Source organism: Labrys methylaminiphilus subsp. lupini (genome assembly GCF_051161885.1).
Taxonomy (GTDB): domain Bacteria; phylum Pseudomonadota; class Alphaproteobacteria; order Rhizobiales; family Labraceae; genus Labrys.
The window spans coordinates 1,525,134-1,629,791 of the sequence record NZ_JBMDIH010000001.1; the positions used below are offsets into that span (position 1 = coordinate 1,525,134).

A 104,658-nucleotide genomic window follows, 5' to 3' on the forward strand; every position below is an offset into this window, starting at 1 on the left:
GGGACACCATCTCGATGCACTATGATTCCCTGCTCGCCAAGGTGATTGCTGCTGGCACCGACCGCGCCGAAGCTATTGCCCGGCTCGGGGCCGGGCTCGATGCCGTCGAGGTGGTCGGGCCCCATACCAATCGGGATTTCCTCGCCGCCATCATCCGCCACCCAGCCTTTGCCGCAGGCGGGGTCGACACACGTTTCATCGAGCACCACCAGGCCGAGTTGCTGGAACCATCCCCGTATCCGGTGGATGAGGTGATTGCGGCGGCTGCCTTCGTGGCGCTGCAGGCCGCCGAGAGGCAGGCCAAGACGGGCGATCCGGCCGATCCCCATTCGCCCTGGGGCGAGACCGGCGGCTGGCGCCTCTCCGGTTCGGCGCGGCGCAAGCTGGAGCTGGCCTGGGGTGACACGCTGATCGGCGTCGATGCCGCCTGGTTGGCCGGGGGGTATGAGCTGCATCTCGCGGACCAGCGGGTCAATGTCGCGGGTAGCCTCGATGTCGACGGAACGGTGCGGCTGCGGATCGGCGAGACCGTGCTGAAGGCCCGCGCCGTCTTGTTCGGCGAAACGCTGACCTTGTTCGTGGATGGCCGATCCTATGCTTTCGGGTTGCGCGACGCCCGCAAGCCGCGCGGCGTGGAAAGCGAGGGCGCGGGCCGCATCCTGTCGCCGATGCCAGGCCTCGTTCTTTCGGTGAGCGCCATGGCTGGAGTGACGGTCGAGAAGGGGCAGCCTTTGGTGGTGATCGAGGCCATGAAGATGGAACACACCGTCTCGGCGCCTCGAGCCGGTATCGTCAAGGTCGTCGATGTCGCCGTGGGCGATCAGGTCGTCGCCGGCGCCGAGCTGGTGGTGCTGGAGGTCGAGCCGTGAGCCGGGCCAGTACCATCGAGATCTTCGAGGTCGGCCCCCGTGATGGCCTCCAGAACGAGGCGAGGGTGCTGCCGGTCGAAACCCGCATCGCCTTGATCCGCGATCTTGCCGCGGCCGGGCTGCGCAGGGTGGAAGCCGGCAGCTTCGTCTCGCCCAGAAATCTGCCGCAGATGGCTCAGACCGCCGACGTGCTGGCCGGGCTCTCTTCTTTGGCAGGGCAGATCCACCTGCCTGTGCTGGTGCCCAATGCTCGTGGCTTTGCCGACGCGCTTGCGGCCAAGGCGAAGTATATCGCGGTCTTTGCTGCGGCCTCCGAGAGCTTCAGCCGTCGCAATATCAATCGCAGCATCGAAGAGAGCCTCGACGAATACCGCCCGATCGTGGCTGAGGCCCGGGCCAAGGGCCTGAAGGTGCGTGGCTATGTCAGCTGTGTCCTGGGCTGCCCCTATGAAGGGCAGGTGGCTGTCTCCGCCGTGGTCTCGGTGGCGACGGCCTTGGCCGCGATGGGGTGCGAGGAAATCTCACTCGGCGACACCATAGGCGTGGGAACGCCCGATGCGGCGCGCGCGATGACGGCGGCGGTGGCCAGCGAGATCGGTATCCAGCGCACCGCCGTGCATTTCCACGACACCTACGGCCAGGCGCTCGCCAATGTCCTGGCCTGTCTCGATCTCGGCGTCACCGTGGTGGATTCCTCCGTCGCCGGCCTTGGCGGCTGCCCCTATGCACCGGGGGCGAGTGGAAACCTGGCCACCGAGGATCTCGTTTACATGCTCGACGGCCTTGGCGTCGAAACCGGGGTCGATCTCGACAAGGTCGCGGCGGCGGGCAGGGCTGTCTGTGCGGCGCTCGGCTCAGCCCCGCGCTCGCGCACGGGCCAGGCTCTGGCGGCTAAAGTAAAATAATCAGGGAGAGGGCTCATGTATGACGGCGGCCTGAACTTCAATCTCGGCGAAGACATCGAGGAATTGCGCCGCATGGTGCAGCGTTTCGCGGCGGAGAAGGTTGCGCCGCGTGCCGCCGCCATCGATCGCGACAATGCCTTTCCGCGCGACCTGTGGCCCGAACTCGGTGCTCTCGGCCTGCTCGGCGTCACTGCCGAAGCGGAGTACGGCGGCTCGGGCATGGGCTACCTTGCCCATTGCGTCGCCATGGAGGAAATCAGCCGGGCCTCTGGCGCGGTGGGGCTTTCCTATGGCGCTCATTCCAATCTGTGTGTCAACCAGCTCACCCGCCATGCCAATCCCGATCAGAAGCAACGTTATCTGCCCAAGCTGATCTCGGGCGAACATGTCGGCTCGCTGGCGATGTCGGAGGCCGGCTCCGGCTCGGACGTGGTATCGATGAGCCTCAAGGCCGAGGCTCGCGACGGTGGTTTCGTCCTCAACGGCACCAAGATGTGGATCACCAACGGTCCCGATGCCGACGTGCTGGTCGTCTATGCCAAGACTGATCCGGCCGCCGGCCCGAAGGGCATCTCCACCTTCATCGTCGAGCGCGGCTTTGCCGGTTTCCGGACCTCGCCCAAGCTCGACAAGCTCGGCATGCGCGGCTCCAGCACCTGCGAGTTGGTTTTCGAGGATTGCTTCGTGCCGTCAGCCAATCTGCTCGGCAAGGTCGGCGATGGTGTCCGCATCCTGATGTCCGGCCTCGATTTCGAGCGGGTGGTGCTATCGGGTGGGCCGATCGGGTTGATGGCTGCGGCGCTCGACCTCGTCGTGCCCTATGTCCATGAGCGCAAGCAGTTCGGCGAAGCCATCGGCACCTTCCAGCTGATGCAGGGCAAGCTCGCCGACATGTACACCCTCTACAATGCCTCGCGCGCCTATACCTATGCGGTGGCCGCTGCCTGCGACCGCGGCGAGGTTGCCCGCAAGGACGCCGCCGGCTGCATCCTCTATTCGGCCGAGAACGCCACCAGGGTCGCACTTGAGGCCATTCAAGCCCTGGGCGGCAACGGCTACATCAACGATTTTCCGGCCGGACGCCTGCTGCGTGACGCCAAGCTTTACGAAATCGGCGCCGGCACCTCCGAAATCCGACGCATGCTGATCGGCCGCGAGATCTTTCGCGAGACGAGCTGACATCGCAGGACACGCCCGAAACGATACGGCCAGACGCATTCTCACGCCAGCCGGACAGCACGACGGTCACAACAAGACCTCCTGGGAGCGCCCGTTCGATGACCAAGAAGACCACGCTCAGCCTGCACATTCCGGACGCACGCTTCCGGCCGGGCGATACGCCCGATTTCAGCTATCTCAATCTGCCGGGTGCGGGCGAGGCCCAGCGCCCGCCGGTCGGCGCCGTCGCCTCGGAAACCCGCGACCTTGCCTTCGGTCTGGTGCGGGTGCTCGACGACGAGGGCAGGGCGCTCGGCCCCTGGGATCCCAAGCTCGATGCCGATACCCTGCGCAAGGGCCTGCGCGCCATGATGCTGACGCGCTATTTCGACGACCAGATGTTCAAGGCACAGCGCCAGGGCAAGACCTCCTTCTACATGAAATGCACCGGTGAGGAGGCGGTCGCTGTCGGCCAGGCGCTGGCGCTGGAAGCCGGTGACATGTGCTTTCCGACCTACCGCCAGCAAGGCCTGCTGGTGGCGCGTGGCTGGCCGCTGACCGACATGATGTCGCAAATCTATTCCAACGGGCAAGACAGGCTGAAGGGGCGGCAATTGCCGGTGCTCTATTCCGCCAAGGAGGCCGGTTTCTTCTCCATTTCTGGCAATCTCGCCACCCAGGTGCCGCAGGCCGTCGGCTGGGCCATGGCGTCGGCCTACAAGCGTGATCGCCGCATCGCCGCGGCCTGGATCGGCGACGGTTCCTCTGCCGAGGGTGATTTCCACCACGGCATGGTGTTCGCCTCGGTCTATCACGCGCCAGTGCTGATCAATCTCGTCAACAATCAATGGGCGATTTCATCAAGCCAGGGCGTCGCCGGCGGGGAGGAGGCGACCTTCGCCTCGCGCGCCATCGGCTTTGGCATGCCGGGCATCCGGGTCGACGGCAACGATCTGCTCGCCGTCTATGCGGTGACGCGCTGGGCCGCCGAGCGGGCCCGCTCCAACCATGGCCCGACCCTGATCGAGCTGTTCACCTATCGCGTCGCGGCTCACTCTACCAGCGATGATCCCGGCCGCTATCGCCCGGGCGACGAGGAGAAGTACTGGCCTTTCGGCGACCCGGTCGAGCGCCTGAAACGCCATCTCATCGGCCTGGGCGAATGGAACGAGGAGCGCCATCAGGCGCAGGCAAAGGAATTGCAGGCCGAGGTCAAGGCGGCCAATGTCGAGGCCCAGCGCCACGGCATTCTCAGCGACGGGCCGCATCACGGCAATGAGACCATGTTCGAGGACGTCTTCAAGGACATGCCCTGGCATCTCAAGGACCAATTGGCCGAACTCAACCAATTCGAAGCCGCCAATAAGAAGGAGGGCAAATAATGCCCGCCATGAACATGGTGCAGGCCCTCAACTCGGCCATGGATGTCCTGCTCAAGAATGATCCCAACGTGTTGATCTTCGGCGAGGATGTCGGCTTTTTCGGCGGCGTGTTCCGCTGCACTGACGGCCTGCAGCAACGCTACAGCTCGCAACGCGTCTTCGATACCCCGATCGCCGAAGGTGGCTTGATCGCCATTGCCATCGGCATGGGCGCCTATGGGCTGAGGCCCATCGTCGAGTGTCAGTTCGCCGATTACATCTATCCCGGCTTCGACCAGATCGTCTCGGAAGCGGCCCGCCTGCGCTATCGCTCGGGCGGAGAATTCACCTCGCCGATCACCATCCGCTCGCCCTATGGCGGCGGCATTTTCGGCGGTCAGACCCACAGCCAGAGCCCGGAAGGCCTGTTCAGCCATGTCTGCGGCATCAAGACGGTGATCCCGTCCACCCCTTATGATGCCAAGGGCCTGCTGATCAGCGCGGTCGAGGACGACGATCCCGTGCTGTTCCTCGAGCCGAAGCGACTCTACAACGGTCCCTTCGATGGTCATCACGACCGCCCGCTGAAGCCCTGGACCGATCAGGCCGGGGCCGACGTGCCGACGGGGCATTACAAGGTGCCGCTCGGCAAGGCCGCAATCGTGCGGGAGGGCAGGGAACTGACCATTCTGGCCTATGGCACCATGGTGCATGTGGCCGTAGCCGCGACGCAGGAGACCGGTATCGATGCCGAGATCCTCGATCTGAGGACGATTCTGCCCGTCGACATCGAGGCGATCGAGGAATCAGTGAAGAAGACGGGCCGCTGCCTGATCGTGCACGAAGCGACGCGCACCGGCGGCTTCGGTGCCGAATTGTCGGCGCTGGTGCAGGAGCGCTGTTTCCACCATCTGGAAGCACCGATCGAGCGTGTCACGGGTTGGGATACGCCCTATCCGCATACCTTCGAATGGCAGTATTTCCCCGGCCCCAGACGGGTGGGGGAAGGCATGCGCAAAGTGATGGCAGGCTGAGGGGAGACGATCATGAGCAATTTCGTGTTCAAATTGCCGGATGTCGGCGAAGGCATCGCCCAGGCCGAGATCGTCGCCTGGCATGCGGAGATCGGGCAGGAGATCCAGGAGGACGACCCGCTGGTCGATGTGATGACCGACAAGGCGACGGTGGAGATCACCTCGCCCGTGTCGGGCCGCATCCTGGCGCGTCATGCCGAGGTCGGCGTGATGGCTTCGATCGGCAGCGAATTGGTGGTGATCGATACCGGTGGCGAGGCCGAGGCGCCTGCTGTCGAGCCCGTGGCCGCCTCCACCCCGGCGCCGGCGAAACCCGCCAAGGCACCTGCCAAGACCCCGTCAGCCCCGGTGCCGGCTGCTGCGCCTGCTGCCGCGACGCCGCATGCGGTCACTCCGGCAGTCTCGGGCAAAGTCCTGGCGGCACCGGCTGTGCGCTCCCGGTTGGCGGCTCTCGGGCTTGATGGTGCCAAGATACGCGGCAGCGGTCCCGATGGGCGCATCGAGCATGCAGATCTCGACGATCATCTGACCCGCAGCCAACCCCAGGCCCCGGCCTCAGCCCCGGCCGCACGCGCGCCCGTGCCACCGCCCCCCACGGTCGGCGATGACAGCATCGAAGATATCAAGGTGATCGGCCTGCGACGCCAGATTGCCGAGCGCATGCTGGAAGCCAAGCGCAGCGTGCCGCATTTCACCTATGTCGAGGAGATCGACGTCACCGCCCTCGAAGCGGCGCGCGCCGAGATCAATACGGCCGCCGTCGGCTGGCCGAAGCTGACGCTGCTGCCCTTCCTGATCAAGGCGATGGTGCGCGGCATCGCCCAGCACCCCATCGTCAACGCCCGCTACGATGCCGAGGCGGCTGTCATCCATCGTTACAACGCCGTGCATATCGGCGTGGCGACGCAGACGCCCCGCGGCCTGGTGGTGCCGGTAATCCGCCATGCCGAAATGCTGACGCTGCATCAGCTCGCTGCCGAGATCGTCAAGCTCAGCGAGCTCGCCAGAACCGGCAAGGCCAGCCGCGAGGTACTGACGGGCTCGACCATTACGGTCTCCAGCCTCGGGGCGCTCGGCGGCATCGCCGCGACGCCGATCATCAATCCGCCCGAGGTCGCCATCGTCGGCGTCAACAAGATTGTCGAACGGCCGGTGGTGAAGAACGGTCAGATCGCCGTCGCCAAGCTGATGAACCTCTCCTCATCCTTCGATCACCGCATCGTCGATGGCTTCGATGCCGCCGCCTTTATCAAGACGGTAAAGGGCGAGTTGGAGGCACCGGTTCGGCTGATGGTGTAGTGTCTTTCCGGATCGGGATTCGAAGATGCTGCCCCATCCAAACCCCTATCAGAACAGCGATTGCAGCCAGTTCAGCCCCAGGGCACCGGGCGCCAGCACGCCGAAGGCCCAGATCACGGCCGAGGAGGCGTTCACGAGCTGAAACAGGAGTGCCGGCATCTGGCAGATGCCGGCAACCAGCGGTACTGAGGCCCGCAGAGGCCCGAGAAAACGACCGAAGAAGACGCCGAGCGTACCCCACTTCTCAAAGAAGCGATGGCCGCGCGGCAGCAGGTCCGGATAGCGCGAGAGCGGCCAGTAATGGGCAGCGCGATTTTCAAGCTTGAGACCTATCCAATAGGACAGCCAATCGCCCAGAAAGGCCCCCAGCGCCGCCGCAGCCCAGAAGGGCCAAAGCGACATGCCGCCTTCCCCGATGAGAAAACCGATTCCGAGTAGGATGACCGTCGCCGGAACCAGCAGCGAGACGAAGGCGAGCGATTCCCCGAAGGCCAGCAGCAGCACAACGAGGATGCCCCAGCCTTCATGCGCGCGGACAAAGGCGATGACGGTTTGCGTGATATCGGCGAGTGTCATAGGGCGCAGGGACGCGGTTTCATAACGGGGGCAGATGCAATATGCGGGCGGGACATCCGCACGCCACGACGGATTTGAGCGATGGCCCGAGGGGCCAGCATCCGTCGTATTCGGCTCGAATCCGTAACGCGACCGCAGTAAGGGATAGCCGCGCTGCCGTGTCAATTTACGGAGTTGTAAGGGGGCGATCAGGCACGCTCCGCCCAACGCGTCTTTGCGATTCTTACCGCCGCCGGCAAATCACAAAGTACCTCTAGGGGCAAACTTGCCTTTTCAGCTTTCGTACCTTTCTCGCCGGATAGATCCGATGCTCGACGAACCAGGAAATGAGATAGGCAAGCAAGGCCTTGCTGATCCAGCCAGCGGCGTGGAACCCGGATTTGCTTTGGAGGAAGTCCCGCGCGGCGTTCCTGTAGGTCACCACGTTTTCAAGCTTGATGGTGAGCTGCTCGGGCGCTGCCTTGTAATCACGCTCGATGATCCGCTGGTAGAAGGTCGATCGGTTCGACCCGGCGACGCGAGTGCGGTAGAGAGTTTCGAAGAGAACGACGAAATCTCCGCCCCAGGCGAACGGGTAGCAGGGGATCACCTTGTCGAGACGGTCCTGGAGAGTTCGTGTTCTCCACAGGCTGTATAGCCAGCTTGCATGCGCTCGTTTCATCAGGCGAATGCTCGCCGTGCGTCCTGTCGGCAGGCCTTCGAGCGCCGGGGTGACGATTTTTTTCCGGGAGCGATGTTCTCGCAGGGTCTCGACGCGTCCGACGGCAAGTTCCGCATCCGGGTGCGAATCCAGGAGCTCTACCATTTCTTCGAGGTAATTCTCGTCGCTGTGATCGTCATAGGCGCGCCATATGAAGTATTCGCTGTCGCATGCCTTCGCCAATGCGACCAGGTTGGGCCACGCGCCGATATTTTCTTCATTGAGGTGATAGGAGAAGCGAGCGTCCAGGTCGACATATTCCTTGCAGATCGCCGGGGTGTTGTCAGTGGAACGATTGTCGAAGATCACAACCTTGAAATTGATGAAGGTCTGTCTGCGCAGATTTTCAAGGCAGGAACGCAGCAACTCTCCGCCGTTGAAAATCGGAACACCGATGGTGACGCGCTGAACTGGTTTCATGAAAGGGGCTTTCTCGGCAAATGACGCAGTCATGCAGCGGACGCAGGCTGCGCGTCACCTCGGGGCAGGGGCGCTGCCGGTGTGCCTTCGAGACCGATGACCTCGGCGCTGCCGCCGAGTGCGCGAAACATGACATCGACCTCGTCGCGGTAGAGCGGATTGGCGACGATGATCGTCCTGACGCCAGCTTGCACGGCTTCCTGGGCCGAAACGATTCGATGGCCTGTGATCGGTACGAAGCATCCCTGCTTGGCCGGATTGATATCGACCAGCATTTCGATCAGGTCGCTGCCGGGATCTACCAATTGGGTGAAGCCGACACCCTTCGCCGCCGCTCCCCACACTGCAACCGGCCCCTGGCTCTCGGCAACCAATCCACGCCAATAGGCGATGTATTGCTCGCGATACGCGATCAGATTCGGAAGCTCCGGCGGCCTGTAAACCGTGGATGGCCGTGCCGTTGCAAGAAAGTACTGGTCTCCGAAGACCGAGGTCGAAGACACCATGTCGAAGCCGCTCAACCGGCATGCCATGGCAAGACTCGATGGCGTATAGAATGAACAGGTTTCGTAGAATATATCTTGGATGGCTCTATTATTCAGAACCCATGCAGCGTCGGGCGATTCAATGAACAATGTGGTTTCATTGTCATCGATAACTTCGCGTAGCAAAGTCAGGAATTCGACGGGATCTTGCACGTAACCAAGTACATGCCTGAGAATGATTAGGTTTGGTTTTACCGAAAGAATTTTAGAGGAAGACTTGTTGAAATATTGACCATGAATGTTGATATTGTTGCCAAACGCTCCCTTCAATCCTCGATACGCCGGATCGAATCCATCGATCGTTTCGATTCGATTGTCCTTGTCCATTCTGATCAGATGGCAAAGGAATTGTCCTTGTCCGCACCCGATTTCCAGAATTCTAAGTTTTTCTACAAAATTTATGCTTTTAATTGCTTTTGAGGCGACCTCGTCTAGGTACGACCTGTAAGAAGACGAATAGGTTCCATCTTGTTCGTACTCGCCGTCAAAATGTATAGATTCCACTGTGAAGGCATTATTCCATAAAAATCCGCATCTCTTGCATCCGATAACATGTAAGTTTCTTGATGGAAATCTTATTGCATTTGAATGGTTCACCGGAAGGCGATTTGAAAATACAGGTGCATGTCTACGTTCTTCGACAACTTGGACATCGTCGAATCTGCACAAGGGACAATTGATATTTGTGTGGTTCTTAAACAATTTTGGGAGCTCTAAGGATGAACTTTTATTACTCCGCTGAAGTATGTAAGTAAACGTGACTCCGCCGTGAATTTGCCGCAAGAGAGAAACAATTTAGCATTGTAGATGAACGCTGCGGCAAGAACGCAAGGATCCGGCGCTGAATGGGCGTTCATATGGGCAAGAATGCCAGCATGGAACGGTTGCCGGTCGCTAGCTGGGTCGATGTGGCTGAGCCGGGGGGCGTCTAAGGCCTAAGCCGCGCTCCTGTCGGAGGCATTCGACGTGCGCTCGGGTCGAACTGAAGTCGACGGATGGCCATGAAGATGCCAGATGCCGAGCGTCGACACGGTGGGGGTGCTAATCCCGACAATGGCAGCCTCTGATCAGATTTATCGAGACTGGATCTATGAGAAGATTTTTCGGCGGGTATGGAGAGGGCAGCAAAATCAGGCTTTGCGCCTCTGACCAAGTCAATGCTGACTTAGCGGTGTGGCGCGCCCTAGGGGCCACTCACGATCGAGTAAAATCAATTAGTTATGGCCTTCGGACGTCGCACCTTTCAGGGGTGATTTGTTGGGTATTTCGGCGAGGTGTGTCGCACCTTTGGGCTGCAGATTCGGCGCCAGCTCCCGCAACAGAAAAAGCTGGGCGTCTAATTTGATACAGGCCCGCACCACCATAGTCGCCGTTCTTCGCGCGCTGCCGACCCAGACTTCCAAGGTCGAGCCAGGTCTTCCCGAACAAGCTGCATGCCGGCGTTGACCCCTGAAGGGCTACCGATTCGCAGCGCGCCGAGCGTGCGTCCGTACAAGTCCCGGTGCCCGTCACGTTCCACGTAGACAGTCTTGCGTCTGATCAACTGCACCAACCTCGCCTTCGCTTTCAGGCCCTGTTGCAGGCCCTCGCGGCAATCAGGATGGAAGACCTCTGGCGCGTCGATGTCGCGTAGCCTTACTCTCTCGGAGCAACCCCGGGCTGGTTTCTTGCAGGGCAGGGCAACCGTATCGCCGTCGAGAACGATGATGCGATTTCCGTCGACCGGTTCATAGGTGGCGGCCGCAGCCGGCGATACGAGGAGAAGCGTGGTTAGGGCGATACGCAGAACTGGTTTCATTCTTCTCTCTTAGCATCAGGCGCCTACCAGTTTCGATGCCTTGGGCACCCTCAGAATGCGCCATCTTCCAATTCGGTGTAGTATGTCCTCTCATGAGCGCTCCCATCGCCGGCCCTCGGCGAATCAGTGACATCTCCGACCGCCTGCTGGAATGCGAGGAGGCTTTGGAGCGCGCCTTTCAGGACATCGTCGAGCGCGCCGAACGGGCAGGGTGGGATACGATCGAGATCACCGTCGCGCTGCAGAGCCTCGCCGATCACCACATGCTGATGAAGGCAGCAGATGCTGGTACCGAAGGGATGATCGCTTTCGTGAACGAGCGACGGAGGTCGCGTGGATGCGATTAAGCCATATCCACTAAAGCTGGTAGAATCCGAAATCAGTGGCGACAATAAGCCTTCGAGAAATCCACTCCTCGAGTTGTTCCTCTGATATTTCACCAGCAGCCACACCTAAAACGGTGTTGATCGCGTCTTCCGTTTCGACGCGTAGCGCGGCTCCATTGATGGACAGAAACATGTTGCCAATCACCCAAGCCGTTCGCTTGTTGCCATCCGCAAAACCGTGATTGCGAGCCAAGCTGACAATGTAACTGGCTGCCAGCCGAGCCAACGTTGGCGGAGTGTCGGGCGAGCTAAAGTGAAGTATCCATTTTGGATTGGCTAAAGCAGATTGAAGAGAGCCCTCATCCAGAATGCCGCTTGGACCACCGAACTCGCGTAATTGTTCTTCGTGCGTCTCAAGAACATCTTCAAGTTCAATCCAATGGCATTGCATTATTTTGCCAAGGCTCGGAGAATCTCTCTGTCGCGCTGCATAATGACAGCCCGAGCGCGGCGCTTATTTTCAAGCAAACGGTCGCGCAGATATTTCTCTGCCGCCTCAACTACTTCTTCGGGCACAGGTGTCCCTGCGCTGTAGTCTGCGAGTGCTGACTTAGCGTCTTGTACGGGCGAATTTGGCGTTAAGATCGCTGGGCGATCTTTGACCTTCGTTGGCAACTTTTTTCTCCGACGAGCCCTCATTTGTAATCCTCATACGTTATCACTTCAATTGGGCATTTGAGCGGCATTTTGCAGCCTAGCTAGAGTTGGGCACCCACCGGCCGCGCACTTTGCGCAGGCCTTTTCGTGCCATGTAGGCTGCTCGCTCCTCATCGTTCCAGGCCTTGCGGTTGAACCACTCGCCGCCGAATTGAGCCTGAAAGCGCTCGGCGTGCTCTTTCTCGGCGAAGCAGAAGACGAAGTAATGCACGGCATCCCGGCTGACCGAGTGTCCTCTAGAGCAAAGGCTCAGGCCTTCATCGCGGCAAAAGCCATGGACCACGTCATGGTTTCTGCCGCCACAGGTTTCCCAAGGAATGCGGATCTGGTGGGGCCAGCCGTAGTCGATGCCAGAGGCACGCAGCTCGTTTCGTCTCATGTCATTCCCTCGACGGCCGGATCACCATTCCCTCGAAGAAATCGACGCGCTTGGTGTGCCATCCGCCGTTGTCCAATTGGAATGCCAAGCTCCCCGTTGTCGGCCGCGCTCCGCACCGGGCGCACACCGCGCATCCAAAGAGCGCGAAGAGAGAGCCCGGCCGCCTAAGCATGTGCTGCAGGAAGTCGATCTTGCCTTCATGCTTGCAACGCCGACACTCGATCGACAGATGCGTCCAGCCGAACTCGAGCGCTTGATGAATTGTCTGGGGTGGGTTGTCTCTCCCCATGTCAGTCGTCCGGTTTGTAGGGGATCGGAACCTCGGCGCGGGTCAGGAGATCCTCCCAACGCCCTCGCGAATAGCCCCGCGAGATGTCCCGCGCGAGCTGCGCGATCTCTTCGTTTCGTTGTTCAAGCTCGGTCTGGCAATGATCCAGCGCCACCAGCAGGACGCGCACGGCCGCTCTCGCGTCGCCATCACAGGCTACGATTGCATCGTCCACACTGGTTTCGAGATCATTGGTAGCCGGCTCTGGGGCCGGCTGCGTCATCGAGGCGCCCGAAGCGGGTCGCGCCATTCTTCGGCCGGCAGACCTTTCAATTCTCGGATCTCGGCCTGGTGCAGGCGATCGAGCCGCTCTATCCGATCAAGAGATTCTTCGTTCTCCTGATGTGAGATCAGAGCCACGCGATAGAGCCAGAGCAGCGCCGTATTCGCGCTTGCGCACTCTGCGATGACCTTCTGCGACGCATCCTCTTCATCCTGCGTTGCAGCGGCTCGGTTCGGCCTTTCAAGATAGTCCCAGACCTCCATTGGAGCCTCCGTCTGTCGTGTCGAATGGCGTAAAGGCTAGTCCCGTTTTTTCGACGAGTCGAGAATTTTGTTCTCATTTTGTTCACGGCATGGTATCTCCGTCTCACGCATCCATTGATGGCAATCAGCAGGAGTGCCCAATGAACCTGAACGCGAATTTCAAGGGAAATTTACGGCCGGGCGATACCAAAAAGCTCGCCATTTACGTGCCTGGCGCGACCGAGGAAGAGTTGGAGAAAGGGCACAGGGCGGCCCTGGCCTTCTTCGAGGAGAACATGTGCCTTCCCGCCCAGGCTGCTGCTGCGTTCTTCAAGCTCGAAGGCATCGAATTCGACCCCGATGTCGAGATGACCGATCGTGAAGTTCGCATTGCCGATGTGTGGCAGGAGGCGCAAGAGGTTGCGGCAGAGGCCATTTGCGAGGGCTGGCGCGAGCCCGCCAAATCTGCAAGCTTCGCGCTCGGCATAAGCGCCAAGAAACTCGCGGCAGAGTGCGAGGAAAATCGCAAAATGCGAGGAGATAAGACACTCCCGCATCGCTAGGGGGCTGTTGTGTGCAATCTGTTCAACCAGCGAATGAAGCAAGAAGAACTGCGGCTCCTCGGGCCGGTCATTCGAGACACGATCAATTGGCCAGATGCGGTCGACGTCTATCCCGATTATCCGTCGCCGATCATCCGTGACGGTGCAGATGGTGTCCGCGAGCTCGTATTGGCCCGCTGGGGAATGCCGACGCCTCCGAAATTCCTCGAGGGAAAAAAGAGCGATGCCGGCGTCACCAATATCCGCAACGTATCCTCCCCCCATTGGCGCCGTTGGCTCGGGACTGAAAACCGCTGTTTGGTACCGATGACGGCCTTCTCCGAATATTCCGACAGCGAAAAGAACGAGAAGGGCGGCAAGGCGCTGAAGTGGTTCGCCCTCAACGACAATCAGCCGATCGCATTCTTCGCCGGCATCTGGACCAACTGGACTTCGGTCCGGAAGGTGAAAGAGGGCGAGGTCACGGCGGATGTCTTCGGGTTCCTGACGACCGAGCCGAATACAGTCGTGAAACCGCATCACGCCAAGGCCATGCCCGTGATCCTCACGACTGCTGAGGAGCGTGAGACGTGGTTGCGGGCGCCATGGGGTGAGGCCAAGTTCCTGCAGCGCCCGCTGCCAGATGATCAGCTCGTGATCGTTCCGAGGCCGGCGAATGCGAGCTCCACGGAGCGATGAAGCCCTGGCCTGAACTTCGGCGGGGCGCTGTGCTGCTGCTCAAACAAATGCCGTGGCCCAATCATCCGGCCACGATCCTGCCAGGAGAGCCGCCCGAGCTCGTGCCCGGCGAACGGACCGGCCTGGGCGCCTTCATAGTCACCGCGACCTTCACTGCGATCATTGTGCGCGTTGACAACATGAGCTTCAGACTGGAGCCAGAGGGCGGGAAACTCGGCACCAGGTGGGTCATTATCTGGGCTCGAACAGAAACCGAATCTACACCGTTCCGTCGCTGAGTCCGTTGAGAGGTAGAGACGATGGCCGATCCCGCTGAGCTGCTGTTCGATCTACCGTTTGACGGAGAGATATCGATGCGAGCCGCCCTTGCTGTAGCCACATCCTATGCCGGCCCGTTCGCTGATGAGCTGGCCAAGCTCATGAAGACGAACCCGACGGTCGACCCGAAGCGCTGGGAAAGGGCAAAGCTCGATGCCATTGAGTTCCTGGCCGATTGGGGCCATGAGGCCGCCGAACTGGGGTGGACCGCTGAAGACCTTTTCAGCCTGCATGCCGTTGCGCCGCTGACCCGCTATGACGTTATGGGCCTAGTCTGGCTGCTCAACGGCAAGGAAGTCAGCGCGATCGACGAGCGGACAGCGAAGGTGGGGCCTACGACGATCTATCGAAATATGGGTCCGAATGGACGGGTTGCCTGAAGCGAAAGAAGGAGAAGGATTTGGTTCGGGGCCTCAGTCACATGACGTTCATCGTCCGCAATCTTGATCGTATGCAGGAAATTCTCGAAAAAGTATTCGATGCCCGGAAGATATATGACAGCGGCACGGCAACATTCTCTCTCTCGAAGGAGCGTTTCTTCCTCATCGGCGAACGCGATGAATCGATATGGGTCGCGACAATGGAAGGCGAGCCGCTTCCGTCACGGACTTACAATCATGTAGCCTTCAAGATCGCCAACGAAGATTATGAAGACTACTTGCAACGTGTTCGCTCACTTGGCCTTGAGGTCCGGGAAGGTCGTTCGCGAGTGCCGGGAGAAGGGCAGTCAATCTATTTCTATAGTGACGACAATCACATGTTTGAACTGCACACGGGGACTCTAGAGGAACGTCTGAAACGCTATGCGGAAGGCCGCTAACTGCGTTGTCGTGGGAATCCTGACTTTTGAAGCGTCGCAAAAGTCAGCGATTCATGCGGTACAAAACTCGGGGATTTCATGACATAGGATTGCTATGGACAAATCATATGCACTTGCGGTCGTGCGCGCTTATCTTCAAGGTCTTACGGAAGGTATGCAGCAACAAGGCAATCCCCCGCTTGCCGTTGTTGGCGAGTACCGGCTGATGGATCCAGACGGATGGTGCTTCTATTGGAATACCCAAAAAAGCGTCGAAACTGGCCGTGCCGAAGACAGGCTTATAGGTCAAGGACCAACCATCGTTCTCGCAGATGGTCGATTGTTTGCCGGCGGTTCGGCCGATGCGATGTTCGAGGATAGAGGGGTTCCGCGCGTCTTGAAGCGGCACGGCATAGACATTGAACATGTGGTATGGGCAGAGGGATCAGAAGCGCCGGATGCCTTTTACTCGACTGTCCAGCCCTTGTCGCAAACTCCCTGATTTTTGAACCGCATCGCCCGGCGTCGAAATCACTTGGATTTCGCTGTCACACGTTCGGGCCCAAAAGAGAAACTTTAATCGGGATTAAAAAGATGTTGCCGCCTGGGGCGGAGCCGAACTTGCCAATGCGCACGGAACCAAGAATATGCGTGGGATCGATCTGGATAATAAGCTCGGCCTGATATCAACAGATCCTGTTACTAGGGCTGCGGCAGACCGAATTTCAGGGCGCAATCATTGCACCTGCCTCGCTGTCAGAGGCAAGTCCGGTCATCCTGGCATTCCAAGACTTCACATCGAGCGCCAGAATTACAGCGTGCCGGGCTGGGCAGCCACTGTGGCGGTAGTTCGCGAAAAAACGGCGGAGCGATCCGAAATCTTTGAGCCTTCCGCCCATATATTATGGGACGACTGGATGAAGGTAATCACCCTGCCTGCCGAAATAGGCTACTTGAAAGCCGTAAGACAGGTCCGGCTTTACGGTAGTCACCTGCGTTGCATCCCGCCCGAAATCGGGCGGATGGCTTCGCTGGAAAATCTGGATATCTATACGTCCTATTCTCTGCATTGGCTTCCCTATGAGATCACGCGCTGCGATTCGCTTCGCGAAAGCCGTATGAGCACAAGAGCGCTATATGGAAATCGGAAGACAGGACTTCCTTTTCCTAGATTAAATGGCCCAATCGAAAGCCTCATGCCTTCAACGTGCAGCGTGTGTGATCGCTCCTTCGATGGCATTATGCCCAAGCTTCATTGGATCACCTTGCGCGTAGGTACGGATGAAGCCCCTCTTTTGGTTCACAGCTGTTCGAGGGAGTGCACGCTATCTCTGCCGGCACCGCCGCTCGGCCATTATCCTGGCCCGCATCTAGGCGACATATCTCGTTGAAAGAGAAGTGGCGATCGATCGGGTTTGCCGCGTAAACCCCGACTTTTGGAGAGGGCGCTCTGCGTTTGAAAATGCTGGGACCCATTTGTTGCAAAAGTCACGAGCAAAACTCGACATCTGCAAACGATATTTGCGACGTATTTGGACTGGGGCCAGAAACGCAAAAATCGCCCCCAGCCCGAAGGCTAGGGGCGAGTGTGCCGCTGTCGGTGCGGCGGAAATAAAGGCTTTACGTTCGTCGCATCAATTCGCAGTGCGAGGCAATTCAGCGTCGCAGGCAACAGACTTGGCCCGGCGTGTCCGACATCGCCGGGTTTTTTATTTGCCTGCTTACGGCCCCCAGCCGAACAGCTTCTTGGCAAACGACACGACTGCCGAGAAGTTGGTAATCAGCATCCAGAAACCGGTGCCGATGGCTGAGATCGTGATGCCAGCGAGGGTGACGACGCCCATCAGCTTTCCGTCGAACTGCTCGAGCTTCACGATTCTAGCATCGTGCCCGTTCACGGCATCCGGCAGTGGGTTGAGCTTGTTTTCGACCTTATCCAATTTCTGCAGGATCCGGTGGTTCTCTGCGATGGACTGTTTGAGGTCGTTGGTAATGGACTGCATGTCCTCGCGCATCATCTCGACCTTGGCGTCGAGTTCCCCCACGGCGCGGTGCAATTCTGCTTCTCCGTATGATCGTGCCATCATCCCTAACCCCAACATGCGAAGAAGCGGCGCAGTGCCATTGAGCAGCGTGTCCCTCAGGGACCAGGTGAAAGGCCGCGGCATAGCCTGGTCTCGCGATCCAAACGGTCGAGATCCCCGACGACAGGAAAAGCATCGGGATGAGCATCGAGATAGTCGGCAGCACGATTGAGCGATGACGCCGGCAACGGATTGGGGCAGATCGGAGCAAGCTGGCGCTTGATCTCAGCTTGCCGGTTTGCTGCCTTCGCCGGCACCGTTGCCACTGCCTTGGGCGGCGGCGCGTGCGCGCAGCTCGGCAGCCAGATCGCCAGCAGAGCCAGCGGGAGTAAGTTGCGAGCGCGCATCGGCAACTCCGGTGATGACCTGTTGGGTTTCGGTGGCAGCAGATGAGACGGCCGCGTTCCTGATCGCCTCATCTGCCTTCTGCTGGGTCTGCCAAGCCGTCAGCCAATCGGTAGCGGCCTTGCCGAAGGCGTCGAGGAACAGAGCCAGCAGCGCAGACCAGAACGCGCTCATGCGGCTGGCGCAGGGGCAGGGGCGGGCGACGGTGCCGCCGGCGCGCTTCCAGTGATTACCGGCGTGCCATTGATCGAAGAGACGCCGGCCGCCGGATCAAGATTTAGCCTGGCAATGATCTTCTGGGGGATGGCATCGAGGCCGCCCATCCATTCGATCAGCCACTGCGGCGCATGGACCGTGACATAGTTCAAAGCCTGAGCGAGTACAGCGTTGCCGACATTGACGTTCAGCGTTTTGCCCGCCGTGGCGCCCTCGACAGCGTTGATCGCATAGCCGATCGCTTTGGTCAGCATCTGGTCGACTTGGGCAGTGGTGATGATCTGCGCGATCTGTGCCGGGAGCTTCCGGACGATCCAGGCGATCAGAGCGCCGGCAATCGCAAGGACGACGGTGCCAATATCGCTGATCCATTGCCCGATCGGCAGGGACACTGCAGTAGAAGCCGCGTCGGTCGCTGTCTGAGCGAGTGCCGGTGCGACGAGAGCAAACAGTGCCACAACACCGGCCCAGGCATAGGCGGGGAGGAGGGGAGTGACGACGCCGACGGAGAAGACCACCAGGCCGACAATCGGGTGGAAGAAGACAGACGTCACCAGCGCGAGCGCCAGCAGCGCCGCGAGATAGAAGCGGTTCATTGGAGGATCCTGCTGTGAGTAGGGATGCTCGGCAGCCGGCCGGGCGCGGTTACTCGAAGTCGGAGAGAGGGACGGTCTGCCCTGCGAGAGCGTGGGTACAGTCGCTGAGGAACTGGATCAGGCCGTCCCTCACGAAGGAATGGCAAACTAACTTGCGATCCTTCGAAGTGTCGTCGAACTCCTCAGGAACCTCGCTGGGTTCGGACCAAGTCACCAAGACCGACGGTGTGAAAGTTGGACGCTCGTAGTTGCCGTTGAAACCCCAACGAGGCCCGGGCCCACCGCCGACCATGACCTGATGAAGCTCCTTGCAGCCTGGGCACATGAAGCCCAGTCGCCCGCCCTCGAAGGTGCGGAGAACACCTTTTTTCATCGCGGCCTCACTTGATCATGCCGAGCGCTGTCGCCTGGACATGATTGACGCGGTTGGTCCAGCCACGGCCGAAGGTCAGCCATGTTTTGAGGCGGCGCATGAAGCTGAGGCGGCGGGCGCAGAGCTTACGCACCAGTGCTGCCCGATCGTTGACGCCCTGCACAGCCCGCAGCGTGTTGATGCCGATATTGCCGTCGACTTTGGCACCGAGGCAGGCCTGTAGGTCTCTGATGGCCTGGACGGGTCCGGAATTCACGGCTTCGTCGAAGACGACATAATCGATGGGGGACGGCAGTTCCGCGTAACGGATCGGCTGGGCATATTGCTTGTCGAGGATCCGCGTCGCTTCGGCCAGTGTGAGGGCGGCCACTTCCGGTGGCATTGCTTTCCGACCGAGCTTTCGCCAGGCGCCGAGTGTGGCTGCTGTGATCCCATATTTCGTAGCGCCGCCCGGGTCTTTCGGATGGTTCACGTATCCGCCCTCTGATCCGAAGACGAGCTTGATCGATTGGGCGAGAGTGTCGCTCATTGGAAGGGCCTCGATAATTTTCTCGGTTGGATTCGTGGCGCGATTTCAGGCGCTTGCGCGGAGACGAAGTTCGACGGAACCAAGTCCGGCTTTCAACCGTTCTTCGCGCGCGCCGGAAGATGTGGTGTTGCCGGCGAAGTGGCCCGGCGTGGCTTCCCTGCCGGACGAGCGATGCCGGGCCGCGCTTCTTCACGGAACGGATTTTGGTTTTCTCAGTTTGAACGGGCGAGGTTGAGGGCGCCTTGTGTCAGCCACCGACAAGCGACCTCGCAAAGAGTAGTCCGGCGGCCCGGTTTCTCGTCCCGATGGTCCCCTGCGGGTGCGAGATCCGGGCCGCTCAGGTTGCTGAGAACATCAGCAAGCAGATGCCCCAAAGCGCTCCGGTCAGCAGTTCACCGATAGCGATGCCTCCGGCGGGTCTGACCCGCCATCCGAGTTCGTAGGCGGCAACCTGCAGCGGCCCCAGCAGGACCCATTGCCAGCCGAAGCAGAGCGCCATCGGTATCAGGAACAGCGTTGTCCGATAGCCGTAGGCGAGATGGGGGCTGCCGAAGGACCATCGGATGAATAGTGCCTCGTACCAAGACGGCTCCCGATCTGTAGGCCCTGGACCGCGTCCAAGCCCCTGCAGGAAGCCCCATGCCGGCGTCGACCAGGCGAGCCAGCACAATGCAAAGACGAGGCATGCCGCCCAGCTCGGCAGCCTGAAAGCCGACACGCCCGCCGTCCATGCCATCAGCGCGATGAACGGGGCGGCGGTGATGTCACCATTGCCCGGGATCCGCTGAAGGAGAGCGACGAACTTCGAGCCGAACAGGCCGCCGCCACCGCGGATGTGGTTCATGACGGCGAACATCGGGATCAGCAACAGCCTCACCATTTGCGGATTTCCTTCGAGACTGCGCCCCAATACGGCGCGTCGGGCTGGCTGGTGGCGCATGACACCAAGACAAGCGCCATCAGCCCGGCGAGCAGGGTGCGGATCATGGTAAAGGGTCCGATGAGGGGAGAAGGCGGGCGGTTACGGTGAAAAGCACTGATAATTCACAGCAATTGGCCCATTTGCCCTGCTGTAGATCAACTGCGACTGTGAAACGCTAACTATGGTCACCGGTATGGAACCATTGGCGCTCTGCACGATGCACCGGGGAACCATATTCCACTGTGGTGCCGCGAAGTTAATAGTGCAGGTCGCTGGCCCCGCCGTCGGCCCCTGATCGTTGACGGTCCCAGAAGAATTGGACGACCCTGGAGAAAGCGTCGAGCCGGTGCCGCACAATGCGTAGCTAGTCGTCGTTAATCCGCGCTTGAAGATCTCGAAGTCGTAATAGGTATACGCTCGTTCGGTGCTCGAGATTGGGAAACCGCCGGCCGAAATCACCTCAGTGTCATCGTAGGCATTCGACGGCGGGATGAACCGGGCAGCGGGCGTTCTCCACTTGGTGCCATACTCGGTGATGGTATTGGGTCTCATCCAAAACTGATAGTCCAGGGAGGCATTGTGATAGTTGCTCAGGTAGAAGAACGCTTTCGACACTGTGAGGTTGGTGAGGCCGATTTGGTTATCACCGACCGTGACGTCGCTGGTGCGGGAATTGAAGCGAAATACCGAGTTGACCGTACAGCCCGCGCCATCCGAGCAGAAGATGTTGTTGTCCTTGATGCGGATCGAAGTCGTGTCGAGGTCGTTTTGGCCCGAAACACCCACGTCGCCGCCGAACTCGATGAGGTCGCCACCGCCGACCCATGTCGAGCCGGGGCGCGGCTTATAAATCAGGAACAGAGAGTTCTTCACCGTAACCTGCGTGCCGCCACGCATCTGGATAAACTGGCGCGAACTTTCGGCCGACAGGCCGTCAAACTTGAAGAATAGTCCGCCATAGCTGCGATCATCAGAGGTGACGATGATGCAATCCTGATTGTGGCCGCATCCGGAATTTTGGATTGTGAAGTCCTCGAGACCGATGGTACCTGCTGGCTTCCCAGCGACGAGGGACTTCAGAAAATACGCGGTGCGAAAGCCATGGTTCCCGCTGTCGTACACCTTGTTCTCGAAGGCTGCCGTGCCCTCATAATAGAATCCTGTGCCGGTATTGGACCAGGTTCCATTGGTGCCGCCAGGGTCAGGATTGTAGCACTGCACGCGGGTAAGCAGCGTGCCCTGCGGGTCGGTAAACTTCAGGCAGTTGTTGAAGCCGTCCACTCGCACATTGTCCAGACGGGTCCAGTTCGCCTTGCTGTCGACCAGAGCCCAAGCGGTACTTGTGACCGACTGATAGGCAGGGTCCAGATAAAGGAAGACGTTGCGGATTTCCACACGATCAGGCTGGGGAGCCCCGGCGCAGTGCTCGATACCATTGCCACCATGTTTAACCGTGATCTTGGTAGTGGCATTGTAGGACAGCAGACCTGCGCCCTGGATAATTACTGCCTTGCCGCAGAGCTGTAGCGGCCGGGTCAGCACGATAGAGCCTGGTCCGAGGTTGATCGTCAGATCCCCGGTGGCGGCAGCGACCGCGGAAGCGATGGCAGCTTCGTCGATGTTGTCGGTGAGGGCCTTTGCGCCAGGCAAGATTGCCTGCCACTGCGGAAGGGTCCACCCCGCGGTATTCCTACCGTTCAGGATCGTAATCCCGGAGAGAGGTCTGCTTGTTCCATCGCCCACATAGCCGTAGCCACGCAGATCGGTCTCGGTGATCGTACGGGCGTTGCGAAGGCCGGGCGGCAGATTCCAAGCACCTTTTCCGTCGATGCAACCGAATGGAAGTCCTTTATCGGTCGCTGTGGTGTTGTTCGGATCCCACACGTAGACGCAGCGGGTTGCGCCGGACCCATCAATTTGGAATGTCGGCGTATCCTTGGTTTGAGCAACCGCGATCGTGGAGAAAAGGGCTAGAATGAATGCAAGCAGGATGCGACACATAGGAAGCTCCAAAATTTGGTTGGAAGGAATATTCGGTAACCAGCCGTCAACTGGACGTCGGTAGAAGTGCACCATTCCCTTTGTATTGCGTACCGGGAACATCGAAGGCCCAGCTGTAGGGGCAGCCGGGTCTTCTCTATTTCGCGGCGTCGATGCGAACTTTCACCAATCCGGACATGCCGAGACCTTTTGCCGAGGCGGGATTGAGATCTACGATGCGCCCCCGAATGAAGGGCCCGCGATCGTTTACTCGGCAGATGACGGATCGACTTGTCGAGAGCACCGTCACCTTCAGACGCGTACCAAACCGCGCAGTCCGATGCGCGCATGTCGTCTCTGAGGTTGGGAAGCGCTCGCCGTTCGCGGTGCGCCGGCCGCTTTCACGGCCATACCAGGAGGCAACGCCCGTCTCCGCTCCAAATGCCGGATCGATCGCAACCGTTGCCCAGACCAAGCCGACGGCGAGGGCAATGGTTCCCGCGTCGCGGCGATCGACAGGCAAGGTGACTTCTCCAAACAGAAAAGCCGCCCGGTTGGGCGGCTGAAATGTTGCGTCGATTGACGTCGGTTAGGGGCAGGTATCAGCTAGGGAAGGCCTTTTTTTGCGAAATTGGAGCCTTCCCGGTCAACTTACGAGCAATCGACAGGATGTAATCCCGTATGTCCGGAAACACGTCGATCGGTCCGCGGGGGTAATGCCATTTCAACCATTCGATAGTCTTGCGCCATGGTGATCCTGGCACTGAACGCGCATCGGTTCCCCAGCATCGCTTGACCAAACGGGCACGCTTTCTTCGGCTACCACACGTATATTGAATGGTTCGATTGTCGGCAATCAGAAGGCCCTCTTGCTCTGCAAGCCGGAAGGTTTGGCTCTTCGGCCAATCGTCGGGCAGCCAGCGTCCGCCGAAGCGATCGACAATGATTGGCTTTAGACCCCTGGCAACGATTTGTTTAGTCATGCCATTTGGGCCTGCCTCGAAGCCATTGCCGTCTAATAGTGTGACCTGGGAGCCAGCATCCAGAGAATTGAAGAGATCAGTTCTCACCATGAATGCATTAGATCGGATCCCAACATTGGGAAATGGGGTTTCGTCATTGAGACATTCATATCCGCCGCTGGCGCCAACGATTCCGCAGTCGGGTATGCCGTCGAACGCTGAAACGTAGTGGGATAGCCAGTTCGGCGCGAGGATTCGGCTCCAGGAGAGCAGAGGCAAAACAAACTCAGTCGCGCAAGTCGAGGACACCGCACGGATCACTCCCGTCGGAGGCATTTCGTCAGGATAGTGAATGATCCTTACCGAGGAACCGATCTGCGACGATAAGTTGTCTGTGTAGGGAATTGTCTCGCCAGGCGCGTATCCTTTGGCTGCAATAACCAAATCATATGCAACCCCAGCGGTATTTTCTTTAATGCTTCTAAAGAAAGCGCAGGAATATCTCGGGTCGTTAATTTTTCGCCACAAGAATATTACAGTAACTCGCGCCGTCGACATCTGTTCATCCCTGATGTTCCCTGATCATATATCATGGGTGTGCTGGCGCCTATATACCAAGCTGGAGATGAAAAGCAGATGAGCTTGTCTTCAATGTGACGTCACGCTAGCGTCGGCCGTGCTTAAGGGAAGATTTTATGCGGGCGACTAAGCCGGTTGGCAGCCGGGACAGCATCATCAAGGCGGTTAAAGGGGCGGCGTCCTTGGCACACCTATCACGGTACTGCCGGCGGGGACATCGGTGGTCACAACGACGCCAGCCCCTATAGTGGCGTCATCGCTGATTTTGGTGCCGGGTAGGACCGTCGCACCGGCGCCTACAAAGACACCGTTACCTATTTCGACTTGGGCGCATAAAGTGACACCGGGACCTATGTGTGTCCCGTCTCCAATGGTGCAGCTATCATCGACAACTGCTCGGCTGTTGATGATGGAGCAAGTGCCAATTCTGGCGAATTTCGCCACTACGGCCCCGATGAGGATCTGCGATCCAGTTCCGAGAACGACGTCTGATTCGACTGTCGCTGTGGGGTGTACCAATGAGGCCTGGTTCAGGCCAAGAGCGTCAAGGTCCTTGGCAATAGCAAGGCGATCCCGGCCGCGACCTCCGCCAATAGCTACAGCGTATTTTAGACTACCGGCTCCGCCTGGTCGTTGAGCCAACCACGAAGTCAAACCTTCCATCCCGCGAAGAACTTCGACGCCATCAAATGGTGGCTCGATTTCGCGATTGTCGACCACAGCCGCCACCGGAATGCCGAGATGGCCTAGAAGCTCTCGCAGCACACGGGAATGCCCGGTGCCGCCCCAAAGGATGATTCCAGGTGTTGCTTTTGCCTGCTTGGCGCGAACCGCTTTTCGCAAAGATTGAACGAAATACATAACACACCCACCCCACTGGTGAGAAAGATAACTTGTGAAGCCATTGACGTCGAGTTTTTATGACCGATCAGTTGGCTGGAAACGACGGCACTTTGCCAAATCAGCGTGGCCGTGACATCAACGTGACAATATTTCTCGCGCAGGTGCATTGCTTAGTTGGCGAATGGTCGCTGCATTGCTATCTATCATCTATTGTAGTTGTGCAATGGGGGTTGCACTGGTGGTAGACAGTACGAATCACAATTTAATTATATTTGCAGATGGGCCGGTCGGATTTGAAATTGTAAAATTCGCCTTTTCGAATTTTGCAACAAATCTTTCTGGCGTCGTTGTCACAGATAAGGACAACGAAATTGCAGATTTCGTTAGGGCAGGCGGACGACAGGTCGAAGTTATCGAATGGCGAAAGCCAGATACACAGATTTTCCTGTCGAAATTGCGAGAGCTGAGGTCAGATATATTTCTGTTGGCGTGGTGGCCATATATCGTCAAGGACGAATTGGCTTGTGGCCAAGCCGTAACCCTGAACTTCCATCCAAGCCTATTGCCGTATTGCCGCGGGCAAAATCCGAACTTTTGGAGCCTTGTGTCCGGCGAGCCGTACGGCGTTTCCATACATCACGTCGTGCCCGAGATCGATGCCGGGCCAATCGCGTTCCAATGGGAGATTCCCTATAGCTGGTCGGACACCGGTGGCTCACTATATCGGAAGGGGCAAGACGCAATCGTTGAGCTTTTCAAAGCCAACTACCAGCGGATTCTTGCGCTTGATATTCCAGCGGAACCGCAGCATCCCGATCTTGGAAGCTTCCACTGGGCCAGGGAACTCGACCCGAACTCCCATATAGATCTTGATGCCCCGACTACAGCAAGGGACCTATTCAACCGGCTTCGTGCACGAACATTCCGGCCTTACCGCGGTTGCAGGTTTACTGACGGCAACAATACCTATGACGTCCGAATTGAGATTTCCAAAGTTCGATAGGCCTAAGCGACGGATCCAGCCTTTGCCTTCATCCGTCGCAGCTTTCGGGCCGAATAGACCCGACGCTCGACGTACCAGTGCGCAAGATGGTCGTACATCTGGCGCTCTGCCCAGCCGCCGGCGAGTTGCCGCCGCTTTTCATCGAAATAGCGTTCAGCGTCTGCACGGTAGGCTGCCAGCGTCGAGATTTGGTTGCTGAGATAGTCATCCTGGCTCTTATAGTCGCGTTCTATAATCCGCTGGTAGAAGCATGTCTTGTTCGATCCCACGACACGGGCGCGAAACAAGGTATCGAACATCATCATGAAGTCGCCGCCCCACGAATGGGGATAGAACCTCATGACCTCCGTCCACGCCGTCTTGATTGCCTGGGTTCGCCAGAGACCATAGAACCAACTGGCATGCGCTCCATGCACAGACCGGTAGCTCGCCCATAGGCCACAGCGCGGCCTGCTTGGCGCAGCGGTGTGCCTGGTACTTTGCTTACGGCCGGTTCGCAGGCTGGTCACTCGGCCGACAGCGAGGTCGGAACCTGGATTTTTATCCAGCAGTCCAACCAATTCATCAAGAAAATTGGCGTCCGTATAGTCATCATAGGCCCGCCAGATGAAATATTCGCTCTCAGCGGCATCGAGCAGGGCGCCGAAGTTTTTCCAGGAGCCGATGTTTTCCGAATTGAGATGGTACTCAAATCGCGGGTCGTTCTTGGCATACTCCATTGCGATTTGAGGTGTTTCATCTGTCGAAACGTTATCGAAAATGAGCACCTTGAAATCTTGGTAGGTCTGATTACTGAGATTTTCTAAACAATCGCGGAACATGCCGCCGCCATTATAAATCGGCATGCCAACTGTTATTCTTGGTCCGCGCTGCAACGTCGCCTCCTCAACACCGGTCGCCCTTCAATAGCGTGCCGACTCACGAAATTGAAAGGCTCGATGTTGAAGTCATGCGTTGATGGTTGCTGCAAGCTCGAAAAGTTGATCGAGTTGGCTCGAGGTAAGCGGTACTTGTTCGGCCAACGACAAGATTGTCGGGGAATCCCTCCGGAACTCTGCGGCCTTGTTCCATGCGATCTGGATAATGGGATCAGAAGCGCTGGCAACAATCTGTTGGACCTTGGCGAGGAGATCGTAATCGGTGATCCCCTTCGACTGGGCCATCGCCATCGCGGCCTGGGCCTGGAAGGCTGAGACCTTCATTGCGTCGAGGCGGTTCCGCTCTTGCGTGGCCTGCCATGCGCTGATCTCGGCGACGGTCGCTGCTCGATCGCCGGGCAGGCAGTCACCGGAATAGACTCCGTCTTTTTCCGAAAACCACATCAGAATACCCTCGTGACAGTCATGATGTAATTCCAGTTGGCCGACGTGGGCGAAAACGTTCCACCGGTGGTACGGTTCAAGATCTGATTGCTTGGGCCGAGCGTTGTTGAGACAGTGTTTCTGTCTTCCTTCGTCGTCGGATCCGTCCAGAACCATCCTCCTGTCGCCTGCGTGGCAAAGTCGGTGATCTGGCCTGAGGTGTAGTTCGCCTCTGCCGTCAGATTGATAAGCTGAACGCGAGCGACATACTGGTCATTGGGTACGCCCAGATTGTGCGAGAAAGCGGTTCTGACGCTTCCGGACGACGGAAACGCCGTCGTGCCCTTGAAATAGCCTTGGTAGGCGTAGGCAACTGTCGATGTCACGGACGAGGCGCTGGTCACCGCCTCACCAACAAATACAACATTCACCGGATTGGCCACCGTGCCATTGCCGAGATACATCTGCATCCCGACGACATCGAATGTGTATTGTCCGTTCGTTATCGAGATCGGACCACCACGCTGATAGATCGGCAGCAGTGTGGTCGAGACCGGTGTCAGGGCACCAGAACTGATCGTTACGGCGAGATAGTTTGTGGTCGACGCGGTGAGACCGGGCCAGGTCAGGTTGCTCGTCGCTTGGCCGATGACGTTGATGGCGCCGTTAGTGCCATAGCCATTCCCTGCGGTCGCAATAAGTGCGGCCGAGCCAGTCGAGACATTTTGGCTGGTGATGCTGAGACTTGCAGCCGTGCCCGGGAGGAAGTTCGGCAGCCCGCTGGAGGCAGGGCCGGAGAGGACGGTTTGTCTTACCGGAACGGAGATGACGCCGGGAAGATTCGTGATCTGGGAGCCGTCGGCAGCAGGGTAGCGGCCGGAGCCGTCAAGAGCGACGACATTTCCTGCGGCTGTGCCGGTCTTGGTGTCCCTGATCGCGTACCAGTCTCCGCTGCTGACCAATACGGCGGCCGTCGATGCCGGCATTGTATAGGTCGTTCCGCCGGTACCATTGGCCCAAATCCAGTTCGCCGTCGGTGACTGGATCGTCTGGGATACGGAACTGAGGTTGTAGATGTAAAACACCGACGGACTAGCGGTCGGATCAGGCAATGTCGTGACGTATGTGGAGGCACCCTGGATCCTGACAACCGATCCAGTCTGGGCTCCAGACAGCGTGGTGTTCGCGGAGACAGTGACCATGCCCGGGATCGGCGTATTGGCCCAGACTGGCGCGCCGCCTGCAGTAATCAGCGTTTGGCCCGTAGCGCCGATCGGGCGACGCGCCAAGGTTGTGCTGCCAGTGGCATAGATCAAATCGCCAGATACGAACGAATTGATGCCGGTACCACCGTTGGCGGCCGGCAGCGTTCCAGTGACATTCGACCCAAGATTTACCGTCGACAGCGTCGCGATCGAGCCCAACCCGAGATTGGTGCGTGATATGGGGGCGCTCGACAGGTCCGAGAGATTGTTTGACGGCCGGAGAGGGGTGAAACCGAGGTTACCTGCGGCGGCACCTGTCGCCATCTTGGCCGAGTTGACGGCTCCGGCGGCAATCGTGGTTGCCGTGGTCCCGGACGGGGTGGTTACATCGCCGGTCAGGGCGGGCATTTGTGCAGGCGCGAGCGTGCCAGAGTTGATCTGGCCAGCCGAAATGCTCTTGTTGGTGAGCGTCTGGTTATCGGTCGTGCCGACGAAGTCTCCGGCAGGCGCGACCTTCCCCAGATCCTGCAGCGCAGTGCCGGTGTTGTTGCCCCAAAGGACCACATTGCCTGTGGTCGTTGAGGCGGGGCCGTTGATTGTGCCAGCCCCCAGAGGTCCAACGACAGAGCCGTTGATCTGAGTGAAGAGGCCTGAATTGGTAGCCCAGATACTGCCATCGGCCGGGGCGCTTGGCGGGAGACCAGGCGTGACGACGAGGCCGGCGGCACTCCCCGTCGGGGAGAGGGTCTTCAGCGTGCCGAACATGGTGTCGCCGGCGCGGTTCACAGGCGTATAGCCGAGAACGTCCTGCTTGGCGGCGAAGTAGCTGTTCCACTGACCGGGCGTCGGGACCTGGCCATAGGTCAGGTTCGGCGACGTCTGGGCGAGCGCCAGCGCTGGCCAGAGCATGGCCAGTGCGGCAAGGATACGAAACTTCATGTTTGGTCTCTATGCGTTGATGCCGGGGATCGAGATCTGGCCGGGGGCCACGACAGCCGCGGGAAGTGACGTGTCGTTGATGGCGGAGACAATGGCCGCGATCGAGGACTGGAAGCCATCGAGCGCCGCCTTGAGCTGCGCTGGCTTCTTGGCCGAGGCGATCGAGTTTTCGGCCGTCACCAGCGCGATGTTCAGATCGATCGTGGCGCCCTGGAGAGCGACGAGAATCCTGCAGAAAGTATCCTTGGCTCCGTTGCCCTTAATGTAGAGCTTGGCGATGACCTCGAATTTGTCTGCCAATGGGCCAGATGACGGGGCTTGGCCGGCATTACATCCCACGATGGCCGCAGCCGTCTGCATGGCCGCCTGCCGGACTGGGTCAGGATAGATCTGCTGCAGGATCCCTGCGCAGATCGCCTGGACAATGAGAACTGCCTCGTTTGCCAGGGCGGCGAGGTCCGGCTTTGGCGACGAGGCCTGCTCAGGCAACGGGAGAAGCGACCATGAGCCATCGGCGAAGATGCAGGTCTCGGTTTCCGGGTCGAACTCCGGCGGGGGGGCAGTCGTCGCGTTTGCCGGGATGAGGAAGTTTCCTGCCTCAATCGGGCATGGATCGGCCATCCCAGGACCGACGAGCGCGCCGGTACTGGCTTCATAGTTCCAGATCTGCATGTATGCCTCAGATTTTTATGCAGGCGAGCAGGCTGATGTTCTTCGGCCTCGTTTCGGTGCCACCGGTCGCCGTTGTCGTCATGGAAGGGCCATTGGCGACGCCTGCAACGCCTGCGCCGAGCAATCGGCCCGGTACCGTTGGGCCAACGGTGATGTTGCTGACATTCGTGTTCCAGACGTTTCCGCCGCTCTGATCCCAGGAGAAATGGATATGGCTGGAGAACGCGTCGCCCTGCGTGCTTCCGAACGCCCGGCCCGGATCGATACCGGCGGCATCATCGAAGGCACGCAGGAAGTATCCACGAAGATCCGGGATGGTGAAGGTTGTAGACCCGTCGCCGGGGCCAAACTGGCCAACCGTCTTCAGCCCCTGCGAGGCTGCTAGATTGCCGCTGACCTGGGCGAAGGACCAGAGAGCGGCATAGGTTGTGCGGCTAAGCGAAGCGCCGTTGGCCTTGATACGTCCCGTCGGCGGCACAACGCCGGTATAAAACTCGATCGTGCCGGGCTGGACAGTGCTGGGATCGGCCGCCGAGGCGGGATTGAGCAGCAGCAGCGACGACAGCGCCGATAGATAGATCAGGATGCCGTTATGGCTGCCTGGGTATTGGCCGGGGGTGAGCGGGGCGCCGTTCGGCCCAACGATGGGGCGTTGGCCGAGCGACTGGATATTGCCCACCATAGCGCCGTTGTTGGCGGTGCCGATCTTCTGGACGATGTAGATCGCCCCGTTGATGTAGGCGGTGGGCGCCGGGCTTACGTTGGCGGTGAGAACATTGGCGCCGCCGGTGTCGGTGCCTACGCTGATCGATGCCGACTGTGTCGCCAGATTGATCCAGCCAGCCGGACTGACACCCTCCGGATCGGTTAGGTTATCGTCGACCGTGTTGAGCCACACTGTCCCGGACGTGCTGCCAGCGAGCATTGCGCTCATCGGATATCCGCCGATCGCGGCAGCAAAGACCGCGTCGAACCGGGCTTGGCCGCCCGCGGCCTGCCAACGGCTCCACAGCGTGACCTGGTTCAGGATACCGTTCATATCCTGGCCGAACGGCGGGACGCCGCCCGCACCGACAGGCTGGAAGTTCAGGGGCGGAAAGCCATCCGTCAGCGATGCCCGCCCGGGATTGATGGCAATCTGCGAGGGGGTCGGGATCGGGGTGATGAAGCCGCCGCCGGCATTGGCTCCCCACGGAATGGGGAACTTCGCCGGGATCTGATTATACTTCATGGAGGGCTCTCAGTTGGGCACGACGACCGAGGCGAAGACGCCAGTGGGTTTGGGCAGAACGCCGGATTGCTGGACGATCGCAAGCTCGACGGGCGTGAGGTCGAACTCGAAGGTGTAGGTCATCACCATCGTGGGGAGGGCCTGCCCGCCGTAAAACGGCGCCTGGTTGAAACCGTGGGCGTTGCGCGATTCCTCGAAACCGAACCAATCACCGGGTGGGGTTCCGTCGGTGACGTAGCAATTCCCGCGATGGGGGAAGAGCGACATCAGGATCCGGTTGATGGATGGGATCGAACCATCGGTGATGTTCGCCGCTGCCTTGGTCATAATCAGCAGGCGATAGGACTCGTCTGACAGCGAGTAGTTGCTGGTCAGCGGGGTGCCTGAATAGAACGCGGCCTGTCCAAAGGGTTCCGATCCTGGCAGGGCCTCACCGAAGCCGAACCAGTCGCCGGTCTGGACCTGCAGGATGCGGCGGACGCCAACGATGCGACCCCAGACATCAAGCCCGTAGTCCTGGGCCGTTGCCACATTCCAGATATAATCGAAGAAGAGATCGAGGTTTTTCGTTGGGTCGATATAAGCGGCGATGTTCTCGATGAGGCGGGTCAGAATCGGGCTGTTCGCATACTGCGAAATGACAGTCTTCCAGACGTCGAACGACGGAATATCCCCGATGGGGCTGACGCCAATGATGAACTGCCCGATCCCATTGGACCCCGCCGCGGGCGGCCTGGGATAATCAGGTCCAGTGTCTGTCATCGATCAGCTCAATGCCACGTTGATATTGGCCGCCGAGACGACCGGGATTTGGTTGATGTTCACCCCGACCTCGAAATGCGTCGCATCCAGCGCGCTTGTGCCAATCTCGATCGAGACGATCTGGACCCAGGAACCCAAAGCCGCGACTGCCGAATAGAACCGGCTGGCATAGATCTTCGTGCCGATTTTGGCTCTGATGCCGCCATCCTCGCCGCCAAAGGCCGCGATGATTGCATTCTGGACCTGAGTTGCTGCATCCGCAGGGACCTGCGGGCCACTGCTGAGTTTGACGGCGAAGTAGATTGGCAGCGGAGCGGGGATCTGAAACGACACCGGATAGGTCGGATAGGGCGGAACGTAGCCCGTACTGGTATCCTGCACCTGCACTGTCGTGTTGCCGTTATAGGCGCAGCCCGGAGCCTTCTTCGACCAAATGGCCTTGGCGATAGCATTGGAGTCGCCGCCGACCACCGCAACGTAGATCGAGTTCGGATAGAGCGAGACGCCCCCGATCGTCTGCATCGAGTTCGAAACATTTTCGGTCACGTAGGCGTCGATGACATTTGGCACGTTTAGGACCGCGCCAAGAACGGACGGCAGGCTGCCGAGGGAGTTCAGGGCGACGGACTGCGCGCGCCGGGCTTCGAATGCTGAGCGGCTCTCGACATCGTTTCCTAGCACGCCATCAGCCGGATTGGAGATTGAATCCCAACCGGGAATGGCCTGGTAGATCTGGTTCAGAGAACCGGCGGAGCACGGGATCGGCCCAACCGCCAAGCATTCGAACTGCAGAGTGACGTCCCCGGAGAGCGCGATTGTGCCTCCAGCGGTGCAAATATAGCGGTTTCCGTCAGCAGCAAGAGCGAGTGCGCCGGGTGGAATGACAACGTCAGGAAGGCCCGTGCAGAGCGCCTGTACCACGGTCGGCTGCGCTGGGTTTCGCTCAATGAAGTAGATCCGAGCGATAGCATCCTGCATACGCCCTTCAGCAAAGGCCGGATCGACCTGCTGGGTCGTCCGAAGAAACAGCGCATTGGCGTTGTCGATGACTGCTGTTTCTGAGGCGGCAAGCTGCCCCTGCGGCGTCGGGTTCGTCGTGGAACCATCATTGGTGGTGAAGTTGAGGTTCCCACCAAACGCGGCGTTGATGTCGGCCTGGACGCCGGCCAGGATATCGGCGGTCGCGGGCACGATGAACCCTTTGTCGGTCCATTGCGGGACCGGCACATTGGTCTGCACTGTCATGGGTTCAGAATCCTGCGGCGGAGGCGTTGCCGTTCGCATCCCAGACCTGGACCTGTCCGCTGACCTTGCGGTCGGTCCAGTCGGTGATGAAGCTCTGGGCCTTGACCACGCCGGGAACCGACATGGCTTGGCGATTGAAATGGGCCTTCATCAACGAGATCGGCGGCCGCCTGCCGAGAACTTGCTCAAAGTAGGGGATACCCTGCGAGGTGTCGTAATAGAGCTCGTTGAGGAATAGGCGGATTGCGCTGGCGGCATCTTGGGCGAGGGAATAGGGCTCGCTAGCTACGGCGATGTTGCTGGCTGTATCGACCGCGAGATCCCAGGCCTCGGTATCGAGAAGCAAGGTACGAATGACTGCCTCCCTCATGTTCCAGGATCTGGCGGCGGGCTGCCGGCGTGACGATGCTGCTGCAGGGTGACGCTATCACCGCCTCCGGCGCCGGCAGTGATGCCGCCCGGGGTTGAGATGTTGCCGGAACTGTCGATCACGACGCCGTTGAAGTTCCATCCGCCGCCGCTCGAGGAAACCTTGTTGCCGTGCTCGTCCTGCATCGAGATCCCGTCGCCGCTGAGATGGATGAACTTCGTCAGGGCTTGGGCACTGAGGATCGTATGGGTGTAGATCCCGTCGGAGAGGTCATGGGTCCGGAAGGAGCCGGGGTTCGACTGGCTGCCCTTGTTCGACTTCAGCGAGGAGATATCGCGATCGGAGATGGACATGACTCCGACATCACCCACCGAAGGGTCCATGACTATGCCCGCGCTCCCGCTCTGGCTTCGCGTGGTAGGAATGCCATAGATAATGCCGTGATCGGTCTTGTTGCCCTGGCCATCGATCTGGTTGATCAAGGGCTGGACATCGACGGTTGCCGGTGCGCCACTGGTACCGCCACCGTGGACGGCAATGATCTTGACGGGAACCGTTGTCCGGACCTTCAACAGAGCCTGTTGGATCTGGAATTCGGCGGCGTTTACGTCGGATGTGTCCGCCGCGGCGCCCTGCTGGCCGAAGAAACCCTCTGGCTTTCCACTCATGCGACACCTGCAGGTGCATCTCCAGGGAGACATTCAAGGGTCATGAACCAACGCCCTTGAGGGATCATGGATTCGAGCTCGAGGACGTATTTCCTGACCTGCCATTCGCCGCATGCCGAGGTGAGGTCGCTCTGGATCTTGACCTTCGAATAGTGCTTCACCGCCGGATTGAAGAGCGACTTGACGATGACTGCCTGCTGCGAGAAGGCCGGATATCCCACCATGCCGGTTTGCGGCGAGATCAAAACCTCACTGTTCTTTCTGGACTGTCCCGGTTTCACGATCGCGAGCTTTCCGCACTCGACCGTCCAGAAGAACCCGCCGTGCCGCGCCAGTTGTTGCAGCTGTGTCCACGGCGATCCTGCGAAATACGGGTTCGACAGCTTGGCATCGACGCCGGTGTTCTCGAAGCCAAGTCCGAGCTGTCCGGCAATCTGTTTCACCAGGTCAGCGGCATTCGCCGAGCCCTTGACGCTGATCGGCTTGGCCGGCTTTACCGCGTTATAGCCTCCGGGCTGTGCCAGGACCCGAAACGCGACGTCGGGCATACCTTCGGCATCGACGAAGGCGGTGATGATCTGGCCCTCGAAAACGACGGACATGGCATCCTGGCTCTCGCCGGCGAACACCGCGATCTTGTTGTTGAGCCGCTGGGAGAAGTTCTTTCCCACCGTCGAGAGCTGGTTCATCACGCTGAGGGGTAGTCCCCAGATCGATATCGCGGCTTGGCTTTGGCTAAAACCGCCCTGGTATTCGCAGGTGAAGGAGACGCGATGCCCGGTGATCGTCGCGGTGTTGTCGCCATTCTTGCCAAACGATCCCGACGCCAGCTGAAACTGGACGTTGATCAGCTTCTGGCTGAAGGTCATTCGAAGGCCTCGAAAGGAAAATGCTCCACCGAGACCGGTGGGGATGGCAGTTGACTTCCAACAGGTGCGTGAGAGGATGCTGCACGCTTCGGTTAGTCGTTGGGCCGGTCGGAGCGATATTTGAGGATGAAGATGCTTAAGATAGGCTCGTTGGTACTGGCGCTATTGCTTGGGTCGACCCTGGCAGCGTCGGCCGCCCACCCGAAATGCTCGGCCGATTTCGTTGCTGCTTGGAAAAAATGGCGATGGGACGATACCGCCCAGCAAGGGCCGATGCCGCAACCGAAGCAGCCATGCCTGATGAAGACCGGCACCGGGAACTATGTTTGCGACAAGGACGGGTGCGGCCGTACCAACGAGCGATAGTAGCAGCGGTCACACGGCAAGATCGGTCGCTTCCAGATACGCTAAGCTGTATCGGGCACCGAGACCGTCATATCTCGGATCAGAAGTCCCCTGATTGTCGATGAAGCCAAGATCTCCGACAAAGCCGAGATAAGTCGATCGCACGATCCTGTTCAGGTTCTGGCAGGCGACACCACCAACGATCAGGACGTTATCGACATAGAGATCGAGGTAGAGGCCGCCGGCCTTGGTATAGACATTGATCTGGCAGTTCTGGCCACCAAGCAGGATGGAGATCGCCTGGTTCGGCACCGACTGCAATGGGACGATCTGCATCGGCGCCTCAATTATCTCCGCGCGGCGTTTGACCTGCCGCGGTGGGCGAATAGTTCACAAAGCTTGGGGTTGTCGCAGCCTGTGCCGGTGTCGGCGTAGACGGCTGGACCCCACCGCCGTTCACTTGTGAAGAGGCACCAGGATCCTGAGCGTTTTGCGCGTTCATTGTGGCCGTCTGCCTGATTTCGGTCAGCCAGACATCAACGGTTAGCAGGCCGGCGCCCGAATCCGCACTTCGGCGATAGTCGTAGTGATTGATGTTGCAGCTGGTGTAGACCTTCTCCGGCGTTACGACGTCATACAGATTGAGGTCGCCGGCGATGGCTTCGATCGAGGCGAGGAAAGCGGCCCTGTCACCTTCCGAGCCACCAGCCGAAAACCTCACCCTTGCCAGAAATGGGCTGGCAACCTTGTCGTAGCTTTCGAAGCTGCCGCGCTCGACCGGGTAATCTCCGATCGTCCACTCGTTGCGAAATTCAAATGCGACAACATTGTCGGCTAGGACCAGCGGAAAGCCGAAGAAGTAGATCCCCCATTGCGAGAACCCCAGCAGGCCGCCAAAGATCGAGGCGATATCGCTGGTGATCAAGTTGAGCGCGGCGCCGACCGTACCGGCGAACACGACAGAGGGCACTCCCGGCGCGTTTGGAATATTTACCGGGAATGCCATTTTCAGTTCGGTCCGTTGTTTGCGGCTGAGGCCGTTGCGTTGCGCCGGATCGAGTCATGCAGGCTGGCGGCGATGCCGTTGGCATCCTTGGCCTGTGTATGGATCTCGATCTTCCCGATTGTCGTGCTCGAGCTACTCGACGAGGTCGACGTCTTGCGGTTGTCGTTCGTCGTGCTGCCTCCTGCGATAGCCGCGCCCTTGGCCCCCGACAGAACACCGTCCCCACCAGCGAGTCCCAGGTTGGGGCGGGCATACGGAGCATAGGGACCGGGTGCCACCTTGGGATTGTAGGCGAACCGATTGCCCCCGATCACCGGCGAACTGGCATGTTTCCGACCCCAAGGCCCATTGTACCAGCTGGCACGATACTCGTTGGCTCCAGTCGTGACGTCCGGCACTTCTCCAGAGGCGATTGCACGAATGCGATCTCTGATGAAGGCTGCCCGCTCGGCTGTTGCTTTTCGGTATCCAGCATATTGGCCGGGAGCTCGAGCGACTTGCCTCAGGTTTCCGCTGGGGCCATAGGCCCGAGTACCGAGGCGATTGAACATGTTGTTGATGACGGCATCCGTGCTCAGTTTCGACGAGGTGGCCTCGCCGTTGACGACATTGACCACATCGTCGCTGAGATCAGCATCGCCGAGCTTATAGACCGGGCGATATTGCCCCGGTTTTCCAGATGCTGGGCTATAGCCGGCATCACTACTACTGCCGCCGAGCACACCCTTCACAGCCTTGCCGACTGCGCCAAAGAAGCCTCCGCCGCCACTGGTTGCTCCGCTGCCGGCCGACGACCCGCTATTGCCGCCAAACCCCAGCCATTTGCCCAAGGTCTGAAGCCAATTTTCGCCGCCGCCTTGGTTGTTTGCCAAGGTGACCGGCATCGGGTTGCCGCGGTTGATCGGCCGGCCATCGACAGACAGGTTTCCGCCGAGACGGTCATGCGGGATGATCGTGCCGGTTGTGTTCGGGATGAAGGGCTCAGGCCCCCGCTCGCCGACCATGTAGGCCTGCCCGCCGGTGACGGAGCCACCTGTCGCGCGGCCGCCCATGATGTTGCCATAGGCGTAATCGGCGCGATCCCGAAAGAAGGAGCCTTTCTTGTATACGCCCGTGGAATCGCGCCAGTAGCCGCCATCCTGCACAGCGTCACGACTGGTTGCGGCATGAGCTTCGTCGCGACCATCATTGGCGGTACCGTCCTTGGCTGCCGGCGTCTGACCCGTCAGTCTGTTCAGTTCTTCGATTGCCCGGACAGCGAGATCCGCATTCTCGGCAATGGACTTCAGGACTGCCACGAACCCTTTTGCATACTCGACGATCTTATCGCTGAGCATTTCCTTGTTGGCCTGGACCCATTCGGTCATCTTGTTGACGACCGGCGTCAGCGCGGGCTCGATCGCCCTGACGCCCTTCTCGATGAGATTTCTGACCGACTGATAGATGTTGTTCCAGGCTTCCTGAAACTTCTGGGCGTTATCGATGTCCTGGTTTGACGGCGCCAGGTCCTTGCGGAGGCCGATGACCTTCGACAGCTCCTGGCCGTATTTCAGCATGAGCTGATAGGTGCCAGGGTCGATGCTCAGGGCGCGGGCATACATTGCGGCCTTCTGCGGATCGGTCTTTTCGACCTTCTGCAGCGCCGCAGCGAGCTGATCGAGGAAATCGACCATGGAGCCGCGCGGATCGATCTTGCCACCGACCATGGCCCGGAGCTGCCAGAACTCTTGCGGCAGATCGCCGTTGGCGGTCCGGAAGCGGGTCAGGGAATTCGATAGGCCATCGATCGTGCCGGCGGTCGCCTCAGCCGTCCCACCGACTTCACCGACGACCTTGCCGATCGCGCCGACATACTGAGGGGCCATGCCGACTGTGCGGCTGAAGCGACCCAGCGCGGCATCGGCGCTCATGAGATCCGAAACGAATTTCGTGATGCTCTTAGTGCCGGTGAAGATCGCGAACAGTGCCAGGGCTTCGACAGCAATTTTCTTGATGCCGTCGGCGGCCTTGCGACCCGATTCCTCAATCGCCTTGGACGACCGGACGGCCTCATCCTTGGTCTTCAGGAACGATTCCGCTGCCTTTTTCTGGCCCTTCGTGAACTCGCTCGGATCGAGACCGAGTTCGACGACGAGGCTATCGATCAAGGTGGGCACGGGTCATTCCCTTTGCTTTTCCTGGTACCTGGCGATGGCAAGGCGGTTGTGAGCGTCGATGCTCAACACCTCGAGGAGGTCGTAGACGTCCTCGACCGACAGGCGCTCCTGGAGATCGATCAGCGCTGCCGTCTTGTTGGCGGAGTGCGAGAGAAGTCCACCGATGGACGCGGGAAGGTTTGGGTATTCGAGGAGCTCGGGACCGTCGAGGGCGCCGGAGAAGTCGGTTCCGAGGTCCTCCCTTTCGAGAAAAAACTGGTGTGCAGCTCCAAGACCTCCTGGCGCAGCCGCAGCAGCGTCGAGACTTCCTCGATATCCTCGTCGACCATGAGAGGGCGGACGACCTCCGGCCGTTTCGGGTCCGGCTTGACGGCAATACAATCGAGCATCTCGTCAAGCAAAGGCTCGGCATCCGCGAAGTCCATACGCATGATAGCCTGGACTCCGACGATTGCCAGAGACCGCATGCCGCCGGACGCAAAGCCCTCTGGCAGATCAACCCCGGACTTTCCGACAGCGATCAATGCCCGCATCGCCCAGCGCTCCGCCTTGAGCGCCGACATCTCTCGGATCTGGAAGGTCTTGCCCTGATCACGGCCGTCTTCCGTGATGGTCACATCACTCGTCTTGCGCAAAGCTCATCTCCGCTTAGTTCGGGACCGCCCGGATGCCCTGCCAAGTGATGGTGTAGCGCCTGGGCTGGAGCAGCTTCTTCACTGCAGGAATGGAGGGGAACGAGGTCAAGAACCCCTTATTCATGACGTAGGACCGGCCGGTCGACACGATGTTCGATGTCCCGTTGGCGGTATAGGTGTCCAGGGCGGCCTTCTGCTGCGCCGCCCAAGTCTCGAAGATCAGGTTAGATGCCGAGTCCGCCTGCAGTGCGATCGTTTGCTTAACCGGGACATGGACGAAGCCGCCGGACAGGATCCCGTCGACGCCCATGGTCGTTTCCGCGATCTCTTGGGTATCGGCGTCGAAAACATCATCGGCGGCGAAGCCTTGGAGCGTGACGGGGCTGTTGAACAGCCCCGGAATCGCAATCGTGATGATGCAGCTGGCGCCAGTAAGCGTAGCCATTGAAAGGTCTCCGAATTTTCAGGTTGGGGCTTACTGGACGAGGACGCTGTTCAGCACGATCTGCTGCACGGACTGGCCGTCCATGTAGAAGAAGTTGCAGGGCGGCGTTTGGCGGGCCTGTCGGGTCTGAGGGGAGGCGTCCTTGACCTGCAGATACCACCCCTGGGTCGAGAGCAACTCGTCGACCCTCTGGCCGACGGTGTTATTGATCTCCGCGGCCTGGGCCTTGGAGAGCGTGACGCCAGCGCGGATCGCGCCGAAGTTCAGACCCGCATCGACTGGATCCAGGCAGGCGACCTTGATCAGCTCGTAGCCCTGGACGTTGTAGGGCACCGAATTGACGTTCACGAGGAGCTCCATTAGGGCCAGCTGGAGAGCGTTGTTCAACCAGATCTGGTTGATGTAGCTGTCCAGCCATTCGAACCGGCCCGAGATCTGCCCGGGCTGGAGCATCAGGAACTGCTGGTTCGCCGTCGCATAGGCACCGTAGAAGTTGTAGCCGTTGGCGATGAGGTTGCTGGCAACCGTTGCATCGGTGACATCGGCGACAAGTCCATCCTGGCCACGGAAGGCGAAGGTGATCCGGCCGTTCAACGCCTCGAAATCGATCGAGGCAGCGGTGCCGCACACGAAGGCGGCCTTGTTTGGCCCGTCGCTGGGGCTCCAGACCAGGCAGGTGCCGTCCATCTTCGCACCGAACACCAGCGCGCCCAGCGAGCTCGCGGCATTGGCGCTCTCCGTCGGCGTGATGTCGGTATCCCAGGCCACATAGGCCCAGCGCTCGTTCTGTCCATTGGTCCAGGTCGAGAACTTGAGCTTCTGAGCGTTGCCGTTGCCCCCATCAGGATCGAACGTCGTCATGAAGGTCGCCCAGTTCTGAGTGACCTGCGTGAGCTTCGTCATGAAGGGGCCGGGCTCCGCCGCGGCAGCACCCTGCGACGGGTTGGCGCCAGTCGCCTGCGTCAGATAGAGAGAGGCTGCAGCCGTACCGGTGGCGAAAGCGATCGAGGATGCCGCTCCCGTGATGCCCGATGCGATGACGAAGCCGCCTCCGACTGAGTCAAAGCTGACGTCGACAGATGACGGCGCCGCGGTGATCGTGCCGCTGGCAACCGTCTGGGTCTTCTGGACGTAATAGGTGCCGAGAAGGCCTTCGCCGGTGCCGAGGCCGGTGATCAAGGTTCCGGCAGTCACGCCGGTGCCGGACAGCACCTGCCCGACGGACAGGGTACCCGAAGCTACAGCAGTGACCGTTAGGACGCCATAGGTCGCCGTAAACGCGACGTTGTTCACGGCCTGTGATGCTGTAACGGCATAGTCGCCGATGCCCCCAGGCGTGCCACTGATCTGCGAGGTGATCTGGGTGCCGTTGATGACGCCAGTACCGGCGATAACGGCGCCAGGGACGAGGGTGCCAGACGTGACGGCAGTGACGGTGAGGACATTGCCGGCGATCGAGCCGTTGAAGGCGGCCGTAGCAGGAGCGATTGCCCCGGTAACCGATGCGACGTTCGACAGGTTGGCGTTGAGGTCCTGCTCGATCAAGGCGGCTGCAGCGCTGAAGCTGGTAGCGGTGGCGAGATCCACGATCGCGGCCGAGCGGGGATAGCCGTCGACGATCACCTGAAGCGAGCCGCTGATACCCTGCAACTGGGCCAGCGTCAGCTTGTTCGCCGGGCCGCCGCGGAGCAGGGCCGGGACTGCTGCGGAATTGTACTGGGCCAAGAGGATCGATGCGGGCTTCTTCGTGGAACCGTTGAAGCCGCTGAAGTAGGTTGTTGCCAGTGCCGCCTCCTGCGAGGAGAGGCCGAAATAGTTGGCGACAGAGACACCATCGTTCGGGAACGACAGGATCTCGCCGATCGGCACTCGTGGGCTCTGGGTCAGCAGCAGCCCGTTCATGACGAGGGCCGCACCACCCGCGCTGAGCACATTCGGGATGACGCGGACGAGTTGAGAGGCAGGGATCGTGGTCAAGGTGTGATCCTCGGGGTTGAACGACTGTTTTTGGAGTGAAGGCCTAAGCCGCTCAGACCGGGAAATCGGCCTGGACGTTATGGGTGCTGACGCTGACGCTCTCGGCGAACTCGCGCGGGACGGTCAGCGATGCATTGACCTGCAGGACGGCATCAACGATCCAGCGCCATTCCCATTGCTGCTCGCCATTGACGAACGGCATTTGCTTCGGGTCGTCGGCGTGAAGTGGAGCGATGTCGAAACTTGAGGCCGCGAACAAATCGACGCCGACTGGATCCCGCATCAGAGTCGAGATCGTCTGAGCGTTGTCGCCGCTGTTAGGGCCGTGGACGTCGAGTTGGATCGTGACCTGCGTCGGCTGCATGATCTCTTCCGAGCCGCTTGCCAGCGCGCCGGCGGCGACTGTCTGGGCCAGGGAAACCGTATAGGTGCCGACGCCCCCTGACCCGGTGCCGAGGCCGGCGATCGTCGTGCCTGATGTGACGCCCAATCCAAATACGGCCTGGCCGACGTCGATCGAGCCCAGCGTCATTTCCGTGACGGTGAGCGTCGTGCCTGCGATCGAGCCTATGAAGCTGACGTCATGCGGGGTGTGGATATTCGTCGAGAGTCGGTTCCGTAGGATCGGCACCATCAGGACGTAATCTTCACCCTGCGGTTCCGGCACCCGGTTGTCCTGGCCTTGCACGACCTCAACGCCGGCCGGGAGAATGGCCGTCAGGAACGAGCGCAGCGCAACGAAGATGTTGGACTGCGTCGGGGCGGCAATCAGGGACACGGGTCAGCTTCCATTCTGCAGAGTGATGGCGACCTTGCACCAGTCCGGCCACGCCTCGAGCACATGCGCGGCAAGCCAGATATCGCCTTCAGGAAGGGTCCCGGCCGGGAATACGATGAGATCGCCGCCGCGCTCGTCGACACGGACGATGCCCATGACGGCGCCATTGAGGTAAATCGCGCGCCTGACTCCCTGGATGTTCTGGGAATCGAGCCTGCTGATATCGGTATAGGTCAGAGCCTGGACCTGCACCCGCGCCGGAAACTCGGTATATGCCGGCACGCGATTGCCATCCGGCAGGATCATGTATCCGGTCGAACGCCTGACGGTGGCCGCGACGAAGGGGTTCACGATGCCGATCGCGGGGGCGACGATGCCGTGCAGGTTCATGTCTTCACCCGGTAATCAGCGCTTCGCAGCATGTGCCCGGTCTCGACGAGCTGCTTGTCGTTGCCCTTTTTGGCGACCGTGACGGGCGACAGAGGGACCGAGTTGAAATCGACGATCGCATCCTGGAGCTGGCCTTTGATACCTTCTCCCATGCGGCCCAGGGTCTTCGCGGCGTCGTAGTCTGTATCCTTGAGCTGCGTCGCAATCGCTTGCGGCCACTGCGGGCTCTTCTCCTGGATCATGCCGCGGAAGAACGGGCGAGGGGGGATGCCTGCGTTCGGCGCGCCAAATTCCTGAATAGCCGCCACCATCGCGACGGACGTTCCGTCGGGATACGTCGCATCTTCGAGGAAGCCGACATCGACTGCCGCCGCCTTCGTGACGCTCTTGGCGATCTTGGCAAGGGCTGCTTCCAACTTGTCGCCGCCCTTGATCTCGACCATCAGGGCTGCTCCGTCGCCTGCGGCTCGCCAGGATTGGCCTCGGCGGTATCGTCCGCTGCCGTGGGCGCGGAAGTTCCCTCCTGGCCGTCCTGGGCCTCGCCAGCCGGGTTGGTCTCGGTTTTGTCCGCACCGGAATTGGACTGCTCGCCGGCATCCTGCTGCTCGCCGCTGTCGGACTTCTGTCCTTCGGCTTGGCCCTGCTGCTGCTCGCTGTTCTGGGGCTGCTCCGTGGCCTGCGACCGAGATGCCAGGTAGTGCGCCTCGGCCTCCTCGAGCATAGGCGAGAAACGGTCTCTGAAAGCCTGGAGCTCCGCGACTTGGGCGGTCAGCTGTTGATTGGCGATCAGGAGATCGCGAATTCTATATCCCATTGCGTCGATGTCCATCGACTGGGCTCCTCTGTCATCGATAGGGGAAGGGCGTCGGTGCTGGTGCTGGAAAGCTGAAACCGCCGAGCCAATAGGGACGCGCCAGTTGCCAGAACAGCGCACCGTAGGAGGTCTGGACGTACCAGGCCTGATTTTGGGTGGCCTGGAAGTCGAGCTGGACGGAGACGCTGCCCTCGGTGGCGCTGGCGATGCGGCCGACGAGGCCGGTTGCTGGACTGGCGGCCGTGCCGAAATTGAGCTGGCTGAGGTGGGCGACCATCAGCCAGAGGAAATTGATCTGTTCCTGAGGATCGCTGACGCAACCGATGAAACCGGCGATGACCTGCCGTGCAAGGGGCAGGATCCGCGCCGTGATCTGCGGTTCGGTGACGTTGGAAAACTCAGGATAGGCAGCGGCCCAGTCCTGATAGACGAAAGGGACCGGGTCGCTCATGTTTGCCTCGAAGGATCAGGCCAGAACGGCCGTCTCGACGTTCTGCCGCTTGAACTCGGGGATCACGTTCTTCGGATCGTGGGGCTCGAAGCCGACACGCTCCTTCTCACGGCCGGCGGTTTCCCGCTTCGCGTCGTCAACCGAGGCCATGATGATGAGGTTGCCGGAAGTCACTGCTGGGTGCAGCTCGTTCTGTTCCATCCACTTCTTCATGAACTCGGCATTGACCCGCGTGATCGCGAACCCGTTGACGACGAGGGTGGTGGGCGCCCTGTCGACGTGGTGGGCCCAGCCCTTGAGGGTGACCGCCGGTCCAACCTTGTACCAGCGCTTTACCTTATTGTTCGTGCCGCCGATCCCAGGTTCCTGTTCCATGCGCATCTCCTGATGTTGGAGCACCAGGCCATGGGGGAGACGGCAGCCGACGATGACCATTTCTTCCATGCTCAGACCCCCAGCATCTGGGAAATGGCGACCGGGTAGCGGATGACTGCACCCCAGGTGCCGCCGGTCTTCTTCTGGCGCCAAGCCGAGCCAGTCGGGATCAGGGTGTGATCGCGCGACTTCTCGTTGAAGGCGCAGAAGCCGGTGTCGTGGCCGTCGAACTTCTCGGCGATGAGCTGGACGACTTGCCCGGCGCCGGTGGCATAGCGCGGCGAGGTCTTCACCTTGAGGCTGGGGAAGCTTTTCGCCAGCATGTCATAGACCGTGATGCCGAAGGAGTTCGTAGCGGTGAGCGCAACGGCCGCCGCCGGCGAAAGGGCCAGCGTCAGGGCGTCGGTCGCCTCGACACGGCCCTGGGTCTGCTGCGTCAACTTGATGAACATCGCCTGGATGTCGGCGAAGATCTCGTTGGCGGTGCCGTTGATGAAACCGCCGCCCGTGATCCAGGTGACGCCGCCGGCCGCCTTCGTCGACGGGGTCAACGGTGCCGAAAGGGACGGATCGTTCAGCAGGCCGTAGTTCTGCAGGCCGGCCACACCGTTGTGATAGGTGTAGTCCTGGAACTTCGACAGCGTCAGCGCGGCCGACATCTGCTTCTCGGAGACCCAGTTCAGCTTGACCTTGGCCATCCGCTCCTCTTCCAGTTCCCCGTATTCGATATGGGTCTGGAACAGGTAGGACTGCCGCTGCGGGAAGGTCGCGTTGGCGTCGGACATACCGTTGGTATTCTGGTCGCCGTAGCTGGAGACCTCGCCGGAGTTCTCGACCACCAGGAACATGGCGGTCTGGGTCGTCCAGTCGCCTTCCTTGCGCTCGCCGAGGATTTCGGCGCCTTTGTTGGGGGCCTGGAGAACCCGGACGACCTCGGGGTCAACATAGGTTGTGAAGAGAGCCGGGACGGCGCTGGAGCCGGTGCCGACCGCAAGAGCCGGCTGGGCGTCCAAAGCGATGTGGTAATCCCGCTTGTAGGCGTCGGGCAGCCAGTCCTGCGCCATGAGGACAATGCCCCATTCCCGCTGAAGGCGGGGAAAATCTAAGTTCTGCATGTTGGATTTGCCCCTTGGCGTTAGATGGTGTCGGTCATCTTGACCAGTTCACCAGCGGCACCAGCCGTGGCCGCATAGAACTTGGTCTCGACGCTGCCGGCGACGGTGGCGCCCGCCGCGGCGAAGGAGATCGTGCCGTCGGCGGTCTTGGCGAAGGCCTTGAGGCCCACGGTGACAGCAGTGGCGCCGGCGTTCTTCACCCAAAAATCGCCGCCGCTGAAGATGTCGCCGACAGGGAATCCGGCCGGGATCAGGTTGCCTGCTTCACCGAGATAGTTGGTGATGAGGGCCTGTTCGGTACGGGCGATGAAGCCGGTGGGAAGACCGGAGCCGGTATTGTTGAGCAGCCTGGGAACGCTGTTGGCGTCGTTGGCAGCCCAGGCGAAGAGCCCGACGGTCACACCGCTGGCGCCGGCGACGAACCCGCCTTCGACGGTGACAGCGGCATGGCGCGGATTAACCGAGGCGAACTGGCCGGCAATGGCGGGCGCCTGGGTGATATTGACCTGCGTCTGGAAAGGCATCGGCGAGGATCCTTATTTCAGGCGGCCAGCGTTCGGGAAACGCTTGGAGTAAGCGTCCTCGGCGGCGGCATCCATGGCGGGGAGGGCGGGAGCGCTGGTCTTCGGCACGGGGAGGGCCTTGAGCAGCGGGCGAAGGGCCACGGCCGGCACACCGGCGATGTCGACCTTCATCGCCTTCAGGGCGTGACGATAGACGTCCTCGGCGCTGTCGCAGGCCACGGCGATCTCGCCGACATAGGGACGAACCTCCTGCTCAGCGGTCCTGAGATCGCGAGCCTGTTGCCGGACGCGTTCGACGGCATCGGTGGTGGCGGAGCGGATTGCAGCGTCCATGGCGGACTTGCTGACCTTCTCCTCCTTGTCGTCGTCATCTTCGTCCTCGGCACCGTCGTCCTCGTCGCAGGCTTCCTTGTCCTTGGCGCCCTTGTCCTTGGCCGGTTTCTTGGCCTTGTCGTCGTCCTCCTCGGACTCGTCCTCGGCTTTGCCCTTCTTGTCCTTGTCCTCGTCGGGATCCTCATCCTCGCCGCGCGGATCCATGTCGTCCTGGGCGATGTCGAGAGGGATACCGATGTCGTCGAGCTTGGCGTCGGCGGCGAGCTTGCCGGCGGTGGCCTTCTTGACGCCCTCGATGATGGTGCCGCGCTTGTCGGCGAAGTTCTTCGACGTGAGGCCGGCGAGGATCGGCTTCAGATCGATCTTGGCATCCTGCGCCAGTTTCGGGCGCAGGTAGACCATGAGCGCGCTCTGGGCCACGGCCCCTTTGCGCGTCAGCACAGTAGCCTGAGGCATCTGTTTAGTTTCCTTGGGTTCAGGGGATGGTTCGAGTGCGCTGTCATGCACGAGCACGTCCGGGCCAGCGCGACCCTGCTCAACGAGGGCGAGATGGTTGCCCCCGATGTCTCTCATCACGCCGTCAAAGGGTTCCCCCGCAGGCGTCGTTCCAGGCGTCATGTCCGGGCGATAGCGATAGCCGCACGACAACTCGCGCTGCTTCTTGGACTGCACCAGGTCGATCGCTTCGCCTTCCCAGATCGTCAGCGGAGCGGTCAGGTAAGGCGGATCGAAGTTGACCGGGGAGCCGATGGAACCGACGGTGAGTTCCTTCGGGTGCTCATCGGCATTGACGGGCTTGTGCTGGATCAGGAGGGGCTTACCCTCGAAGGTGCCGGCGGCGCGCGCCAATTCGTCGGGATGCCGATAGAGCCGATAGATCCGTTCCGGATCGAGGCCGAGGCGTTCGAAATCAGGGATCTCGCGGCCATAGTAGGGATTCACCACTGCCTTGCTGATCGGCGTCCGCTCGACATGGAGGTGGCCGTCGGCGTCGATCGAACGCACGGATGCGCGATCGAGCGCGATCTCGTCGCTCGATGGGGTCAGCATGTCATTTTCCGGGAGTACTGGTGAGGTAGTTCGATCGCTCTACGTCAATCAGGGCCAGAGCGATGAAGTTCTACGTGGGGCTGGATATTTCGGTTGAAACGACGAGTGTTTGCATAATCGACGATGCAGGCAACGTTGTCCGAGAAGGGACAGTAGAGAGCTCTCCCAAACCTCTTGCGAAGTTCCTTGCTAAAGAAAAACGCCGATGCGCGGCGATGGGACTTGAGGCGGGTCCAATCTCGCAATGGCTGTATCGGGAGCTTCTACAGCGTAAATTCCCGGTGATATGCATCGATTCACGGCACTCAAATGCTGTACTTAAAGCCCAACTCAACAAAACCGATCGCAACGATGCTCGCGGAATCGCCCAAATGATGCGTTTCGGACTGTTCAAGCCAGTACATGTCAAACCTATCGAAGCTCAGCTAGTTAAGACGCTATTGACCGGCCGAAGATTCCTCCAAGCAAAGTTGATCGCAACTGAGCAGTGCATCCGAGCCTTCTTGCACTCTTTCGGGCTAAAAATTGGCCATATCGTTCGTAAAAGATACCGGGAGCATGTTCAAAAACTCATCGAGAAATACCCAGACTTGCGTGAGATCATTCAACCCTTGCTGTCAGCTCGGCAAACTTTGGAAGAAGAATTCACTGCCCTTCACAAACAGGTGCTTGCCGCAGCTCATTCTGACGAGGTTTGTCATCTTTTGATGACGGCGCCGGGAGTTGGTCCGCTCGTCGCGCTTGTTTTTCGGTCTGCGATCGATGAACCCGCTCGTTTCAAGCGATCCAGATCAGTGGGGGCACATTTCGGCCTCACCCCAAGAACTTACCAATCAGGGGTAGTGGACAATCGCGGCAGCATTTCCCTATTTGGCGATTCATACCTGCGACATACCTTGCGGTCCGCTTCCGTCGTAATTCTTCGACCAAATTCGAAATCCTCCCCGCTGAAGGTTTGGGGAACCCAAATTGCGCATCGAAGAGGCAAAAAAATCGCCCGCATTGCCGTCGCCCGTCGTCTGGCTGTCATCCTCCACCGAATATGGCTGGATCGCACTCCCTACCGATGGGAGACTTAGGTTCGAGGGTCCCGTCAGGGGCTGGGGAGTGGCGAGATCGATGGCGGGGCTGAAGTGCTGCTGGCAACTTCGTTAAAAATCCGCGATCCGCCACTCCCTTCACGAAAATCCTCTGATGACCGCCTTGCTCACGCACCGGCAATTGATCAACTCGCCGGGAATGATCTTCCTGCCAACCTCAGGATCGAACCATCCCTCGGCGATCGGAAATCTAGTCTTTTCCCGGCCGGCCTTCTGGTGGCTCTTCCGGGGATGCTTGCCGCCGCCGCTATGAACCCAGACCGCCTCGTCGAGCCCAAGCTCGAGCTGACGGGCCCGGGTCAGCGCCGCGGTGGCCTTGTTGTTCTGATCCCGGGCGATGAAGGCCGCCCGACGTTTCGTGACGCCGAACCGGGCCTCCAGTTCCTTCGATAGGGTGGCGAGATCACGGCCGGTCTGGACCGAGCGCATCACGGCCCCCTCGACCTGGCCGAGATACTGCTGGGGGATCGACTTGATCAGCGAGACATTCTGATTGACCGTTGCGTCCAGAACGTCCCGCATGGCCGGGGTCATCTTGAACTCAACCGAGATCCCGCCGTCCTTCAAGATCTTCTTCAGGGCGGCGCTCGATCGGTTCTGCACGGATTGGCCAAACCATTCAGCGAGCTTGGCAGAGGCCTCGTCGAAGCGTTTGAGCCAGCGAGAAGCCATGTCTCGCATCGCGCGCCGCAGCGCATCGGCTGGTGTCTCGTCGGCGGCGATCCTGGGCTGGTTGGCGCGGTAGGCTGATGAGAGCCAATACAACACGCTGCGATGCATCTCGCCAATCAGGCGATTGAGCCGGCGCTGATACTCGGCCTCAATCCCCGCGTTTGGGTGAACCGGCCTCAGGACCTTTTCGGCGCGCTCCTGCGGCGTCCGGCGATGTCGATTGCTCTGGGGCACAGCCGACCTCAATCTGCATGAATGACAAAGATCTTCTCGGCGCTGTGATAATCGCTCTCGACCTCCGCCTGGGAAATCGGCTCCTGCCTGCCAGGGCCATAGAAGCTAACTACCCGCACCTCCATGCAGTCAGGGAGATTTTCGAGGGCTTTTCGCAGATCGGCGACGTTGAGCTCTTTTGGCTCCTGTCCTCCCGTCATCGCGATCCTCCGCTTGTTTTAGGCCTGGGATCGGCGGCCCCGGGATATCCTTGAAGGCGATGCGCTCGGCATCGTCCTCAAGTGCGGGGTCCGCCGCAGCGAGCATTTCGAGCAGGTTGATGGTGATCAAGCGGCCTTGGTCTTGTCGAACAGAGCGTCGAGATCTTTATCGCCGCTTCCATCTTCTTCGCCAAGCCCTTCGATCATTTTGCCGCCGTGCGGCGCCAGGCCTTCCTCTTCCTCCTCCAGGAGGTCAGGAAGGTCGTTGACGTCGATCGAGGCATAGTCGGACTGAGGATCGCGGGCGACGCGCTCCCTGCTCTCTGCAGGCGACAAGACACCCGTATCAACCAAGATCTGATCCGTTTCGGCCTTGAGCTTCTCGACCTCGGCCTGGGCCTTCTCGTCGAGCGACCAAAGCGGCTCAAACTCGAAGTCGATCCCGTCGTCGGTCTCGCCCCAGATGTTGAGCATGATCATGCCCATGACGGCATGGAGCTTCTCGCGATAGAACTTCTCCTGGAACGAAAGAACCCAGTCGTAGAAGGCGCGCATGATCCCATCGGAATCGGCATTGAGCCCTGCCGGCTGGATGCCGAACAGCTTCACCACCGGGATATGGCTGACAGATGCCATATGCTCCTGAGCCTGGGCCTGGAGACCTTCAAGACCGCCGAGCGGGGCTGAGACGGCTTCGAACTCCTCCGCCGTCTTGTCGATCATGAGAAGGCTGCGATTGGAGCGGGTGTTGTTGAAGAGCTGAGCCCGCTTGATCATGTTGTCGGCCGCGCCGCCGCTCAACACTGCATCCATCTGTGTCTTCAGCACGAACTGCGTGAAGGAGGTGATGATGTCGTTGACCCCCTGGCGCGTCTTCAGCCAGTTCTCGACATATGGATACGCGAGCTGCGACAGTGAGACGCCGCCGAAGCTGTATGCGGGCTTCAGCAGATCGGAGACCTCACGGCCGACGAAGGTGATCAGGCGGCTCTTGTGGAGCGATTTGCCCATCACGTTCCAGGACTGCGGGTCATACCAGCCGTCCTCAAGTGGGTCCGAGGCATTGTAGCCAGTCGGGTACACCCAAACTGGCTCGATCACCTTGAGGGCCTTGATCTTGCCTTCGCCGATCTTGGCTTTGCTGGTGTCATCCCAGCCGGTGCCGATATCCTTTTGCTGCTCTTCCGGGTTTGTTCCGGTGCCGAGGTCGACATAGAGATGCGCCCGGCCGAAATAGCCGTCGTGCTCGGCGACCTTTTGGAACTTGGCGCGGACATTGAGCCGCTTGAACTCGGCCTCGAGCTCGGCAATCCGTTCTGCCTTGTCGTCGCCGTCCTTGGCGGTGAAGCGGATCCAGCGCCGCGTCATCTCCGAGGCGATGGTTTCCGACATCATGCGATATTCGGGGCGCTGCGCCAGTTCGGCCAGCACCGGATAGCCCATGAAGGCCGAGCCCTGGTATCCAGCAGTCGCATAGACGTTGGCTGCCCAACCCGCGATCGCGGACATGCTGCTGTCCATGGCGATCTTCGTGCCGTCCTTGGGACCGGAAGGCATTGGGGGATGGAGAGCAACTGCGAACGGCTCGACCTTGGCCTCGGTAGCCAGAGACACCGCAACCGCCGCTTCACTGACCTTCATACCCGTCGGGGCAGGGGCCGCTGCTTTGGCTTCTGGCGCGGCCGGCTGCGTGATTTCAGCCTTCTTTCTGCGCCAGAATTTGAACATGTCGCCTTCCCGTCTCCACTATGCTGGCATGGCGGTCTGCACCAATGCCTCGTCGCTGATGTTCAGAATGCCGTGCGGCCTCGGTGCAAATGCCATGATGAAGGCGTCGGCCTTGTTGGGGGACGGTACCGAGCCACCTGGGCGGCTGGACTTCGCAAGGTCTTTCTTGCTTTCCACCTTCGACTTGCCGGCGTTGTCGTAGTCCTTGCGCGGCGTGCAAAGCTCGTCGATCAATCCGTCCAGATTGTCGCAATCGCTGTCGATCGAGATAATCTCGTCTTCCTCGAAGCTCTCGCCCTTCGTGATCGCATTGAAGGTATTCCGGAACCGCTTGGCAACGCTCCACCACGCCTGGGCCTTCAGATTGGCGTAGAAATCCTTGTTGGTCGGCGATCGTGGATCCTTCGGGTCGATACGCCGGTCGGGCTGGATCACTGCATCGCCTGCATTGAATTTCTGGTAAGCGATGCGCTCTCCGTATTGCGCGTTGAGCGCCTGGAAGTGGGCGCCGGCGAAGGCACCTATCCCGATGCTGTCATAGTCGATCGATGCGCCTTCGCGGCGGGCAAGGGCATGAACCCGGCCGGCCGACTTCAGTAGCTCATCTTCGGCAGCCTTCCACTCGTCGCATTCCTTGGCGACAAAGCCATGGGCAAGAACGGATGCACATTTGTCCTCGCCGGAATCGGCAACGTCGAACCCGATGCGTTTGGCCCCGGAGGACTTAATCCTGAGCTTCTTGTCGGCATCGATCGCCGCCATAACCCAGGATCGCTTGATGATAGCGGCGTCGTCATCCTGGATCGGCTCGCCCAGATAGATGTGCCGATATTCCTCGTCGTCCTCTTCCTTTTTGGCCGCAATGACCTTGAGGATCGTTTCAGAGAGGAAAGGGTTTTCGTCGTAGTTGATCTTTCGCTTAAGCGTGTCCGGCGGGGTGCGGGTTATGAAGCGCTTATATACAAAATCCGAGATCGATCGTGGGTTGAAGATGATCCAGAACTGCGAACCCTCGCCGCGAAGGGTTGGCTCCAGAATCCGCCACTGTTCTTCCGTGAGGTTGTGCGCCTCTTCGACCCAGCAGATATCGATGCTTTCAAGGGACTTGATCTCGTCGATATGGCGCCAGAGGCCATAGAACATGAATTCCGAGCCGGTCTTTTTGTGCCGGATAGAATTCTCGGTAATCACGAACTGCCCCATGAGGCCAAATCGCGCGATCTGGATCTTCAGGAGCGTATAGACCGACTCCGCGATCTTGTTCTGGAATTGACGGGCGCAGAGGACACGTATCCGACATTGAGTTGCGAGGTAGACCGCAAACCCAGCAGCATCCCAGGATTTTGAGCTGGATCGGCCGCCGTAGAGAACACGGTTACGCGCTGGTGTTAGCCAAAACTCACGTAGAGCCGGGTTCAGCGTTGGGCGCTGACGTTGCTGCAAGCTGGCCATAGAAGTCTGCAAGAGTGATAACCTCTATCGCGCCACCGTCCTTCCCGGTGTGTTGAATCGCCGCCAGCTTCGGATGCAGATACGGGGCTAGCTTCTCAGCCGCTTCCAGCGTGGCCTTATGCTTTGCCATCAGGGCGTCCTCATCCGGCGTCTTCTTGCTGCTCTCTGCCTTCCATCGCCGGTAGCTGTGGTTCATTAGCTCCGTCATGACTTCCAGAGGGGACAGACCGCGGGCGAGCGCCTTGCGCTTCTCGGCTTCCGTCAGGGTGTTGAGGCGCCCCTTCGGCCGACCGCTGCCCGCTCGGCTGCCGCCGTGCTTTTTCTTCGGGGGGACGTCGGTCATGAATTCACTCGGATTTGCGGAGTCGTGCTAAGAACAGTCGATATCGTCCGGAGGCGATCCTGATGTTCCGCGGTGCGCCGCTACAGGTGTTTCTGCAGGCCACCAACTATTGGATCGGCATCTGCTGGATGAAGGCGCTTATTGGCTGGCCCAAATTCTCGTCAAGCTTCTGGGCCGACACACTCGGGATCGCTCTTTGCGCATACCTGTGCGCGGCCCTTATTCTGGCATGGCGCTATTTTCGTCGTGGTGACCGGCCTGCGAAATAGAGCGCTAACGCACCTATTTGTCGGACGTCTTCGCTTTCTGGGCGATCAACTGCCAGTGTTCGATACTGATGCGCTGCGGCTCCGGGCTGAACAGCTCGGAGACGGCCGGCGCAAGCAGATTGGCGAGGGCCGGGTCTGCGATGTTCTCTTTGACCAACCAGTTGGTGACGACCTGGCGCTTTTCCTGCTCGGTCGGCATGGCGATCTCCAATGAAAAACCCCGCGCGGCTGGGCCGGCGGGGAAGGGCAGTTGCGTTCGAATTTGGTGTACTTAATTCCGTAGAGGAACTAATATTTGTATCGAAGTGGAAGTAATAATCTACCTCGATAGAAACGCAGATAAATGCGCTACCGAATCGTCAAAATTGAACTTGAGACCAGCGGCCGCAACATTTCTTCGGTCGAATATTTGACGCGGCGGGAGGCCATTCTTGAAGCTCAGCGGTCTGCCGAGCTTTTTGGAGGCGGTTTCGAGTTCAACGAACACACCGAAGAATGGATTGCGAAGGATCTCAATGGTCGTGAGTACCTGATTTTCATTGTCGAGGCCTAATCGCTGAGACTTGCCGGTCGTCGTCCGTCTGCCTGCTTGAAACATTCCGTCCCCGTCAGTCACAGATAAGGATCCCGGTCGCCCGGACCATCTGCACTCCAGCCGCGCAATGTGCGGCCGGGGATCTTATGCGTTCCGACGAGAGGGCTTAGCCCGCCAACATGTGTGCCCGTGCCCCATGCCACGCCGAAGCGGGATGGCTGGCCGCGCTCCCGCGCTTCCGGCATGTCCGTCACATCCACATCCAGTCGTGACGCCCCTGCGCCTTACGGCGCCTCTCGTCGAGTTCGGTGCCCATTCGGGCGAATTATCGCGCTTGTTCCCTCCTGTTGGAGCGGGGCGCGCGCTGGTTTCTCAATTTCAGCGCAGCGGGGAACCAGAAAGGCCACTACGCTTAGGCTGGGCCGCCCCCAGCCGCTGGGAAGGAGGCTGTCGCTGAGAGCCTCTCGGCTCTCTGGGAGCCTTGCGGCTCAGGGGAGTGCGTCAACCGCAACTCGTGCGACAGTGGCGATTTGATGCCCCTATTCGCAGCGATTGTCACCACCCCAAAAGCGGACTCAAAACGGCGTATCAACGCCCCATGGGACGGTGATATTGGAGAGAAATCTCCTTCATCTAGGTTTTATTTGTTGCTACTTGTTCTGTCTCGGAGGCGCTGTGACACAACCAGACTGGTATCCCGATTGGCTCCATGAAGCGGTTCATGAACTCCAAGCCAAGAACGATCGCCTGGAAGCCGAGTTCACAATCGGGCATTGGGAGAGCTGGTTTTACGATCTTGAGCAAGGAACCATCATCTTCTCCCAGGGGGGCGAGCCGAAGTTCATCGCGCAGATCCAGGTAATTGGCTCGACCAGCAACAAAGCGAAGAACTGGCTCTGGGCGTGGGGCAACAGCAGCATCCCCGAGGCGATGACAGTGGACGCACGACAGGCTCAAGCCTTTGGCGAAGAGCATGGGATCGAGGATTTGACCCATAGCTACGTCAACGATGACGACTTCGAAGCATTGGGATGGGAACTCACTGCTGTGGCGGCTCGGCTCGCCGACGCCCTAGGCGCATATCGTCCGTCTGACGAAAAGGGGGCCATTTACCTGCTCTACAACGACATACGCTGGGTAGATGGTCCCAAGCAGAGCGGTGGGTAATCCGAGGCGTGGGGCACAGCGAGTGTTCCGCTGATCATGCAGGCGCACTACAGGCCGAGGAAGACGGGGCGGCCGAAGAAGAAGGCGATGGCTTATTTACCGAGGAAGTAATTTGGCATCGCCGAATTAACGGCTGTGTCACGAGTTTCAATGCTTCCTGTTCTAGCGGAGCCCTGTCTGGAGAGGTGCAAATGTCAGAATCTGGTAAATATTATATAGACAGGAACTATATTTATGGACCGGAATTGAGCGGTCAGTTTTATATAGATAGAGGTCATATATATGGACCCAAGAACAGTGGGCTCTATTACATCGATCAAGGTCATATTTTCGGCCCTCGAGAGCCCGGGCAATGGTACATAGACAATAACTACATATACGGAACAGGGAGAGGAGCTCCGCCTTTTATCGAGTATGATGATTAGGGTTGCTGAGATAGAGCCTCCGCAATCACCCGTGCCCCCACAAACCGCCACCGATCCAGGCTCGTCCGGCTGATCACCTTATCGGGCGAACACTCTGCGGGCTTCACGATCACGACAGCAGACACGATCCCCTTCTTCGCCAGCTCGCGCTCGAGGCGGATGACGGCATTCGCTCGGATGCGCTCGACACGTTCGCCGTCGGCGGCTGCGAGCTTCAGGTTCGCCCAGGCGGCTACCTCGCCGGCGGTCTGCTTGCGCTCGATGCCACGCCGTTGATTGATCTCGCGCTCGACGACCCGGGCGATCTCAGCGGCTTCCCGGGCCCGGCCCTGTAGCACCCCGTCGATAGACCGCCCCCAGGCCTTGCACATCGCCCACAGGTTCAGCGCGTCGGCCGCTAGAGGCTGATCAGCGAGGATCTGTGAAGGCCAGGCCAGTGCTTCTTCCATCCGAGTGATTTGGGCAAGGGAAGGGGGCAAGCGCCGCGGCTCTTTCCCCGGCTCCCAGTGGATCATGTCGGCCAGGTCGTGAATGACAGCAGGCCATCCGTTTCCAAACGCCTTGGGGCCTACTGAAGCAGGCACACGTCGCAACGTCTCGAACGCTTCGACCATGCGCTCCATTACGAGCTCGGGCGTCCAAGCATCGGCTTGGTCTTCAAAGGGGTAGGGGGCCAGCATCAGGAGAGGGACTCCTCTTCTTGGATTGGTAGGCTGCGGAGTGCTGCTGCAACGTCCAAAACGCCATCATTCCATGCTTGGCTCCGCCGCCGGTATTGGTCGTCCGTGAGCCCAGCTGAGTTGTTGCAGAGGTCGATAGCTCGGCGGCGCATTGAAGATTGACCGGATCGAAATCCGTCAGTTCGCGCCTGATCGATCGCAAGGAGAAGATCTAAAACAGTGCCGGGCTGAAAAGTGGCTTGATGCCCCATGGACTTGCTATCCATTTCGGCTTTGGTGCGAATATTCCGTAAATCATCGTCGGTCAGCGTAGTAGTCAGCTCCAGTGCATGAGCGCGAGAAGGAGGAGGGTGCGGGGTCATTCTTCACGCCCTTCCATCAAAGCGCGGCGCGCGCGGCGTTCCCAGTCGGCCAGATCAGTATCGTACTGCTCTTGAACCCACAGGGCGATGGTGCCGGATCTGGTTGAAATTGGCGCGTCGGGGTTCTTGGCGTTGTGCCGTTCAACATGGCGATCGAATGCGCCCGACGACAACCACTCCTCCGCATCTTTCGAAATTGCGAGCGTATTGTTACGCCGGTCGATAGCATCCATGTTTCGAGCGCGGACACACAGGTCCAGTCCTTCGGACAGCAGGTCACGAATGCTTTGCCTGGAGCTAACCATCTCTCACTCCTCCCCCTTCGGGGCTTCCGGTGGTGATGGAAGGGGGCGGACGAGTTCCGCCTCATCAGCGGCGCCGGCCGCATCGCCGATCAGGCTCTCGACATAGGCCCAGTATCCAGGCTCGCCCAATTCCTCGGCGGCTTCAGCGTCGTACTCCACCCATTGAATGACGGCGGGGCATTGCCATTCGCGCGAGGACGCAAGCCATTGTCGGTTGGGTTCGCGGGTCGCCGCCTCGATAGGCCTCCACGCAGCCCGCTCGGACGCTTCGAGGGCGGCGGTGGCACATTTCCGGTAAAGATTTTTGGTCGCATCTGACTGGCGCTCTAAATCATAGCCTGGCCATTGGACGGCATATAGCGCCCTAGCCCCCGCCTCGATCATCTTTTCCGTAATCATGGGGATTCCTCGACCAGGGCGCGGATACGGGCGGTCACCGCCGTAAGTGCCCGCGCTGAGAGATCTGTTGCGTGGGGATTGGTGAAGAAGGTCTCCGCCACCCTCGCCGCCTCCTCAAGCGCTGCCGCACGAGCCTCGGCGCGGGCTTCGGAGAAGCGGTGTGCCAGTTGGATGCAGTCGCAGAGCACCTCATTAAAATCTGCTTTGCCTGTGTGGCTGGAGGCTCGCTCTACAAGTTCCCTGTCCGTTGATGACATAGCTTGTTCCATTGCGTCTGGCAGCCACATCTCACCCTCCCACCGTCTCGGCATAGGCTCGCAGAAGCGCGGCCAATCTGGCTCTTGGCTCGGTGGGGGCGGCGCCTTCTGCCCTGCGCGCGGGTATCGACGACCAGCGCCCGGCGTAACTGACGCTGCATGTGACATAATCTGTCACAGCTTTCACAGTGATCACGCTCCCCGGCAGCAAGCGTTCGCGCAGCGCTTCGACGGCATCGAGGGAGGAAGAAACGCGGTTAATCATGACATAGAACGATCCGGTGCTATGACTTCCATCCGGATTGCGGCGCCGATACTCGCTGTATATCCGGTCCGGATCGGGGAATGGATGCGGCACTTCCACGAGGCCCGTAGCAAGGGCAACATCACGGTCAAGATTGTCATCGGCGCCACTCCCGGCTTCCACGCGCTCGGCCAGGTCGAGAAGGTCTGTACGGGTCATTGAGTATCCTTCCCAAGGTTGGCAACCAACTCCCGGACATCGACCTGTGGGCGCTTCGATTTCAAAGGGTGGTTGGCGTCGCCAAAATCGACAACCTCGCAATCGCCGGCCGCGATGCGGTCAAGGGCGTCATTGATGACCCCGGCTCGCTCTTCGCGCGTAAGTTCGTGCGCCTTCGGCCCCCAACTGGCATGAAAACTGGTGCAGTCTTTCAGCCGATCAAGCAGGCGCTGCTCTTCTGGTCCACGCTCGGTCATTTGTGTTTCTCCACGAAGGCGCGGGCGGCGCGGGCTGTTCGAAGATGCATGTCGACAGGGATTTGGCCGTCTACGTTTATGCGACCAGTCTCACGAAAGCCCGGAGGTGGCACCAAGTCCGTCAACAGCCTGACCGCCTCCGCTATCCCGGCTTCAGCCTTCTCTCGCGCCTCAAGTTCAAGGTTGTAGGCCAGAGATAACGTTTCAGCCTCGGCTTCAGCCTTGGTGGCGCGGGCTTCGGCAACGGCTAAGCGTTCCTTGAAGGCTTGGCGGTAGACTTCAATCTGTGCTGCGGTATTCTCGATCCTGCTTAGCTCCGCGATGCTTTTCTTGTCACCGATAAGATAAATGCCATTCCATGACATGCCTGAAATCTCTGAGGCGTCGGCATACGGGAACAGTTTGGCCCGCGCCTCGTCCCTCTCCCGTCGCAGCTCTTCTACCTGGGCGAGGAGGGAGCGGATTTCGTGGGCGGCTTCCTGGCGCAGATCGAATGTCGGGTCGTATTCTTCCATGCCGAAGGGCGGGGCAGGCTTCTTTAGGCGCTCCACTAGCCCGGCGTAATATTCCTTCTGGTCTGTCATAGTTGGCTATCCCTTCCGTCTAGACAACGGACTTGGCACGAGTCCCATTCTGTCTCGGCAAATTTGTCTGTGTCTCCGTCCCGTAGAAATGCTTCTTCTGCCGAGCCATTAGGCGCGATGCCCAGCTCTCCAATCCTTGCGTGAAGTTCCACGGTCTTAGGCATGCGACGTAGGAGAAGGCTTAGCTCCACCCACCAAGCATTTTCAGCTCTCGTCATAAGGCGCTCCAGCCTCTCCACGAGCCCGGCAGCTTCCTTTGTGGTGGTCATGCCAGTCTCCCTTCACGCTCGGCCCGAATGGCTTCGATCCTGGCAGCCAGGCGGGGATTTCGCTTCAGAGCCATTTCCCTGAGGGATATCTCGATAGCGCCGCAAGCAACTGCTCTGTCGCGCTTCTCAAGCGACACATCGTAGTGGTCGCCTTGGTACCATCTGCGTTGCACGCCTATCCGATCGGCCATGGCGTGAAGCTCTTCTTCTGTATCTGCAATCATGTGCGACATTTTCATGCGACCGAAGCGCCCCATGGGGAACCGGTACATGTCATCAACATAGACGCTCACATCCCCCTCCTCGGCATCTCAGCCTCGACAAAGAGCATCGCCAGAGCGAAGCACACCAGTGCCACCGCGAAAGGCATGAGAGCCCAGATGACGAGGGTGTCGCGGAAGGTGTTGGGATAGGTGACTTGCCAGCGAGGGGCGGTCATGCTTCACCGCCCAACGGGGAAGCGGCCGTCATTTCCGACGAGCCGGTTCAGCTTGGTGATATTCCAGCCCGCATATTCGCCGCGATCATTGAAAGTCCGGCAACCCAGGACCTCCTGGAGCACCACCGCCCGCACTGCATCGTCGGGGGCGGGTGGGGTGGTGAGCGCCTCATATGCCCTGCGACAGATGTAGGGGAATGTCTCCATATTCCGCATCGGCTTGTCGACGCAGCTTTTTAGCTGTCTCAACAATAGCGATCTATCGGCATCCACCTCCCCCGCCTGCGCGCCTTCCTGGCTGGCGAGGGCGGGAGCGGAAAGGATTTCGATCGCTTCTTCCAAAGCGTCGCCGTCGCTGCTGTCCTGATATGAATAGAAGAGGTCACGCAGCTTTTGGATCAAAGCTTCCCGATCAGACATGACGCTTCTCCAGGGCGGCACGACGCGCACGAATGGCTTGTTCATATTTCGGAAGCTGACCCTCACGATGCCCAAACGCCATTCCTTGCGGGTAGGCGAAGCCGAACAGCTTGTTAGAAAGAACGTCAATTTCGTCCATGGCCCACAGTAACGCCTCGGTCAGCTCCGCAATCCTAGCCTGGTCGGGCTCGTAGGCGTTTACGGCGGTGACGATATGCTCTGCATCGGTGCGCAGCGTGACGGTGGCGACGAGGCCGTAATTCTGTCCGGTACCGCCGACGACAAGGTGATAACCATTCGCGTCGGTGTCGGGCGGAAGGAGCGACCACGGCGTAGGGGTATGCGCGGGAAACGCCCCGCCGGTCTCGGTCTTGGTCATCGTCCGCCCTCCGCTGCCGCGATGGCGCGGTCGAAGGCGGAGAGGCCAATCAGCGTATCGTCGTCGTCGAAATCAAGCTGCCCCTCAAGATAGTGCTCGCCACAGGCGCAAGGGACATAGAGACCATCACCGCTGTCGCAAACGATAAGGATAGTTCCCTGCTCGATGCAGTCGAAGCCGCCATCGGCGACAAGCCTCGATCCGGCTTTGATTTCAGAGAGCTTTGCAAATTTGGTCATATCTCCACCTTCCGCCAAAGCCCGTATCTCTGCGTCTTTCTCAATGTCGGGGTGGGTGAGGTCTGAGGTCATGGCGTCAATCCCTGGCAAAACGCGCCGATACCGAGAGCGGTCAGGTAGCCCATCAGGCAGAGCGTCATGATCGTGAGGAGCGTCGAAGGCGAAGCGGGAGGAGACATCATGCGCCTCTGAAAAAGTTTACACAAATATCCCTAGCGTATATTGTGGGCGCCTTCAAGGATAAAAATATACGTGAGGTTCATCGTGATTGACCTGGGCGCTACCGCCACATACCTTGCGGCCATGATCACCCCGGCCCAAATCCGTGCCGCTCGGGCGCTCGTCGGCTGGAAGCAAATCGAGCTGGCAGAAGCGTCTGGCGTTTCCGAAATCTCGATCAAGAACATCGAGCGCGGCGTCACCGATGCAAAGGCGAGCACCCTGGCTGCGATTCAGGATGCCTTCCGAGCGGCCGGCGTCGTATTCCTTGAACCTGGCGACATGCGCCAGGGCGGGGCAGGGGTGCGCTTCGAGGCGTAGGCCCATCACCCCGCCCCCTTCCGATAAGCCCGCACCGGCATCGCATCACGCCCGAGTGTCCGCTTCGCCACCGTCGCATCCTCACACACGGCCTTGAGCACCCTGGCGACATAGGCGCTCACACTGACCCCTGCGGCCTCAGCCTGCTGCCTGAGCGCCGACTTCAGCCGGAACGGCACATGCGTGCTGACGAGGCCGGTGCCACCCTGACGCCCGAGCGGTATTCCGGCGCCCCTGGCGATGCGGCTGACACGCTGGGCTGAGATCCCCAAACGCCTCCCGATTTCCCTCAAAGTTTGACCCTCGGCGGCCAGGTGAGCGATCAAAACGCGCCTGTCACGAGGCGTCAGATCGCTTGGAGTTTTTTTATCAAGCGTTTGCTTTGAAATTTCATTGGGCTTGGCGGCGGTCATCGTGGCACCTCAGATGGGGATGAGATCGCGGTTGATCGTGGTGAATTCGACTGGATCTCGGACCTTGGCGAAGGCGAGGGCGGCCAGGACGAAGAAGCTCTGGCCCCGGTTCTGTTCGGCCAGGCGCTTGGCCTCTGTTGCCGCCGACTCGTAGCTCGTGTGGCGATGCTGCGGGTTGTGGCCGTTTGGATTCCAGACGAGGTAAAATTCGTCGGTATCGGGGGTCATGCTGCTTCTCCACTGCGAGCTCGGCGTTGACGTTCCGCGCTGACTTCGGCACGGGCTCTTTCGAGGATTTCGGGGGTGATCTTGGTTCCGGGCGCACCCGGTGGCGGCGAATTGAACGGCCAGTCGTTGCCGCGCTCGATGTACTGTCGGGCTTGCTGGACGAGGTGGCGCTCGGTCAGTTCAGGCCTGGGCTGCTCGGCAGGCGGCGCGGCTGCCCTGGGCGGCTCAGCGGCGCCATCGGTGATGATCTTGGCGTAGTAGGTCCAGGTCTTGCCCTTGCGGCCCCCGGCCTTGGCTGAGCGCAGCGCCGGCAGGACGTGGCGATCCAGAGACCACCCGGCTTCGATCAGGTCGGCTATAGGCCCGATGACCAGCAATCCAGGGGAGGGATCGTTTTCAATCCCAGCTGCTTCCCGGCACTTGATTTCGAGATCTTCAAGCAGCGCAGCCTGCGACGCGCGGCCTACAGGCTGCTGCTGATCAGGATTTGGTTCTTCTCCCTTAAGATCCCTTCCATTCCATTCCCTTCCGTCGACTACCGTTCGGGGAGTGTTCGGCGAACGGGGCTTGATAACTGGGGGGGCATTCGTCGAGGGGGCGGGGATTTTCGACGGCTGAGGCTTGTCGATCTTCTGGTGTTTCCAGCCCGTGACTTGGATATATTCAACATTTTCAACGGTGTAGATCAGTACGAGATCGTTCGCCGCTAGTTCGTCGATCATTCGGCGAACGCTCTCCGATGAAAAATCGTCAGAAGGGAAAATCTGTGCCTTGATGCGCTTGGCCGAGTTCGTCATCCGGCCGGCGTCGTCGGCAAAATTCCAGAGGCCGATGAAGAGCAAACGAGCATTCGGCGAACACTCCATGACCTGCTCCGAGGACCAGAATTCGGGCTTGATGGTGCGGATCCTGGCCACGGTCAGTACCTCGTCTTGTCCTCGACCGAATTCAACGAGACGTCGCACCAGAAATGGCGGGTCCCGGTCGGGCCGAGGCGGTTCTTGTCGATGATGAGTTCGAAGTCGTTCTTGATGCGGAGCATCTCGTCGAGCGCGTCCGGATCGTCGGCTTTGTATTTGGGCGTTTTTTCCAGGTAGTAAGCCGGCCGGAAGAGCAGCCCGACGCTGTCGGCATGCTCCTCGATGTTCCCAGATTGGCGGAGGTCGGCCATTGTCGGCCGCTTGTCCTCTCGCCCCTCGACGCCGCGGTTGAGCTGGGCCAGCATGACTACGGCGACGCCAAGCTCCTTGGAGAGGTTCTTGCCGGCGAGGGCGAGCTCGCCTTGCTCGATCGTGGCGTTGCCCTTGTAGCGATCGGCGACCTTGAGAAGACCGAGATAGTCGATGAAGACGACGCGGAGCTCCTTGCCCTGTTTCGCGAGCCGTTCCTTCTGAATCCGGGCCCGGGCCGCGATCTGGGCCATGGAGAGACCACCGGTGCAGTCGAAGCGGAGAGGCCATTCCTGCATGCGCAGCGCGGCCTCCGAGACGCGTTCGTGGTTATAATCGTCAACCTGGCCGGTGAGGATGTCGCGATAGGTCAGCGGGCTCGAGGATCGGGCCAGCTCAGCAGCAATGACGCGGGCCGCGGTCTCTTCGTCGTCGATCTCTAAGCTGAAGAACATGACGCCGTGACCGGCGCGCGCGATGCGTCGCGCTTGCGCTAGGGCCAGAACGGTCTTGCCTTGCCCGGGGCGGCCGGCCTGGACATAGAGGCGGCCAGCGCGGAACCCGCCGCCGATCGCCTTGTCGTATTCGGCGAGCCCGGTACTGACGACGGACTCGGACTTGCCTGCCCTGATCTCCGTAATGCGCTGGGCGACCCTCTGGGCGGCCTCGCCGACGGTAGAGGATTTATCATCGCTCTCCTGGGAATCCTCGCGAAGCTTGTCCAGGCGCTTCCAGGCTTCGTCCAGGGCCTCGCCAGTTGTCTTGGCGTTATCAGGCGCAGCGCGGAGATCTTCGCCGACAGCGGCGATCTGGCGGGCGACGTAGGCCTCGCGGATCAACCGGCCATAGTCGCGAGCCCCGATGACTGTTGTGGCCTCAGCGGCGAGTCGGATCAGATATTGCTGGATGTGGACGCCAGGGGCGATCTCGACGTCCGGGAGCGACTTGCGAAGGGTGAGCGCGTCGACCTTGATCCCGTCGCGGATCTGCCGGCCGATGAGGTCGAAGATCGTGCGATGCAGTGGCTCATAGAAGTCGTCCGGTTTAACGACGTCGGCAACTGCGCCATAGGCCTCGTTGTTCAGCATGATCGCGCCGAGCATTGCCTGTTCGGCTTCGATAGATGCGATCGGGCGGGGCGGGAGAAGGGCCACTGCGTTCATACCGCATCCCTCCGCAACCAGCCCCAGGTCGTTCCGAAGAACGACGCCTGCTTGTCGTAGACGATCCAGACATAGTCAGCCGTGCCACCACCGACCTTGCCGCCGGCAGCGATATACTCCCCAGGCGGGCAGGAGGGCCTGGGCGTGAGCATCCAGATCCTAGCGGGCGGGATCTCGACATAAAGGCCGGCCGCCCTGTCGTCGCCGCCGAGGAAGCGCTTGTCGACGAAGACGCACAGCTTGTGCTGGACGAGCGGGAATGCGGCGCGGATGAAAGCTTCCGTTCCCTTGCCGCTGAAGTAGGGCGGGTTCGAGACGATATTGGGGATGCTCTCGGGCTCTCGGGTCTTGGCGTCCTCGAAGAAGTCCAGGCCTTGCGGATTTGCGCGCTGCCGGCGCTCGACAATGTCGGTGCCGTAGGCTGAAACGCCCGCCTTGTTCAGCATCATCGGAATTGTGCCGGAGCCGCAGCAGGGGTCCCAGACTTGCCCTTCAAAGGATTCAACCCGGGCCAAGGCCGACGAGCACCAGGCCTCTTCCTGATACCAGTCGAGGCTGGATCGTTCCCAGACATGTGCCTGTTTGGCGACTGCTGTCACTCTACAGCCTCCAGATGGGCAAGGCGCTCAGCAAGCATGCCAATCCCTGCGCACAGGGGGGCGTGATGCATGCAATAAGAGCCGTCGAACTTCGGCTCGCCGCAGTAGAATTTCTGGTCGATCGGTTCCTGGCCACTGAACAGCGGATAGCGGCAATGCCTGCGTCCAAGATCCAGAATTGTGCGAGGACCGAATGCCGAGGCCTCCGGGGTAGTCGCCGGGGCGCCGAACCAGATAGCGATTTTGTCAATCGAGGCCCTGTCGAGCTTCAGGGAGCCAGTGATACCTGACGCCAGGGTGATCACCGGCTTCCGGCTCAACGCAGAAGCGGCCACTGCGGCAGCACGGGCCGCCTGAGGAGTGCCGCCTTTGCTCCCTGGCATCTTGCTTCTGATACCTGGATGACTGCGGCCTGGTGCTCGCATCGGCAAATCAAGGCGGCGCACCTTGGACAACACCGCGTTGCGGGAGATGCCAAGGGCCGTACCGATCTTTTCACCGGAGGCGCTCTCCGCCCACATCCGTTTCAGAACGGCGATTTTTTCTTCAGTCCATGCCACGGCCATCAGGCTGCCCTCGCTGCGATGAGGTGGGCCTCGGCCCTGATCCGCTTGAGGTGCCGTTCGACGTCGCTTTCGAAAACAAAGAGGGTGACGGCGATCTCGGCGGTGTTCTTGCCTGTCAGCCACAGCATGGCGGCTTCCTTGATCTGTTCGATGTTCATGCGACGAGCTTCCATTGCAGCTTGGCGATGGCGGCCAAGGCATCGGTGTCGTTGAATTTTGCGAGGTGCAGGACGCCATAGAGCCAGATGCAGTAGGCATCGGCCTCGTTGTCGTCTTTCGGCTCCAGGCCCATGCCGCGAGCCAGCTGCAGCGACTTCGCCTTGGCCTGCTTCGACGGCAGGTTACCGGAACCGAGGATCGCCGACTTCCAGGTGCCGCCATGGATCTCGTAGCAGCGGATCGACCGAAGCTTCGCGGCCCCCTTGATCACGAAGTCGGCGCCCAGAGCGAGGCGCGCTGACGTCTGATCCCGGCTCGCGATCGGGGGCAGGGCTGCCTCAAGGGCGATCAGATCGGGTTTATAGACGGACAGGACTTCCGGCAGCCACTGGATGACAGCTGCCGCAGCTTCATCGAGAGTGGCGCCCTCCCACCTCGCGAAAGACTTCGAAGACAGCGTCGGGCGCTCGCCGGGCCTGCCAAAACAGATCCCAGTTCGCGATTTGCTGAAATCGATCGAGAGAATAGAGGGCGCCGCCATGTCTGACCTCAATGCGCCGTGGCGGGTTCTTCGCCGGCGAGGGCGGAGAGAGCATCAGCCGGCTTGGGCTTCGCTGCGGCCTTGGCGGCAACGGCCTTCTTGGCTTCAGAAACCTCGTGCGCGGCGTCGAATTTCTCCTTCGCCTCCTCGAGCGGCATCGCGTTCTGCATGAAGGGCGGACGGAGATCGGCATCATCTTCTTCGCTGTCGCCTTCCTCCTTCTCGACATCATTTTCGAGCTTGGCGGTCACGCGATCGAACAAGGTGCCCTGGTCGTTCCAGCCCATGAGGTCAAAGCCCATAATGATCTCGTCCATCAGGGACTGGCGCTTCAGGTCGTCGCCGAGTTTTTCCATCTTGGAGATGACGGCGAAGGCGTGGCGGCTGAAACCGGTACGCTCGACGAACGTCTTGACGTGGCGGCCGTGGAAACCGCTATAGCTCGCGGATTGCTCCTTCAGCCGAGAGGCCTCATTGATCGCTGCACGGAACTCCGACGGCTTGATCTTGATGACGCGTTCGACTTTCTCTTTCTTCTTCCTGCCGCGGGCCATGGGGCTCTCCTATCGGTTTGCGGTTGGGGATTTGGACTTGGCGATCAGGGCTTCGGCGACGCTTCGCCAGTGCAGGGCGTCATCGGTGTAGTGACCGGACAGCCGAACGGCGCGCCGATAGCGGCGCAGCGCGAAGGCAATTCCAACCCGGAAGTAGACGGCGCGGACCAGGTTCAACGCAGCGCCTCCCGGCGTTTCAGGAGGGCCTCGAGGTCGGCGTCAATTGCGGCCTTCTCTTCAGCCTGGGCGGCGCGATCGAGCCAGCGCGGCGGCTCGTCCATAATCGAGCAGAGGAAGTCGATGCCGTAGACGAAAACGAGACGGACGATCGCGGGACCGTTCGGCGTGTTCTGGCGAGCGAACCACTTTCTGACCGTATCGACAGGAAGATCGGTTGCTGCGGCGACATGTTCGGCCGGCTTGTTCGGGTAGATCTTCCGCAGATGTGCTGTGACCCGATCCCGCAACTCGGGACCAGAACAAATGCCAAACAAGGAATTGATATTGCCGTGAGAGGAATTTTGGAGGTGGGACATTCCAGACCTATCCAACGATGCTGATTGCATCGAATGACGGCCATCGGGGAGAACAGTGACACCTTGCATGGTCAGCACTCACGGCAGGAAAGGTGCTCAAGCGGCAACTTGGCGGAAGGCGCGAGAGCGAGAGGAAAAGGCCGGGCTCCAATGGAGACCCGGCTAGTGCCGTCGCGGGGAGGGGGATACGCGACGGGAGAAATCATGAGAGCCACCGAGTGGCGAGGCCGATCAGACCGGCGACGACGAGGCAGATGAAGATCATGGCAGCCAGCGCGACCACGCGATTGCCGCCCGTGAGCGGCTCGGCGAGCGTGTCGAAATCAGGATCGATACCGGGATCGTCGGGCTGCATCAGGCGCGCTCCCTCAAAGAGCGGCCGACGGCGATCGCCGTCAGTACGGCGACGGGGAAGTAGAGAATGCAAGCGGCGAAAACGTGCGAGTTCATGCAGCGACCTCGGAAGGCAACGAGGCGGCTGGCCGCATTACATCGGTCGGCCACGGCGCATGATCTGGCCAGTTGTCGGAGAACCACTGGATGGCTCGCTCGACACGCCGAGAACCCATGTCTCCACCTTGGCGGAGGTGCTTCAAGCGGGTGCCATCACCAAAGGCCAGCGTGGACACGCGGGATTCTGAGAGTTTCCGGTGAGCAGCAAAGGCCGAGGCCAGTTTCAAAAGGGTGCTTATCAGGCTCATATCGCAACGATGCGATAAAAATAGCCCTTTCGCAAGGGTAAATTTAGCGCAAGCGGGATATTATTGTGTGCGATAATATTATCTCATGAATGATGACAGCACACTTGCCGGCCGAATTCAGCTTCGGCTCAACGACCTGCACCTGGATCCGACCCCGACGTCGCTCGAGGCCGGCCTGTCCTCCAGTGCCATCCGCAATATCTTGGAGGGCAAGTCAAAGTCGCCACGGAATGACACGCTGGTGCGCCTCGCGCGCGTGCTCAAGACAACGGTCGATTGGCTCGGCGAAAATCGAGGACCAAAGGAGATCGAGGGCATTCCAGGGGAGCCGTCTCTGCCACAAAGACAGGTGCTGCCGCCACCCAATTTATCTCTCTCAACAGTGCCCGCTCCAAGGATGCTGGACGATCACATCAACGTACTTGGGCTGGCAAAAGGGGGTGCAGACGGGCGCTTCCAGTTCAATGGTGATGTTGTCGAAACGATCCCGCGGCCCGATTTTCTGCGCGGTGTAGTGGGTGCGTATGGCCTGTATGTCGAGGGGGATAGCATGCACCCCCGATATAAGGCCGGGGAACTTGTCTGGATACATCCCGGCAAATCGCCAAAACGGGAAGATGATGTAGTCGTGCAGCTTCATCCGGATGTCGAGGGCGATCCACCGGAGGGGTACATTAAGGAGTTTAGAGGATGGTCGCCCAGCAAGCTTCTGTTGTGGCAATGGAATCCGGCCGAAGAGTTTAACATCGACCGTCCGCTGGTGAAGGCCATACATGTAATCGTTGGACGTCGCTAAGCTGCGTAGGCTTGTGCCCCAGCCGGCGGAATGCGACCGAATTCGGCGATTATTTCTGCATCCTGGAATTCTCCCAGGTCTGGGTCTCCCGTTCGCGAAAACGCAATTGCTCCAACGGTGACGCCCATCGTGGCAGCTAGTTTGAGCGCGTGGTCTCGATCTCGCGCCTCACGAGCTGGACCCGGCACTAGCCGCCCTCGCACACCCTCAACGAATGGAAGAACGACGAAGTACGTGATGTTGGCCACGTTGCTTCCCCCGAAAGACGCCCACTGAACTGAGAACAATTCAAGAACATGACTAACGAGGAGTCAACGGAGGCGGGGCGATTTTTTGTTGCTGTGTTGCGAAATCGTGTTGCGAAGATAAATTTATCGCCAGCGGCGTTGACAAGATAAAAATATCGCTCATTATCTTCTCCATACCCGGTGCCAACCGGATGGAGAGCCCAGATGCCACACCTCATCACCAAGACCTGCTTTGGACGTTATGGCGTCACTTTCGACGAGTGCGCCGTTGCCCTGACCCGCAAGGAAATCGTCGAGCGCTTCGTCAACGGCGAGTTCGACCCGAAGGACAAGGCGGGGCAGGGGCTTCTGCAGGTCCTAGAGATCGATCCGTCCGTCGGCACCTGCAAGGACGTCACTAAGGCGATCTGCCAGGAGGCCGAACACTACATCGCGGCCAACGAACTGCACTGCGACGGCAACCGCCTGCGCCTGATGCAGGATTACAAGGTCGTGGGCGCCTGGGTTTCCGAGATTGTCGAGGGCAGGTGGCTTGAGGCTGCTCCCGCTCTGGTCGCGGCGGAGTGACGGCGATGCTGGTCACTGAAACCGAAGCCAAGGCGAGATGGTGCCCGCACGCGCGTCAGATTCACCAGGGCGATATCGAGATGCTGCCGCACAACCGTTCGGCGCGCGGTTGGGAGACGTGTGTCGGTTCAGGCTGCATGGCCTGGCGGCAGGGTGCGCCGTTACGAGAGACCCTTCGAAACTTTCACATCAATCCCGAGGTCTTTCCGCTGCCCGGATACATCCGGCGCTATCCCGATGGCTGGCAGTACTCACACACCGACAATGATAACGGCGCGACATTCGACCTTCTCCATCGGCTGAAACCCGATGCTGAACCGGTCGGATACTGCGGGCTTGCGGGGAGGGTGGAATGACCGGCCCGCTTCCCCCGAACTTCCGCCCGATCGGCGCGGCGGCCCAGGCCGTTGTAGCCCGGGCCCAGTCCGTCCGCGACATCGGCGATTTCCTCGCTGTGTCTGGCATCGATCTCGACGACCGGGCGCGCTGCCTGGAACTGCTCACGGTCCAGAAGGGCCCGGTGCCGGCGCTTCCCTTCGATCCGGTCGAGGTTCTTGCTTGCTTCGAGGATGCTCTGGAAGGCGCCCGTGCTCGCCGCCAGCAGATGGAGGCTCGCCATGCCTCCGTTTGACCAGATCCGGGCGTGGCTCGACGCCTATTTCGCTCATCGGCTGGCGAAAAAAACCGCTCGCATCCGTGCCCAGCGGAACGAACTCATCGCGATGCGTCGGATCGCAAAACGCCAGCACCGCAACGTCAGCCAGATCGATCAGCAGCTGATGAAGCTCCTCCATCAACAGCTCAAATTGGAAAACCGGCTATGAGCGTCACCGCTTTGCGCGCCGAGGCGCCCGAGACTGTCGAGAAGACCGACGAACCGAACATTGCGCTTCTGATGGAAGCCGATCCGTCCATCGTCATTCGCGAGCCTGAAAAGCTGGCATCTCTCTACAAGCGGATTGACGCCGATATTGCAGCCCAGGCTCCGGACCTGACGACGGAGAAGGGGCGCAAGGCAATCGCGTCCCTGGCATTCAAGATCACTCGGACGAAGACCGCCGTTGAAGCCGCAGCGAAGAAAATGACGGAGGATTTCAGGAAGGCGACTGCCGAGGTCAACGCGACCCGCAATGCGATCGTCGAATCTCTAGAGGCTAAGCAGAAGCAGGCTCGCAAACCCCTGACCGATTGGGAGACAGCCGAGGAAGCGCGCATCACTCGGGTCAGGGACGATATCGCAGCATTCCGCGCCAATGCGGCCATTCCCATGGGCATGACGGCCGCTGAATTAGTCGAGCGTATCGAGGATCTGAGACTGCAGGATATAGATCCGGAGGTCTTCCAGGACCGGCATGACGAAGCAGTTGCAGTGAAGGCCGCGAGCTTGGCGACGATGTACGAGACACATGTTCGCCTGCTGCAGGAAGAGGCCGACAAGGCCGAACTGGATCGACTTCGCGAGGCTCAGGCAAAGCGCGACGCCGAGGACGCCGCCCGCGCCGAGTCAGAGCGGCTTGCCGCCAAGGCCAGGGCAGACGCGGAAGCCGAGCAGGCGCGCATCGCCGCGGCGGCCGAGCAGGCTCGCCAGGACGCAATCGAGCAGGAGCGCCTCAAGCATCAGGCCGAGCTGGACAGGATCAAGAAAGAGCGGGACGACACTGAGAAGGCACGTCAGGCCGAAGCTGACCGGATCGCTCGCGAGCAGGCCGACAAGGCCGCGGAAGAAAAGCGGAAAGCAGACGAGGACGCCAAGCGCGCCGCCAACGTCGCTCACCGCACCAAAATCAAAACTGCAGCAAAGAAGGCCATCATCGGAATCGGTGCGGACGAAGATCTCGCAATCAAGATCATCCAAGCGATCGTGGCGGGCGAAGTACCTGCCGTCGTGATGCAGTTCTGAGGGAGGTGGCAATGATCGACGCCATTCCCTGGGACGGCCAGAAGATCACGAAGCCGGGCATCTATTCCGACGTTCCGATGGAGGCCTATCACTCCGACCTATGCGACGGGCCCAGTATTTCCTCGTCAGGCTTGCGGCTGCTCGATAGCCGGTCGCCCGCGCACTATTGGGCTCAGTCCTATCTGAACCCGGACCGGAAGCCGGAAGAGCAGAAGGACGCCTTCGATTTCGGCCGTGCCGCGCACACCCTCTTGCTCGGCGAGTCCGATTTCAGGAAGCGCTACGCCGTGCGCCCGGATGTCTGGTCCGACTGGCGGAAGGACGCTGCAAAGGCCTGGCGAGAAGGGATGCGCGAGGCCGGCAGGACCGTGCTGGTGCCGGATGACCTGGTCGCGATCCGTGGTATGGCGGCAAGCCTGGCGCGCGACCCCAGCATCAAGGCTGGACTGCTTCAGGGCCAGATCGAACGTTCGATCTTCTGGAAGGACCAGAAGACCGGTGTCTGGCTGAAATGCCGGCCGGACGTCATCCCGGTATCCGACGGCATCGCAGGCGACATCAAGACGACGACCGACGCTTCGCCGGACAAGATCCAGAGAGCTGTTCAATCCTGGGGCTACGACGCCCAGGGAGCGCTCGTCGGCGAAGCCTTCCGGCAAGTGCTCGGCTTCGAGATGACCGACTTCGTGTTGGTCTGGATCGAGGGCGGCGACCCCTGGGCCGTGAACGTCTCGCCGGTCGATCCGGAATGGATCAGCTACGGCGCCCGGCGCAACAGGCGCGCGATCGACAAGTTCGCCAAGTGCATCGAGACCGGCGAATGGCCGGCCTACCCCTCTGAAATCACGACATCCATGCCGGATTGGCTCCGCAAGCGGGTCGAGACTGAGACGAAATACGGACTGCTCCCTGAACTGGACAGCTCCGTCTACAAGGAAGCAGCAGAATGAATCAGGTCACTCTCCAGGTGACGGCGGCCGAGGAAAAGATCGCCGGTCGCGTCAATCCGCACGTCACCAACTCCCTCGCCATTTCAGATCATGCCGGCGGCCTGGCTTTCGCCAATGTCGAGCAGGTCATGGAAGTCGCCAAACTGATGGCGATCTCTCAGGTGGCGGTGCCGAAGCATCTCCGGGGCAACCCGGGCGCCTGCATTGCCGTCTGCATCCAGGCAATCGAGTGGCGGATGTCGCCGTTTGCGGTGGCGAACAAGAGCTATTCCGTCAACGACCGCATGGCCTATGAGGCTCAGCTCATTCATGCGGTGATCCTGCAGCGCGCGCCGATCAAGGGACGCCTCAAGGTCGAATATCTCGGGGAGGGCGGTCAGCGTCGGTGTCGGGTCTGGGCCGAACTGCAAGACACTGGCGAGGTCGTCGAGTATCTGTCGCCGGAGTTCGACAAGATCCTGCCGAAGAACTCGCCGCTCTGGAAGACCGACCCCGACCAGCAGCACTTCTACAATTCATCGCGCGCGTTCTGCCGGCGGCACTTCCCCGACGTGCTGCTCGGTGTCTACGCCAAGGATGAGGTCGAGGATGCTGGGAGCTTCGGCCCCGATCGCGCCCGGGACGTGACGCCGAGGCCGTCGCTCGCGTCTCGGCTCAAGGTGACCCCTGCGGCTTCAGAGGGCTTCTCCCAGGAACATGTCGACGCCGAGACCGGCGAGGTGCTGGATCAGGCGCCGGTCGACGAGACGCCCGCAACCGAAACCGACAATCTGGTCGAGACGTCAACCGATGACGCTGACGCCGAGCACAACGACGACGACCTGCCGGATGACGACAGCCTCCTGGGGAAGGCCCGCGCCAAGTCCATTGAAGGGACAAAGGCCCTCCGGTTCTGGAAGGGCAAGCTGACCGAGGCCGAGATGGCCGAGATCGAGCCGCACCTCAAGGGGTTGGACCAGGCCGCTAAGCAGGCTGATGGGGGCGCGGCATGAATCGCCCGAAGCGCCTCAGCCCGGCCCAGATGCAGAGAGCCTGCGACAAGTTCAATGCGGCCCACGCGGTCGGCGACAAGATCCTCTGCTGGCCTGGCAGCAAGCAGGTCGCTCCAAGCGAGTTCACCATCAGCGGGCCAGCCGGCATCCTCGGGGGCCATACCGCTGTCGTCTACGTCAGCGGCGGCGGCTGCATTGCCCTTTCCCATGTGTGCGGGGAAGCAGCCGCTCGGCCGGCCCCCCTCCTGACCGACGCGGAGATCCCATTCTGATGGGAAAGCGTCGCCCCCGCAGCCCGGAACAGCAAACAGCGGATCTTGAACGCCTGTTCGCCAATGGCTTCGACCACATCGTGAAGGGCCCCTACCACTACCGGGTCGAGGGCGTCGCCGACTTCTGGCCCAGCTCGGGCAAGTGGCTATTCATCGACCAGAGCCATTCGGGGTTCGGCGTCGTCGACCTGATTGGATACCTGAAAATCTGGCGTGCCGAGCAGGAGATGCAGTCGGCGCCTTCAGCGCGACCAAAGCCTGACGTGGGCGGTTGGCGCTTTGAAGCTGGATACTGGAGATAAAGATGGGTGAGAACACCAAGATCGAATGGGCGCACCATACCTTTAACCCATGGGTCGGCTGCACGAAGGTCAGCTTCGCCTGTGACAACTGCTACGCCGAAGGCTGGGCGAAGCGGACGGGGCAGAGCGATCTCTGGCAGGGGAACCGCCGGCGCACCGCAGATGCGAACTGGCGTCAGCCCCTGAAATGGAACCGGCAGGCCGAGGCCAAGGGCGTTCGATATCGCGTCTTCTGTGCCTCGCTGGCCGATGTCTTCGACAATCAAGTGCCGGAGATCTGGCGCTCCGACCTCTTCGAACTGATCGAGGAAACGCCGGCGCTCGATTGGCTCCTGTTGACCAAGCGGCCCCAGAACATCGCCAAGATGATCTGGCCGAAATGGGATGGTGGCCTACCTCGCAATATCTGGCTCGGCACAACGGTCGAGAACCAGACGGAAGCCGAGCGGCGCATACCGCATCTACTTGCCGTGCCAGCGGCCGTCTACTTTCTGTCTTGTGAACCCCTGCTTGGACCCATCGACCTGCGCTCCCTCTGCTATGGCAGTGGGAAAGTCCTGCCGCCGGCGATGCGTGTGAATGAGGAACGATGTTCGATCGATGCCTTGCGCGGCGTCTCGATCTGGCCCGGCTCGCATTATATCTCACCGCTGATTGCGGACCGTCATGAAATCCGGAATGGCGAACTCTGGACCCGTAACGGCCATGCTCGGCGGATCGATTGGGTGATTGCCGGGGGCGAGAGCGGACCGGGTTCTCGGTTGATGCTCCCCGATTGGGCCCGCAGCCTGCGCAATCAGTGCTCGGCGGCCGGCGTAGCCTTCCACTTCAAGCAATGGGGCGAGTTCACCCCCGACGATCCAGCCCCCGGTGCCAAGACGGCCATGCGTCATGTCGGCAAGCGCGCCGCCGGGCGCCTTCTCGATGGCGTCGAACATGACGGTTTCCCCGAGGTGCGGGCATGATCTCAGCTCAAGACAAAAACGCCAGCGTGCTCCGCGGCGCGAAGGAAAGCAGCCCTGGCTTCGTCCGGATGGCATCGCCCCGCGACCGCCTCAAGGCAGGCAAATCTGGCGCTCTCGTAGTGCTCGCCATGGTCGACCGGCCAGTAGTCGAGCAGATAGCTACCCGCCTGATCAGCGTCGGCGATCGTGAGGCTACCGATCTCAAGAGGTCGGGAAAACAATATGTTGTCCATGAGGTATCTCCTCAAGCTCAACATAGGCGCGAGGCGATTGTTCCCCGTCGGGCGCAGCTGTTAGAGCAGGCTCGAATCCCTTCGCGCAGCGATCTCCAGCCTATATCTCCGGCGGCGTGGTTGGTGGTGGCATCCCGGGCCGGTTCGGATCTGGCGCGATCGGCGTATTCCCCGGCGGAGGCGGCACGAACGGGATTTCATCCGGTGGTGTCGTCGCCGGCGGCGGCGTCGGGAAAGGGTTCTCATCCGGCGGCGGCGATATCGGCGGTGGGGTGGGTGCTGGATTCTCGGGCGTCGGCACGTCGGGGTTCGGGTTCTGCGGATCAGGCATCGGGTTTTTCCTCACTGCATCACGTACATGCCGGCCTCATCGCAGGCCTCGATGAACGCCTGTCGCGCCTGGTCGGGCTCAGCGTTCCCTTCCATCGCGTCCAAGCAGGTTTGCCGAGCGGCATCGTAGGCAACACCATTTTCCATCGGCCATTGGTTCAGCAGGAAGCGAGAAGCCTCTTCTGTGCTGGTGATGATGCGGTAGTTGCCGATGCCGGTTTCGAACCGCACGGGCATGCTCCAGACTTTGACGTCCATGGCTCACCTCCGTGCATCGAACTGCTGCGGGGGGATCTGGTTCCACGGGTGGAAACACCGCCACTATGGGCTTTCGACTATCTCCACCCCGAGATGCATGCATGCCTCAATAAAGGTGGCTCGGGCATCCTCGATCGACGTGGCATTTCTGATTTCAACGATGAATTTCTGGCGCCCGCGTACCGGCTGCCCGCGGGAGTCTATTGGCCAGTTTTTGACCAGGAAACCTACTGCTTCTTCGGTCGAGGCGATCCTACGGTAATCGCCGATATAGGTTTGCAGGTCGACCGGTCGTGCCCAGAGATGGATGTGCATGAACGTACCTCGGCCCTACAACTGGCCTCCGGCATTGAGGTTCCGGGGAGGGCGGTGGCCTTCGCTCCAAGCAATTCACGAGCCGTCGCGTTCCTGCTGCGATCGAACGACGTCGCGTCGCGCTTTCAGATTAGACCTAAGCCAGGGCATGAAGGCTTCGCCGAACAGCGTTACCATGCTTATGGTCGATATAAACCAAGCGGGCAGGAATATCCCGCAGGACCAACTGAAGGGGAAATGGATCGGTGTAAGTGGGCAACTAGCCGGGGTGACCCCGGCCCACATGACCAATGCCCAACCTGCTACTGCAATGGCGGCAAGAACCAGCGTTCTTTTGCGCATTCCCGAAGCCATCACGCTCAATCCCAGAGCCGCAGCGCCCTTGTTGCGTCAATAAATCATATCGGATCGTTCGATTGTCAAATCGGATGGAGGGCTTCGATATGACAGTTCTCCATCCCTGCCACAACTGCCACCGCAAGACCGACTGCAGCATCCGCGCGAAGACGCTCGCAGCCCTCAAGGGTCTCAGCATCACGAAGGCGACGCTGCAGTGCCGGCTGCCGCAGAAGGACTTTCCGCCCGGTGCGGTCGTCGAGGTTAAGGCGTTTGATCTCGTCGAGAAACCGTGGAGCCGGCCAGACGACGACCCCTATGAGAAGCGGGCGATCACCAAGCGCGCGATCGTCAAATCATGGCTTCACCGTAAGGCAACAGTCGTCCTCGAACAGGACATTGAGCAACCCGACGATCTCGGTGGAATCGGCATCCTCAAAGTCCCATCCGAACGCCTGACCGCAACCGGCCTGCCGCCCGTCGAGCTCTGCTCCTGCGGCTTATCCCAAGCCCGCTGCGATGCCGGCGACTATCCATCCGTCAGGGGAGGGAAGTTTCAGTGCGGGAGTGAGGTGGAATGAACTCACACAGTTCCAAGCATCCGCATCTCATTCAACGCCTCTCGCATGGCCTCTATCGAGCCGCCGAGGACCATGGACAGTCCATTGGGACGCGCTCCGTCAACCCACTCTTGCGTGTTCGGCCAAGGTGCACCTACCGCAACATCCCTGGCGTGAGACATGGCTCCTCGGATTTTCAGGACAGAGACGTAGGCGTTTGGATTGTCAAAGTCGCTGATGGTCAGTTCCTCGAACGCCCGCGCTCGTGCCTCGAAATCACCTGGCCGATAAGAGTTCATGCCAATAGTTCACAACGTCGACCACGATCTGGTCCCTGGCGCTCTGCAGCATTTGAATCGCGCTCTCGGTGAGTTCAACAAATGCTGCTCGCTTGGCCTGGCGAGTTTCAGCCTGCGATTTCCGCTCGATGCGCAGGGCGCGACTTCCTTGCCACCATGCGAAAACAATCGCTGCGATACTTCCGAAAGCCTGAACCCAGGCCGCCAGTTCCGAACTGCTCATCGCCTCGTCCCCCACATGATCTCACGACGTTGGGCCGAGTCTCTGCGCTCTTTCAATCACCTGCCGTTGGGGTGGGGAGAGCTTATCGACAGATCTTACAAATTAGGCGGGTTCAATCCGCCTCATCCGATCGCCACAGCTCTCATTATAGACCCTGCCGTCCGCTCCAGCATGGACGCGCCGGTGGCAATTCGGACAGAGAGCGATGACATGGTGTGGGTCGTCCGGGCCGCCATCGCTGACCCGGCGGATATGGTGCGGCTCGAGGTACGGCGATCCATCCGGCCGGACGAACGGGGCGGGGGCTTCGCAGCCTTCACAGACACCGCGGGCTCGAGCGAGCACATAGTTCCGGACGTCGGCGCTGCGCTGATAGATCGATCGGAGGCCTTGGCCCACGGCAGCGACTGTTCGGGCGGCCTGCATTGCTCTCCGACGAAGTTCCGCCAGGTCGTCCCCTGGTGCCGCAGGCGGCTCGATCTCAACGTGCTCGACAACGGCATCGAGAAACCTGAGCTCGAAGATGAATGCGTTACGCTGGTTGCCCTCGCGGTCAGGGGCCTGCACGGTCCGATAGCTCTCGCAAACGCATTCGCCTCGGTACTGCAGGCTGCCGTCCTTGTTGGCATGGAAAAGCAGGAGACTCTTGCCGTTGGCAGAGTGTTCGGCGATCGCCTTGTTGCCCGACGTCATCTCCATGTCGCCGACCTGGCCCATGCCGAAGTATTCGAACACTCCGTCGGGCCGGAGATTGTCGGAATATCCGTGCGCCTGGCCACTATCGCCGGTGATCAAAAAAACGACTGGATAGGCAGCCGGCGTAATGATCCCGCTCTGGCGCTGCCCCCCGTAGGGACCGTGAATATCCTGCCGGCGATTGTAGGATTTCCCGATCTCAAACGGCCACGACATCGCAACGCCCTCAGTTCCCCGAGCTCATTGCGCATGAGTTGGCGCCGACGAGCAAGGACCGTTGAGAAGACAAACCTGCGCGACGTTGCGAGTAACCTGAAGGTTCGACTATTTCGGTACGTCTGGCGGATTCATAGCTTTGAGCAATTTGAGTATGGCGTCGTATTCCTGCTCAAGGAACCCAGGCGCTTTTCCTTCTATATATGCCGCCCAGGCATCGATCTCCTGGGAGTAGCCGATTGCGTCCATGAGGGTTGGCTTTTCCGCGTGAAACGCAATTACCTCGCCAACGACGCTCGACAGTCTGAAGCCGGCTTCACCCAGCAAGCCCAAGTCCGAAAGGTAACGTTGGACCGTCTCTGGCGGAAAAGTCGGGACAATTTGCTGGTCGCTCGCGGCGTAGATGTCACCTTGCCACGACGTGAGTGGAGGCAAAAGAAGGCATCGGAGCGCATACGCTTTGACAGCTTTTTCAACGGCACGTTCGTTGCTCTCACGTATCCGCCGACGCTCTTCGACTCGCGATTGCCACCAAGCTATCGACAGTGCAACGAGCAAGGCAATGATGCTACCAACCGCTTGTACCCACGCCGCCCATTCGCCGGAACTACTTGGCCACATCTGATCCTCCAGCCCCAGTCGCGCTCGGAGACCACTGGACATGATTTTGGGCGCGATTCTCACCGTCGGGCGCGGCTTCAAGAGAGCTATTCACCTCTTTCTTGGAGGGGGCAGCTATGACCCGCATAAACTGCTGCATCCCATTCTGCGGCCGCACTTTCGCCGACGACGGATCATCCGAGGTCATATGTGGCAAGCACTGGCGTTTGGCTCCGAAAGCATGGCGTAGGCGACATACCAGAAGCATCACGGCGATCGGGGCTACTGGAGCTACCCGTCCGGCAGTGCACCGCGCCGTGACTGTCGCCGCCTCGCCATCCTCATTGATCGACTTTGGGACCGTTGCAAAGCCGCCGTCATCGAAGCGGCAGGGGGGATTTGATGGCTCTACCTGCGAAAGTCCCCATTCGTGACGATCACGTAGCCATCGTCGAGCATGCGGGCATCGTGCTTTCGGCTGGCTATCTGCTCGATGAAAGCTCGATTGTCCACGAACCGGGCAATGCGTTCCGCCTCATTGTTCGTCAGCCCTGGCCCGATGTCGTCGAGATAGGCGCGAGAAACCAAACACGGAACCTCGCGCTCGCCATCCATCATGAAGAATTTGACGCCCTGAGGATTGAACGAGTCCAAAGGCTCTCGATCGGAGGGAGTGAGCGGCATGGTTGATCGCCCTATTCTTTTCTCTCCGGCGATGATACGCGCCCTTTTGGCCGGGACCAAGACGCAGACGCGACGCGTCGTCAAGCCACGGCACAACCCGAATAGGCCGAGCCTTTTCGACGGCACCTGGTCGGACAACTATGTTCTCGATCCCGGTAACCAAAAGTGGCGAGATGACGCTTATCCCTGGCGCGACGGTGATCGTCTGTGGGTGCGCGAGGCGTGGCGCAGCGCTGCTGCCTATGACGATTTGGCGCCGTCTGCGATGGGCGGTGAAGAGCCGATCCAATACCAAGCGGATGGCGCCCACCAAACTTGGGGGTACCCAGCCATAGCCAAGATTGGCCGTCTCCGCTCCAGCATGTTCATGCCTCGCTGGGCATCGCGCCTCACGCTGATAGTGACCGGCGTGAAGGTAGAGCGGTTGCAGGACATCAGCGAGGAGGATGCGATTGCCGAGGGGATCGTCGAAGACGACGGCGACGCGCCCGGCATCTTCTATCTGCCAGGGGCTTCGATGTTGTGCGGCGTGAATGCCCCAAAGGGCAGGCTTATGATCGGCAATCATCCGTCGCCCCGCCTGGTCTATCGCGACCTCATCAACAATCTGCAAAGTGGCGACCTATGGTTTGAGAACCCCTGGACGGTCGCGCTGACCTTCACCGTGCATCACCAGAACATCGACGCGATGAAGGAGGCGGCATGAAGCACGCCCGCGCGATCGACGCCGCAACCACCATCGTATTGCCATTGTCGCCGGCCCCGCGGCGCGGCCTCTCGTGCGAGGAAGCCGCCGCCTACATCGGGCTGAGCCAAACGAAGTTCCTCGAACTCGTTGGTAGCGGCAAAATGCCGAAGCCGATCCGAATCGACCGTCGGGTGATCTGGGATATGCGGGCGCTCGATTCGGCGTTTGATCAGCTGAGAGACGAACAGTCCCCACAATCCCCAGATGGCGACGTTGACGACGGTTGGGGCGATGAAGCACCCTGACGGGATGGAGATCGATCTTCGGTATCTCAGCGAGGAAAAGACGCGTCACGGCCGGCGCGTCGTCTATGCGCGCCTGAAGGGAAAACGGATCCGTCTCAAGCACCCGGTTTCGTCGCCCGAATTCCTCGACGAGTATCGAGCAGCAGTGAAAGCGCTCTTCGCAGGTGTTGAAGAAAATGCCGCGAAGGCAGGCAAACAAGATGTGCGAGTGCCGTTCGCCCCGAAGACGCTGGGCTGGTTGATCGAGCGATATTTCACGGAGTCGACGAAATATCTCACCATGGATCCGCTCGGCCGAAAGCGTCGCCGGAAGATCCTGGAGGACGTGAAGAAGGAACACGGCCACAAACCTATGGTGATCCCAGGCGAGAACATCGCCAAAGGCGTCGCCAAGCGGTCCGGTGTCCCCGGCAACGCCAACGAGTGGCTGAAATCCCTGAAGGCGCTCTACACGTGGGCTGTGAGCATCAAGATCATAGAGGTGAGCCCGGCGGCGGGGCTCGGAAAGATCAAGACCGAATCGGAGGGCTTCTACACCTGGACGGTCGACGACATCCGAACCTACGTGAAGAGGCATCCGATCGGCACAATGCCGTATCTGGCCTGCATGCAGCTTCTGTTCACCGGGCTCCGTCGCTCCGATGCAGTGAAGTTCGGCCGGCAACACGCTCGCTCGGGCAAGGTGAACTTCAAAACCAGCAAGACCGGTGCCGACCTGATCACTGAAATGCCTTGGCCGCTCGTCGATGCGATCGAGGCAATGCCCGACACTGATCAACTCCCGTACTTGCTCACGGCTTATGGCAAACCGTTCGCCTCGGGCGCGGCGTTTGGGAATTGGTTCAAAGACCGATGCCGTGAGGCTGGCTTGCCGGATTGCTCGCCGCACGGTCTCCGCAAGGGCGGCGCAACGATTTGCTCGGAGAACGGCGGCTCAGAGGTAGAGCTCGAGGCCATGTATGGATGGGCGAACAATCGCCAGTCCGGCGTCTACACCAAGAAGGCGAGAGCCCTGATTCTGGCGACAAAGGGTTTCGAGCGGATCGCGCAAACCCTGGTTGTTGAGAAGATTTTGACGGATCCAGGGGAACGGAGACGGCACAGCCGTGTCGCACCTTGAGAGGCGGTTACAGGAGGTGCGACAATTTCGGTCAGTAAGCCATTGATAAGTAAGTACTGACTTAGCAGTGTGGCGCGCCCTAGGGGAATCGAACCCCTCTCTCCACCGTGAAAGGGTGGCGTCCTGACCGATAGACGAAGGGCGCGGCGGGGCGGACATATAGAGGGGTGAATCGCAGGCGGCAAGAGGAATATGCCGCCTTTGTGAAATTTGTTGTGCCGGCCAGTTTTGGTGCTGGTTTTGCGGGTGAAATGCCCCGTTTCACCACACGCCGGTGTTCGCCATCGAGGCCCAGGGCTCGGCTGGCGGCAGAGAATCGCCCTTTTGCAGGATCTCGATGGAGATCAGATCCGGCGAGCGCACGAAGGCCATGTGGCCGTCGCGGGGCGGGCGGTTGATGGTGATGCCGGCCTGCTGCAGCTGGGCGCAGAAGGCATAGATGTCGTCGACCTCATAGGCGAGATGGCCAAAATTGCGGGCGCTGCCGTAATCTTCCGGATCCCAGTTGTAGGTCAGTTCGAGGGCAGGGGCCTTGCCGGCCCGGAAGGCTTCGAGATCCTCCGGGGCAACCAGGAAGACCAGGGTGAAGCGGCCCTTCTCGTTTTCATAGCGCCGCCCCTCGACCAGGCCGAAGATGTCGACATAGAATTTGAGCGAGGCATCGAGGTCGCGGACGCGGACCATGGTGTGGAGATATTTCATCGGACCCTCATTGCATGTGGAGAGGTAAGGCCTAATGCCGATTGCCGCCGCCGACAAGGATGCCGTGCTTGCCGAAAAACGCGCCCGCTTCGCCGCAATGCTGGCGCGGGCCGATCGTGTCGCCGCCTTCACCGGTGCTGGCCTGTCGACAGAGGCCGGCATTCCCGACTTTCGCTCGCCGGGCGGCCGCTGGAGCCGGATGAAACCGATTGCCTTCGAGGCGTTCCTGGCCGACGAGGAGGCCCGGCGCGAAAGTTGGCGCCGGCGCTTCGACATGGACGACGAGATCCGCTCGGCCCGGCCCACGCGCGGCCATATGGCGATCGCCTCCTGGGTGCAGGCCGGCAAATGTCCGGCGGTGATCACGCAGAACATCGATAATCTGCACCAGGATTCGGGCATTCCGGCCGATGCCGTCGTGGAAGTGCATGGCAACACGACGTATGCGACGTGCCTCGACTGCGCCAGGCGCTATGAAATCGAGGCCTTGCGCGCCCCGTTCCTGGCAAACGGACAAGCGCCGCGCTGCGACGATTGCGGCGGCTTTATCAAAACGGCGACGATATCCTTTGGGCAGCCCATGCCGGAGACGGCGATGCGGCGCGCCACCGAACTCGCCAGGACCTGCGATCTTTTCGTGGTGGTCGGCTCGTCCCTGGTCGTCTATCCGGCCGCGGACCTGCCGCGACTTGCCCATCGCCAGGGCGCGCGGGTGGTGATCGTCAATCGCGAGGAGACACCGGGCGATCGCTATGCAGATCTGTTGCTGCGGGGAGAGATCGGCGATCTGCTGGAGGAATTCGTTCTGTAAATGCAGCTGGATTTTCGAGAGTTCGTCGATTTTAGGGACGTTTTGCGATTGTACGAAGATGAGGCACAAAAATGTTAATTCGGGCTTTCCGTTGAGCCAGGGGGTGTTATCGTAGCGGCCTCAAGAATCGTGCGGCGGCCCAGTCCGTGGGCAATGTGTTGGATGGCGTAGATGGGTACGAACGATTTTGAAGCGAGGTTCGAGCCAGTTCACGACTCCGGGGGACATCCGGACGAGAGGCCGGCGGGCCTGCTGGAGGTCGCCGGCACCATCAAATGGTTCGACATTGCGAAGGGCTACGGCTTTATCGTTCCGGACAATGGCAGCCAGGATATTCTGCTTCATGTCAGCGTCCTGCGCCGGGATGGCTTCCAGGCGGCCTTCGAGGGCGCGCGCGTGGTGGTCGAGGCCACACAGCGTGCCAAGGGCCTGCAAGTTTTTCGTATCCTGTCGATGGATGAATCCACCGCCGTGCATCCCGCACAGCTGCCGCCGGCCCGCACCCATGTGCAGGTGACGCCGACGGGCGGTTTCGAGCCGACCACGGTGAAATGGTTCAATCGCCTGCGCGGGTTCGGCTTCGTCTCGCGGGGCGATGGAACACCGGATATTTTCGTCCATATGGAGACCTTGCGGCGGTTCGGCATCATGGACCTGAAGCCAGGTCAGATCCTGATGGTGCGTTTCGGCACCGGACCCAAGGGATTGATGGCCGCCGAGCTCAAGCTTGCGGATGGACCGACTGGACCGCAGTCGCATTGACGAAAATGCGCAAGAGTTTTTCGCTTTCAATAGCTTACGCTGCTATCCTCGCTTTGTTTGTGAGCATTGCTAGTCTTTCGGCTCTGCGTGCCGAGGATGGCGTGTTCGAGCCTTTGTCGATCGCCACAGCTGGCGGCGAGCGCGACTTCCAGGTCGAGGTCATGCGCACCGAGGACGAACAGAGGCGCGGCATGATGTTCCGACGCAGCCTCGATCCGGACAAGGGCATGTTGTTTCCCTTCCCGGCGGAACGTATCGCCTCGTTCTGGATGGAAAACACCTATGTGTCGCTCGACATGATCTTCATCCGTGGCGATGGCACGATCCAGCGTATCGAGAAGCGTGCCGAATCCTTGTCGACGCGCACCATCATGTCCGGGGCGCCGGTGCTCGCCGTCTTGGAGGTGGTGGCGGGGACGGCGGACAAGCTGGGCATCAAGCCCGGCGACAAGGTAAGCTACCCGATCTTCAAGCCTTGACCGCGTCACCCGGTCATACAACTTTTTGAAATCGGGCCGTTCAGGCCCTTGCGGTTCTCGGCGCGGCCCCTTAGTAAGCTCATCATTCGTCCTTAACGGGGTATGGCGCAGCCTGGTAGCGCGATAGTTTTGGGTACTATAGGTCGCAGGTTCGAATCCTGCTGCCCCGACCAAGGATGGATGAGACGAAAGGCGGACGGCGAACGATGACAGCCAGAATCTTTAAGCCGGCACGTACGGCGATGCAGTCCGGTTCCGCGAAGACGAAGGACTGGCTCCTGGAGTTCGAGCCGGAAGAGCCGCGCTCGGTCGAGCCGCTCATGGGCTGGACTTCCTCGGGTGACATGAAGCAGCAGGTCAAGCTGCGTTTCGCGACCAAGGAAGAGGCCATCGCCTACGCCACTCGCAACGGCATCGCCTATCAACTCTTCGAGCCGCAGGAAGCGACGACGAAGATCGTGTCCTATTCGGACAACTTCAAGGTTTCGCGCGTGGGTCAGTGGACCCATTGAGTTTGAGAGCAAAGCGCGTTCCTCACGGAACGCTTGTTTGCTCTTGCTCCTTGTTTCCAGCCGATCCAATGGATTGGCTAAAGCGTCTTTGCGCTTCTTGGTGATTGCGTCAAATCGCAAAACGCTTTAGCGCTCGGCGTCGGGATTGGCCCCATAGCTCAGCTGGATAGAGCGAGCGCCTTCTAAGCGCTAGGTCGCAGGTTCGAGCCCTGCTGGGGTCGCCATCCCAGGCCGGTCTTCTCCATCGGCTCGAGCCGGACTTCGGTTTTCCGACATAACCCGCACATCGGCGGAGGTTTGCATGGCAGCTCTATCCGAATCACCGGCAGCTGCCAGCACCCCTGGACGATTGCTCGACCGCATAGCGGGCTCGAATCTGCTGGCGATCTCTGCTTTGCTGGTGGCTGCGCTGCTCGCATTCGCGCCCGGCTTCACCGGTCTGCCGCCGATGGATCGTGACGAGCCGCGCTTTGCCCAGGCGTCCAAGCAGATGCTGGAGAGCGGCGATTTCGTCTCCATCCGCTTCCAGGACGAGGCAAGGCTGAAGAAGCCGGTCGGTATCTACTGGCTGCAGACGGCAGCGGTCAGACTCGGCGCCAGCCTCGGGGTTCCCGAGGCACGCACCACGATCTGGCTCTATCGCATTCCCTCGCTGATCGCTGCAATTGGGGCTGTGCTCCTGACCTGGTGGACGGCGATCCCGCTGGCGGGTCGACGCTCGGCTTTGCTTGCGGGTCTGATCATGGCCGGCTGCCTGCTGCTCGGCGTCGAGGCACGTCTGGCGAAGACGGATGCGACGCAACTGCTGACGGTCATGGCGATGGTGGGCGTGCTCGCCCGGTTCTTCATGGCTTCGCGCCGGGGAGAACCGGCGCCGGCAGGCTTGGCGCTTCCAACCGTTTTCTGGCTCGGCATGGCGGTGTCGATCCTGATCAAGGGGCCCATCGGCGCCCTTCTGGTCGGCCTTACCATTGCCGGCACCGTGGCTGCCACGCGTGACTGGCGCTGGCTCGGGCAGTTGCGCTGGCTTTGGGGCATCCTGTTCACGCTCGTCCTGGTATCCCCCTGGTTCATCGCCATCATGATCGAGACCAAGGGCGCCTTCCTGCAGGAATCGGTCGGCAAGGACATGCTGAACAAGGTGGCAGGCGCCCAGGAATCGCATGGTGGCTGGCCGGGAACCTATCTTGCCGTGTTCTGGGGCACGTTCTGGCCATTCGCACCGCTGGCGGCACTCGCCGCGCCCTGGGTCTGGCATCAGCGGAGTCAGCCGGCCGTGATCTTCCTGTTCGCCTGGCTGGTGCCATTCTGGCTCGTCTTCGAATTCTTCCCGACCAAGCTGCCGCATTACGTCCTGCCGGTCTATCCGGCGATTGCGATTCTGATCGCCATGGCGGTCTTCGATGACGGGCTGTCGCGAAGCCTCTGGGCGCGCATCGTCGCCGGCCTGATCCCCTTGCTGGCCTTGGTGCTGGCGGTGGTCGGGGTCGGAGCGGTGTGGTTCTATCAGAGCGAGATCGCCTGGCTGACGCTGGCTTTCGCCATCGGGGCCGTAGCGGCGGCATGGCTGGCCTGGCGACGGCTGGGTGAGGGAAGGGGCGTGGAGGCCGTCCTGGCATGTCTCGCCACCGGCCTGCTGCTTTATTGGGGCATCTATGCGGGCGCCATTCCCAAATTGCAGGCGATGGCCATCAGCCCGCGCTTGGCTGCGGCGGCCCAGGCCGCGCAATGCCCGCATGTCGCAGCAGCGAGCGTTGGCTTTCGTGAGCCCAGCCTGGTCTTCCTGGCCGGTACCGATCTCGATATGCCCAGCCCCGAAGGCGCGGCGGATTTCATCGGGCAGGGGATCTGCCGGGCCGCCTTTGTCGACAAGCGCTTCGAGCCGGCCTTTCTGGCCCGTCTCACCGCGAACGGGACCAAGGTCGATCTGGTTTCCAGGGTTGCAGGAATCAACATCAACGGCGGCAAGAAGCTGGATATCGGCGTTTATCGCAGCCCGTAACGCGTCTTGCGGCCTTGGTTAGGCATTGTCCGGACATAATTGAAGCGCCACCTTTGTTATGCCCGGGCTTGACCCGGGCATCCAGGGAGCCCGTCTTTGACGTCTGGAGGGAGGAACTGGATTGCCGGGTCAAGCCCGGTAATGACAAAGGTCGAGCCAGCTCGATTCGTTTGTCGACGCATGAATCCTTAGGTCTCGCCCTTGCCGGGTTTGAAGGCGATGCCCTTTTGCATGGCGGTCTTGCCGAACTTCGCCCGGACGGCGTCGATGGCATTCTCGGCCGCGACAAGGCGTTTGGCGTTGGGGTCGGCGAGATCGCCATGATCGGCGTCGGCCATGTCGGTGAGGCCGGTGATGCCGATGCCGATCAGGCGATATTGCGTGCCATCGGTTTCCTTCGAGAGCAGTTTTTTGCCGGTCTCGAAGATGCGTGTCGCCAGGCGTGTCGGCTCGTGCAGGCTCTGGGCGCGGGTGCGAATGCGGAAATCGGCCGATTTCAACTTCAGCGTCACGGTGGAACCGGCAATGGCGGATTTTTTAAGCCGGGCCGAAACCTTTTCCGACAATTGCCAGAGGATCGGCAACAGGCTCTCGCCACTGGCAAGGTCGTGCTCGAAGGTGGTCTCGGCCGAAACCGATTTGCGATCGCCTTCTGGATCGACCTTGCGGGCGTCGCGGCCAAAGGCGAGGCGGGCGAGGCGCTGCCCCTCGACGCCGTAGCGCCGGATCAGTGGAATCTCCCCGGCACGCTGCAGGTCGGCGATGGTGCGCAATCCGTCCCGCTCGTAGCGGGCGGCTCCAGCCTTGCCAACGCCCCAGATGAAGGAGATTGGGCGCGGAGCCAGAAACTCGGGCGCTTCTTCCGGCGAAAGCACGGTAAAACCGCGGGGCTTTTCGAGATCGGAGGCGGTCTTGGCCAGGAACTTGTTGGCCGAGAGCCCGATGGACACGGTGATTTTCAGTTCCTTTTCGACCTGGTTGGCAAAACGCAGCAGTGTACGGGCCGGACTGGCGTGATGCAGGCGGTCGGTGCCAGTGAGGTCGAGAAAGGCCTCGTCAATCGAAAGCGGTTCGACCAGCGGCGTCAGTGCCAGCATCATGTCGCGGACCTGGCGGCCGACCTGGACATATTTTTCCATGTTGGGCCTGACGACCACCGCATCCGGGCACAGCTTAAGCGCCTGGAACATCGGCATGGCCGAACGCACGCCATAGGTGCGGGCGATGTAGCAGGCGGTGGAGACCACACCGCGCTTGGCGCCGCCGACGATCACTGGCTTATCGGTAAGGGAAGGATCGTCGCGCTTCTCGATGGTGGCGTAGAAGGCGTCACAGTCGACATGGGCGATGGCGAGCCGCTCGAGTTCAGCATGCCGGACAATGCGCGGCGAACGGCAGGTAGGGCAGCGATCTGCCTCGCCCGCTTCGCCAAGGCAGTCGCGGCAGAGAGCGCCCATCAGTCCCAACGAATGCCGAGCTGGAAAGCCGTTCGTTGCAGATCTTCCGGAGACAGGCCATTCTCCGCTGCAAAGCTGGCGGCACTCGCCTCATCCGAGAGGACGTGCTGCAGAACCGACGCGAGAAAGCCGGGTTTGGCGGCGGCACTGCGAATCTCGTCGGGTGACAGGCCGGTCGCCATGAAGAAACCGTTGAGTCGATCCTCGTCCGCTGCAATGAAGCCGAGAGCGGCCGTCGCGACTTCTTCGGCGCGTTGTTTTTGAGCTGCCTGCCCGGCGGTTTGCCTGAACATTCGATTTCCCGTTTGGTAAGGACTGACTGCTAACAACGTGCCAGTAAGCGGGCGTGGTTGAAAACAGATTCGCAGCCGCGATATCCGCAGCGCATTCTAGAGCAAAGCACGTTTTGCTGAAAACGCTTCCTTGCTCTAACTCTTTGTTTTTGGCGCGTCTTTGTGATTCTTGGCTATTGTGCCACATCGCAGGATGCTTTGGCGTAGACGAGGGGCTCCATGGCCAAGAAAGTCCTGATCGTGGAAGATAACGAGCTCAACATGAAGCTCTTCCATGATCTGTTGGAAGCCAACGGCTATGACATCGTGGAAACGCGTAGCGGCATCAATGTGATGAGCCTAGCCCGCGAGCATCGCCCCGATTTGATTTTGATGGATATCCAGCTGCCTGAGGTTTCCGGCCTCGAAGTGACGCGCTGGCTCAAGGACGATGACGAGCTAAAGACGATCCCGGTGGTGGCCATCACGGCCTTCGCCATGAAGGGCGACGAGGAACGCATCCGCCAGGGCGGGTGCGAAGCCTATCTATCGAAGCCGATCTCGGTGGCGAAGTTCCTGGAAACGGTGCGCGGCTTCCTGGGAGAATAGGGCCTCGAGAATCGCCAAGGCATTTCTGGGGATCGCATTCATCTCAGCGACGCCCGAGCATTTCACGACAGCCTGCTCTTCCTGCAAGCACAGTGTTTCCGAGAGCGGGCGGGGATGCCCATAGGCGCTAATTTTGCGAGTGGAGGCGCCTGAAACGAGGTGTGCCGATCTTCAGATCGGCATCTTCCCGCAGCAAGCAAGGCGCTTCCAAGATGGTCGATCTGGAGATCAACACACCAGATAAGCACCGAATTCCGCAAAGTTAGCGCCTATGGGCTGAGATCCCTGCGATCCCACAAATTCCCCTTTTTGAGGTCAATCGTGGCTGAGGAGCGGGCGCGGCAGATATTGAGACGCCTCCCTTGCGATGAAATCCAAGGCTTCCTGGGCCGGAGGCAACAACACCTTGTCGACCCGGCGTACCACGAACCACTGCCGGGTTACAGGCAGGCCCGCCACGTCCAATATCACGAGGCGGCCATCCTCCAGCTCGGTCGCCACCGTATGGGCCGAGAGGAAGGCGATGCCGAGATCGGCGATCACGCTTTGCTTGATCGTCTCGTTTGAGTCGAATTCCATGCCGATATGAGGGGCGAGTTCGGTCTGCTCGAACAGGCGCTCCATCAGCATGCGGGTGCCTGAACCCGGCTCTCGTGTGAGGAAAGTCTCATGCGACAAATCGACCGCGGCAAGGCCTCTCTCCTTCGCCAGCCAGTGATTGCGCGACGCGATGATGACATGTGGGTTCTGGCCGATCAGGTGCTTCTCGACCTCGATGTCGGGAGGAGGGCGGCCTGTGATGGCGACGTCGAGCTTGTAGTCGCGCAGGGCCTGCATGATTTCGGCACGATTGCCGATCGACAATGTCACTTCGATCCGCGGATGCACGCGTGAGAAGGCTGCGATGATGAATGGCACGAAATATTTGGCCGTGCTGACCGCCCCGATCGAGACACGCCCGGCGGTTCTTCCGGAGATGATGCTCAGCGTGGCTTCGCAATCGGCAATGGCTGCCTCGATGCGGCTATGTAATTGCAGCATCTCGATGCCGGCATCGGTGAGGATCATCCCATCGCCCGTCCGTTGCAGCAAGGGCAGGTCAGCCAGATCCTGCAGGTTGCGCAGCTGCAATGTCACCGCCGGTTGGGTTAGGTGCAGATTCTTGGCGGCCGACGTCACCGAGCCGCTCGATGCGATGGCGGCGAGGGCGCGAAGCTGCCGACGGGTGATGTCTCGTAGGCGTACGGCCATATAAGAAAAACTTTCGCAAAGGCGAAGAAAACAAAATTTCGATTATTTTCTATTTTCGGTCAAGCTCCTCGAAAGATCACGAAATGACGGTGCCCCGGACGGGGCATCATCCGGGGGAGAATGCCGATGACCGACAAACCGACTCTGGACAGCTATCTTGCTCGCCATGCCGGTGCCGACATGCTCAGGCCCGCGGTTGTCGAAGTCGTCGCCAGTCTCGCTGCGGCCGCCATCCGAGTCTCGGAAACCGTCTCGCTCGGCACGCTCGCCGAGATCGCCGAGGAGACCCGTGGCCACAATGCCGGGGGAGACGAACAGAAGGACATGGATGTCTGGGCCAACCGCCAGTTCCGGGAGGCCCTGCGAACTTGCCCGATCGCCGCCTTCGCGTCGGAGGAAGCCGACGAGTTGGAAATCTGGGATGCGAGCCAGCCTCTATGCGTCGCCATCGACCCGGTCGACGGATCCGGCAATCTCGACCTCAACATGCCGGCCGGCACGATCTTTTCCATCGTGCCGACGCCAGACGAATTCGTGCTGGCCTCGGCGGTCGATCGTACCCTGGTATGGCCGGCCGGCACCAGCCAGCTTGCCGCGGGCTTCGTCATCTATGGTCCGCAGACGACCTTGGTGCTGTCGCTCGGGGAGGGAGTCGATATTTTCACCCTCGACCGCCGCAACCGCCAGTTCCTGTTGACCCAGGCCAATGTCCGTCTGCCGGAACGGGACCAGCCGGAATATTCGATCAACGCCTCCAATTACCGGCATTGGGAAGAGCCGGTGCGGGCCTTCATCGACGAGTGCCAGGCGGGCGCCGACGGTCCGTCAGGGCGGGATCACAACATGCGCTGGCACGGAGCGTTGGTGGCCGACACGTTCCGGGCTCTTACCCGTGGCGGCATCTATCTCTATCCGGCAGACGCCAGGGCCGGCTACGGGCAGGGCCGGCTGCGGCTGATCTATGAAGCCTATCCCATGGCCTTCCTGATGGAGAGGGCAGGCGGGGCGGCCTCCAATGGCCGGATCCGCATTCTCGATATCCGCGCAACCTCGCTGCATCAGCGCGTACCGTTGATCCTTGGGGCTAGGACCAAGGTCGCCCATTTGGAAACGCTGCATAACCGACCGGGCTTGTGGCCGCCGACCTCGGCGCCTTTGTTCGCCAATCGCGGCCTGTTCCGCGTCTGAGCTGGGAAATACCATGTCGATCAAGCATCCGATCATTTCCATCACGGGCTCGTCCGGCGCCGGAACGACTTCGGTCAAGCGGACCTTCGAGCAGATCTTTCGCCGCGAGAACATCGAAGCGGCCTACGTAGAGGGCGATTCCTTTCATCGCTACGACAGGACCGAGATGCGCGCCCACATGGCCGAGGAGGCGGCCAGGGGTAACAAGCATTTCAGTCATTTCAGCCCGGAAACCAATCTGTTCGCCGAGTTGGAGGCGCTGTTTCGCGACTATGGCAACCACGGAACCGGCACCACGCGGCACTATGTCCATGATGATGAGGAGGAGATCCTTTATGGGGCCCTGCCCGGCACCTTCACGCCTTGGAAGCCACTGCCATCCGGCACCGATCTGCTCTTCTACGAAGGGCTGCATGGAGCGGTGGTGACCGACGAGGTCGACGTCGCCAGATATGCCGATCTCAAGATCGGCGTGGTGCCGGTGATCAATCTCGAATGGATCCAGAAGCTGCATCGCGACCGCAGCACGCGGGGCTATTCGACCGAGGCAGTGACCGACACCATCCTGCGGCGCATGCCCGACTATGTGAACTATATCTGCCCGCAATTTACCCACACCGACATCAATTTCCAGCGCGTGCCGACCGTGGATACGTCCAATCCCTTCATCGCGCGCTGGATCCCGACGCCGGATGAATCGATGGTGGTGATCCGTTTTCAGACACCGAGAGGGATCGATTTTCCCTATCTGCTGTCGATGATCCCCAACAGCTTCATGTCGCGAGCCAACTCCATCGTCATCCATGGCTCGAAGCTGGATCTCGCCATGCAGCTCATCCTGACGCCGCTGATCCTGCAACTGGTCGAGCGCAAGAAGCGAGCCGCCTAGAGGCGCGCCCGCAGGACACAGAGCCTTTCCGTGAACCAAACCACCGTCTGCCCCGGGCAGCGGAATGGGAGGACATGCCCGTGAATATCCCGACGCCATCAGCCATTTTCGAGACCTCGGTGCCGCATCGCGACATGGCCAATGCCTTGCGCTTCCTGGCTGTCGATGCCGTGGAGAGGGCTAGGTCCGGACACCCCGGCATGCCCATGGGCATGGCCGACGTCGCCACCGTGCTGTTCTCGCGTTTCCTGAAATTCGATCCGTCTGACCCGGCCTGGCCAGATCGGGACCGCTTCGTACTCTCGGCTGGGCACGGCTCGATGCTGCTCTACGGCCTGCTGCATCTCACCGGCTATCCCGAACTTACGCTGGAGGAGGTGAAATCCTTCCGGCAATGGGGCTCCAAGACACCGGGGCATCCCGAATATGGTCACACGCCAGGCGTGGAGACGACGACGGGGCCGCTCGGGCAGGGGCTGGCGACGGCTGTCGGCATGGCCCTGGCGGAGCGCCTTGCCCATGCCCGCTTCGGGGAAGAGCTCGTCGACCACCATACCTATGTCATCGCCGGCGATGGCTGCCTGATGGAGGGTATCAGCCATGAGGCGATTTCGCTGGCCGGCCATCTCAAGCTCAGCAGGCTTATCGTGCTGTTCGATGACAACGAGATCTCGATCGATGGCTCGACTTCGCTTTCCTGCTCGGACGACCAGCTCGCCCGCTTCGCGGCGTCCGGCTGGTCGACGCGCCGGGTCGACGGGCATGACCGCGAGGCCGTGGCGACGGCGATTGCGGAGGAACTGGCAACCGACAGGCCCTCGCTCATTGCTTGCCGGACCATCATCGGCTTCGGCGCGCCAAACCGACAAGGCACCGAGAAGGTGCACGGCGCTCCGCTCGGTGCCGAAGAGAGCCTGGCTGCGCGAGAGGCCCTGGCCTGGCCGCACGAGCCCTTCGAGATTCCACCCGAAATCCGCGAGGCATGGTTGGCTGTCGGAGCCCGTGGAAAGGCCGAGCACAAGGCCTGGCAGAAGAGGCTGCGTCAGGTCGGCGAGGCGGAGAGGCGGCAGTTCGAGGATGCGGTAGGGGGAAGATTGAGCGACGGGCTCAAGCGTGCGCTTGCCGATATTCGCCAGCGTTTTGCCAGCGATTGTCCGCAAATCGCCACGCGTCAGGCGTCCCAGCAGGTCATCAACGCGATCGTTTCTGCCCAGCCCAATCTTCTGGGCGGTTCGGCCGATCTCACCCATTCCAATCTCACGCAGGCGAAGGGCTTGCAGCCGGTCCAAGCCGAGGATTTTTCCGGTGGGTATATCCATTACGGCGTGCGCGAGCATGGCATGGCTGCGGCGATGAACGGCATCGCCTTGCATGGCGGCTACATTCCCTTCGGGGGCACCTTTTTGGCCTTTGCCGATTATTCGCGGCCGGCGATCCGGCTGGCGGCGCTAATGGGACTGCGCGTGATCCATGTGATGACGCATGATTCCATCGGTCTGGGTGAGGATGGCCCGACCCATCAGCCGGTGGAGCATCTGGCCGCGCTCCGGGCCATTCCCAATCTCCTGGTGTTTCGGCCGGCGGATGCCGTCGAGACCGCGGAGGCGTGGGAATGCGCTCTCGCGGCCGAAAAGCAGCCTTCCATTATCTGCCTGTCGCGCCAGGCGCTGCCGACGCTGCGTTCCGACTGTGGCGTGAATGGGGTCGCGCTCGGTGCCTATGTGCTGTTCGAGCCGCCGGCGGAGCGAGACGTCACGCTAATTGCCACAGGTTCGGAGGTTTCGATCGCCGTCGAGGCGGCTGAACTCTTGGCGAAGGAAGGCATTCGAGCCGCGGTGGTGTCGGCGCCCTGCTTCGAACTCTTTCGGAGGCAGGGACCGGTCTATCGCCGCGCCGTGCTGGGGACGGCGCCACGCATCGGCATCGAGGCGGCCATCGAAGCCGACTGGTCCCGCCTGCTCGGCGAAGACGGCGTCTTCATCGGCATGGGCGGCTTCGGCGCCTCGGCACCGGCGGGCGATCTCTACCGGGAGTTCGGCATCACGGCCGCCACCATCGCTGAGGCTGCCCGCCAGCTCGCGTCGGAGAAGCGGGGACAAGGCCTGTAAGTCTGTAAATTTCAAAAGGCGCAACGGAGACTGTCATGGCCCGTATCACCCTCAGGCAATTGCTGGATGACGCTGCCGAGCACGGCTACGGCGTACCGGCCTTCAACATCAACAATATGGAGCAGGCACTCGGTATCATGGAGGCTGCCGCAGATGTCGATGCTCCCGTCATCTTGCAAGCCTCGCGCGGGGCGCGGGCCTATGCCAACGACATCATGCTGGCGAAGATGGTCGAGGCTCTGGAGGAGATGTATCCGCAGATCCCGCTCTGCCTGCATCTCGACCACGGCAATGAGGGAGCGACCTGCGCTACGGCGCTACGCTACGGCTTCACCTCGGTGATGATGGATGGGTCGCTCGAGGCCGACGGCAAGACGCCTGCGAGCTACGACTACAATGTCGCGATCACTCGCCGCGTCGTCGATTTTGCCCATTGGGTCGGCGCTTCCGTCGAGGGGGAGCTCGGCGTGCTCGGTTCGCTCGAACATGGCGGCGGCGAGCAGGAAGACGGTCATGGCGTCGTCGGCGAGATCGGCCATGACCAGTTGCTCACCAATCCCGCCCAGGCCGTGGATTTCGTGCGCGCCACCAGGGTCGATGCCCTCGCCATCGCCATGGGCACGTCGCACGGCGCCTACAAGTTCAGCCGCAAGCCCGATGGCGACATCCTGGCCATGCATGTGATCGAGGAGATCCATCGACGCATGCCCGGCGTGCATCTGGTCATGCACGGCTCCTCCTCGGTGCCGCAGGAACTGCAGGACATGTTCAACGCCTTCGGTGGGCAGATGCCGCAGACCTGGGGCGTGCCGGTGGACGAGATCGTCCGGGGCATCCGGCATGGCGTGCGCAAGGTCAATATCGACACCGACTGTCGGCTCGCGATGACCGCCGCCTTCCGCAAGGTCGCCAGCGAGAACCGCAGCGAGTTCGATCCGCGCAAATTCCTGAAGCCCGCCATGGAAGGACTGAAAACTCTTTGCCGCGCGCGCTTCGAGGCATTCGGCACGGCAGGAAAAGCCTCGCGGATCAGGGTCGTACCGTTGCCCGAAATGGCGCGGCGCTACCGCGCTGGCGCCCTGGAACCAAAAGTCTCGGGCCTGGCGACAGCGGCGTAACCCAATTCCCTCGAACCAAGGAGGACGAGATGAACGTGAATACACAAACCGTCCGCGGCAAGGATCGCTACCGGTCCGGCGTGATGGAATACAAGAAGATGGGCTATTGGGAGCCCGACTATGAACCCAAGGACACCGATGTCATCGCGCTGTTCCGGGTAACGCCGCAGGAGGGCGTCGATCCGATCGAGGCGTCGGCGGCCGTGGCCGGCGAATCTTCCACCGCGACCTGGACGGTGGTGTGGACGGACAGGCTGACAGCGGCGGAAAAATACCGGGCCAAATGCTACCGGGTCGATCCGGTGCCCAACGCATCCGGCCAGTACTTTGCCTATATCGCCTATGATCTCGATTTGTTCGAGCCCGGCTCGATCGCCAACCTCTCGGCCTCGATCATCGGCAATGTCTTCGGCTTCAAGCCCTTGAAGGCGCTGCGCCTGGAGGACATGCGCTTTCCCGTGGCCTATGTGAAGACCTTCCAGGGGCCGGCGACCGGCATCGTGGTCGAGCGCGAGCGGCTCGACAAGTTCGGCCGACCTCTGCTGGGAGCCACCGTCAAGCCCAAGCTTGGCCTGTCGGGCCGCAACTACGGACGCGTGGTCTACGAGGCGCTGAAGGGGGGACTCGATTTCACCAAGGATGACGAGAACATCAATTCGCAGCCTTTCATGCATTGGCGGGAGCGCTTCCTCTATTGCATGGAGGCAGTGAACAAGGCGCAGGCGACATCCGGCGAGATCAAGGGAACCTATCTCAACGTTACTGCCGGTACGATGGAGCAGATGTATGAGCGCGCCGATTTTGCTCGGGAGATCGGCTCCAACATCGTGATGATCGACCTGGTGATCGGTTATACCGCGATCCAGTCGATGGCGGCCTGGGCCCGTCGCAACGACATGATCCTGCATCTGCACCGGGCCGGCCACAGCACCTATACGCGCCAGAAGAGCCATGGCGTGTCGTTCCGCGTCATTGCCAAATGGATGCGGCTGGCCGGTGTCGATCATATCCATGCCGGTACCGTGGTCGGCAAGCTGGAAGGCGATCCCAACACCACGCGCGGTTATTACGACATCTGCCGCGAGGACTTCAATCCGGCCAACCTCGAACACGGCGTCTTCTTCGACCAGCACTGGGCCAGCCTCAACAAGCTGATGCCGGTGGCCTCCGGCGGCATCCATGCCGGCCAGATGCACCAGCTTCTGCATCTTCTCGGTGAGGATGTGGTGCTGCAGTTCGGCGGCGGCACCATCGGCCATCCGCAGGGCATCCAGGCCGGCGCCACCGCCAACCGCGTGGCTCTGGAAGCGATGATCCTCGCCCGCAACGAGGGACGCGACTACCTGCATGAAGGGCCGGAAATCCTGGCCAAGGCGGCCAATAGCTGTACGCCGCTCAAGCAGGCGCTCGAAGTGTGGAAGGACGTGACCTTCAACTACGAATCCACCGACACGCCGGATTTCGTGCCCACCGTCGCCGTCACCGCCTGAAAGGAGAAAGACGATGCGTATCACACAAGGGTGTTTTTCCTTCCTGCCCGATCTCACCGACGAGCAGATCGGCCGCCAGGTGCAGTATTGCCTGGAACAGGGCTGGGCGGTGAACATCGAGTTCACCGACGATCCTCACCCCCGCAACACCTATTGGGAGATGTGGGGTTTGCCGATGTTCGACCTGCGGGATGCGGCAGGCGTGATGATGGAACTCGCCGAATGCCGGCGCGTCTATGGCGACCGCTATATCCGCATCTGCGGCTTTGACTCCAGCCATGGCTGGGAGTCGGTGCGCATCTCCTTCATCGTCAATCGGCCGACGGAGGAGCCCGGCTTCCGCCTCGACCGGCAGGAAAGCGTCGGCCGCAATATCCGCTACACCACCAAAAGCTATGCCGCCGACCGGCCGGAAGGCCAGCGCTACGGTTGATGTGTCCTTGAGCAAAACGCGTTCATGACTGAACGCTTGTTTGCTCAAGCTTCTGGTTTCGACGCGTCTTTGCGATTCTGCGTGATTTCGCCCAATCGCAACACGCTTTGGTCCGGCTGGTGACGGCAGTGCCTCCCGTCTCTGACGACCCGCCGGACAACTTGCTCCGTCGCCTATTGGGCGGCGGAGCCTTTCGCGAGGATCACCATGCTCGATGCAAACACCGTGAAAGAGCCCGGGGAGGCCGGCACGACTGCAGCCGAGACCATCGACCTCAGGCAGGAATTCGAGGCGGTCGGCATTGCCGACGTCTTCGCCCAGCTCGACCGCGACCTGGTCGGCCTCAAGCCGGTGAAGACGCGCATCCGTGAAATCGCCTCGCTGCTACTGATCGAGCGCATCCGGCAAAGAATCGGCCTGGCCAATGATCCGCCGACCCTGCACATGTCCTTCACCGGCAATCCCGGTACCGGCAAGACCACGGTGGCCTTGCGCATGGCCGACATCCTGCATCGCCTCGGCTTCGTCAGGCGTGGACATCTGGTGTCGGTGACCCGGGACGATCTCGTCGGCCAGTATATCGGCCACACCGCGCCGAAGACCAAGGAGATCCTCAAGAAGGCGATGGGCGGCGTGTTGTTCATCGACGAGGCCTATTATCTCTACCGCCCCGAGAACGAGCGCGATTATGGCCAGGAATCCATCGAGATCCTGCTGCAGGTGATGGAGACGCAGCGCGACGATCTCGTCGTGATCCTCGCCGGCTATGAGGATCGCATGCAGAAGTTCTTCGCCAGCAATCCCGGCTTCCGCTCGCGGGTCGCCCACCACATCGATTTTCCTGACTATGAAGAGCCTGAACTGCTGTCCATTGCCGAGCTGATGCTGCAGGAACGCAATTATCGCTTCGATGCCGAGGCACGGGCTGCCTTCATCCGCTATATCGAGCTGCGCAAGACCCAGCCCTTGTTCTCCAATGCCCGTTCCATCCGCAATGCGCTCGACCGTATCCGCCTGCGCCAGGCCAGTCGGTTGGTCGAAGATCTCGACCGCAAGCTGACCACGGACGACATCATGACCATCGAGGCGGGAGATGTTCTGGCGAGTCGCGTTTTCGCCAGGGACGCGAAACCCGATGGCGACGATGCCTGACGAATACCGGAGATGAGAGGAAGACTATCATGGCTGAACCGATCGTGATCGCGCCGTCCATCCTGTCGGCTGATTTCGCGCGGCTGGGCGAGGAAATCAGAGCTATCGACGAGAGCGGGGCGGACTGGATCCATTGCGACGTGATGGATGGGCATTTCGTGCCCAACATCACCTTCGGACCCGATGTCATCAAAGCTGTCAGATCCTACACAAAAAAGCCCTTCGACGTGCATCTGATGATCACGCCGGCCGATCCCTATCTGGAGGCTTTTGCCAAAGCCGGTGCCGACATCATCACCGTGCATGCCGAATCCGGTCCGCATCTCGATCGCTCGCTGCAGGCGATCCGCGCTCTCGGCTGCAAGGCCGGGGCGACGATCTGTCCGGGTACGCCGGAAAGCGTGTTGGAATATGTGCTCGATCGTCTCGATCTCATCCTGGTGATGACAGTCAATCCGGGATTCGGAGGGCAGGCCTTCATCACCTCGCAACTCGACAAGATTCGGCGCGTCCGGGCAATGATCGGGACAAGGCCGATCCGCCTCGAGGTCGATGGCGGCGTCAACAGCGAGACGGCAGCGCTGGTGGCCGCGGCCGGAGCAGACACGATCGTGGCGGGATCGGCCGTGTTTCAGGGCGGGGCGGCGAATTATGCCGGTAACATAGCCGCTATCCGCGAGGCAGCAGAGGACCACGTTCGGAAGGTGGCATAGAGGCAAGGCCACCGTGATGGTCGTCCCGGACTGCCCGCTCAGTCGAAAATGGTCTCGATTTCCGTTCTCGTGGGTGCCGTGACGAATGCGGCCTGCAGGATGAGCATGATCACGCCCAGTGCCGCCGAGACGTAGGCGATGTCGCGCCAGCCATAAAACGCGGTGATGTAGCCTGCTACGCCGGGGCCGAATGCCGTGCCGAGGAAATAAAGGGCAAGCAGCACGCTTATGACGTCGCCTCGCCACTGGCGACGTGCACTGTCGGCCACGAAAGCAAGGCTGACGGAAAGGAGGCAACCGGTTGCTGAACCCTGGAGCAGGCGCGCGATTGCCCAGACGGAAAAATCGGGGGCAAGTCCTGCCAGAGCTTCGCCGACGACGAATGTGGACGTCGAGGCCATCAGCAGGGGCTTGTCGCCGACCAGCGCGCGCAGGCGTCCGCCTAGTGCGAGGAATAGGATGAGAAAAAGGAAAACCCCGGAAGTGACGGCGCCTATGATCGCGTAGGACAGCGCGAACTCTTGAAAAATGGTCGAGAGGCTGATCGAGGCGGCTCCCGAACCGAAGCCGATGACCAGAAGGGTGCAGGCGAGAATGAAGAACTGCAAACCGCGCGAGGTATTGCGTGTCTCATTGGGGGTCGACACCGATAGCCTCCCGCGGGCATCACCAAAACAAAGGGCGCCCCGAAGGCGCCCTTGATTCCGATCCGGAAACCGATCTTACTTGATCTTGGTTTCCTTGAACTCGACGTGCTTGCGCGCGACGGGATCGTACTTCTTCATTGCGAGCTTTTCGGTCTTGGTGCGGGTGTTCTTCTTGGTGACATAGAAGTAGCCCGTGTCTGCCGTCGAAAGCAGCTTGATCTTGATGGTTGCAGCCTTGGCCATGGTGATGCTCCGAATATTGCTACCGGACCGTATCGGCTAAGGCAGCAAAGCCGCGCAATGGCGCGGCCCTTTTGAATCTTGGCGCACACTACTCATGGAAGCGCTGAAGTCAACCAAAAGAAGCGCATGCTGCTTGGAATTGTGCGGCCATGCGGGCCATCCGCGGCTGATCTAGATCTCTTCCCGGCTCCGTACGCCACGCTGCTCGCGATAGAAAGGCACGGGAACGTCCTTCTCCAAGCCGATTTCGAGCCTCCTGGCCACCTCATCGAGGATCGTGCGGGTGATCCAGACCAGATCTTCTGACCGGGCCTCGTCGAAGGTGAGCCATTTCGTTTCGACCAACTCCGAGTCGGGACCGACGACACCGTCGGTCTGGTGCGCGATGGAACACGCGTCAGCCACGAAGAAGCGCGTGTCGAATCTGCGCTTCATGGCAGGTGGCGTGATGGCACGGGCGACGAAATGCAGGCTTTCGGGCGAGGGGAACACTTCGTGGTCGGCGAAGGCCCGCCAGTGTTCGCTGCTGACGGGCGGGGTGCCGAGCCCTGTTTCGCCGAGCAGGATGCCGGTTTCCTCGAAGGTCTCCCGGATCGCGCATAGGGCCAGTGCCCTGGCCTTGGCCGGCGAGGGCCTGACAACGCGCGTGAGCAGCCCCCGTTCGGCGTGGACCGACAGCGTGCCATAGGCACTCATGCTGCGATCGGCAGGCTCGACGCGGCCGCCGGGAAACACCATCACGCTGGGCATGAAGGCATGGCCCGAATGCCGCCTTCCCATCAGGATGCGGGGCGTGTTGCCGGTGCGGTCGAGCAGGATCAGCGAAGCGGCATCGCGGGGCCTGATGGGACGGGGCTTCGATGGCGAGGAGGGGATATCTGTCATGACTCAGTAAGGGGAAAGCGTGTCGGGGTCGGCTTTGCCGGAGAAGCCATGCATGCGGTTGGCCCATTGCAGCCCTATGATAGCGCCCTTGATCATCGGAAGCAGGACCAGCGACAGCACGATGGTGAGCGTGCCGAAGATCACGCCCAGCAACCAGAGCGGCATCTCCGTCTCGATCACGCAGGCGAGGATGCCGGCAACCACGACATGCCCGACGATCATCATGGTGAAATAGGGGGGCGCATCGTCGGCGCGGTGATGCGACAGATCCTCGCCGCAGGCACTGCAGCGCGGTGCGACCTTGAGATAGGAGGTGAAGATCTTGCCTTTGCCGCAATTGGGGCAGCGCCCGAAGGCGCCCCGGCGCATGGCGAGCGCCACGTCGCGCTGCTCAGGTCGGTCGCGTTGCTCGGGCCGATATTCGTTCATCGCCGACTTCCCTTCCCGGCGTGCTTGCCTTTCTGCGCCTTCGCCTTGCGCTTGGCCGCATTGCCCTTGCGATCGGTGATATGCGGTCGCTTGACCACGCCGAGCTTGCGACCCGGGGTTCTGCGCCGTTGACCGTCCGAGACGATTTCGAAGCGCAGCGCACCGGCGAATGGCGCCGCCTCCACCAGCTTCACCGACACCGTATCGCCGAGCTGGAAGGATTCACCTGTTGCTGCACCGATAAGCTGATGGGCGCTCTCCTCGAAGCGGTAATAGTCGTGACCGATCGTCGCGGCGGGCACGAAGCCGTCGGCGCCGGTATCGAGGAGTTTGACGAACAGGCCTGATTTGATCACCCCGGACACACGGCCCTGGAAGATCTCGCCGACATGGTCCGCGAGAAAATGGGCGATCAGGCGGTCGATCGTCTCGCGTTCTGCCGTCATGGCACGCCGCTCGCAGGCCGAGATCCGGCCGGCGATCTCGTTGAGCATTGCGGGCGTCATCTCCGCCGGCAGGCCGTCATCGCCCAGATGCAGGGCGCGGATCAAAGCGCGATGCACGATCAGGTCCGAATAGCGGCGGATGGGCGAGGTGAAATGCGCGTAGCGGCGCAGATTGAGACCGAAATGTCCGATATTGTCGGCCGAATATTCGGCCTGGCTCTGCGAGCGCAGCACCACGTCGTTGACGAGATGGGCATTGTCGGTGCCGGCGACCCTCGCAAGGATGGTGTTGAACTGGCTCGGCCGGAGCGCCCCCTGCTTGGAGAGCGGAATGTCGAGCGTGTGGAGGAATTCGCGCAGCGCGATGATCTTCTCCATCGAAGGCTCGTCATGCACGCGATAGACCAATGGCGTCTTCTTGGCTTCCAGCGTCTCGGCTGCCGCGACATTGGCGAGGATCATGAATTCCTCGATCAGACGGTGGGCGTCGAGGCGTTCGGGAACGACGACCCGGTCGACCATGCCGTTGGGTTTCAGCAGGATCTTGCGTTCAGGCAGATCGAGGTCGAGCGGCCCGCGATCGCCGCGCTCCGTCTTCAGGCAGGCATAGGCAGCCCACAGAGGCTGGAGGACGGACGCCAGCAGTGCGCCGGTTACCTCGTCGGTATCACCGTTGATGGCGCGCTGGGCCTGCTGGTAGGAGAGCTTGGCGGCCGAGCGCATCATCACGCGATGGAAGCTGTGGCGAAGCTTGCGTCCGTCCGCCGCGATGATCATGCGCACGGCCAGCGCCGGCCTGTTTTCGTCGGCGCGCAGGGAGCACAAATCGTTGGAGATGCGCTCCGGCAGCATCGGAACGACACGGTCGGGAAAATACACCGAATTGCCGCGGATCAGGGCCTCGCGGTCGAGGGGCGAATCCGGCTTCACATAGGCGGCGACGTCGGCGATTGCCACGGTGAGGATATGCCCGCCCGGATTGGCCGGATCGGGATCGGGCTCGGCATGAACCGCGTCGTCGTGATCCTTGGCATCGGCCGGATCGATGGTGATCAGCGGCAGGCGCCGCCAGTCCTCACGGCCGGACCAATCCTTGCCACCAGATTTGGTCACCGGCTTGGCGGCCTCGGCCTCTTCCAGCGTGTCTTTGCGAAAGACGTAGGGAATGTCATGGGCATGGATGGCGATCAGGCTGATCGCCTTCTCGCTGCCGACCTTGCCGACCCGCTCGACGATGCGTGCCACGGGCGGGCCATGGCGGGCGCCGCGCAGAGGCTCGATGGCGACGAGATCGCCGTCTTCGGCCTTCACCGCATCGTCCGGGCGAACGATCATCTCGCGTCCGGCATTGCGTTTTTCGATCGGTACGATCTGGCCGTCGCCGTTGGGAAGGCGACGGAAGACGCCGAGAATGCGTTGGCGCAAGCGCTCCAGCACCTTGATCACCCGTCCGGTCGGCTGGTGATCCGAGCTACCATCGGTCATGCGCAGCAGCACCCGCGAACCCACGCCTGGCGCGGCTCCGCCGAAGCGTTTGGGAATGGTCACCACGATGCGCGGCGGCTTGCCATTATCCTCGTTCCAGTCCGCAGGGGTGGCGACGAGCTCGCCGTCACGATCACGGCCGGTAATGTCGGCAACGAGGGAGGAGGGCAGGGCGCCGGGGGCATTGAAGCCCTTGCGGTTGCGCTGCACGACGCCGCCATCGGCAAATTCGTTGAGCAGATGTTTGAGGGCGATCTTGTCGGCGCCGCCCAAGCCGAATTCGCGGGCGATCTCGCGTTTGCCGGCCCTGCCATGCGAACGGGCGATGAAAGCGAGAATGTCTTCGCGGCTGGGCAGGGTGGGTTCCAATGCCTCGGCTTGTTTGTTTTTACGAACCACAGAAATTATTCCGAATTGGCGTTGGCGGCCCGATATGCCCAAAGGAAGCGGGCAGTGGATCCGGCGTCATCATAGACCAACGCACATAGTATTTGTCGAAGCCAATCGTGGACACGACGTATTTCGTCGGCGTCCTGCCCGATCGACGGTTTGTCTGTCGAAGAGAAGCTGCCGATGCGATCTGCGCGGCGATCCGGAGAGGATCCCACAGCGCGGCAGAGCCATGTGAGGCAATACGCAAGGCGGCAAGGAACATCGAGTGCCGGGACAGACTGTCCAAAATTCCTAAAAGATCCGCTGGCACGAACGGATAGAGGGAACGGTTCGATTGAACCGGACACTGCGCATATAGGGCCACATGCCTGGCTTGTCAACAAAAATGCTGCACTGCAGCATTCTCTCTAAGGGTCGCAGGGAATATGCCGCGTTGACCCGTCGAGGTCCGATGATATCGTTTCTGTTTTATCGTCGGTCCAACTGGGAGTAGGGCATGCGTGGTGCATTGATCGGACTTTGCCTCTCATCGACGCTTGTTGCGGTTTCAGCCGCAGTTTCACCGGCCTTCGCCGAGGGTGCCAAGCCTGATGACAATCTCAACGCCGTGCTCTGGGACCAGACCGCCGTCGAAGCCAAGGCCAATGCGATGGC

Annotated in this window: 140 protein-coding genes and 3 tRNA genes (2 of these 143 running past the window's edge); 53 read left to right on the top strand and 90 right to left on the bottom strand. The window is 60.6% G+C overall.

Translation table 11 applies throughout. The features are described from left to right. The 6 genes from ACN6KF_RS07030 to ACN6KF_RS07055 all read left to right on the top strand — a co-directional run. Nucleotides 1–869 carry the end of an acetyl/propionyl/methylcrotonyl-CoA carboxylase subunit alpha gene (locus tag ACN6KF_RS07030; RefSeq protein ID WP_434956150.1) on the top strand. Its footprint begins 1,144 nt before the window's first position, so only the last 869 of its 2,013 coding nucleotides appear in the window; its start codon lies beyond the left edge, outside the window; the stop codon is at nt 867–869. Beyond that, nucleotides 866–1,774 carry a hydroxymethylglutaryl-CoA lyase gene (locus ACN6KF_RS07035; RefSeq protein WP_434956151.1) on the top strand — a complete coding sequence of 303 codons (909 nt, stop codon included), beginning with the start codon at nt 866–868 and terminating at the stop codon, nt 1,772–1,774. Before ACN6KF_RS07030 ends, ACN6KF_RS07035 begins: the two co-directional genes overlap by 4 nt. A 15-nt stretch (nt 1,775–1,789) precedes the next feature. Then, nucleotides 1,790–2,953 carry an isovaleryl-CoA dehydrogenase gene (locus ACN6KF_RS07040; RefSeq protein WP_434956152.1) on the top strand — a complete coding sequence of 388 codons (1,164 nt, stop codon included), beginning with the start codon at nt 1,790–1,792 and terminating at the stop codon, nt 2,951–2,953. 98 nt (nt 2,954–3,051) lie between these two features. Next, nucleotides 3,052–4,314, top strand: a complete 1,263-nt coding sequence (locus tag ACN6KF_RS07045) for a thiamine pyrophosphate-dependent enzyme (protein WP_434956153.1) — start codon at nt 3,052–3,054, stop codon at nt 4,312–4,314. Then, nucleotides 4,314–5,327 (top strand): alpha-ketoacid dehydrogenase subunit beta, encoded by a 1,014-nt coding sequence (locus tag ACN6KF_RS07050; RefSeq protein WP_434956154.1) that lies wholly within the window; start codon nt 4,314–4,316, stop codon nt 5,325–5,327. Before ACN6KF_RS07045 ends, ACN6KF_RS07050 begins: the two co-directional genes overlap by 1 nt. Nucleotides 5,328–5,339: 12 nt before the next feature. Further along, nucleotides 5,340–6,626, top strand: coding sequence for a dihydrolipoamide acetyltransferase family protein (locus ACN6KF_RS07055; protein WP_434956155.1), 1,287 nt, complete (start codon nt 5,340–5,342; stop codon nt 6,624–6,626). Nucleotides 6,627–6,674: 48 nt separating this feature from the next. Here the strand turns inward: ACN6KF_RS07055 and ACN6KF_RS07060 are convergent, their stop codons facing one another. From ACN6KF_RS07060 to ACN6KF_RS07075, 4 genes are all read right to left on the bottom strand, one after another. Beyond that, nucleotides 6,675–7,202, bottom strand: coding sequence for a DedA family protein (locus ACN6KF_RS07060; protein WP_434956156.1), 528 nt, complete (start codon nt 7,200–7,202; stop codon nt 6,675–6,677). Between the two features lie 253 nt (nt 7,203–7,455). Beyond that, on the bottom strand, nt 7,456–8,322 hold the full coding sequence (locus tag ACN6KF_RS07065) for a glycosyltransferase family A protein (protein ID WP_434956157.1): 867 nt from the start codon (nt 8,320–8,322) through the stop codon (nt 7,456–7,458). Nucleotides 8,323–8,351: 29 nt separating this feature from the next. After that, nucleotides 8,352–9,464 (bottom strand): class I SAM-dependent methyltransferase, encoded by a 1,113-nt coding sequence (locus tag ACN6KF_RS07070; RefSeq protein ID WP_434959631.1) that lies wholly within the window; start codon nt 9,462–9,464, stop codon nt 8,352–8,354. A gap of 739 nt (nt 9,465–10,203) precedes the next feature. Beyond that, nucleotides 10,204–10,665, bottom strand: a complete 462-nt coding sequence (locus ACN6KF_RS07075; protein ID WP_434956158.1) for a thermonuclease family protein — start codon at nt 10,663–10,665, stop codon at nt 10,204–10,206. Between the two features lie 92 nt (nt 10,666–10,757). Here ACN6KF_RS07075 and ACN6KF_RS07080 point away from each other — a divergent pair, with 92 nt between their 5' ends. Further along, nucleotides 10,758–11,012: a hypothetical protein gene (locus tag ACN6KF_RS07080; RefSeq protein ID WP_434956159.1), complete on the top strand. Its 255-nt coding sequence runs from the start codon at nt 10,758–10,760 to the stop codon at nt 11,010–11,012. A gap of 10 nt (nt 11,013–11,022) precedes the next feature. Here ACN6KF_RS07080 and ACN6KF_RS07085 read toward each other — a convergent pair whose 3' ends face one another. The 4 genes from ACN6KF_RS07085 to ACN6KF_RS07100 form a co-directional block, all read right to left on the bottom strand. Beyond that, nucleotides 11,023–11,442 carry a type II toxin-antitoxin system death-on-curing family toxin gene (locus ACN6KF_RS07085; RefSeq protein ID WP_434956160.1) on the bottom strand — a complete coding sequence of 140 codons (420 nt, stop codon included), beginning with the start codon at nt 11,440–11,442 and terminating at the stop codon, nt 11,023–11,025. Nucleotides 11,443–11,745: 303 nt separating this feature from the next. After that, nucleotides 11,746–12,087, bottom strand: a complete 342-nt coding sequence (locus ACN6KF_RS07090; RefSeq protein ID WP_434956161.1) for a hypothetical protein — start codon at nt 12,085–12,087, stop codon at nt 11,746–11,748. A 290-nt stretch (nt 12,088–12,377) separates the two neighbouring features. Continuing rightward, a complete protein-coding gene (locus ACN6KF_RS07095; protein WP_434956162.1) occupies nt 12,378–12,638 on the bottom strand; it encodes a hypothetical protein in 261 nt (86 codons plus the stop codon). Next, on the bottom strand, nt 12,635–12,901 hold the full coding sequence (locus ACN6KF_RS07100; RefSeq protein WP_434956163.1) for a hypothetical protein: 267 nt from the start codon (nt 12,899–12,901) through the stop codon (nt 12,635–12,637). Before ACN6KF_RS07100 ends, ACN6KF_RS07095 begins: the two co-directional genes overlap by 4 nt. Nucleotides 12,902–13,041: 140 nt before the next feature. On the opposite strand from ACN6KF_RS07100, the gene ACN6KF_RS07105 reads away from it, so the two are divergent. From ACN6KF_RS07105 to ACN6KF_RS07135, 7 genes are all read left to right on the top strand, one after another. Continuing rightward, nucleotides 13,042–13,443, top strand: coding sequence for a hypothetical protein (locus ACN6KF_RS07105; protein WP_434956164.1), 402 nt, complete (start codon nt 13,042–13,044; stop codon nt 13,441–13,443). Between the two features lie 9 nt (nt 13,444–13,452). After that, a complete protein-coding gene (locus tag ACN6KF_RS07110) occupies nt 13,453–14,121 on the top strand; it encodes an SOS response-associated peptidase (RefSeq protein ID WP_434956165.1) in 669 nt (222 codons plus the stop codon). 29 nt (nt 14,122–14,150) lie between these two features. Continuing rightward, on the top strand, nt 14,151–14,399 hold the full coding sequence (locus ACN6KF_RS07115; RefSeq protein ID WP_434956166.1) for a hypothetical protein: 249 nt from the start codon (nt 14,151–14,153) through the stop codon (nt 14,397–14,399). A 21-nt stretch (nt 14,400–14,420) separates the two neighbouring features. Further along, nucleotides 14,421–14,819 (top strand): hypothetical protein, encoded by a 399-nt coding sequence (locus tag ACN6KF_RS07120; protein WP_434956167.1) that lies wholly within the window; start codon nt 14,421–14,423, stop codon nt 14,817–14,819. 20 nt (nt 14,820–14,839) lie between these two features. Then, nucleotides 14,840–15,259, top strand: a complete 420-nt coding sequence (fosX, locus tag ACN6KF_RS07125) for a FosX/FosE/FosI family fosfomycin resistance hydrolase (protein ID WP_434956168.1) — start codon at nt 14,840–14,842, stop codon at nt 15,257–15,259. A 94-nt stretch (nt 15,260–15,353) separates the two neighbouring features. Further along, nucleotides 15,354–15,740, top strand: a complete 387-nt coding sequence (locus ACN6KF_RS07130; protein ID WP_434956169.1) for a YrhB domain-containing protein — start codon at nt 15,354–15,356, stop codon at nt 15,738–15,740. 145 nt (nt 15,741–15,885) lie between these two features. Continuing rightward, nucleotides 15,886–16,629, top strand: coding sequence for a hypothetical protein (locus tag ACN6KF_RS07135; RefSeq protein WP_434956170.1), 744 nt, complete (start codon nt 15,886–15,888; stop codon nt 16,627–16,629). Between the two features lie 330 nt (nt 16,630–16,959). Here ACN6KF_RS07135 and ACN6KF_RS07140 read toward each other — a convergent pair whose 3' ends face one another. The 10 genes from ACN6KF_RS07140 to ACN6KF_RS07185 form a co-directional block, all read right to left on the bottom strand. Next, nucleotides 16,960–17,325 (bottom strand): hypothetical protein, encoded by a 366-nt coding sequence (locus ACN6KF_RS07140; protein ID WP_434956171.1) that lies wholly within the window; start codon nt 17,323–17,325, stop codon nt 16,960–16,962. Nucleotides 17,326–17,547: 222 nt separating this feature from the next. Beyond that, nucleotides 17,548–17,841 carry a hypothetical protein gene (locus ACN6KF_RS07145; RefSeq protein WP_434956172.1) on the bottom strand — a complete coding sequence of 98 codons (294 nt, stop codon included), beginning with the start codon at nt 17,839–17,841 and terminating at the stop codon, nt 17,548–17,550. After that, a complete protein-coding gene (locus tag ACN6KF_RS07150) occupies nt 17,838–18,479 on the bottom strand; it encodes a hypothetical protein (protein ID WP_434956173.1) in 642 nt (213 codons plus the stop codon). Before ACN6KF_RS07150 ends, ACN6KF_RS07145 begins: the two co-directional genes overlap by 4 nt. Before the next feature lie 49 nt (nt 18,480–18,528). Then, on the bottom strand, nt 18,529–18,852 hold the full coding sequence (locus ACN6KF_RS07155; RefSeq protein WP_434956174.1) for a ubiquitination-like system serine protease family protein: 324 nt from the start codon (nt 18,850–18,852) through the stop codon (nt 18,529–18,531). A 7-nt stretch (nt 18,853–18,859) separates the two neighbouring features. Then, nucleotides 18,860–19,381 carry a glycoside hydrolase family 108 protein gene (locus ACN6KF_RS07160; RefSeq protein WP_434956175.1) on the bottom strand — a complete coding sequence of 174 codons (522 nt, stop codon included), beginning with the start codon at nt 19,379–19,381 and terminating at the stop codon, nt 18,860–18,862. A 337-nt stretch (nt 19,382–19,718) separates the two neighbouring features. Then, nucleotides 19,719–20,261: a hypothetical protein gene (locus ACN6KF_RS07165; protein WP_434956176.1), complete on the bottom strand. Its 543-nt coding sequence runs from the start codon at nt 20,259–20,261 to the stop codon at nt 19,719–19,721. A 141-nt stretch (nt 20,262–20,402) separates the two neighbouring features. Further along, nucleotides 20,403–22,304 carry a hypothetical protein gene (locus ACN6KF_RS07170; protein ID WP_434956177.1) on the bottom strand — a complete coding sequence of 634 codons (1,902 nt, stop codon included), beginning with the start codon at nt 22,302–22,304 and terminating at the stop codon, nt 20,403–20,405. A 136-nt stretch (nt 22,305–22,440) separates the two neighbouring features. Then, a complete protein-coding gene (locus ACN6KF_RS07175; RefSeq protein WP_434956178.1) occupies nt 22,441–22,806 on the bottom strand; it encodes a septal ring lytic transglycosylase RlpA family protein in 366 nt (121 codons plus the stop codon). Between the two features lie 79 nt (nt 22,807–22,885). Continuing rightward, complete coding sequence (locus ACN6KF_RS07180) at nt 22,886–23,803, bottom strand: hypothetical protein (protein ID WP_434956179.1); 918 nt, start codon at nt 23,801–23,803, stop codon at nt 22,886–22,888. Nucleotides 23,804–23,989: 186 nt separating this feature from the next. Then, nucleotides 23,990–24,685 (bottom strand): NeuD/PglB/VioB family sugar acetyltransferase, encoded by a 696-nt coding sequence (locus ACN6KF_RS07185; protein WP_434956180.1) that lies wholly within the window; start codon nt 24,683–24,685, stop codon nt 23,990–23,992. A 220-nt stretch (nt 24,686–24,905) separates the two neighbouring features. On the opposite strand from ACN6KF_RS07185, the gene ACN6KF_RS07190 reads away from it, so the two are divergent. Beyond that, nucleotides 24,906–25,670, top strand: coding sequence for a formyltransferase family protein (locus ACN6KF_RS07190; protein WP_434956181.1), 765 nt, complete (start codon nt 24,906–24,908; stop codon nt 25,668–25,670). 2 nt (nt 25,671–25,672) lie between these two features. Here the strand turns inward: ACN6KF_RS07190 and ACN6KF_RS07195 are convergent, their stop codons facing one another. From ACN6KF_RS07195 to ACN6KF_RS07315, 25 genes are all read right to left on the bottom strand, one after another. Further along, nucleotides 25,673–26,515 carry a glycosyltransferase family A protein gene (locus ACN6KF_RS07195; RefSeq protein WP_434956182.1) on the bottom strand — a complete coding sequence of 281 codons (843 nt, stop codon included), beginning with the start codon at nt 26,513–26,515 and terminating at the stop codon, nt 25,673–25,675. A gap of 102 nt (nt 26,516–26,617) precedes the next feature. Continuing rightward, nucleotides 26,618–26,992, bottom strand: coding sequence for a hypothetical protein (locus ACN6KF_RS07200; protein ID WP_434956183.1), 375 nt, complete (start codon nt 26,990–26,992; stop codon nt 26,618–26,620). After that, on the bottom strand, nt 26,992–29,115 hold the full coding sequence (locus ACN6KF_RS07205) for a hypothetical protein (protein WP_434956184.1): 2,124 nt from the start codon (nt 29,113–29,115) through the stop codon (nt 26,992–26,994). The genes ACN6KF_RS07200 and ACN6KF_RS07205 overlap by 1 nt, the downstream gene beginning before the upstream one ends. 9 nt (nt 29,116–29,124) lie before the next feature. After that, nucleotides 29,125–29,787, bottom strand: coding sequence for a hypothetical protein (locus ACN6KF_RS07210; RefSeq protein WP_434956185.1), 663 nt, complete (start codon nt 29,785–29,787; stop codon nt 29,125–29,127). 7 nt (nt 29,788–29,794) lie between these two features. Continuing rightward, on the bottom strand, nt 29,795–31,018 hold the full coding sequence (locus tag ACN6KF_RS07215; protein ID WP_434956186.1) for a phage tail protein: 1,224 nt from the start codon (nt 31,016–31,018) through the stop codon (nt 29,795–29,797). Between the two features lie 9 nt (nt 31,019–31,027). Further along, nucleotides 31,028–31,780, bottom strand: coding sequence for a DUF2612 domain-containing protein (locus ACN6KF_RS07220; RefSeq protein WP_434956187.1), 753 nt, complete (start codon nt 31,778–31,780; stop codon nt 31,028–31,030). 3 nt (nt 31,781–31,783) lie between these two features. Then, the gene (locus tag ACN6KF_RS07225; RefSeq protein WP_434956188.1) at nt 31,784–33,025 is read right to left on the bottom strand and encodes a baseplate J/gp47 family protein; all 1,242 of its coding nucleotides are present in this window, start codon (nt 33,023–33,025) and stop codon (nt 31,784–31,786) included. 4 nt (nt 33,026–33,029) lie between these two features. After that, nucleotides 33,030–33,395, bottom strand: a complete 366-nt coding sequence (locus tag ACN6KF_RS07230) for a contractile injection system sheath initiator (protein ID WP_434956189.1) — start codon at nt 33,393–33,395, stop codon at nt 33,030–33,032. Then, nucleotides 33,392–34,063 carry a Gp138 family membrane-puncturing spike protein gene (locus ACN6KF_RS07235; RefSeq protein WP_434956190.1) on the bottom strand — a complete coding sequence of 224 codons (672 nt, stop codon included), beginning with the start codon at nt 34,061–34,063 and terminating at the stop codon, nt 33,392–33,394. Before ACN6KF_RS07235 ends, ACN6KF_RS07230 begins: the two co-directional genes overlap by 4 nt. Next, nucleotides 34,060–34,932 (bottom strand): baseplate hub protein, encoded by an 873-nt coding sequence (locus ACN6KF_RS07240; protein WP_434956191.1) that lies wholly within the window; start codon nt 34,930–34,932, stop codon nt 34,060–34,062. The genes ACN6KF_RS07235 and ACN6KF_RS07240 overlap by 4 nt, the downstream gene beginning before the upstream one ends. A 375-nt stretch (nt 34,933–35,307) precedes the next feature. Further along, complete coding sequence (locus ACN6KF_RS07245; protein ID WP_434956192.1) at nt 35,308–35,613, bottom strand: phage baseplate plug family protein; 306 nt, start codon at nt 35,611–35,613, stop codon at nt 35,308–35,310. A 7-nt stretch (nt 35,614–35,620) separates the two neighbouring features. Continuing rightward, the gene (locus tag ACN6KF_RS07250; protein ID WP_434956193.1) at nt 35,621–36,235 is read right to left on the bottom strand and encodes a hypothetical protein; all 615 of its coding nucleotides are present in this window, start codon (nt 36,233–36,235) and stop codon (nt 35,621–35,623) included. 50 nt (nt 36,236–36,285) lie between these two features. Then, nucleotides 36,286–38,439, bottom strand: a complete 2,154-nt coding sequence (locus ACN6KF_RS07255; RefSeq protein ID WP_434956194.1) for a hypothetical protein — start codon at nt 38,437–38,439, stop codon at nt 36,286–36,288. Nucleotides 38,440–38,558: 119 nt separating this feature from the next. After that, nucleotides 38,559–39,074: a hypothetical protein gene (locus ACN6KF_RS07260; protein ID WP_434956195.1), complete on the bottom strand. Its 516-nt coding sequence runs from the start codon at nt 39,072–39,074 to the stop codon at nt 38,559–38,561. 13 nt (nt 39,075–39,087) lie between these two features. Continuing rightward, nucleotides 39,088–39,519, bottom strand: a complete 432-nt coding sequence (locus ACN6KF_RS07265; RefSeq protein WP_434956196.1) for a phage tail fiber protein — start codon at nt 39,517–39,519, stop codon at nt 39,088–39,090. Nucleotides 39,520–39,549: 30 nt separating this feature from the next. Further along, entirely contained in the window at nt 39,550–41,496 is a 1,947-nt protein-coding gene (locus ACN6KF_RS07270) for a DUF3383 family protein (RefSeq protein WP_434956197.1), read from the bottom strand. A gap of 52 nt (nt 41,497–41,548) precedes the next feature. Beyond that, nucleotides 41,549–42,274 (bottom strand): phage neck terminator protein, encoded by a 726-nt coding sequence (locus ACN6KF_RS07275; protein WP_434956198.1) that lies wholly within the window; start codon nt 42,272–42,274, stop codon nt 41,549–41,551. A gap of 3 nt (nt 42,275–42,277) precedes the next feature. Continuing rightward, complete coding sequence (locus tag ACN6KF_RS07280) at nt 42,278–42,664, bottom strand: hypothetical protein (protein WP_434956199.1); 387 nt, start codon at nt 42,662–42,664, stop codon at nt 42,278–42,280. Beyond that, nucleotides 42,661–43,107 carry a hypothetical protein gene (locus tag ACN6KF_RS07285; protein ID WP_434956200.1) on the bottom strand — a complete coding sequence of 149 codons (447 nt, stop codon included), beginning with the start codon at nt 43,105–43,107 and terminating at the stop codon, nt 42,661–42,663. Before ACN6KF_RS07285 ends, ACN6KF_RS07280 begins: the two co-directional genes overlap by 4 nt. Next, complete coding sequence (locus ACN6KF_RS07290) at nt 43,107–43,493, bottom strand: hypothetical protein (protein ID WP_434956201.1); 387 nt, start codon at nt 43,491–43,493, stop codon at nt 43,107–43,109. Before ACN6KF_RS07290 ends, ACN6KF_RS07285 begins: the two co-directional genes overlap by 1 nt. Nucleotides 43,494–43,509: 16 nt before the next feature. Beyond that, nucleotides 43,510–43,929: a DUF4054 domain-containing protein gene (locus ACN6KF_RS07295; RefSeq protein ID WP_434956202.1), complete on the bottom strand. Its 420-nt coding sequence runs from the start codon at nt 43,927–43,929 to the stop codon at nt 43,510–43,512. Between the two features lie 15 nt (nt 43,930–43,944). Continuing rightward, the gene (locus ACN6KF_RS07300) at nt 43,945–44,373 is read right to left on the bottom strand and encodes a hypothetical protein (protein ID WP_434956203.1); all 429 of its coding nucleotides are present in this window, start codon (nt 44,371–44,373) and stop codon (nt 43,945–43,947) included. 2 nt (nt 44,374–44,375) lie between these two features. Continuing rightward, the gene (locus ACN6KF_RS07305; protein ID WP_434956204.1) at nt 44,376–45,419 is read right to left on the bottom strand and encodes a major capsid family protein; all 1,044 of its coding nucleotides are present in this window, start codon (nt 45,417–45,419) and stop codon (nt 44,376–44,378) included. Nucleotides 45,420–45,439: 20 nt separating this feature from the next. Further along, nucleotides 45,440–45,943, bottom strand: a complete 504-nt coding sequence (locus ACN6KF_RS07310) for a structural cement protein Gp24 (RefSeq protein WP_434956205.1) — start codon at nt 45,941–45,943, stop codon at nt 45,440–45,442. 12 nt (nt 45,944–45,955) lie between these two features. After that, nucleotides 45,956–47,326: a DUF2213 domain-containing protein gene (locus ACN6KF_RS07315; RefSeq protein ID WP_434956206.1), complete on the bottom strand. Its 1,371-nt coding sequence runs from the start codon at nt 47,324–47,326 to the stop codon at nt 45,956–45,958. A gap of 62 nt (nt 47,327–47,388) precedes the next feature. Here ACN6KF_RS07315 and ACN6KF_RS07320 point away from each other — a divergent pair, with 62 nt between their 5' ends. Continuing rightward, the gene (locus tag ACN6KF_RS07320; RefSeq protein ID WP_434956207.1) at nt 47,389–48,405 is read left to right on the top strand and encodes an IS110 family RNA-guided transposase; all 1,017 of its coding nucleotides are present in this window, start codon (nt 47,389–47,391) and stop codon (nt 48,403–48,405) included. A gap of 99 nt (nt 48,406–48,504) precedes the next feature. Here ACN6KF_RS07320 and ACN6KF_RS07325 read toward each other — a convergent pair whose 3' ends face one another. From ACN6KF_RS07325 to ACN6KF_RS07345, 5 genes are all read right to left on the bottom strand, one after another. After that, a complete protein-coding gene (locus ACN6KF_RS07325) occupies nt 48,505–49,332 on the bottom strand; it encodes a phage head morphogenesis protein (protein ID WP_434956208.1) in 828 nt (275 codons plus the stop codon). Nucleotides 49,333–49,340: 8 nt separating this feature from the next. Then, nucleotides 49,341–49,532, bottom strand: coding sequence for a hypothetical protein (locus ACN6KF_RS07330; RefSeq protein ID WP_434956209.1), 192 nt, complete (start codon nt 49,530–49,532; stop codon nt 49,341–49,343). A 126-nt stretch (nt 49,533–49,658) separates the two neighbouring features. After that, complete coding sequence (locus tag ACN6KF_RS07335) at nt 49,659–51,260, bottom strand: DUF1073 domain-containing protein (RefSeq protein WP_434956210.1); 1,602 nt, start codon at nt 51,258–51,260, stop codon at nt 49,659–49,661. 18 nt (nt 51,261–51,278) lie between these two features. Further along, on the bottom strand, nt 51,279–52,712 hold the full coding sequence (locus ACN6KF_RS07340; protein WP_434956211.1) for a PBSX family phage terminase large subunit: 1,434 nt from the start codon (nt 52,710–52,712) through the stop codon (nt 51,279–51,281). Next, the gene (locus ACN6KF_RS07345) at nt 52,660–53,055 is read right to left on the bottom strand and encodes a hypothetical protein (protein ID WP_434956212.1); all 396 of its coding nucleotides are present in this window, start codon (nt 53,053–53,055) and stop codon (nt 52,660–52,662) included. The genes ACN6KF_RS07340 and ACN6KF_RS07345 overlap by 53 nt, the downstream gene beginning before the upstream one ends. A 62-nt stretch (nt 53,056–53,117) precedes the next feature. Between ACN6KF_RS07345 and ACN6KF_RS07350 the strand changes: the two genes are divergently transcribed. After that, on the top strand, nt 53,118–53,324 hold the full coding sequence (locus tag ACN6KF_RS07350) for a hypothetical protein (RefSeq protein WP_434956213.1): 207 nt from the start codon (nt 53,118–53,120) through the stop codon (nt 53,322–53,324). Between the two features lie 13 nt (nt 53,325–53,337). Here the strand turns inward: ACN6KF_RS07350 and ACN6KF_RS07355 are convergent, their stop codons facing one another. After that, on the bottom strand, nt 53,338–53,523 hold the full coding sequence (locus ACN6KF_RS07355) for a hypothetical protein (RefSeq protein WP_434956214.1): 186 nt from the start codon (nt 53,521–53,523) through the stop codon (nt 53,338–53,340). 144 nt (nt 53,524–53,667) lie between these two features. On the opposite strand from ACN6KF_RS07355, the gene ACN6KF_RS07360 reads away from it, so the two are divergent. Next, the gene (locus ACN6KF_RS07360; protein WP_434956215.1) at nt 53,668–53,877 is read left to right on the top strand and encodes a hypothetical protein; all 210 of its coding nucleotides are present in this window, start codon (nt 53,668–53,670) and stop codon (nt 53,875–53,877) included. A gap of 657 nt (nt 53,878–54,534) precedes the next feature. Then, on the top strand, nt 54,535–55,026 hold the full coding sequence (locus ACN6KF_RS07365) for a DUF6882 domain-containing protein (protein WP_434956216.1): 492 nt from the start codon (nt 54,535–54,537) through the stop codon (nt 55,024–55,026). Between the two features lie 421 nt (nt 55,027–55,447). Here the strand turns inward: ACN6KF_RS07365 and ACN6KF_RS07370 are convergent, their stop codons facing one another. From ACN6KF_RS07370 to ACN6KF_RS07425, 12 genes are all read right to left on the bottom strand, one after another. Then, entirely contained in the window at nt 55,448–56,131 is a 684-nt protein-coding gene (locus ACN6KF_RS07370; protein WP_434956217.1) for a DUF6362 family protein, read from the bottom strand. 358 nt (nt 56,132–56,489) lie between these two features. Next, nucleotides 56,490–56,798 carry a hypothetical protein gene (locus ACN6KF_RS07375; protein ID WP_434956218.1) on the bottom strand — a complete coding sequence of 103 codons (309 nt, stop codon included), beginning with the start codon at nt 56,796–56,798 and terminating at the stop codon, nt 56,490–56,492. 3 nt (nt 56,799–56,801) lie between these two features. Continuing rightward, the gene (locus ACN6KF_RS07380) at nt 56,802–57,197 is read right to left on the bottom strand and encodes a hypothetical protein (protein WP_434956219.1); all 396 of its coding nucleotides are present in this window, start codon (nt 57,195–57,197) and stop codon (nt 56,802–56,804) included. Then, complete coding sequence (locus ACN6KF_RS07385; protein ID WP_434956220.1) at nt 57,194–57,385, bottom strand: hypothetical protein; 192 nt, start codon at nt 57,383–57,385, stop codon at nt 57,194–57,196. The genes ACN6KF_RS07380 and ACN6KF_RS07385 overlap by 4 nt, the downstream gene beginning before the upstream one ends. Before the next feature lie 100 nt (nt 57,386–57,485). Beyond that, complete coding sequence (locus ACN6KF_RS07390) at nt 57,486–57,917, bottom strand: hypothetical protein (protein ID WP_434956221.1); 432 nt, start codon at nt 57,915–57,917, stop codon at nt 57,486–57,488. Continuing rightward, the gene (locus ACN6KF_RS07395) at nt 57,914–58,174 is read right to left on the bottom strand and encodes a hypothetical protein (protein WP_434956222.1); all 261 of its coding nucleotides are present in this window, start codon (nt 58,172–58,174) and stop codon (nt 57,914–57,916) included. The genes ACN6KF_RS07390 and ACN6KF_RS07395 overlap by 4 nt, the downstream gene beginning before the upstream one ends. Then, nucleotides 58,171–58,758, bottom strand: coding sequence for a hypothetical protein (locus ACN6KF_RS07400; RefSeq protein WP_434956223.1), 588 nt, complete (start codon nt 58,756–58,758; stop codon nt 58,171–58,173). Before ACN6KF_RS07400 ends, ACN6KF_RS07395 begins: the two co-directional genes overlap by 4 nt. A gap of 265 nt (nt 58,759–59,023) precedes the next feature. Then, a complete protein-coding gene (locus ACN6KF_RS07405; RefSeq protein ID WP_434956224.1) occupies nt 59,024–59,320 on the bottom strand; it encodes a DUF4031 domain-containing protein in 297 nt (98 codons plus the stop codon). Further along, entirely contained in the window at nt 59,317–59,466 is a 150-nt protein-coding gene (locus ACN6KF_RS07410) for a hypothetical protein (RefSeq protein WP_434956225.1), read from the bottom strand. The genes ACN6KF_RS07405 and ACN6KF_RS07410 overlap by 4 nt, the downstream gene beginning before the upstream one ends. Before the next feature lie 3 nt (nt 59,467–59,469). Continuing rightward, nucleotides 59,470–59,886, bottom strand: coding sequence for a hypothetical protein (locus ACN6KF_RS07415; RefSeq protein ID WP_434956226.1), 417 nt, complete (start codon nt 59,884–59,886; stop codon nt 59,470–59,472). Then, a complete protein-coding gene (locus tag ACN6KF_RS07420; protein WP_434956227.1) occupies nt 59,879–60,265 on the bottom strand; it encodes a hypothetical protein in 387 nt (128 codons plus the stop codon). Before ACN6KF_RS07420 ends, ACN6KF_RS07415 begins: the two co-directional genes overlap by 8 nt. Then, nucleotides 60,262–60,576: a hypothetical protein gene (locus ACN6KF_RS07425; RefSeq protein ID WP_434956228.1), complete on the bottom strand. Its 315-nt coding sequence runs from the start codon at nt 60,574–60,576 to the stop codon at nt 60,262–60,264. The genes ACN6KF_RS07420 and ACN6KF_RS07425 overlap by 4 nt, the downstream gene beginning before the upstream one ends. Nucleotides 60,577–60,756: 180 nt before the next feature. On the opposite strand from ACN6KF_RS07425, the gene ACN6KF_RS07430 reads away from it, so the two are divergent. Continuing rightward, complete coding sequence (locus ACN6KF_RS07430; protein ID WP_434956229.1) at nt 60,757–61,044, top strand: helix-turn-helix domain-containing protein; 288 nt, start codon at nt 60,757–60,759, stop codon at nt 61,042–61,044. Between the two features lie 5 nt (nt 61,045–61,049). Here the strand turns inward: ACN6KF_RS07430 and ACN6KF_RS07435 are convergent, their stop codons facing one another. From ACN6KF_RS07435 to ACN6KF_RS07490, 12 genes are all read right to left on the bottom strand, one after another. Continuing rightward, nucleotides 61,050–61,457 (bottom strand): sigma factor-like helix-turn-helix DNA-binding protein, encoded by a 408-nt coding sequence (locus ACN6KF_RS07435; protein ID WP_434956230.1) that lies wholly within the window; start codon nt 61,455–61,457, stop codon nt 61,050–61,052. A gap of 9 nt (nt 61,458–61,466) precedes the next feature. Next, nucleotides 61,467–61,685 carry a hypothetical protein gene (locus tag ACN6KF_RS07440; protein WP_434956231.1) on the bottom strand — a complete coding sequence of 73 codons (219 nt, stop codon included), beginning with the start codon at nt 61,683–61,685 and terminating at the stop codon, nt 61,467–61,469. Next, entirely contained in the window at nt 61,682–62,602 is a 921-nt protein-coding gene (locus ACN6KF_RS07445) for a hypothetical protein (RefSeq protein ID WP_434956232.1), read from the bottom strand. The genes ACN6KF_RS07440 and ACN6KF_RS07445 overlap by 4 nt, the downstream gene beginning before the upstream one ends. 2 nt (nt 62,603–62,604) lie before the next feature. Then, a complete protein-coding gene (locus ACN6KF_RS07450) occupies nt 62,605–64,017 on the bottom strand; it encodes a replicative DNA helicase (RefSeq protein WP_434956233.1) in 1,413 nt (470 codons plus the stop codon). Beyond that, complete coding sequence (locus ACN6KF_RS07455) at nt 64,014–64,616, bottom strand: hypothetical protein (protein ID WP_434956234.1); 603 nt, start codon at nt 64,614–64,616, stop codon at nt 64,014–64,016. Before ACN6KF_RS07455 ends, ACN6KF_RS07450 begins: the two co-directional genes overlap by 4 nt. Next, entirely contained in the window at nt 64,613–65,182 is a 570-nt protein-coding gene (locus tag ACN6KF_RS07460) for a GcrA family cell cycle regulator (protein WP_434956235.1), read from the bottom strand. Before ACN6KF_RS07460 ends, ACN6KF_RS07455 begins: the two co-directional genes overlap by 4 nt. After that, nucleotides 65,182–65,340, bottom strand: a complete 159-nt coding sequence (locus ACN6KF_RS07465; RefSeq protein WP_434956236.1) for a hypothetical protein — start codon at nt 65,338–65,340, stop codon at nt 65,182–65,184. The genes ACN6KF_RS07460 and ACN6KF_RS07465 overlap by 1 nt, the downstream gene beginning before the upstream one ends. Next, on the bottom strand, nt 65,337–65,882 hold the full coding sequence (locus tag ACN6KF_RS07470; protein ID WP_434956237.1) for a hypothetical protein: 546 nt from the start codon (nt 65,880–65,882) through the stop codon (nt 65,337–65,339). The genes ACN6KF_RS07465 and ACN6KF_RS07470 overlap by 4 nt, the downstream gene beginning before the upstream one ends. 8 nt (nt 65,883–65,890) lie before the next feature. Continuing rightward, complete coding sequence (locus ACN6KF_RS07475) at nt 65,891–66,436, bottom strand: hypothetical protein (RefSeq protein ID WP_434956238.1); 546 nt, start codon at nt 66,434–66,436, stop codon at nt 65,891–65,893. 9 nt (nt 66,437–66,445) lie between these two features. After that, nucleotides 66,446–66,613 carry a hypothetical protein gene (locus ACN6KF_RS07480; protein WP_434956239.1) on the bottom strand — a complete coding sequence of 56 codons (168 nt, stop codon included), beginning with the start codon at nt 66,611–66,613 and terminating at the stop codon, nt 66,446–66,448. Next, nucleotides 66,610–67,041 (bottom strand): hypothetical protein, encoded by a 432-nt coding sequence (locus ACN6KF_RS07485; RefSeq protein ID WP_434956240.1) that lies wholly within the window; start codon nt 67,039–67,041, stop codon nt 66,610–66,612. The genes ACN6KF_RS07480 and ACN6KF_RS07485 overlap by 4 nt, the downstream gene beginning before the upstream one ends. 133 nt (nt 67,042–67,174) lie before the next feature. Further along, nucleotides 67,175–67,327: a hypothetical protein gene (locus ACN6KF_RS07490; protein ID WP_434956241.1), complete on the bottom strand. Its 153-nt coding sequence runs from the start codon at nt 67,325–67,327 to the stop codon at nt 67,175–67,177. A 431-nt stretch (nt 67,328–67,758) separates the two neighbouring features. Between ACN6KF_RS07490 and ACN6KF_RS07495 the strand changes: the two genes are divergently transcribed. The 11 genes from ACN6KF_RS07495 (at nt 67,759) to ACN6KF_RS07545 (ending at nt 74,665) form a co-directional block, all read left to right on the top strand. Beyond that, the gene (locus tag ACN6KF_RS07495; RefSeq protein WP_434956242.1) at nt 67,759–68,469 is read left to right on the top strand and encodes a LexA family transcriptional regulator; all 711 of its coding nucleotides are present in this window, start codon (nt 67,759–67,761) and stop codon (nt 68,467–68,469) included. Nucleotides 68,470–68,921: 452 nt separating this feature from the next. Continuing rightward, complete coding sequence (locus ACN6KF_RS07500; RefSeq protein WP_434956243.1) at nt 68,922–69,284, top strand: hypothetical protein; 363 nt, start codon at nt 68,922–68,924, stop codon at nt 69,282–69,284. A 5-nt stretch (nt 69,285–69,289) separates the two neighbouring features. After that, the gene (locus ACN6KF_RS07505; protein WP_434956244.1) at nt 69,290–69,640 is read left to right on the top strand and encodes a hypothetical protein; all 351 of its coding nucleotides are present in this window, start codon (nt 69,290–69,292) and stop codon (nt 69,638–69,640) included. Then, the gene (locus ACN6KF_RS07510) at nt 69,637–69,915 is read left to right on the top strand and encodes a hypothetical protein (RefSeq protein ID WP_434956245.1); all 279 of its coding nucleotides are present in this window, start codon (nt 69,637–69,639) and stop codon (nt 69,913–69,915) included. Before ACN6KF_RS07505 ends, ACN6KF_RS07510 begins: the two co-directional genes overlap by 4 nt. After that, complete coding sequence (locus ACN6KF_RS07515) at nt 69,902–70,108, top strand: hypothetical protein (protein ID WP_434956246.1); 207 nt, start codon at nt 69,902–69,904, stop codon at nt 70,106–70,108. The genes ACN6KF_RS07510 and ACN6KF_RS07515 overlap by 14 nt, the downstream gene beginning before the upstream one ends. Next, nucleotides 70,105–71,184, top strand: coding sequence for a hypothetical protein (locus tag ACN6KF_RS07520; RefSeq protein WP_434956247.1), 1,080 nt, complete (start codon nt 70,105–70,107; stop codon nt 71,182–71,184). Before ACN6KF_RS07515 ends, ACN6KF_RS07520 begins: the two co-directional genes overlap by 4 nt. Nucleotides 71,185–71,195: 11 nt before the next feature. After that, nucleotides 71,196–72,134: a PD-(D/E)XK nuclease-like domain-containing protein gene (locus tag ACN6KF_RS07525; RefSeq protein WP_434956248.1), complete on the top strand. Its 939-nt coding sequence runs from the start codon at nt 71,196–71,198 to the stop codon at nt 72,132–72,134. A 17-nt stretch (nt 72,135–72,151) separates the two neighbouring features. Continuing rightward, entirely contained in the window at nt 72,152–73,126 is a 975-nt protein-coding gene (locus tag ACN6KF_RS07530) for a recombinase RecT (protein WP_434956249.1), read from the top strand. Next, nucleotides 73,123–73,398, top strand: coding sequence for a hypothetical protein (locus tag ACN6KF_RS07535; protein WP_434956250.1), 276 nt, complete (start codon nt 73,123–73,125; stop codon nt 73,396–73,398). The genes ACN6KF_RS07530 and ACN6KF_RS07535 overlap by 4 nt, the downstream gene beginning before the upstream one ends. Continuing rightward, on the top strand, nt 73,398–73,700 hold the full coding sequence (locus ACN6KF_RS07540; protein ID WP_434956251.1) for a hypothetical protein: 303 nt from the start codon (nt 73,398–73,400) through the stop codon (nt 73,698–73,700). The genes ACN6KF_RS07535 and ACN6KF_RS07540 overlap by 1 nt, the downstream gene beginning before the upstream one ends. Nucleotides 73,701–73,702: 2 nt before the next feature. After that, nucleotides 73,703–74,665 (top strand): phage Gp37/Gp68 family protein, encoded by a 963-nt coding sequence (locus ACN6KF_RS07545; protein ID WP_434956252.1) that lies wholly within the window; start codon nt 73,703–73,705, stop codon nt 74,663–74,665. Between the two features lie 2 nt (nt 74,666–74,667). On the opposite strand, the gene ACN6KF_RS07550 is transcribed toward ACN6KF_RS07545, so the two are convergent. The 3 genes from ACN6KF_RS07550 to ACN6KF_RS07560 all read right to left on the bottom strand — a co-directional run bounded on the left by ACN6KF_RS07550 (nt 74,668) and on the right by ACN6KF_RS07560 (nt 75,801). Then, on the bottom strand, nt 74,668–74,898 hold the full coding sequence (locus tag ACN6KF_RS07550; RefSeq protein WP_434956253.1) for a DUF982 domain-containing protein: 231 nt from the start codon (nt 74,896–74,898) through the stop codon (nt 74,668–74,670). A gap of 342 nt (nt 74,899–75,240) precedes the next feature. Then, a complete protein-coding gene (locus ACN6KF_RS07555) occupies nt 75,241–75,486 on the bottom strand; it encodes a DUF982 domain-containing protein (protein WP_434956254.1) in 246 nt (81 codons plus the stop codon). Between the two features lie 63 nt (nt 75,487–75,549). Continuing rightward, nucleotides 75,550–75,801, bottom strand: coding sequence for a DUF982 domain-containing protein (locus ACN6KF_RS07560; protein ID WP_434956255.1), 252 nt, complete (start codon nt 75,799–75,801; stop codon nt 75,550–75,552). 148 nt (nt 75,802–75,949) lie between these two features. Between ACN6KF_RS07560 and ACN6KF_RS07565 the strand changes: the two genes are divergently transcribed. Further along, on the top strand, nt 75,950–76,198 hold the full coding sequence (locus tag ACN6KF_RS07565; protein ID WP_434956256.1) for a hypothetical protein: 249 nt from the start codon (nt 75,950–75,952) through the stop codon (nt 76,196–76,198). Nucleotides 76,199–76,244: 46 nt separating this feature from the next. Beyond that, the gene (locus tag ACN6KF_RS07570) at nt 76,245–76,718 is read left to right on the top strand and encodes a hypothetical protein (RefSeq protein WP_434956257.1); all 474 of its coding nucleotides are present in this window, start codon (nt 76,245–76,247) and stop codon (nt 76,716–76,718) included. A gap of 255 nt (nt 76,719–76,973) precedes the next feature. On the opposite strand, the gene ACN6KF_RS07575 is transcribed toward ACN6KF_RS07570, so the two are convergent. From ACN6KF_RS07575 to ACN6KF_RS07590, 4 genes are all read right to left on the bottom strand, one after another. Next, complete coding sequence (locus tag ACN6KF_RS07575) at nt 76,974–77,219, bottom strand: hypothetical protein (protein ID WP_434956258.1); 246 nt, start codon at nt 77,217–77,219, stop codon at nt 76,974–76,976. A 102-nt stretch (nt 77,220–77,321) separates the two neighbouring features. Next, on the bottom strand, nt 77,322–78,131 hold the full coding sequence (locus tag ACN6KF_RS07580) for an HNH endonuclease (RefSeq protein ID WP_434956259.1): 810 nt from the start codon (nt 78,129–78,131) through the stop codon (nt 77,322–77,324). Nucleotides 78,132–78,239: 108 nt separating this feature from the next. After that, on the bottom strand, nt 78,240–78,752 hold the full coding sequence (locus ACN6KF_RS07585; RefSeq protein ID WP_434956260.1) for a hypothetical protein: 513 nt from the start codon (nt 78,750–78,752) through the stop codon (nt 78,240–78,242). A gap of 387 nt (nt 78,753–79,139) precedes the next feature. Continuing rightward, on the bottom strand, nt 79,140–79,415 hold the full coding sequence (locus ACN6KF_RS07590; RefSeq protein ID WP_434956261.1) for a DUF1488 family protein: 276 nt from the start codon (nt 79,413–79,415) through the stop codon (nt 79,140–79,142). On the opposite strand from ACN6KF_RS07590, the gene ACN6KF_RS07595 reads away from it, so the two are divergent. Genes ACN6KF_RS07595 through ACN6KF_RS07605 form a run of 3 tightly spaced genes read left to right on the top strand, consistent with a single transcriptional unit; the run spans nt 79,414 to nt 81,528 of the window. Then, nucleotides 79,414–80,121 (top strand): hypothetical protein, encoded by a 708-nt coding sequence (locus tag ACN6KF_RS07595; protein ID WP_434956262.1) that lies wholly within the window; start codon nt 79,414–79,416, stop codon nt 80,119–80,121. The two genes, ACN6KF_RS07590 and ACN6KF_RS07595, sit on opposite strands and share 2 nt — an antisense overlap. Further along, nucleotides 80,118–80,408, top strand: coding sequence for a helix-turn-helix transcriptional regulator (locus ACN6KF_RS07600; protein WP_434956263.1), 291 nt, complete (start codon nt 80,118–80,120; stop codon nt 80,406–80,408). Before ACN6KF_RS07595 ends, ACN6KF_RS07600 begins: the two co-directional genes overlap by 4 nt. Then, complete coding sequence (locus ACN6KF_RS07605) at nt 80,368–81,528, top strand: tyrosine-type recombinase/integrase (protein ID WP_434956264.1); 1,161 nt, start codon at nt 80,368–80,370, stop codon at nt 81,526–81,528. The genes ACN6KF_RS07600 and ACN6KF_RS07605 overlap by 41 nt, the downstream gene beginning before the upstream one ends. A gap of 70 nt (nt 81,529–81,598) precedes the next feature. Here ACN6KF_RS07605 and ACN6KF_RS07610 read toward each other — a convergent pair. Both ACN6KF_RS07610 and ACN6KF_RS07615 read right to left on the bottom strand, forming a co-directional pair. Further along, nucleotides 81,599–81,673 (bottom strand) — tRNA-Glu (locus tag ACN6KF_RS07610). A 116-nt stretch (nt 81,674–81,789) separates the two neighbouring features. Then, nucleotides 81,790–82,230 (bottom strand): VOC family protein, encoded by a 441-nt coding sequence (locus ACN6KF_RS07615; RefSeq protein WP_434956265.1) that lies wholly within the window; start codon nt 82,228–82,230, stop codon nt 81,790–81,792. A gap of 34 nt (nt 82,231–82,264) precedes the next feature. Here ACN6KF_RS07615 and ACN6KF_RS07620 point away from each other — a divergent pair, with 34 nt between their 5' ends. From ACN6KF_RS07620 to ACN6KF_RS07650, 7 genes are all read left to right on the top strand, one after another. Next, nucleotides 82,265–83,041 (top strand): SIR2 family NAD-dependent protein deacylase, encoded by a 777-nt coding sequence (locus tag ACN6KF_RS07620; protein ID WP_434956266.1) that lies wholly within the window; start codon nt 82,265–82,267, stop codon nt 83,039–83,041. Nucleotides 83,042–83,212: 171 nt separating this feature from the next. Further along, nucleotides 83,213–83,803, top strand: a complete 591-nt coding sequence (locus ACN6KF_RS07625) for a cold-shock protein (protein WP_434956267.1) — start codon at nt 83,213–83,215, stop codon at nt 83,801–83,803. A gap of 59 nt (nt 83,804–83,862) precedes the next feature. Further along, nucleotides 83,863–84,282 carry a DUF192 domain-containing protein gene (locus tag ACN6KF_RS07630; protein ID WP_434956268.1) on the top strand — a complete coding sequence of 140 codons (420 nt, stop codon included), beginning with the start codon at nt 83,863–83,865 and terminating at the stop codon, nt 84,280–84,282. Between the two features lie 96 nt (nt 84,283–84,378). After that, nucleotides 84,379–84,455: transfer RNA gene (locus ACN6KF_RS07635), tRNA-Pro, on the top strand. A 33-nt stretch (nt 84,456–84,488) separates the two neighbouring features. Then, nucleotides 84,489–84,794 carry an ETC complex I subunit gene (locus ACN6KF_RS07640; RefSeq protein ID WP_434956269.1) on the top strand — a complete coding sequence of 102 codons (306 nt, stop codon included), beginning with the start codon at nt 84,489–84,491 and terminating at the stop codon, nt 84,792–84,794. A 147-nt stretch (nt 84,795–84,941) separates the two neighbouring features. Beyond that, nucleotides 84,942–85,018, top strand: a tRNA-Arg gene (locus ACN6KF_RS07645). 77 nt (nt 85,019–85,095) lie between these two features. Further along, nucleotides 85,096–86,796: an ArnT family glycosyltransferase gene (locus tag ACN6KF_RS07650; protein WP_434956270.1), complete on the top strand. Its 1,701-nt coding sequence runs from the start codon at nt 85,096–85,098 to the stop codon at nt 86,794–86,796. A gap of 188 nt (nt 86,797–86,984) precedes the next feature. On the opposite strand, the gene ACN6KF_RS07655 is transcribed toward ACN6KF_RS07650, so the two are convergent. Continuing rightward, the gene (locus ACN6KF_RS07655) at nt 86,985–88,253 is read right to left on the bottom strand and encodes a DNA polymerase IV (RefSeq protein WP_434956271.1); all 1,269 of its coding nucleotides are present in this window, start codon (nt 88,251–88,253) and stop codon (nt 86,985–86,987) included. Continuing rightward, a complete protein-coding gene (locus ACN6KF_RS07660; RefSeq protein WP_434956272.1) occupies nt 88,253–88,546 on the bottom strand; it encodes a DUF3572 family protein in 294 nt (97 codons plus the stop codon). The genes ACN6KF_RS07655 and ACN6KF_RS07660 overlap by 1 nt, the downstream gene beginning before the upstream one ends. A 219-nt stretch (nt 88,547–88,765) precedes the next feature. Here ACN6KF_RS07660 and ACN6KF_RS07665 point away from each other — a divergent pair, with 219 nt between their 5' ends. After that, a complete protein-coding gene (locus ACN6KF_RS07665; RefSeq protein WP_434956273.1) occupies nt 88,766–89,134 on the top strand; it encodes a response regulator in 369 nt (122 codons plus the stop codon). Between the two features lie 315 nt (nt 89,135–89,449). Here the strand turns inward: ACN6KF_RS07665 and ACN6KF_RS07670 are convergent, their stop codons facing one another. Further along, nucleotides 89,450–90,385, bottom strand: a complete 936-nt coding sequence (locus tag ACN6KF_RS07670; protein ID WP_434956274.1) for a LysR family transcriptional regulator — start codon at nt 90,383–90,385, stop codon at nt 89,450–89,452. Nucleotides 90,386–90,511: 126 nt separating this feature from the next. Between ACN6KF_RS07670 and ACN6KF_RS07675 the strand changes: the two genes are divergently transcribed. From ACN6KF_RS07675 to rpe, 8 genes are all read left to right on the top strand, one after another. After that, nucleotides 90,512–91,573: a class 1 fructose-bisphosphatase gene (locus ACN6KF_RS07675; RefSeq protein ID WP_434956275.1), complete on the top strand. Its 1,062-nt coding sequence runs from the start codon at nt 90,512–90,514 to the stop codon at nt 91,571–91,573. A gap of 13 nt (nt 91,574–91,586) precedes the next feature. Beyond that, nucleotides 91,587–92,462 carry a phosphoribulokinase gene (locus ACN6KF_RS07680; RefSeq protein WP_434956276.1) on the top strand — a complete coding sequence of 292 codons (876 nt, stop codon included), beginning with the start codon at nt 91,587–91,589 and terminating at the stop codon, nt 92,460–92,462. A gap of 74 nt (nt 92,463–92,536) precedes the next feature. Continuing rightward, nucleotides 92,537–94,570 (top strand): transketolase, encoded by a 2,034-nt coding sequence (gene tkt / locus ACN6KF_RS07685; protein WP_434956277.1) that lies wholly within the window; start codon nt 92,537–92,539, stop codon nt 94,568–94,570. A gap of 35 nt (nt 94,571–94,605) precedes the next feature. Then, nucleotides 94,606–95,688, top strand: a complete 1,083-nt coding sequence (gene fba / locus ACN6KF_RS07690; RefSeq protein ID WP_434956278.1) for a class II fructose-bisphosphate aldolase — start codon at nt 94,606–94,608, stop codon at nt 95,686–95,688. A gap of 29 nt (nt 95,689–95,717) precedes the next feature. Further along, entirely contained in the window at nt 95,718–97,178 is a 1,461-nt protein-coding gene (locus tag ACN6KF_RS07695; protein ID WP_434956279.1) for a form I ribulose bisphosphate carboxylase large subunit, read from the top strand. A 13-nt stretch (nt 97,179–97,191) separates the two neighbouring features. Beyond that, nucleotides 97,192–97,611 (top strand): ribulose bisphosphate carboxylase small subunit, encoded by a 420-nt coding sequence (locus tag ACN6KF_RS07700; protein ID WP_434956280.1) that lies wholly within the window; start codon nt 97,192–97,194, stop codon nt 97,609–97,611. A gap of 207 nt (nt 97,612–97,818) precedes the next feature. Then, the gene (cbbX, locus tag ACN6KF_RS07705) at nt 97,819–98,763 is read left to right on the top strand and encodes a CbbX protein (protein WP_434956281.1); all 945 of its coding nucleotides are present in this window, start codon (nt 97,819–97,821) and stop codon (nt 98,761–98,763) included. Between the two features lie 29 nt (nt 98,764–98,792). Continuing rightward, nucleotides 98,793–99,476 carry a ribulose-phosphate 3-epimerase gene (gene rpe / locus ACN6KF_RS07710; protein ID WP_434956282.1) on the top strand — a complete coding sequence of 228 codons (684 nt, stop codon included), beginning with the start codon at nt 98,793–98,795 and terminating at the stop codon, nt 99,474–99,476. A gap of 38 nt (nt 99,477–99,514) precedes the next feature. On the opposite strand, the gene ACN6KF_RS07715 is transcribed toward rpe, so the two are convergent. The 5 genes from ACN6KF_RS07715 to rnr form a co-directional block, all read right to left on the bottom strand. Further along, complete coding sequence (locus tag ACN6KF_RS07715; RefSeq protein ID WP_434956283.1) at nt 99,515–100,123, bottom strand: MFS transporter; 609 nt, start codon at nt 100,121–100,123, stop codon at nt 99,515–99,517. A 75-nt stretch (nt 100,124–100,198) separates the two neighbouring features. After that, nucleotides 100,199–100,366: a 50S ribosomal protein L33 gene (rpmG, locus tag ACN6KF_RS07720; protein ID WP_068297055.1), complete on the bottom strand. Its 168-nt coding sequence runs from the start codon at nt 100,364–100,366 to the stop codon at nt 100,199–100,201. Between the two features lie 171 nt (nt 100,367–100,537). Continuing rightward, entirely contained in the window at nt 100,538–101,251 is a 714-nt protein-coding gene (locus ACN6KF_RS07725; RefSeq protein WP_434956284.1) for an NUDIX hydrolase, read from the bottom strand. A gap of 3 nt (nt 101,252–101,254) precedes the next feature. After that, entirely contained in the window at nt 101,255–101,680 is a 426-nt protein-coding gene (locus ACN6KF_RS07730) for a DUF983 domain-containing protein (protein ID WP_434956285.1), read from the bottom strand. Next, the gene (rnr, locus tag ACN6KF_RS07735) at nt 101,677–104,010 is read right to left on the bottom strand and encodes a ribonuclease R (protein ID WP_434956286.1); all 2,334 of its coding nucleotides are present in this window, start codon (nt 104,008–104,010) and stop codon (nt 101,677–101,679) included. The genes ACN6KF_RS07730 and rnr overlap by 4 nt, the downstream gene beginning before the upstream one ends. 490 nt (nt 104,011–104,500) lie before the next feature. Here rnr and ACN6KF_RS07740 point away from each other — a divergent pair, with 490 nt between their 5' ends. Then, nucleotides 104,501–104,658, top strand: partial view of a 5'-nucleotidase, lipoprotein e(P4) family gene (locus ACN6KF_RS07740; RefSeq protein WP_434956287.1) — the beginning only. Its footprint extends 697 nt past the window's final position; only the first 158 of its 855 coding nucleotides appear in the window; it begins with the start codon at nt 104,501–104,503; its stop codon lies beyond the right edge, outside the window.

What these genes read in the sequence shown, in the direction of transcription:
- ACN6KF_RS07040 (WP_434956152.1), top strand. Translation starts at nt 1,790, where the DNA reads ATGTATGACGGCGGCCTGAACTTCAATCTCGGCGAAGACATCGAGGAA.
- ACN6KF_RS07045 (WP_434956153.1), top strand. Translation starts at nt 3,052, where the DNA reads ATGACCAAGAAGACCACGCTCAGCCTGCACATTCCGGACGCACGCTTC.
- ACN6KF_RS07050 (WP_434956154.1), top strand. Translation starts at nt 4,314, where the DNA reads ATGCCCGCCATGAACATGGTGCAGGCCCTCAACTCGGCCATGGATGTC.
- ACN6KF_RS07055 (WP_434956155.1), top strand. Translation starts at nt 5,340, where the DNA reads ATGAGCAATTTCGTGTTCAAATTGCCGGATGTCGGCGAAGGCATCGCC.
- ACN6KF_RS07060 (WP_434956156.1), bottom strand. Translation starts at nt 7,202, where the DNA reads ATGACACTCGCCGATATCACGCAAACCGTCATCGCCTTTGTCCGCGCG.
- ACN6KF_RS07065 (WP_434956157.1), bottom strand. Translation starts at nt 8,322, where the DNA reads ATGAAACCAGTTCAGCGCGTCACCATCGGTGTTCCGATTTTCAACGGC.
- ACN6KF_RS07075 (WP_434956158.1), bottom strand. Translation starts at nt 10,665, where the DNA reads ATGAAACCAGTTCTGCGTATCGCCCTAACCACGCTTCTCCTCGTATCG.
- ACN6KF_RS07080 (WP_434956159.1), top strand. Translation starts at nt 10,758, where the DNA reads ATGAGCGCTCCCATCGCCGGCCCTCGGCGAATCAGTGACATCTCCGAC.
- ACN6KF_RS07085 (WP_434956160.1), bottom strand. Translation starts at nt 11,442, where the DNA reads ATGCAATGCCATTGGATTGAACTTGAAGATGTTCTTGAGACGCACGAA.
- ACN6KF_RS07090 (WP_434956161.1), bottom strand. Translation starts at nt 12,087, where the DNA reads ATGAGACGAAACGAGCTGCGTGCCTCTGGCATCGACTACGGCTGGCCC.
- ACN6KF_RS07095 (WP_434956162.1), bottom strand. Translation starts at nt 12,638, where the DNA reads ATGACGCAGCCGGCCCCAGAGCCGGCTACCAATGATCTCGAAACCAGT.
- ACN6KF_RS07100 (WP_434956163.1), bottom strand. Translation starts at nt 12,901, where the DNA reads ATGGAGGTCTGGGACTATCTTGAAAGGCCGAACCGAGCCGCTGCAACG.
- ACN6KF_RS07105 (WP_434956164.1), top strand. Translation starts at nt 13,042, where the DNA reads ATGAACCTGAACGCGAATTTCAAGGGAAATTTACGGCCGGGCGATACC.
- ACN6KF_RS07120 (WP_434956167.1), top strand. Translation starts at nt 14,421, where the DNA reads ATGGCCGATCCCGCTGAGCTGCTGTTCGATCTACCGTTTGACGGAGAG.
- ACN6KF_RS07130 (WP_434956169.1), top strand. Translation starts at nt 15,354, where the DNA reads ATGGACAAATCATATGCACTTGCGGTCGTGCGCGCTTATCTTCAAGGT.
- ACN6KF_RS07135 (WP_434956170.1), top strand. Translation starts at nt 15,886, where the DNA reads ATGCGTGGGATCGATCTGGATAATAAGCTCGGCCTGATATCAACAGAT.
- ACN6KF_RS07140 (WP_434956171.1), bottom strand. Translation starts at nt 17,325, where the DNA reads ATGATGGCACGATCATACGGAGAAGCAGAATTGCACCGCGCCGTGGGG.
- ACN6KF_RS07145 (WP_434956172.1), bottom strand. Translation starts at nt 17,841, where the DNA reads ATGAGCGCGTTCTGGTCTGCGCTGCTGGCTCTGTTCCTCGACGCCTTC.
- ACN6KF_RS07150 (WP_434956173.1), bottom strand. Translation starts at nt 18,479, where the DNA reads ATGAACCGCTTCTATCTCGCGGCGCTGCTGGCGCTCGCGCTGGTGACG.
- ACN6KF_RS07155 (WP_434956174.1), bottom strand. Translation starts at nt 18,852, where the DNA reads ATGAAAAAAGGTGTTCTCCGCACCTTCGAGGGCGGGCGACTGGGCTTC.
- ACN6KF_RS07160 (WP_434956175.1), bottom strand. Translation starts at nt 19,381, where the DNA reads ATGAGCGACACTCTCGCCCAATCGATCAAGCTCGTCTTCGGATCAGAG.
- ACN6KF_RS07165 (WP_434956176.1), bottom strand. Translation starts at nt 20,261, where the DNA reads ATGGTGAGGCTGTTGCTGATCCCGATGTTCGCCGTCATGAACCACATC.
- ACN6KF_RS07170 (WP_434956177.1), bottom strand. Translation starts at nt 22,304, where the DNA reads ATGTGTCGCATCCTGCTTGCATTCATTCTAGCCCTTTTCTCCACGATC.
- ACN6KF_RS07180 (WP_434956179.1), bottom strand. Translation starts at nt 23,803, where the DNA reads ATGTCGACGGCGCGAGTTACTGTAATATTCTTGTGGCGAAAAATTAAC.
- ACN6KF_RS07185 (WP_434956180.1), bottom strand. Translation starts at nt 24,685, where the DNA reads ATGTATTTCGTTCAATCTTTGCGAAAAGCGGTTCGCGCCAAGCAGGCA.
- ACN6KF_RS07195 (WP_434956182.1), bottom strand. Translation starts at nt 26,515, where the DNA reads ATGCCGATTTATAATGGCGGCGGCATGTTCCGCGATTGTTTAGAAAAT.
- ACN6KF_RS07200 (WP_434956183.1), bottom strand. Translation starts at nt 26,992, where the DNA reads ATGTGGTTTTCGGAAAAAGACGGAGTCTATTCCGGTGACTGCCTGCCC.
- ACN6KF_RS07205 (WP_434956184.1), bottom strand. Translation starts at nt 29,115, where the DNA reads ATGAAGTTTCGTATCCTTGCCGCACTGGCCATGCTCTGGCCAGCGCTG.
- ACN6KF_RS07210 (WP_434956185.1), bottom strand. Translation starts at nt 29,787, where the DNA reads ATGCAGATCTGGAACTATGAAGCCAGTACCGGCGCGCTCGTCGGTCCT.
- ACN6KF_RS07215 (WP_434956186.1), bottom strand. Translation starts at nt 31,018, where the DNA reads ATGAAGTATAATCAGATCCCGGCGAAGTTCCCCATTCCGTGGGGAGCC.
- ACN6KF_RS07220 (WP_434956187.1), bottom strand. Translation starts at nt 31,780, where the DNA reads ATGACAGACACTGGACCTGATTATCCCAGGCCGCCCGCGGCGGGGTCC.
- ACN6KF_RS07225 (WP_434956188.1), bottom strand. Translation starts at nt 33,025, where the DNA reads ATGACAGTGCAGACCAATGTGCCGGTCCCGCAATGGACCGACAAAGGG.
- ACN6KF_RS07230 (WP_434956189.1), bottom strand. Translation starts at nt 33,395, where the DNA reads ATGAGGGAGGCAGTCATTCGTACCTTGCTTCTCGATACCGAGGCCTGG.
- ACN6KF_RS07235 (WP_434956190.1), bottom strand. Translation starts at nt 34,063, where the DNA reads ATGAGTGGAAAGCCAGAGGGTTTCTTCGGCCAGCAGGGCGCCGCGGCG.
- ACN6KF_RS07240 (WP_434956191.1), bottom strand. Translation starts at nt 34,932, where the DNA reads ATGACCTTCAGCCAGAAGCTGATCAACGTCCAGTTTCAGCTGGCGTCG.
- ACN6KF_RS07245 (WP_434956192.1), bottom strand. Translation starts at nt 35,613, where the DNA reads ATGCAGATCGTCCCATTGCAGTCGGTGCCGAACCAGGCGATCTCCATC.
- ACN6KF_RS07265 (WP_434956196.1), bottom strand. Translation starts at nt 39,519, where the DNA reads ATGGCTACGCTTACTGGCGCCAGCTGCATCATCACGATTGCGATTCCG.
- ACN6KF_RS07280 (WP_434956199.1), bottom strand. Translation starts at nt 42,664, where the DNA reads ATGAACCTGCACGGCATCGTCGCCCCCGCGATCGGCATCGTGAACCCC.
- ACN6KF_RS07285 (WP_434956200.1), bottom strand. Translation starts at nt 43,107, where the DNA reads ATGGTCGAGATCAAGGGCGGCGACAAGTTGGAAGCAGCCCTTGCCAAG.
- ACN6KF_RS07290 (WP_434956201.1), bottom strand. Translation starts at nt 43,493, where the DNA reads ATGGACATCGACGCAATGGGATATAGAATTCGCGATCTCCTGATCGCC.
- ACN6KF_RS07295 (WP_434956202.1), bottom strand. Translation starts at nt 43,929, where the DNA reads ATGAGCGACCCGGTCCCTTTCGTCTATCAGGACTGGGCCGCTGCCTAT.
- ACN6KF_RS07300 (WP_434956203.1), bottom strand. Translation starts at nt 44,373, where the DNA reads ATGGAAGAAATGGTCATCGTCGGCTGCCGTCTCCCCCATGGCCTGGTG.
- ACN6KF_RS07305 (WP_434956204.1), bottom strand. Translation starts at nt 45,419, where the DNA reads ATGCAGAACTTAGATTTTCCCCGCCTTCAGCGGGAATGGGGCATTGTC.
- ACN6KF_RS07310 (WP_434956205.1), bottom strand. Translation starts at nt 45,943, where the DNA reads ATGCCTTTCCAGACGCAGGTCAATATCACCCAGGCGCCCGCCATTGCC.
- ACN6KF_RS07315 (WP_434956206.1), bottom strand. Translation starts at nt 47,326, where the DNA reads ATGCTGACCCCATCGAGCGACGAGATCGCGCTCGATCGCGCATCCGTG.
- ACN6KF_RS07320 (WP_434956207.1), top strand. Translation starts at nt 47,389, where the DNA reads ATGAAGTTCTACGTGGGGCTGGATATTTCGGTTGAAACGACGAGTGTT.
- ACN6KF_RS07330 (WP_434956209.1), bottom strand. Translation starts at nt 49,532, where the DNA reads ATGACGGGAGGACAGGAGCCAAAAGAGCTCAACGTCGCCGATCTGCGA.
- ACN6KF_RS07335 (WP_434956210.1), bottom strand. Translation starts at nt 51,260, where the DNA reads ATGTTCAAATTCTGGCGCAGAAAGAAGGCTGAAATCACGCAGCCGGCC.
- ACN6KF_RS07340 (WP_434956211.1), bottom strand. Translation starts at nt 52,712, where the DNA reads ATGGCCAGCTTGCAGCAACGTCAGCGCCCAACGCTGAACCCGGCTCTA.
- ACN6KF_RS07345 (WP_434956212.1), bottom strand. Translation starts at nt 53,055, where the DNA reads ATGACCGACGTCCCCCCGAAGAAAAAGCACGGCGGCAGCCGAGCGGGC.
- ACN6KF_RS07350 (WP_434956213.1), top strand. Translation starts at nt 53,118, where the DNA reads ATGTTCCGCGGTGCGCCGCTACAGGTGTTTCTGCAGGCCACCAACTAT.
- ACN6KF_RS07355 (WP_434956214.1), bottom strand. Translation starts at nt 53,523, where the DNA reads ATGCCGACCGAGCAGGAAAAGCGCCAGGTCGTCACCAACTGGTTGGTC.
- ACN6KF_RS07360 (WP_434956215.1), top strand. Translation starts at nt 53,668, where the DNA reads ATGCGCTACCGAATCGTCAAAATTGAACTTGAGACCAGCGGCCGCAAC.
- ACN6KF_RS07370 (WP_434956217.1), bottom strand. Translation starts at nt 56,131, where the DNA reads ATGCTGGCCCCCTACCCCTTTGAAGACCAAGCCGATGCTTGGACGCCC.
- ACN6KF_RS07375 (WP_434956218.1), bottom strand. Translation starts at nt 56,798, where the DNA reads ATGGTTAGCTCCAGGCAAAGCATTCGTGACCTGCTGTCCGAAGGACTG.
- ACN6KF_RS07380 (WP_434956219.1), bottom strand. Translation starts at nt 57,197, where the DNA reads ATGATTACGGAAAAGATGATCGAGGCGGGGGCTAGGGCGCTATATGCC.
- ACN6KF_RS07390 (WP_434956221.1), bottom strand. Translation starts at nt 57,917, where the DNA reads ATGACCCGTACAGACCTTCTCGACCTGGCCGAGCGCGTGGAAGCCGGG.
- ACN6KF_RS07395 (WP_434956222.1), bottom strand. Translation starts at nt 58,174, where the DNA reads ATGACCGAGCGTGGACCAGAAGAGCAGCGCCTGCTTGATCGGCTGAAA.
- ACN6KF_RS07400 (WP_434956223.1), bottom strand. Translation starts at nt 58,758, where the DNA reads ATGACAGACCAGAAGGAATATTACGCCGGGCTAGTGGAGCGCCTAAAG.
- ACN6KF_RS07410 (WP_434956225.1), bottom strand. Translation starts at nt 59,466, where the DNA reads ATGACCGCCCCTCGCTGGCAAGTCACCTATCCCAACACCTTCCGCGAC.
- ACN6KF_RS07415 (WP_434956226.1), bottom strand. Translation starts at nt 59,886, where the DNA reads ATGTCTGATCGGGAAGCTTTGATCCAAAAGCTGCGTGACCTCTTCTAT.
- ACN6KF_RS07420 (WP_434956227.1), bottom strand. Translation starts at nt 60,265, where the DNA reads ATGACCAAGACCGAGACCGGCGGGGCGTTTCCCGCGCATACCCCTACG.
- ACN6KF_RS07425 (WP_434956228.1), bottom strand. Translation starts at nt 60,576, where the DNA reads ATGACCTCAGACCTCACCCACCCCGACATTGAGAAAGACGCAGAGATA.
- ACN6KF_RS07435 (WP_434956230.1), bottom strand. Translation starts at nt 61,457, where the DNA reads ATGACCGCCGCCAAGCCCAATGAAATTTCAAAGCAAACGCTTGATAAA.
- ACN6KF_RS07440 (WP_434956231.1), bottom strand. Translation starts at nt 61,685, where the DNA reads ATGACCCCCGATACCGACGAATTTTACCTCGTCTGGAATCCAAACGGC.
- ACN6KF_RS07450 (WP_434956233.1), bottom strand. Translation starts at nt 64,017, where the DNA reads ATGAACGCAGTGGCCCTTCTCCCGCCCCGCCCGATCGCATCTATCGAA.
- ACN6KF_RS07460 (WP_434956235.1), bottom strand. Translation starts at nt 65,182, where the DNA reads ATGGCCGTGGCATGGACTGAAGAAAAAATCGCCGTTCTGAAACGGATG.
- ACN6KF_RS07465 (WP_434956236.1), bottom strand. Translation starts at nt 65,340, where the DNA reads ATGAACATCGAACAGATCAAGGAAGCCGCCATGCTGTGGCTGACAGGC.
- ACN6KF_RS07470 (WP_434956237.1), bottom strand. Translation starts at nt 65,882, where the DNA reads ATGGCGGCGCCCTCTATTCTCTCGATCGATTTCAGCAAATCGCGAACT.
- ACN6KF_RS07475 (WP_434956238.1), bottom strand. Translation starts at nt 66,436, where the DNA reads ATGGCCCGCGGCAGGAAGAAGAAAGAGAAAGTCGAACGCGTCATCAAG.
- ACN6KF_RS07485 (WP_434956240.1), bottom strand. Translation starts at nt 67,041, where the DNA reads ATGCAAGGTGTCACTGTTCTCCCCGATGGCCGTCATTCGATGCAATCA.
- ACN6KF_RS07490 (WP_434956241.1), bottom strand. Translation starts at nt 67,327, where the DNA reads ATGCAGCCCGACGATCCCGGTATCGATCCTGATTTCGACACGCTCGCC.
- ACN6KF_RS07495 (WP_434956242.1), top strand. Translation starts at nt 67,759, where the DNA reads ATGAATGATGACAGCACACTTGCCGGCCGAATTCAGCTTCGGCTCAAC.
- ACN6KF_RS07500 (WP_434956243.1), top strand. Translation starts at nt 68,922, where the DNA reads ATGCCACACCTCATCACCAAGACCTGCTTTGGACGTTATGGCGTCACT.
- ACN6KF_RS07505 (WP_434956244.1), top strand. Translation starts at nt 69,290, where the DNA reads ATGCTGGTCACTGAAACCGAAGCCAAGGCGAGATGGTGCCCGCACGCG.
- ACN6KF_RS07510 (WP_434956245.1), top strand. Translation starts at nt 69,637, where the DNA reads ATGACCGGCCCGCTTCCCCCGAACTTCCGCCCGATCGGCGCGGCGGCC.
- ACN6KF_RS07515 (WP_434956246.1), top strand. Translation starts at nt 69,902, where the DNA reads ATGCCTCCGTTTGACCAGATCCGGGCGTGGCTCGACGCCTATTTCGCT.
- ACN6KF_RS07520 (WP_434956247.1), top strand. Translation starts at nt 70,105, where the DNA reads ATGAGCGTCACCGCTTTGCGCGCCGAGGCGCCCGAGACTGTCGAGAAG.
- ACN6KF_RS07525 (WP_434956248.1), top strand. Translation starts at nt 71,196, where the DNA reads ATGATCGACGCCATTCCCTGGGACGGCCAGAAGATCACGAAGCCGGGC.
- ACN6KF_RS07535 (WP_434956250.1), top strand. Translation starts at nt 73,123, where the DNA reads ATGAATCGCCCGAAGCGCCTCAGCCCGGCCCAGATGCAGAGAGCCTGC.
- ACN6KF_RS07540 (WP_434956251.1), top strand. Translation starts at nt 73,398, where the DNA reads ATGGGAAAGCGTCGCCCCCGCAGCCCGGAACAGCAAACAGCGGATCTT.
- ACN6KF_RS07545 (WP_434956252.1), top strand. Translation starts at nt 73,703, where the DNA reads ATGGGTGAGAACACCAAGATCGAATGGGCGCACCATACCTTTAACCCA.
- ACN6KF_RS07550 (WP_434956253.1), bottom strand. Translation starts at nt 74,898, where the DNA reads ATGGACAACATATTGTTTTCCCGACCTCTTGAGATCGGTAGCCTCACG.
- ACN6KF_RS07555 (WP_434956254.1), bottom strand. Translation starts at nt 75,486, where the DNA reads ATGGACGTCAAAGTCTGGAGCATGCCCGTGCGGTTCGAAACCGGCATC.
- ACN6KF_RS07560 (WP_434956255.1), bottom strand. Translation starts at nt 75,801, where the DNA reads ATGCACATCCATCTCTGGGCACGACCGGTCGACCTGCAAACCTATATC.
- ACN6KF_RS07565 (WP_434956256.1), top strand. Translation starts at nt 75,950, where the DNA reads ATGAAGGCTTCGCCGAACAGCGTTACCATGCTTATGGTCGATATAAAC.
- ACN6KF_RS07570 (WP_434956257.1), top strand. Translation starts at nt 76,245, where the DNA reads ATGACAGTTCTCCATCCCTGCCACAACTGCCACCGCAAGACCGACTGC.
- ACN6KF_RS07575 (WP_434956258.1), bottom strand. Translation starts at nt 77,219, where the DNA reads ATGAGCAGTTCGGAACTGGCGGCCTGGGTTCAGGCTTTCGGAAGTATC.
- ACN6KF_RS07580 (WP_434956259.1), bottom strand. Translation starts at nt 78,131, where the DNA reads ATGTCGTGGCCGTTTGAGATCGGGAAATCCTACAATCGCCGGCAGGAT.
- ACN6KF_RS07585 (WP_434956260.1), bottom strand. Translation starts at nt 78,752, where the DNA reads ATGTGGCCAAGTAGTTCCGGCGAATGGGCGGCGTGGGTACAAGCGGTT.
- ACN6KF_RS07595 (WP_434956262.1), top strand. Translation starts at nt 79,414, where the DNA reads ATGGTTGATCGCCCTATTCTTTTCTCTCCGGCGATGATACGCGCCCTT.
- ACN6KF_RS07590 (WP_434956261.1), bottom strand. Translation starts at nt 79,415, where the DNA reads ATGCCGCTCACTCCCTCCGATCGAGAGCCTTTGGACTCGTTCAATCCT.
- ACN6KF_RS07600 (WP_434956263.1), top strand. Translation starts at nt 80,118, where the DNA reads ATGAAGCACGCCCGCGCGATCGACGCCGCAACCACCATCGTATTGCCA.
- ACN6KF_RS07605 (WP_434956264.1), top strand. Translation starts at nt 80,368, where the DNA reads ATGGCGACGTTGACGACGGTTGGGGCGATGAAGCACCCTGACGGGATG.
- ACN6KF_RS07615 (WP_434956265.1), bottom strand. Translation starts at nt 82,230, where the DNA reads ATGAAATATCTCCACACCATGGTCCGCGTCCGCGACCTCGATGCCTCG.
- ACN6KF_RS07620 (WP_434956266.1), top strand. Translation starts at nt 82,265, where the DNA reads ATGCCGATTGCCGCCGCCGACAAGGATGCCGTGCTTGCCGAAAAACGC.
- ACN6KF_RS07625 (WP_434956267.1), top strand. Translation starts at nt 83,213, where the DNA reads ATGGGTACGAACGATTTTGAAGCGAGGTTCGAGCCAGTTCACGACTCC.
- ACN6KF_RS07640 (WP_434956269.1), top strand. Translation starts at nt 84,489, where the DNA reads ATGACAGCCAGAATCTTTAAGCCGGCACGTACGGCGATGCAGTCCGGT.
- ACN6KF_RS07650 (WP_434956270.1), top strand. Translation starts at nt 85,096, where the DNA reads ATGGCAGCTCTATCCGAATCACCGGCAGCTGCCAGCACCCCTGGACGA.
- ACN6KF_RS07655 (WP_434956271.1), bottom strand. Translation starts at nt 88,253, where the DNA reads ATGGGCGCTCTCTGCCGCGACTGCCTTGGCGAAGCGGGCGAGGCAGAT.
- ACN6KF_RS07660 (WP_434956272.1), bottom strand. Translation starts at nt 88,546, where the DNA reads ATGTTCAGGCAAACCGCCGGGCAGGCAGCTCAAAAACAACGCGCCGAA.
- ACN6KF_RS07665 (WP_434956273.1), top strand. Translation starts at nt 88,766, where the DNA reads ATGGCCAAGAAAGTCCTGATCGTGGAAGATAACGAGCTCAACATGAAG.
- ACN6KF_RS07670 (WP_434956274.1), bottom strand. Translation starts at nt 90,385, where the DNA reads ATGGCCGTACGCCTACGAGACATCACCCGTCGGCAGCTTCGCGCCCTC.
- ACN6KF_RS07675 (WP_434956275.1), top strand. Translation starts at nt 90,512, where the DNA reads ATGACCGACAAACCGACTCTGGACAGCTATCTTGCTCGCCATGCCGGT.
- ACN6KF_RS07680 (WP_434956276.1), top strand. Translation starts at nt 91,587, where the DNA reads ATGTCGATCAAGCATCCGATCATTTCCATCACGGGCTCGTCCGGCGCC.
- tkt (WP_434956277.1), top strand. Translation starts at nt 92,537, where the DNA reads ATGCCCGTGAATATCCCGACGCCATCAGCCATTTTCGAGACCTCGGTG.
- fba (WP_434956278.1), top strand. Translation starts at nt 94,606, where the DNA reads ATGGCCCGTATCACCCTCAGGCAATTGCTGGATGACGCTGCCGAGCAC.
- ACN6KF_RS07695 (WP_434956279.1), top strand. Translation starts at nt 95,718, where the DNA reads ATGAACGTGAATACACAAACCGTCCGCGGCAAGGATCGCTACCGGTCC.
- ACN6KF_RS07700 (WP_434956280.1), top strand. Translation starts at nt 97,192, where the DNA reads ATGCGTATCACACAAGGGTGTTTTTCCTTCCTGCCCGATCTCACCGAC.
- cbbX (WP_434956281.1), top strand. Translation starts at nt 97,819, where the DNA reads ATGCTCGATGCAAACACCGTGAAAGAGCCCGGGGAGGCCGGCACGACT.
- rpe (WP_434956282.1), top strand. Translation starts at nt 98,793, where the DNA reads ATGGCTGAACCGATCGTGATCGCGCCGTCCATCCTGTCGGCTGATTTC.
- rpmG (WP_068297055.1), bottom strand. Translation starts at nt 100,366, where the DNA reads ATGGCCAAGGCTGCAACCATCAAGATCAAGCTGCTTTCGACGGCAGAC.
- ACN6KF_RS07725 (WP_434956284.1), bottom strand. Translation starts at nt 101,251, where the DNA reads ATGACAGATATCCCCTCCTCGCCATCGAAGCCCCGTCCCATCAGGCCC.
- ACN6KF_RS07730 (WP_434956285.1), bottom strand. Translation starts at nt 101,680, where the DNA reads ATGAACGAATATCGGCCCGAGCAACGCGACCGACCTGAGCAGCGCGAC.